We start from the raw sequence: 114,182 nt of genomic DNA, 5'->3' as shown, positions 1-114,182 counted from the left end.
GTCGACGAAAGATTCAACCTGGGAGATTTGTGCGCTGCAAGAAGAGATCACGGATGAACTCGGTATGACGGTGAAAGCGAACAAGATCAACCCCGATTTATCGACTTATGATATTGTCTTTGTTCCTGGCGGTTTCGGCACGAGGGAGTTAAGGTGGAATTATTTGAGCCCTATTGTACAGAAGTTGTTCAAGCTAGGATTGTACATGATGGAAAAATCATTACGGGCGGGGGAGTCGCTACTTCGATAGATTTAGAGCTTTATCTCATCGGGCTCTTTTTGAGTGCTGAAGATGTCGGAAATATTCAAAAACAGATGGATTATCCATATCAGGTACAGGATATTCGTGTTTTTTAAGCTTGAGAGGCAGTTCTCCAGTGGAGGGCTGTCTTATTTTTCAAGTCATATATGAGAAATCTTAGTTATTTTGTCTAATGATGTTAGATATTTTCGGGAAAGCATATTATAATATATGGAAAATCCCAGGAGGATCACATGAATTCCCAAAACCTTGCAAGAGAGATTTACGAAGTTGCACACCTTACGGGTTCCTTCACACTACGATCAGGGCAGATATCGAATGAATACTTCGATAAATATCTTTTTGAGGCAGAGCCAGGTGTATTGAATAAGGTATCTGAAGAGTTGGTTCGAATGATTCCTCAAGGGATTGAAGTATTGGCGGGTCTTGAAATGGGGGGAATCCCGATTGCAACTGCGATGTCGCTCAAATCGGGCGTGCCCGCTGCTTTCGTCAGAAAGAAAGCCAAAACTTATGGAACCTCAAAATTAGCAGAGGGTGCTGCGATTCAAGGGAAAAGAATTTGTATCATCGAAGACGTGATCACGACTGGCGGGCAAGTTATTCTCAGTACGGCGGATTTAAGAGAAGCGGGAGCTATCGTTCAAGATGTGATATGTGTCATTGAGCGAAACCCGGAGGGACGACGGAAGCTTGAGGAAATCGGGCTCCATGTACACTCGCTGTTTAAAATGGAAGAATTAATTGCTGCCAGTAAGTAGGATGGTCTTGTGAGCTGATCAATTGCGCCAGGCGTTTATTGATGTTGCAAGAAAGACTCTTGGAAATGAAAAGGTGATTCGGATGGAACTACGGCAGATGGCTACGGCTTTTATTTTTCATCAAGATAACGTGCTTATGATAAAGAAATCTCCGAATAAGTTCTCTGACGTAGAATTCTGGAGCGGACTTGGAGGCCATCTTGAACCTCATGAATTGAATGATCCCATGCGGGCATGCCTACGAGAGATTTATGAAGAATCAGGCATTGAAGAATCTGAAATCCATGACCTAAAACTTCGCTATATTCTCTTGAGAATCAAGAACGATGAGATCAGACAGCAATATGTTTATTTTGGGAATACCGATCAGACGCAGTTCATAAACTCCGAGGAAGGTGAACTTCATTGGATTCCTTCACAAGCGTTACTGGGGTTACACATGTCTAGCATTATTAGATTTATGTTATATCACTTTCTGGAGACCCCTAATAACACGGGAATGTTGGTAGGAACGATAACCTTGGATTCAGATGAAAGGCCTGCGATACAGTGGGCGGTGTTAACCGATCCACATGTATTTTAAGTCTTGAGGAAAAGGGAGTCATTCATGAATAATTTTGAGCTTGAGAATGAATTGCAGGGAATGAATTTACTTCGAAAAGCCTGGGGCTTATACATCAAGAATATCATGAAGATCATTTGCATCGTAATGATCGTCGCTCTACCGGTTGAAGCGATAAAAAATTTCTTGTTAATCGATATAGATATAGGGACGATAACAAGCAGAACTGTCATGATTACTTTCATTTTGAACTTATTGTTATCCATCGTCCCCTCGGTCATCATCTGCTTTATGTTCCCTCAAATGATGAAAGAGAGAACAATCAGCGTAAAAGAGTCGTTCCAACAAGGTGTTAAGTTCTGGCCGAAAGTCATCGGATTCGGAATTATTGTTAAGTTTCTAGTAATCATCGGTATGATTTGTTTTATTGTGCCAGGATTGGTCTATACAACCCGATTCCTTTTCGTGAATTACATTATTATTTTGGAAGGAACATATGGCAATAATCCGATTTCACGAAGTAATCAGATGGTTAAGGGAAGGACATGGGAGTTTTTTATGATCCTGGTTAGTATTGGTTTGATCCAATGGGGGATTTCCTATTTTTTGGGATATGTGATCGATTCATGGGTCATTGGGACTGTTACGGATGTGATCACTGATATTATGCTAGAATTTACGACGGTTCTATTTCTAGTCGCTTATTTAATTCTGAGACGATATGAGAATCCTGAGCAAGTCATTGAGATCGATGGACAGACGTGAACTGAAAATGAATAACAACGAAGAGGTTGAATATGCGAAAAACGAAAGATGAAGTAATTCAGTTGGCAGAGCAATTTGCTAAGCAATATTTAGAGAAGGATCCCAGCGGTCATGACTGGTGGCATATTCATCGTGTTCGACAGCTAGCGCTCGAGATTGCAAGAAGAGAACGCGCGGATAATTATGTTTGTGAGTTAGCAGCACTCCTTCATGATGTAGCGGATGAAAAGTTAAACGAATCCAAACAAAAAGGACTCGATAAGGTACATGATTGGTTAATGATAACGGAAGACGATCCAAGCGTAATCGATCAAGTGATGTATATTATCTCCAACATGTCCTATAACGGGGGGAAGAACGCACCTCTAGCAACATTGGAAGGTCAGGTCGTTCAAGATGCGGATCGGTTGGATGCGCTTGGCGCAATCGGGATTGCGAGGACTTTTGCATATTCAGGCTGGAAGGGGCAACTCATTTATAACCCGGAGATCAAGGAAAACGAGGATGGGCACCATTCATTCGATAAAACAGCGATTCAACATTTTGAAGACAAACTATTTAAACTGAAGGATTTAATGAATACACCGTATGCTAGAGAGCTAGCTGAGAGCAGACATCAATTTATGGAAGAGTACATCAGACAGTTTCATAAGGAATGGAATGGGGGTCATGCAACACCATGAAGCTAAATAAACGACTCAGCATCGAAACCATTATCGTCACGGCTGCATTGCTTATGATCGGTTATGGGTGGAAGATTGTTCAAGGGATGTGGTTAACTGGCAACTATGTTCCGGATATTATGAATAGTAATAGCGATGTAGACCACTTCGCGTCACAAGTCTCCTTCGGGCCTAACATTAGTTTTGGATGGTCACGGATACTTGTAGGAATTATCATATTCATCGTCATGTATTACGGAGCTCGAACGATAATAGACAAAATGATGATGAAAAGCCGTAAGTAATTCGAGATAGAATCTATCTAGCATCTTATGTATAATAATGTAAAATGAAGTATCTGCAGTAAGCAACCCGGCCTCAGATGATCTTAATCCAAGGTCGGGTTTATTTATTACCTAACAACTAAGAAATAGGATCATATTGGATATTCATTGTTTGGGTACGAGAAGGAGGAATTCCAATGATTGTTGGGTTTCATCATGCACAAATTACGATTCCGAAAAACCAAGAGTTAGCCGCGAGACGTTTTTACTGTGAGCTGTTACAACTTAACGAAATTCCTAAACCAGCTTCCTTAGAAGGAAGAGGCGGGTTCTGGGTTCAAATCGGAGCACAAGCCCTACACATTGGGACGGAAGATGGCGTTGACAGGTCCAAGACCAAAGCTCATTTGGCTTATGAAGTACGTGATCTTGATAAAATAAGAAGTTTGCTGGATCAGCATGCCGTGGAGATTCTGGAATCCGTACCGATCACTGGGTATGTGCGTTTCGAGTGTCGGGATCCATTTGGTAACCGAGTCGAATTCATTCAAAGATTATTTAATGAGGATGTATAGATGATGATTGTGCCGTGATAGGGAGGTATCTTTCTTGAAGCCCGTTGAACGATCCAAGCTTAGAATCTATTTAGGAACGATGTATTACAGAAGTCGCAGATTTGTGGAGTGGTTGGTTGGTAAAGCTAAATTTGCTAGGAACAAGCAAGAGGAACTATTGCCCCATAGCATCTTTCAACATCAGACACCTCTGATCCGGCATTTAAAGGATGTAGACATGTGGCTCCAACACAATAAAGTGACAAACTTGAAGCAAGCGATACAAAGGTTAAATCACATTTTCCTGAAATCTAGTGAGGCATAAATAAATCCAGCGTGAAAATGGAGGTATACTATGGGATACATAGAATCGATTCGTGAGCTTGTAGGCAGTTCACCGCTTATCCTAGTTAGACCAAGTGTCATCGTCATCAATCCACAGGCGGAGATATTACTTGTTCAGTATGTGAATAACGTGTGGGGTGTTCCAGGTGGATTAATGGAATTAGGCGAGTCCGTAGAAGAATGCGCGATCCGTGAGGTAAAAGAAGAAATTGGGCTTACCTTGAAATCTCTACAGTTGATTGGCGTCTTCTCGGGCAAAGAGTTGTATACGAAACTACGAAACGGTCATGAATACTATAATGTTGTCATTGGCTATGCTTGTACCGAATTTGAAGGTGAAATCCAGCCGGATGGCGTCGAAGTATTAGCAGCTCAATTCTTTAGTATGAAGGATCTTCCGGAAAATACAGACCCATTTATTAAGAATAAATTGAAAGAGTCTGATGGACATATCCAACGGATATTGCAAGCAACGCGATAGAGAATGCAAGGATCGGATTCGAGGTAGTTTGTTGTATTCATGAAGGAGGTTCTTCCTCGTACATGCGTAAGTTATTGTTTGTTTGTAGCCGAAATAAATGGAGAAGTCTAACTGCAGAGAAGATTTTTCAACCTTATGATCAATTCCAGGTCAGGTCTGCAGGAACAGAAGAGAACGCACGGATAAAAGTGACTGCGGGTCATATCGGATGGGCAGACATAGTTTTCGTGATGGAGAAGAAGCATTTGCGAAGAATACAATCGAAGTTCGCTCAAGAGATTAGCGCGAAAACTGTCATTTGTCTGGATATTCCCGATGAATATCAGTATATGGATGAGGAACTTATCGATTTATTATTAGTCAGAGTTTCGGAGCATATCGCGATCGAGTAGATGAGCTAGATGTCACACTCGTAGGAAGGAAATCATATGGAATGAACCCACTTTATTAGTCTATAGCTAGAGTGCAATATGCAGATTGCTAAGTTGAGATAATGTTCATTTCCGTAAAATAGATCTGACGAGGTGAGTCATGGGAACTACGGAGCCTTTGTGGATAATCATGATCTATTACATCATTATGGGAGCAACACTGGTGACAAGTGTTGTTTCTTTGATCCGGTTAAGGTTAGTGCTGATGTCTTTCATTCAAGTAACCAATGTGGCGGCATCCTTTGTGCTTACGCTCATTATTGCGATGGGACGGCCGGAAGGCGTGACCGAGTTCAGATACATTGCTGATCAGGCGATCGCGGGATCGGCAGGTGCGATTTATGTTGGCATCAGTGATGTGTTGATTATCATCTGGTGGTATCTATTTCTCATGACAAAGAAGCAGGAACCGATCCGTAAACGTAGATATAAGAGGTTCTAGGAATGGAACAAGAAGGAGTTTGAAAATGAATATGAAACCTATACGTAATTCAGCGAAAGCTATGATTATACAAGATCATCGGATCCTATTAACCAAAAATCGCGATGAACAAGGGGAATACTATTTGTTTCCGGGTGGCGGGCAGGAGAAATATGAACAACTTCGAGAAACGGTACAACGTGAGTGTATGGAAGAACTAGGGTGTGAGGTAGATGTAAAAGATATTGTTTACGTTCGAGAGTACATTGGAAAACATCATGAATTCGCTGCGTGGGATGCTGATTTTCATCAGGTTGAGTTCTATTTCGAATGCACGATGACGACAAATGTAGATGTAACGCAAGCTACCCAACTGGATAACGATCAAATCGGTGTAGAATGGGTTGAGATTAGTCGATTGCATGAAGTTCGTGTTTACCCGAAAACATTAGTGAAAAATTTGCAGGATGAAGCCTTGAAGCCGTGCTATATAGGGGATGCCAACTAAGCCTATGCATTGTTAAGGAGTGGTGGGCGCTACATGTTTGAAAGTATTCTACAGCGTAAATACCCGAATATTACACTGAAACCACTAACAGGCGGGTATACGAATTTAGCTTACATCCTTGAAGGAATGCCTCAGCCTTTAATAGCTAAAATATCACATGCAGAACAGTTGGATGGCGTCGCTGAATTGAATTGTTTATATATGATACATGATAATCCATTAACTCCTCGAGTATTCGAAACGTTTGAAGAGGATGGATTCCGTTTTATGATCATGGATTATGTTGCGGGGATAAATGGCCAGAAGATATTAGATCAACGCGATATTGAGAGGTCTGAGGAACTTTTTGACCAATTAGGTAAACATCTTGCTACAGATATTCATCGAATTAGACAGGTTGATATTAATGTTCACCTTCCGCAACTTAATTTAATCAATTGTGATCTTGAATTACTTGATTATATTCCAAAAGCGTTATTGAAAGAGGCTCATGCCTTATTAAATCATCAGGATATGGGCGAACCTGTTTTAGTTCATGGTGATTACGGCCCACATAATGTGATCTATACGCCAAATGGGCTGTCCGTAGTTGATTGGGAATGGTCTGGTTGGGGTAGTTATTTGCAGGATATAGCTTGGGTAATTTGGTTCGTCACGTTACATTATCCCGGAAATGCCAAACAATTAAGCAATACCTTTTTGCATGCATATCGTTCTCATTCGGATCAACCCGTATCAAGCGATTTGATTCAAATTTACGCTGTATCTCGCGTACTCCAAGTCATGTGTCGAATCATTCATGCGAATCATGACGTGAAACAAGAATGGATTCGCCGATTGAAGTGGACGTTGGAGGCGACATTTTAAGAATCTAGGAGACCTCTACATGATACCTGAAATTAAAGCACAATTTACTGAAGACATTCTGAATGAAGCGATCCAAAGATATGATATCGAACCTGGTGATGTACGATCCTTGGGAGGGTTCGAGAGTTTTGTATACGAATACGCGAAGAATGGTAAATCGTACGTTTTGAAGATCACCCACACGATTCGGCGCACCGTGGATTATATCATGGGTGAGTTGGAGTGGTTGAATCATTTGGCAGATCAAGGGATAACGGTTGCGAGAGCCATTCCATCCGCGAAAGGGCAATGGATCGAGGAAATCCCTAAGGATCAGGGCTCATTTCTGGTAATATCCTATGAAAAAGCACGCGGAAATGCGATATCCACGGAAGTATGGAACGAGTCGCTTTTTGAAGCATGGGGAGAGCTCATCGGGAACATACACCGCGCCACCAAAAAATATGAAGTAAGTTCTGCGAAATACAAACGCCAGGCGTGGGAAGTGGAAGAGCAATTAAGAGCGGAAACATATTTGATGCCCAATGATGTCATGATCGATATCTTGAAGGAAAGGGTTAATCGGCTACGGTTGATCCCTCAGACAAGAGATACCTATGGCCTCGTTCATGCCGATCTTCATCAGAAGAACTTTTACCTGGACGGGCAGAACATGCATGTGTTTGACTTTGATGATTGCCATTATACCTATTTTATTAATGATATTGGAATTACTTTATACTATGCCCTTTGGTATCCAGCGAAGAAATATGAGAACAAAGAGGAATATTATCGAACGTTTTTCCATTGTTTTATGAGAGGGTACTTGAAGCAGAATACGGTTACGGTTGAAGAAGTCTCGTACTTGCATGATTTCATGAAAATTCGTCATACATTGCTTTATATTATTTTACATCAAACGAGCGACATAACTACGTTGAACCCGGAGCAATTGAAGATACGTGCACAACATCAAAGTGAAATTGTTACGGAAGAACCGCTGCTGCCTATTGATTTTGTATACGAGTTTACTCAAATCCATAATTAGAGGAGTGATCGTGATGGAACACTTTGTTTTCACACAGATGTCCTTTGTACGAAGCCAGACTTTAAAAATCTTGGACGGTGTAACAGAGGACATGGCAGATCAAGTTCCAGAGGGATTCCGAAATACGATTCGTTGGAATCTTGGGCACATTTATGTTGTATTGGAACGATTTGCTTTTCAGTATTTGGGTCTTCCTTTACAGATGCCAGAAGGATTCAAGGAACATTTCGAAAATGGAACTTCACCGCTGAATAGGCATGACTCCGTAACCGTCCCTAGCCTTCAAGAGCTTGAAGTACTGCTCAATGGGCAGATCGATCGGATTCGTGAAGCATTACAGCACCGTTTAGATGAGGAACTCGCGCAACCTTATACAACTTCACTCGGCATGACGCTTGCGACGCCACAACAATTTCTCAGCTTTAGCTTGTATCATGAAGGGATGCATGTCAGCGTCATTAAACTATATAAGGCGATTTTATCGCGCAGCTAATTATTGCTGGAGAAACATAAATTGACCTTAATCTTGTGTGAGGTAGGAGGCACCTATGCAAATCAGAACTCTTGACTCTCATGACGCAGCATTATATAGAAATTTGAGATTACAAGGACTACAAGCTCATCCCGAGGCATTTAGCTCCAGTTATGAAGAAGAGCAAGCCTATACATTAGATCATTTTGAATCCAGATTGAGGAATCCGGATCTCTATACGTATGGGGCTTTTTTCAATGGCCAGTTGGTCGGTGTAGTTACGTTGATTTTGGAAAAGAAAATCAAACTAAAACATCGGACAAATATCGTTGCGATGTACGTGGATATGGAACAACGCAGGCAGGGAATCGGGAAGATGTTAATGTTGCAAGCCATAAATAAGGCAAAAACAATGGATGGAATAGAACGAATCTACTTATCTGTTATTTCGAATAATGAACCTGCCCAAAAGCTATATCATTCACTAGGTTTTGAGACATATGGGAGAGATAGAAATGCGCTGAAGATCGGTGGATCGTATGTTGATGATGAACTTATGGTGTTGTTTATTTAACTAGATCAAATTCCAAAACAGCATAAAAGTGAAGATCCCATCATCCAAAAGGATATTCTTGGCATCATGTTGTATGCACAGGATTTAGAACGAACCAGCGACTGGTACTGTAAAAATCTTGGATTTCAGCTCGGCGAACATCAGTTTCATGATTTTGTTGAATTAACCCTGGATGGGAAATACGTGATGCATTTATTTAAGACAGAGAATAAAGTGATTGTAACCAAGCCCGTGTTCTCATTGAATACCCGAGACATTGAATCTGCTCATAGCCGGTTGTTGAACAATGGAGTAGAAGTCTTCCCAATTGAATCTTATAGAGATCATCAAAGTTTTTCTTTTAAAGATAATGAAGGAAATATGCTTATGATATCTCAATATATATAAAAGTCACGACTGAAGCCATTTGGAGGTGGGGCATTGCGGAGTATAAGGAATACATGGAAATACCTAAGTATCTTCATCGGGATGACGGTTGTGTTAGTATTTGTAGCCGCACTGTGTATTAGTTCTTATTACGGATATGCTTTTTCTACGGTTTCTTTTTACCTTAGCTTATTTGTGCTTGTGATAGGAATCTTCTTCTCTATGGAAGGAAGATCTTTCGGGAATCGTTTCGTCGTACCCGGGAATAGTTTTGATGCCGTCAATGCAACGCTTGAATTAGAAAGGGAATCCCAAGATATTAAGAATCAAGGGCCGGTAAAGTACGTACTTGAGAACAGAATCATGAAGTTCAAGCAGAAGCCATTCGCGTTCATTATTTCAGGGCTGATTAGTTTAGCCATAACCTATTTTATTTCCTAGATGCTAGGGATTGGAGGATATATGAACATACGATTTCCTATAGGCCAGTTTGAAGCAATTACAAATCTTTCATCTGGGGAACGCGAAAATCTGATCAATCAAATTCCAGAAATCTCAAAGACGATTCGAAATACGATTCAAGTACTTGAGCCTACCCAACTGCACATCCCCTATCGTCAAGATGGATGGACCGTTCAACAAATCGTGCATCACATCGCGGACAATGACTTGAATGCCTATTTGCGGTTCAAAAGAGCGTTAACTGAAGACGAACCGATGTCGAGTTCATATCGTGAAGATTTATGGGCAGAGCTATCCGATTACAGGGAAGTGCCTATTGAAAACTCACTTGTACTATTAGAAACGCTTCATGCGCGGTTTGCCATACTGCTCCGGTGTCTACAACCAGATGATTATCAACGAACATTAAGAACCCAAGTACTGGACAAGATCACTTTGGACATTGCTCTTCAAAGGTTTGTATGGCATAGTCAACATCATATTTCTCAAATTAAGCTATTTATTGATGATTTGGTTTTTTAGAGGCTGAATAGATAGGATGATGAAGATGGAAAAAGACATACATATTTTAGCGATATCGGGAAGTTTACGGCAACAATCTTCAAATACAGCATTAATGAATGCCATGATTGCGCTCGCTCCAGAAAATATGAAGTTTTCCGTGTATAACGGATTGGGCGAACTTCCGCATTTTAACCCTGACCATGATACGGATGAAGGCGCAAGTGAGGTTAGAGAACTAAGAAAACAGATCAATGAGGCTGATGGTGTCCTGATATGTACGCCCGAATATGGGAATGGTGTGCCGGGTGTCTTGAAGAATGCGCTGGATTGGCTGGTTTCATCGGGAGAATTTATCAATAAACCTACGGCGGTTATCAGTGCATCGCCAACGCCAATGGGCGGAGACAAGGCGCATGCTTCACTTTTACTTACGTTAAATATGATCAATGCTGTCATTGTAGAAGGTGGAACATTGATCATTCCTCATATTACTTTGAAAATGAACAAGGAAGGCATGATCACGAATCAGGAAACTAAGCGTGATTTGGAAGCTGTGTTACATAAGCTAGGGCTTGCCTGTAATATCTAATACGATTTCGCATACTAAAAAAACAGCACATGGATGCAAGGCATCTGAAGTGCTGTTTTTGCGTTTCGTCGTAAGTGAAATCCTTATTTCACCATAATCATAGCCTAAAAATAGACAAAAATATAGACTTTTGGTTATTATGTAGAATACAGTTAGTGAAAAGGAGGGGTTACATGGCATATTCCATATTCGAGGATATCATGGCTGACATGTTCAGTTTGCCACATTAGAACTCATCAAATATCTTAACGAATTGAAATAGAGAAAGAGTATGTGATTTGTAAGAATAACCTGAGGTGAAATCATGGACAGTTCAAAGCCCATCATTAATTTTGCAGGATCTAAAGTGGGTTTAGGCCCGCTTCAAAAAGAGCATATATACTTGTATTATCAATGGAATAATGATTTTACCATCAATCGAACAACAGCGAGCATGAGACCTTTGACATTAGAAGAGCAAAATGATGCTTATGATCAATTTATTCGAAACAAACAATACGTGTTCTTCACGATTTATGAATTGGAGACTTTCAAGCCCATTGGATTGACCTATTTAGCAGATATTCAGGATAGAAATGCAGAATTCGGCATTGTCATTGGCGAGGTCAACTACCATGGTAAGGGATACGGAACAGAAACTACGCAATTAATGCTAGACTATGCGTTCACAATACTCGGATTACACAATGTCATGTTATCCGTATACGCGTTTAACCAGGCAGGCATTGCCGCGTATCAGAAGGCAGGTTTCAAAGAATATGGTCGGAGAAGAGAAGTGAAATATCGGAATGGTAAGCTGCACGACCAAGTGTTTATGGATTGTATCTCCACAGAATTTAACAGTGTTATTTTAAGCGAATTATGTAGTCAGAAAAGTTGTCGCTAATGCAGCGTTAGCTAAAGAGAGGGAAACATGGTTATGAATCCATTAATTCAAGAAGCCGTTATTAAGCTCGCGGAGAGTATCCAATTACCTGAAAGGGTGGTTCATCTGGATGAGAATCCATGGGTACCTTTCGATGAAGTGGAAGTGAATTGTCATTTTAAACCATTAAGGTTTGATTTAGCTACAGGAATGTGGACCTATCTATTCAAGATCAAAGCCAACAAAACTTTGACTCGTCACAGACATACTGGCGGTAGTGTGATTGGCTACAATATCCAAGGGGAATGGAGATATGAAGGACGGGATTGGGTTGCTAGACCGGGCACATTTCTTTTTGAACCCCCCGGTGACATACAAACGCTAATAACTGGGAATGAAGAGGTCGTAACCTTGTTTATTTTGGGTGGAGCGCTTCAATATTTTGACGAGAATGATAATATCATCGGGCAGGATGATATATTTACAGTCATGAAGAAATACAGAGATTATTGCACGGAGCATGGGCTAGAAATACGAGAGGATCTCATGTACTAATATCCAAAAATCATATGGAAATGAATGAAGGAGTTCTATGAAAATTGGTTTAGTTAGGCATTTCAAAGTTACGTATACAGCTCAGAATTCATGGATGACAGCGGATCAATTCAATCAATGGGTAGAAGCCTATAATCAATCGGATGTGTACCCATCTGCTAACCCTAACAAGGGCCAGGCGTGGGATATATGCATTTCAAGCGATTTGTTAAGGGCTGTTGCCACGGCTGAACAGATCTATCAAGGGCCAGTGGTTACGACAGATCAATTGAGAGAAATCAAGATGAATGCTGTCAACCAATCTAACATCAAATTGCATTATAATTTATGGTTGCTGATGGGGCGAGTAGCGTGGTATTTCTCCCATAAATCGCAAGCCGAGGGTAGAATGGATACACAATTAAGAGCACAGCAAGTAATCAATCGGATTGAAGACAACTATAAAGACGCAAATGTATTAGTCGTAAGTCACGGGGCGTTTATGAAAGAACTAACGGATGAGTTAATCCGCCGAGGGTATAGAGGAAAGGGATTTATCAAACCTGAAAATGGAAAACTCTATGTGTATTCACGGTGATTAAGAAGGATGATGCATCGCAAGCCTACAAGAGAATCATACCGGATGATATTATGAGGAAAATCGAAACGTCCGTCGTGTTATGTGATCAACGCTGGAGTCAATCATGATCGCACTCTTCATTTCATGAACGTCCGAGTCATTTTCAAGTCGATTGGGAATGATTTGAAGAGGAGGGATTTGATGAATAAAACTTCGAGAGTATGGCTTGCTGTATGTGCGGGAATTATGCTCGTCTCGAGCTCGATCTTCGCTGCGGAATCGGGACCGCGGATTTTTATCAACAACGTAGAATTTGCTGGTAGTGCCTTTAAACTCATGATGGATAAGGGAACTGCCATGGTATCTTTGAAAGCCATTGTGGAACAGCTTCAAGGGAAAGTAGCGTTTCAGGACGATCGAATTGATGTGACCATGCCGGATGCATCCAAGTTGTCAATGCAAGTGGATAGTCTAGAGCGAGGACTTGAAGCGCAATCTCCAGAAGAAGCAGTTCATACGTGGATTCGTGGCGTACAAACAAGAAGCGGGGCTATGCAATATGCCGTCTTATCACCTTCACTGCGCCAAGAGACCAAGCAGGAGTTTATCGATCATTTCTGGGTAACAGGCGGCTCAAGTCCTCATATGGGAAAAGTGGAACGATTACAGTCGAAAAAAATAACGCCCGAGAAATTCCAAATAGCCTTTGATTATCCGCTGGTTGTGATGAATGAGACGATTGAAACGGGCAGTGCCGTACTTACGGTAGAGAAAATTCCTCGCGAATCCTTCGACTATTGGGCGATTACCCAAATAGCGGTGAAAGACCCCGGGGATACAGGGGTAATGATTGGCGCATCGAAACTTTAGTTTATCTAATAAATATCAGCGAAGGATTCAATACAGGCTGTCGTCCATGAACAACGGCTGCCTTTTTTGTTATGGCATGGTTTCATTGCCGCTCAACTTTCTGAAGATAACAACGTCTTACCGATGGAAGGAATTGTTAGAGAGAGGTGGCTTACCTTGAAATCAAAATGGTCAAAGGCGGGTGTCCTAGCATCCGTGGGATGCATCATTCTCTGTGCAATGTTATTGTTCTGGAATCCATATACAAGCACGCACGCGGGTAAAGGTACGATTCTAATCATTTTATTGATGTTGATACTCCCGGCGATCTTAGGTATCTTTGCTTCGTTATACAGAAATGCAATCCTCATGTTTATTGTTACGATTTGGTCATTGCCATGTGGTCTTTATCTAGCTGTCGTAAGGATACCAAGTATATGGAACCTTTTTGGCTGTATCCTGATTGTCTACTTTATTACTGCCATGCGAATGAGAAGGGAATAATCTATCATTTTCTGATTAGAATTCAACGGTTTAAGAGGTATGTATTAAAACCCAGCAGTCAAGAACTTCTTCACGTTCTGGCTGCCGGGTTTCTTTTATGTCGGGGAATGAACAGAACATTGATCTTCGATCAACTGCTTCGCCGCATTAATGAAGTATTCTGAACGAAAAGAAGCTTTATCGATGTAAGCATTCATCGTTGCTCCGTCAATCAACATCCTAAGCTGGGATACAAGCTCTGTTGGACTTCTGGCGCCGGCTTCCTTAGCGATATCCTCAATAGAATCCCAAATGCGGTGACGACTTTCTACAGCACACTGGTGGCCTGGATGATCCAAATCTGGGAATTCAACAACGGCATTCATAAACGGACATCCACGGAATTCTGGATTTGTCATTCGCTCAAGCGCTTCATCGAGAAGGCTATATAGTTGCTCTTTCGGCGAATTGGGATATCTGAGTTTTACGGCTTCAACATGATCTGTTCTACGGTCGTGCCTAAGTTCTAGATATGCAACAATAAGGCTATCCTTTGTCGGGTAGTTACGGTAAAAGCTTGCCTTGGCGACGCCTGACTCTTCAATAATTCGATCGATACCGACAGCACGCACACCGTCCTTGTAGAATAAATCGGATGCAACCCGTAAAATCCGTTCTTTCGCGCTTTCTTTCTTTTCGATGGTAATCACCCATTTCCAAAATTAAGGTAAATAATGATTGACATGAGACAGATCTGTCTGTATCATACGTTTAAAATGATACAGAACTGTCTCGCTCATTCTATAGGATCATTCTGGCTTGTGTCAATCAACCCAGGATGCCAAGGAGGAAAATGATCTTATGTCCCAAGTAACTTCCGCGTCCCTGGACCGGCAGCAAATAGTGGCTCAATCTAGTCAACGTCCATATTTAATGCTCGCGGTCATGCTGCTCTCGGTCTTTATGGCGGTGGCGAATATCTTTATTGTCAATGTGGCAATGCCGTCGATTCAACGCGGATTGCATGCCGACTTCTTCGGTGTTCAATTCGTTATCTCGGCCTACACTTTGGCCTATGCTGTCGCTCTTATTATCGGAGGACGCCTTGGCGATCGGTTCGGGAGAAGGCGAATGCTGCTCATCGGGGTTGTCGGCTTTACACTTAGTTCTTTGCTATGCGGCGTGTCGAACGGAGTTGGCATGCTCACGATCGTCAGGATCGTTCAAGGATTAAGCGCAGCACTGATATCACCGCAAGTATTGTCCCTTATTCAAGCGCAATATCCGCCAGAGAAGAGGGGCATGATATTTGGTCTTTACGGTGCAGCGCAGGGGCTAGCCGCTTCGACAGGACAATTAATTGGGGGACTTTTGTTATTCTGGAACCCTTGGGGTCTGGAGTGGAGGGTGGTATTTTTCTTCAGCATACCAATTGGAGCATTAATATTATGTATGGTTCCGTTCATTCCGGAATCCAAGAGTTTAGGGAAATCAAAACTTGACTGGTTCGGTGCCACGATTATTTCCGTGGGGCTATTGCTGCTGGTCTATCCACTCGTACAAGGGCAGAAAGAAGGCTGGCCGCTCACGCTTGTCATGAGTATGATCTTATCCATACCTGTGTTGGCCATCTTTGTATGGACTCAAATCAGGTTGTTGCGCAGTAGACGAGACCCGCTCATGAATGTGAGCTTGTTCAGCCAGCGAGGATTTAGAATAGGGATGCTAATCGTCTTTCTCTTGATGTCATCGCAAGCTTCATTTTTCCTCATCGCTGCATATTTGTTGCAAATTGGACTTGGATTTACGGCGCTGAAAGCCGGTACTGTTATTTTACCGATGGGTCTAGGGTACTTCCTTGCGTCACTTATGTCGGCTCGTGTGGCATCGAGGATAGGTCCGCATGTATTAAGCCTCGGGTCTATATTGACGGTGGTAGGGTATGTATCTCTTGCGCTCACCGTTCGTTCCACAGGATTGGCCCCGGATGTATTCCTATGGATTCCTGCGCTGACAGTACTCGGGATCGGCCAAGGTTTCATCGCTGCACCACTGACGAATATTGTTCTCTCGAAAGTGCGTAAACCTGACATTGGATCAGCATCTGGAATTCTGACGACAGGCATGCAGGTCGCCTTTGCCATCGGGATCGGTCTTATCGGTATTGTATGGCTGAACGCACTTGGACATAATACGGATAAGGCGGCAAGTCAGACTAAGGTGGAGCTTCGTCAGCATCTAACAGCCTATGCGTTAACATCTGAGAAAGGTGAAGCGAAATTAGATCAATTTGTAAAATGCTACTATGTAATGAATGGAGTGAGCCAAACTGTGCCATCAGAATGTAAAGAGAATCATGCAATAGCATCTGATGGGGTTGATAAATTGTTTGCGAATGGATACCAGCAAGCGAATGCAATAAGTTACACCAATTCATTTATTTTCTGCTTATACGTGCTTGCTGCATACACCGTACTCCTAATTCCATTATCGTTATCTTTGGCAAAACGAAAATAATAAGTCAAAGAAGGAAGCAGCTTATTTAACTTATAACATGCGAGGGGAGCTTACTTCGAGTAGGCTCTTTTTTGTTGAATGATAAACATGCACAGCAAGATAAGATGAATTGAGCATGCTAATTTGCTTTGTTGCTTGTTTTTAACTAAAATGAATCCACGTGAACTACTCATATAGGAGGAATAATGTTATGGCTCTTCACAACTGGGCATACATCTACTTATCCCCACAATTTAGTCCAGAGAACAACACAATTACGACAGGCAATGAAGTTTGTAAATTTACGGCGATCGGTATCGATTTTGAAGAAAAAGAACGTGTCGTACAAATTGCGAAACAGCTTGTGAAAGACGGCGTTCAGATGATAGAACTTTGCGGGGGATTTGGACCGATTTGGATTGCAAAAGTCAGTGAGGCAATAGATTACGCTATCCCCGTCGGGAGTGTAGCTTATGGGCCTGAAGCACGTAAACCGATGCTAGATTTACTTGCACCCGATAAGTGAAAGGGTAATGAATATAGGTATGAGAGTAAGGAGCTTACTACGCGTAGGCTCTTTTTCTTATGTCAGTTGATAGCTATGGATAGCAGATCTGTGTGAGGTAGAAGGAAATCTTGCAGATCTTCACGAACGTATTTATTAAGGGATTACAACGAATGGTTCGGACAAAATGATGCACGCGAGAACAGGCTTCAAAGATTCAGGTCCTATAGACTGAAGGGGAAAGGAGATGAGGGTCATCGAAACATTTAGACTGATGCGCCAAGCGATCGATTATATCGAGGATCATTTAGAGGATGTTATTCAAATCGACGACGTTGCGAAGGAAGCTTTGTCATCTAGATATCATTTTCAACGGATGTTTCATGCATTAACTGGCTTTACGGTTACGGAGTATATTCGGAATCGACGATTAACGCTTGCGGCAGAAGAATTGGTCGGGACGGATATGAAGGTTATTGATGTTGCGTTGAAGTACGGCTACGAAAGTCCTGAGGCATTTACGAAGGCATTTCAACGATTGCATGGGGTCACCCCACTAGCGGCGAAGAAGATGAATGTGAAGCTTAAGGCTTTCTCTCGAATCTCCTTTCAAATTCAGATTAAGGGAGAAGTGGCAATGAATTATCGTATCGCGGAAGAGCAGGCATCTATTGTAATAGGCAAGGATGTCGTGATTAAGTACGATGCATTTCAAGAAATACCTGCATTCGTCGAGCGAATCTGGAAAGATGGTACGCATGACAGGATTAATGAAGCGACTGGGAGGCCTGCCGGTACGCTGCTCTATGGCTATTATTTTGATTTTAGTGAAGATGGTACGAAGCGATATTTGATGGGAACTGCGGTTTCAGAGGAAGGGAATATCCCAACTGAATTCACCGTTCTCCATGTGCCAACCCAAACGTACGCTGTATTTGAGAGTAAGGAGAAAATGACAGAGGACATTGAAATTGGTCTAGAGATCCAGAATGTATGGAAACGGATTTATTCCGAATGGTTTCCTTCGTCTAATTTTGAACAGGTGGAAGGTCCATGTATTGAAAAATACTATTGGGTTGACGAACATCAGGTAGATTCAATTTGTGAGGTTTGGGTCCCAGTCAAAAGAAAATCATGATCCAATTCGATCGTGCAAACAATTAATCAACATCGTGAAAAAAACCAGACTTACACGTTTATCGTGTCTTGGACTGGTTTTTTATTCAAAATCACTCCCACAATATCTTCCAATGTGCTAGGCTATAGGCAGTCAAGAATCACGATACGGTGAATGACCGATATCAGGTATTGAAATGGAGTGTGAATGGTGGATGAAGTGGCTTGCTGACTTCAAATCATTTTTTAGAATTCAAGATGCGATTCCCCTAATCGTAGGCATGTTTCTGTATGGAATCGGAATGGGGATCTTAGCCCCGATGAATGCGGTATATATGAGGGATGCCATTGGTCTTAGCAAGCTTGAGATTACATCTATATTTTCGATTTCCCTCTTACTTAACATGATAACGACCATTGTCGTTGGGTTAATCAGCGATAAGATTCAACGCAAGAAAACCCTTCCGCTTGTAGCTAGCCTGTTATGTATTATCGGATTAACCATTTACATGCAGGCTTCAACGTATGCGTTGACATTAGTAGGCATGGTACTGGCTGTCGCACCGTCCGGTCTCATCATGGGACAATTGTTCGCCATGGCACGCAAGCATTTCATGCGGAATGCGGCAAGCTTTTTCGAAATGGCACAGATTTGGCTTCGTACGACTTATAGCGTTGGGTTTTTTAGCGGCTTATTAATCGGTGCGAATTTGTATATACTCTCTGATTTCCGAGGCATTTTATGGGGGAATTTATTGGGTTATGTACTATTGTTCACTTTGCTATTGATTTATAAAGAACAAGAAGAGACTTCGGTCGCGAATGTAAGCAAAGGCGAACCTTTTTCCCTCGTGATGCTGATTGCATTGTTATTGCTATCTTGCGGTGATGCACTTCGTGGGTTGTACCTCCCATTGGTGGTGGTTCAGAAATTCGGCGAGCCGCAGCTGATGTCATATTTGTGGAGTGTGCAAGCGGTTTTTGAGCTTTTGTTCATGACGTTAGCCGGTTACTGGGCAGCCAAGTACGGAAGCAAACGGATCATTTTTATTGCAAGCTTGTTTGCGCTCGTTGTGTACATAACCTATTCGTTAAGCCCGCCGCTTTACGTCTTTTTTATGGTTCAGCCCTTATATTCCTTCTATGTTTCCGTTCTATACGGTGTTGCCATGGGATATGTGCAAAGGATGTTCCATACGCGCATTGGCTTTGGATCCAGCCTGTATGTTTTCTTATCTCAGACCGCGTCGTTGATCGGTTATTTGCTGCCGTTTCTTATTCCGGGATATCAGCCTGCGATTTTCGTGATACCGGCAGCACTAGTGGTCTCTGCCCTTGTATTGATGCCGATTGCCATACAGTTGGAGAAGAAGAGAACCTTACATAACACTGAGATTTTCGAAAATTAGATCCAGGATGCATAGGGGGGATGAAAATGGAATATGACGGATCATCCGTCTACGACAATGCGGAGTTTCTCCAGCAATATTTATTGAGAAGGAACCGCCAGGATAGTCCGAATAACATCATAGAGAAACCCGTTCTGCTTGAACTTATGGGGGATTTTACTGGTAAAACGGTTCTAGATTTAGGATGTTGGGATGGAAGGTTCGGATATGAGCTATTGCAGCAGGGATGTAAATATTACGAGGGTGTTGAGGGTTCATCCAACATGGTACATGAGGCACGGACGCGATTAGATACGACAAATAGTCAGATCCATCATGCTACAATCGAAGGTTGGAATTATCCGCAACATACATACGATATAGCGATATCTCGGCTTGCCCTTCATTATGTGCAAGATATTCAACCAACGTTCGGCCATATCCATCATGCATTAGTCCCGGGTGGGGAGTTTATTTTTAGTGTACAACACCCTGTTCTAACGTCTTCCATGGCAAGTGCAGAAATTTCCGGCAAAAGATCGAACTGGATCGTTGACGAATACTTCGAATTAGGAAAACGGACAGAACCATGGATCGGGGAGAGTGTCGTCAAATATCACAGAACGTTTGAGGCCTATTTCCAAGCATTGAAGCAGGCGGGATTCACAATTGAGGATGTTCGGGAGTGCTCCCCAAGACCAGAGTTATTTGAACATCAAGATGAGTTTAAGCGAAGAATGCGAATTCCGTTGTTTCTGATGTTTCGATGCGTGAAATAGAAGTGTTTTCGAGATGGACCTCGGTTAGGTTTTTTTCATAGATAAGGGGTGGCTTATGTATAGCATCGTATTAGAAAAAGCAGACGAGTCGGATGCGAACACGATCTATGCCATGCAAGTAAAGACATTTGCCCCGTTGCTGGCTAAATATCAAGACTTCGATACAAATCCAGCCTGTGAAAGTATCGAGAGAGTCATTGCGAGAATCAATCATCCTTACGGCTCGTTTTATAAAATTCTGACGCATGATCAAATTCTAGTGGGAGCTATCCGTGTATATTGGGACGAAACGGAGACACGCTTCGGAATAAGTCCGATGTTTATTTCACCTTCATATCAAGGACAAGGGATTGCTCAACGAGCAATTGAATTCGTAGAAAGTATGTATCCTCGTGCGAAGACTTGGGAGCTTGCAACCCTTCTTGAAGAAGTGCGTAACTGTTACCTATATGAGAAAATGGGCTATCGCAAGACTGGGGAATGGAAGAGATTAAATGAGTATGCAACACTTGTATTTTATAAAAAAGTCGCAAAAGGGAGATATTAGATTAATTATGGCTGCTGTTAAGCGGCTTTTTTTACGTTTAGGAGGTTTTTTTATCCCCTATTTTTGTGTTTAAACGGTTATAAGAGAAAAGTGAGGAAGTTATCTGGTGGATGATACTAAATTGATCTGTTAGTTAACCGTTTTATTGAGAATTGAATCTTGTAATTCGTTTATATAGAAAAGAAAGAAAAGTATATGAAAATGGAATAAAATATTCATAGATCCATTATATGTTGAAATCATCACTACTAACCCATTTGTTCGCTGTTAGTATTAAATGTGTAAATAAATACCTTTGAAGTGTGGGGATTCTCAATACATAACAGATATCGCTAGTTATGATTTCGTTCCAGGTCCAATTAGGGCATATTTTGAGTTATATAGAAATGGAACTTACAGATAATACTCATAGTGAGAAATAACTATTCTAGGAGGGGTGTTAAAAATGAAAAAAATGAATAAGAAATTTATCATCTTTGGATTAGTCGCTTTCATATTAATAATTGGTACAAACGCATATACCAGTGGTACTAAATCTTCTCTTTTACCAAATGTAAGCCCTGAAGACCAAGCTATGGTGAAAAAAGTAGAGGACCGTTTAAATCAATCATGGACTAAAGGAAGAGAAGTAATCCTAAAAAGTGAAGAGGCTAAGGCATTTGCAAACAGCAGTGATATCAGTGGATACCATGAGCTGACAAAATGGACGATTATAAATGATCTTAACAATGATGAGTTACTATCTTCTTTCTCTAGAAAAGAACGATCTTCTTTTATAGACGCTTTTTATAGTGAGGAGAGAGCAAAAAATCTTGATGTAGGCGATTATATGTCAGCCTTACTAATAAATCCAGATAAGTCACAAGCTTTGGTGTATTGGGAAAAAGCTAATGGTTCTTACGTTGTGATGGATTTGAAAACTAAAAGCGATGACTCTAATTCTTGGTATGTAAATGGAGTTAAAATTGAGAACCCTAAATAGACAGTTCTGATCGCTATGGACAAATCCAGGAAGCCTTGCCAGCATCATAGAACAGTTTCTCGGGATTTATTTTAATGTAGATGTAGTGTTGCTAGTATTGTTATACCTGCAGCTAGTCCTATTAGCTGTCGGTGAAGCAGCCAACGCACCCCAACCGAACGGATGACTATAGGATTAAGCCTAGAAAGTAACAACAAAATAGTTCCCCACCGGCCGTTACGTTTCAGGACCAGTGGGGAACTTCTTAATTATTCGCCTCGTGTAAGTAAGTTAGTTGCTTACTCATCCACTAGCAAAGACTTGGAAACTTGTAACCCTTCTTGAAGAAGAGCGTAATTGTTACTTCTATGGAAAAATGGGGTTCTGCAAGACTGGGGGATGTAAGAGGCTTAATGAGTATGCATCACTTGTATTTTATAGAAAAACGAAGAATCTAATGGGTTTAAAATAGAATAGTCTGGACTCAGGCAGGCTGCTGATAAGCGGCCTTTTTGCTGTTCAAACATACTTCAAAATGAAAATATTTACATTTAGGAACAGGTGTTCTATAATGGGATTAATTGAGAAGTTATTCGTTACATGTTACGGCAAGTTGTACTTGATGGTATAATTAGGAAAATAGTAGAAGAGAGGGAACACATTGACACAACATCCTATGGTTTTACGTTCTGTTCTTAACAGCTCGTATATTCTTGATACGTTTTCCGGTGAGTATTCTGTGGGTCCTTGGCAGACTTGTACATATTTGTTAAAAGGATTGAATGACACCTATCTGGTTACGACATCGAACGGGAAGTATGTATTAAGGGTTTATCGAACCGAAGTATTGGAAGCAGACGTCCAATATGAGATGACTCTATTAAATAAACTTCATCATACACTGGATAGCAACTTCACCAAAGTTGCACCGCCCGTACGCAAGAGAGACGAGTCTTATTATTGTGCCATTCAAGCTCCAGAGGGTAAGAGATATGTCGTCCTGTATCCGTTTGTACCTGGGCATGAAAGTCGGTTAGAAGATGTGGATGCTTGCATGAAGTTTGGACGTTCGGCAGCCGAATTGCATCTTGCCATGGATCAGATGGAGATGAATCTACCAAGAAACGAGCTTAATCTAGAACAGCTTTTGGATAAGTCCCTTCAGCGTATTCTTCAGTATATTGGGGAGGAGCATCCACATGCTGCTTTTCTGAAGGAATATGTCGAGATGATCACGTCAAGAATCAATGCCAAAGTAGGGCAAGGCTTGGATTGGGGATTATGTCATGGCGATATGCATGGGAATAACAATGTGCATCAAGACGGAGAACTCTTCTCGCATTATGACTTTGAATGGTCAAGTTATGGATGGCGCTCCTATGATTTAGCACAAGTTCTGATCTCAAGAAGGCGGAATCAATCCGCGGAGCAGGCTGAAATATCGTGGAATGCGATATTGAAAGGGTACAGATCGGTCCGAGCGTTTTCGGCTTTGGACGAGCAAGCCGTTGAAGATTTCGTCATGGTTCGTCGTCTATGGGTGATGAGTTTGGATGTACATTTTATCGGTACGCTCGATGGGGCACTCGATTTTGGAGAAGAATGGTTGAACGCTTTTATTCAAGAGTTCAGAACGTATGCAAGTAAAGTCGATGGATCAGTTGACTTCTACGCTTGAGGTGTGATTTGAACGAAGCACGTACGCCGCGACAGATTGTTAAAGTGCTAGCTATCCATGAGCATAAGTTAGTTCTTGTCTATCAGTATAGGAAAGAATTGCAGTCCAATACACTGGAATTACCAGGTGGGAAAGTGAAAGATAACGAGAACCCCTATGATGGAGCTATTCGTGAGTTAGCAGAAGAAACGGGATTATTTTCGCAAGAATTGATTGAATTAGGGACATTCTTGGTACCACCAGGTTCTGTAGCTGTAACTTTATTTTTCACCAATCAAATCCATCTTGTTCAGGATCAAAGATTAGACGATGACGAACACATTGATATCGTTTATGTTGATATTGAAGATGCATTCTTGAAGGTCGCATCAGGTGAATGGTCAGATACAAGGCTAGGAATGGGGCTAATCTTGGCACGCTCAAGGGGGCTGTTATAGGATCTTGGGCAACAACAGTGTGTTGATTAGAGAAAGGAAATTGTGAATGGATGACATGTATAATGATCCTCAAACCTATGATTTTAAGTATGCTGGTTATTCGAAAGACTATGCGCTAATTCTCGAATGGGCAAGTCAGATGAAAGGGAAAATTCTAGATCTTGGTTGCGGGACAGGAAGAGTTATCATTCCGTTAGCTTTAGCAGGGTATGATGTCGAGGGCGTTGATCTTAGTGAACCCATGCTGTGTATGGCAGTGAACAAAGCGAAGCAGTATGGTATGCGAATCAAGCTTCAACCCATGGATGTCACGCAATTAGCGTTGGGATTCCAGTATTCCATGATGTATATGGTCGGAAATACGTTTCAACATGTACTGACGAACCATGATCAGAAGCTGCTTCTAAAGGGGATATACCAGTTTTTGGACGATGACGGGGTATTTATATTTGGGACAAGAGTCCCTCAACTGCATGAATTAAGCCAAGTGCAGCGGTATCAAGAACAATATAAAAATGAATCCATGTTTGATGTTGTGGAGCGACATGTGGAAGAATACGACCCTATCTCGCAAATTCTATCATGTCGGACGGAGAAGATAATTCGTGATCGAGACGGTAGGGAAATGGGTGCATCCCATGAGTCTTTACAATTACGATATACCTTTCCACAAGAGCTAATTCTGTTACTAGCCGCGAATGAATTCGAAGTTTTACAGGTCTATGGAAGCTGGGATAAAGAAGAGCTGTGCCAGGATAGCAAGGAAATGGTCTGCATCTGCAAGAAGAAATCTCGCATTCATTAGGAGTGGATATATGAAAAATTCTACGATGGTCATGAAAGAACTTCTATTGCGCATAGAACAAGAAGATTACCGTGTTCCTTCGGATATGCTAGCTTACGAATTGGCACTTAAAATGATGGAAGATATTGGGGATGTGGATTCAGAGTATCGGGACAACCTCATCTATTCAACATTGTATATGTGGTCGAAAAATCAGGAGTTTACAGCAGATCAAATGCGGCACCTTTTACGACTTAGCTTAGATGATAACCATTCCTTTCTCAACATGGGTGAGATGAACACCGACTCCGTGTTTACTAGAGCCTTCTCGGTATTATTTGTTCCGTTAGCCATATCGTATCACGAACATTCAAATTTCCTTACAGAGCAGGAAATATCAGAGATTAAAGATAAGCTAATCTCGTTTTTTGATATGGAAAAGGATTTGCGTGGTTATGTTCCGGGGAAGGGATGGGCTCATGCTATAGCTCATGCGTCAGATGCGCTTGCTGCGGTGTCCTCCTTACCATCGATTCATAGAGAAGATCTTATGGAAATCCTGCATGTGATGAAGCGAAAAATAGCTGTCGATCGTTACGCCTTCATTCATAGTGAAGATGAGAGAATGGTTAATGTCGTCATGAAGATTTTTCACCGAGGGCTTATTTCCGATGAAGAAATGGGGGATTGGATCCACGAGATAGGTTCATATGCAAAAACTGGGCATCTTCCGGAAGATGACATTCTTTTCGGGAATAAAAAACGTTTTTTAAGGAGCTTATACTTCCGCCTCATGGACCAGACCACATATGAGAAGTATACGAGCGTCATCAAAGAAGCACTAGCAGGGTTAGAACGGTCAAGATTTCAACACATGGTTTGATGAAACAACAAATAAACTTCCCCCAAAGGAGTGTATTTCATGACACAACCATTCCATTTTTCTCAAATCGGTTACGTCTATGTTCCTACACCAAAGCTAGATGAATCTATCGCATGGTACACGAAGCATTTATCTTTTCAACTCATCAACAAGTTTCAAGACAGAGGTTCCTATTTAGCCGTATTGCATCATCCTCACCAACATGCCATTGCATTATTGCTCATCGAGACAGAAGACGATCACCCCTTGCAAATTTCCAGAAACGGAAAGCCGTTTCCGATCATGGCCTTGAATTGTCCGAATATCGAATTTACCTATGATTCGTTAAAGAACAGTGGCGTCGAGGTCGAAAAGTTGCATACGCTTGGCGAGAATGAAGCGAAATACTTCTATTTCAAAGATCAAGTGGGCAACTTGCTAGAGGCTGCTTGGTCGAAGTGGGATACGACAGATGATGTGAAAGAGGGCTTTATGACAGGGATGGAACAAGGATAAACTGTAGATTAAGAATTACTCAAGATATAAATGGGGTCAATCTAGTAAATTCAAGTATCCTATCATTTAGGAAATAAATTCTAATGAAGAGGTGTCCTATGGAACGAATCGAAGTTGTAAATGCTGCGAAAATGTTAGACATTAATAATGCAAATGTTGCAGGATCTAAGTTCGTGAATGTGTGCGGTGAGAAATTGTATTTTGAGAATGTAACATTAGCCGGAACACGAATCACAGACGCCAATTTAAGCGATATTGAAATTGATGGGGCACAGCTCGGCGGAGCATTCATCCATAATATCGGGATGCCGCCGGAATGTCATCCGAACCATCAGCCTGGCGAGCAGCAAAGACCTTTACGATTTGAAAACTGTAATTTACAAGGAAGTACGATCACAGATTGTAACTTGAGCAAGCTTGAAATCACGGATTGCAATCTGACGGGAATGAAGATTAACGGGGTTCTCGTAACGGAATTACTAGAAGCACACGCTGCGCTCCGCAAATAATACGACCTAATCCATCTATGAACGTCATAGATGGATTTTTCTTGTACTTTGCAATGGGCAAACACACATTTCCGGATACTTACATAAGGTGTTACATAAACGCGATCAGCTGGGAGTGTGATGGATGTGACGGGTATGGTGAAGCATGCATTTGCAAGTGGGAATACGGCACACGGAAGAGTGAACTTTTTCAAGTCTGCATTTCAAGGGGCTCGTCGGATTTTCCTACTCGAAGGAGCACCAGGAACAGGGAAGTCGGTATGGATTCGACGTATTGCAGAAGCCGTCGGTGAACGCGATATTCGAACAGAATGGTTCCACAATCCGCTAGACAGTGAAACACTAGATGGATTATGGATTCCTGCGTATGGTGTGGGTGTTATTGATGCGACAGCATGTCAAGATGCATTCGATGATGTTCAAGATACGGAGTTCGTGAGAATCTCCTTAGAGTCCGCTGTGGATGTAGCTGTCCTACTTCCATTTCAAGAAGTGCTTCAAGCGTTAGAGGATCAGATTGAAGCGGGTTACCAGCGCGCGACAGATTCCTTCTTGCATACGCTTCGCATTCACGATGATTGGGAGAAGTATTATATTGAACATATTCGGTTCGCAGATGCAGATATCGTGACGGATGAATTGAAGGCATTGATCCCTGAACAGTCAACAGGTCAAGGGTTAGCTCGTCACTTATACCTAGGGGCTGCAACATGGCGCGGAGCCGTGGATTATGTCATGAACCTTACGGAAGAGACGAACCGTCGAATTTATGTGAAGGGCCGTCCCGGCTCAGGGAAATCGACAATGTTGAAGAAACTTGTTCAAACGGCAGAAGAACGCGGCGTAAATGTCGAAGTATTCCATTGCGGTTTTGATCCCAATAGTCTAGATATGGTCGTGTATCCTTCCCTAGGACTCGCCATTTTTGACAGTACGGCACCCCATGAACACTTCCCTAACCGGGAAGGGGATGAAATTCTCGATATGTATGTCCGTACCATTGATCAAGGGACGGATGAGCGATATGCTGACGATATTCTGGAGGTTAAAACCCAGTATGCAGCTTCGATGAAAGCCTCCATTGCGATATTGGCTGAGGTGAAGCAATTACGGGATCGGCAGCGCCTCATCTATGCAGCTGCTACAGATTACACCATCGTAGAGAACATTGGTCAACAGCTCCTTGAAGAAGTTCTCATGCAATTCGATTAACCTCGAAGGGCATTCCCGGATTCGATTGTTCGAATTATGGGAATGCCCTATTTCATTCTTAGCAATATTTTGCCCGGTATTCGGCTGTGAGCATGCTCATGAGGATCACGTCATGATATTGATGATCGTAGAACAGCCCTTGGCGGCGAATGCCTTCTTGCACGAATCCTATTTTCTCATACACATGTTGGGCGCGAGGATTATAGGCGAATACCTCTAATTCAATCCGATGCAAATGTCGAATGCCGAATCCGTAGTCTAACATCAATAGAATCGCTTCTTGACCCAACCCCCGGCCTTGGTGCTGCGAATGGGTAATCGCAATGCGAAGATTCGCGGAACGGTTCATCTCATGAATATCTTGGATCGCAATATCTCCGATAACTTCGTCATTCTCCTGAAGCGCGATTAATAGCAGAACGCTGGATGAATCAGTGGATTTGTTCGCTATATATTGCTCAATTTGATGTTTGGTAAAATGCTGCTGCGTTCCTGTTAATCTCCGAGTCTCCGGTTGGTACAGGGTATGATAGTACATTTCAGCGTCTTCCATATTGAGGGGGCGGAGATAAACCCTGCTGCCTTCTAAAAATTTAGCCTCGTTCGTTGGATGCATTTTCGTAACACTCCCTTTCAAATATATATGTATCATAAGGAAAAACTGTATACTAAGGAATATACAGTTTCGGTTAATTTGAGAGGACAGATGATGTTGGACAGCTTTGTGCAATTACCTAAGCTCAATGAGCAGGAGGTAACCCCTTATTTCATTCAGATTTATGAGCATTTTAAGTACCAAATTATGCAAGGTGCGATGGCTCCGGATACACGCTTGCCATCCATTCGGAAGCTGGCAGAATCTTTGCGAATTAGTAATACACCTGTGGAAATCGCCTACCAGCAATTAATTGCGGAAGGATTCATTGTGAGCAAGCCTAAGCGAGGGTATTATGTGCAGCAGTTGCAATCAGCACAGTTATTTATAGAGAAGCCTGCATTAAGTGCATTATCAGCACCGATTACGCCGAGAGATCCGAGAAGCTATATGTATGATTTTCACATCTCGAAAAATGACTTCTCACTGTTCCCGACCCGGGTCTGGAATGCATTGATGAAAGAAAGCATGACGAATGATGCGTTACTGCAATACGGAGATCCTCAAGGAGATCGCGGATTCAGAGATGTGCTAGCGATGTATTTACAACGATATCGCGGCCTTCGTTGTACTGCAGAGCAGATTGTCGTGGGAGCGGATATCTTTATCCTGGCTTCACAGCTAAGCTTGTTATTGCAAGGCCGAGGGGGGACACTCGGTATTGAAAATCCGGGTTACCACGCGATTCCTGAAACCTTTGCGCAGCATGGGTATTGCGTGACACCGATTGCGCTTGAAGCAGACGGCATATCTTTCGAAGGGGTCATCCAAAGTCAGGTGAATACTCTCTATATTTCACCATCCCATCAATATCCGAGAGGTATGGTGATGCCAGTCGCGAAACGCCTACAGCTATTGGAATGGGCACGGCAGCAGGATGCCTATATCATTGAAGACGACTATGATGGGGAGTTTCGCTATCATGGCAGGCCGATCCCCTCGATGCAAGGGCTGGTGGAGAATAGTCCTGTTGTGTATGTCGGTGGATTTGCACAATCCTTGGCACCAGCGTTTTGTATGCATTACATGGTACTGCCTACGAGCTTATTAGCGAAGTATCATGAGCTCAAGCAACGATTATATTTGGAACAATCCGTGTCCAGGCTGCACCAGTTTGCTCTGCAGCGTTTTATGGAGAAAGGACATTTTGAACGGCATTTGCGAAAAATGAGACAGTTGTATAAGCGAAAACATGATCTCGTCATTCATGCATGCGATCAATATTTTCAAGGCAGAGCGGTACTATCCGGAAGGGATGCTGGGTTTCATATGATTCTGCAAGTCCATCATCACAAATCAGCGGAAGAGCTTGTGATGATCGCGGAATCCGTGGATATTCGTATCACGCCCATGTCATTCACTTGGTGGGATCACCCTGATCCGCATGCGCTCGAATTTATGATCGGTTTTGGGGGCATACCCGAGGAACGGATCGAAGAAGGGATAAAATTATTGAGCGAAGTGTGGTTTTCGTAATTCGATCATAGGACAAATTACGGCGACATAAAGATTTTCTAGCATAAAAAAGGGGGTTCATGTTGAAATGGAGAAGTTTTACAATGGAGTTCGCTAAATCCGGAAATTGAGGCATGTAAGATTGAAGCTGCGCAATTAGGCAACCGGGCAGGGGTCATCGGCGCTGCGTTTTATGCAAACCATAGATTGCGAAGAGGAGAATGCTGATGGATATTTTTTGGCTATTTTTCATCATATTTGTCGTTGTGGTTGGCGCTGGTCATTTAGGTAATCAGAGCGTTATGATTAAGAAGCTGGAAGGGATTCAGAAAGAAATCGCGGAACTAAATGCCAAGCTTCCAAATCAAAAGGATCAAGAAGGGTGAAGCCAGTGGAAATCAAGTTACTGAAGCATTATGACGCAGCCGATCAGGGTAGACTAGGCGGGTTTGGTTATACAAGCACAATGAAGTATCAGGTACGGAAAGCAGTATCAGATTCTGCGATGAGTATCCATATCGAACGTATTCCGTTGGCAGAACCTTATGTGAAGGAATGGCAGGTCGAAGCCGATGATTTTGAGCTCTATGAGAAAATGATTCCATTAGGTTATTCCTACGGCACCTATATTGAAGATCAGCTCGTCGGGGTGGCGATCACAGAACCACAGCGTTGGAACAATACGTTGATGTTATGGAATTTGCACATCGCAGAGAATTATCGCAGAAGCGGAATGGGAAGCAAGCTGTTGAAGAAGGTGATCGGGGTGGCAAGAGACGCTGGTTTTCGGGCTGTAACCCTCGAGACCCAGAATACGAACGCACCGGCCATTGCGTTATATAAGCGCTGTGGATTTGACATCGAGGCCGTGGACTTGTCGTTGTATTCGAATTCCGATGTAGATGATGGCGAAGTTGCATTTTATATGAAACATTACATCAGCTAAAAGAATGAGGATGACTTAGAGATGGAGGTGCGTGGATGACGCAACGTTATTTTCTGACGGATTTGGATGGAACGTTACTACGCTCTAACGCAACATTATCGGAGCGAACGATCTTTATGATAAATCAAGCCCTACTAGAAGGACTTCATATTAGTTACGCAACAGCACGAAGTTATATCAGCTCGCATCAAATCGTATCGGTTATTCCTTGGAAGGATCCGCTCATTTTATATAATGGAGCCATTCTATTCGATCCGGTAACAGAAAAGGTCATCGATGGATCCTGGTTAGATCTTAAGATTGTCGATGAGATCATTCAGATTGGCAGAGCCCGTCAATTGCTCCCCCTGTTATTCGCCTTGGATCATGCCGATCACGAACGCGTATTACATGAGAAGTTGACGAGATATGGAGACCTGAAGTTTGTTGAAGACCGGCCGGATGACCCAAGATTTGAAGAAATAACGCACTTAGTCTGTCCAGATAATTATCGCACGTTAATATTGACTTACATCGGTTACCGACATGAGCTGGAACCGCTGCGTGAAGAAGTAATTCAGCGATTGGGATCTGATTTACATATTCATTTCATGAAGGACCAATACATCGAAGACCATTATTTCCTTGAATTTAGCCATCCGGATGCGAATAAGGGTGAGGGATTAAAGAAATGGGCCCGATATATGCAATGTGAACCCGAGGATATTACCGTATTCGGAGATAACTTGAATGATGTGGGTATGTTTGAAGCTGCTGGTAAAAAGGTAGCGGTGTCGAATGCGCATCAGACCCTCCTGGACATAGCCGACGATGTAACTGGTTCCAATGATGAGGATGGCGTTGCTGCGTATATCCAGAAGCGAATCTCAAATGACATGCCGGTCTAAATTGAATATCCCTTGAAAGGAGTGATTCCAATGAAAAAAGTGAACCATCTCAACGTTGCCATATTAAATTATTTTGCTGCCGTCTGTTTTATACTTGCGGGTATTTTAGCTGACGGGTCGACTTCGTTGGTTGCATTTCCCGTGGTAGGCGTCGTGTTTATCCTGCTTGGTAGCATCAATATTATGAATCATAAGAAATCCAATAAGGGATCGTCATAAGGAAAGTAGGGATGGAATGAATACCTTGCAGCTCGTCAATCTATCATTACAACAAGCGGATTTGCTGAACTATTCAAAATGTTTTGCCACATATCGGAAGAATGTATGGTTTCGGCGCAGTTGGGACGATATTCAACAGATGATGATGACCGCAGAGGCATGTTATTGGATTTGTGAGAATGGCAAGAAAATTGGAGGGATCTCGTTATCAGAGCTTTCCATCGGATCCTTATTTCTTATTCCGCCCTATGAGCTATCATCCTCTATCGTGAAATATTTGAAAGAGTTTCTTATAGACAGAAAACCTGAGAATACATCTATAGAGGCATATAATGTGCTGCCTGAGCATTTACGTGCCTTTCAAGAGGAAGGTTTTGCGGTTGTTCGAACGAGAAAATGTATGATTCGACCTACGGAATCTTTGATTTACGAGAAACTGCCCTCATCTTTTGCGTATGTTACGCCGTCCGTTCAAAACATTGACAAACTAGCTGTACTGTTGAATGAGGCTTTTCGAGGGACGCCAGATGAACAAGATGCAGCGACTTATCGCGAAGGATTAATGAATTATTTTACATACCATTCGGACGTGGATTTGCTCGAAGCTTCCACAATGATATGGAATCATGACCATACTGAAATAGTAGGGGTGTGTCTCGTATCGAATTGGGAAGAATCGCCTTTGATTTATGATGTCGCCGTTAACCCGCTCTACAGAGGGAAGGGAATCGCAACCTTTATCTTGAGCAGAGCCATCAGTACCTTGGAGGAGAAATATCCGGTCATTCGGTTATTCGTTACATCAGGCAACGGAGCTGAACAATTATACGCTAAGTTAGGTTTTTACGGTGGGGACAACCTTAGCCATTTAGTTTATAAATAATGGAGGTATAAATGCAAATAAATCAGACGTTACAAGGCGACAAGGTCACCATAAGAAGCATTTCTCCATCAGATTATCCCATCCTCTATAACCTTATTTATGGGGAAGAAGAGCCTGAATGGAAGAAATGGGATGCTCCCTATTTTCCGCTGGATCGTATAAGCTTGGAAGAATATTCAACACAGATGAGTAAACGTGTGGTACCGGAGGGCGAACCTGTTCCAAGAATGATTATCGAATCTGATGGTGAAATTATTGGCTCGTTATCTTATTATTGGGAGCATCGCCCTTCCAATTGGCTAGAAATCGGAATCGTCATTTACAATTCGAATTACTGGAACGGCGGTTATGGAACAGAGGCCCTTCGAATCTGGATCTCCTACCTACTTGAGAGCTTACCCTTAGTCCGTGTCGGATTAACGACGTGGTCAGGGAACGTCCGAATGATGCGTGCGGCTGAAAAGGTTGGGATGACTCTTGAGGGAAGAATGCGAAAATGTCGATTATACCAAGGAATCTATTATGATTCCATTCGTATGGGGATGCTGCGGGAAGAATGGGACGAGCTTACAGTAGTCGAAAGAAGTTCAATGTCATGAACCCATCATCAGACACGCTAATTGTCCTGTTGCATGAGATTTATGGATTGAACGATCATATCAACTATTATAAGGGAATTTTGTTGTCCGAAGGGTATGATGTGCTGACTCCGAATATGCTGAACAGAGAACCCTTTGCCTACGCCGAGGATCAAGAAGCCTTTATGTATTTTAGAAATACGATTGGCATGGAAGACGCTGCTCTCCAAATAGAGTCATCTATTGAACCTTATCGGAGCCGGTATCATCGGATATTTATGATCGGTTTCAGTGTAGGGGCTACGATTGCTTGGTTAAGCAGCGGGCTGCGGGTGGATGGCATGATTGGTTTTTACGGATCCCGTATACGCGATTACACGAATATTACGCCGTCCTGTGATACGTTATTGGTTTTTGCCAGCCATGAAACCTCCTTTGATGTGACCGCCCTTCAACATATATTAAATACGCATCCAAAGACACAAGTCCACGTCGTTGAGGGAGAACACGGATTCATGAATCCGTTTCATGCGAATTATCGCGAGGAAGAAGCAAAGAGATGCACGGAAATGATGTTACGATTTCTTCGTTCGCATCAGGATGAATCTGGATATATGGACGAATAATATAATACATGAAGTACTTCAAGGGGGATCATCTTGTGAGCAGAGGCAACCATCAGGTTCCATTCGGCTATGAACCGCCTAAGGCGAGTCGTAAGGGGACGTTGATTTATTACGATTCATTTGAACATACAACAGATCTGGAATTGACCATCGCGGCAGAATATGCGGTTAACCATGCTTTTGAGAAATTCGTTCTTTATCCGCTGCATGAGGAAAGCGTGAGGAGGATGTCGAAGGAACCTGTTCAGGCATATTACAAACGCGAGGATCGATTACATGCATGGAAACGCGAACACGATCAAACGTCAGTCTACATCGAAGGATGGGAAGGCAAACGTAAAAAATATACGCCAATCGACGCGGCCTTACGGCACCTTACTGAATACTATCCATCGCCGCATTTTCTCTATGTCACACCTGAATTTGCAAATTTATTTGCTTCCTTCTCTTCTTTTGAGGCGTGGATTGTGAAAATTCGACTCGTACTCTCATCCGAACCGCAGCGCATGCATCCTCGGCTCGAGAAATTTCGTCATCGTTGGAATACGATACACACGCAATAATCATGAGTATAGCAAGAAACCCCCATCCTATGGATGAGGGGTTTATTTTTTTTTAGGATTGCTTCGCAGCGATTTCTTCGTCCCGCTGGATAGTAGCTTCCACGGCATGCATGACCGTAGAGATGAAATTCCGATCTTCTAGTGCACTAATCCCCGCAATCGTCGTGCCGCCTGGAGAGCAGACCTTGTCAATTAATACCCAAGGGGCTTCATTGGATTCCAGAATCATTTTGGCACTGCCTAATACGGCTTGTGCGGCGATACGCGTGGCTTGCTCCTTGTTCATGCCCGCTTTAAGAGCTCCCCTTGCTAATGAATCAATGAATAAATAGGCATAGGCTGGCGCACTACCAGCGATTCCAATGAAAATACTGAAATAACGCTCTTCAATCTCGATGGCTAGTCCGACAGCATTGAACATGCCAAGAACAAAGTCCATTTGTGCTGGCGTAACATAATCATTTTTACTTACGGCAGACATCGACTCGCCAATCATCGCATTTACATTCGGCATCACCCGTACGATGGAATTCGTATGATTGTCCCCGAGGAGACGCTGAATTTTTTCTAGAGAAACTCCTGCCGCAATAGACACGATCAAAGGATTCCGATCTTGAATGATGGGCTGTAGAGCCGGCAGAATTTCTTGAAATAGGTTCGGTTTGACGGCCAAAATAATGACATCGACTTGCGCGACCAATTCCGCATTGGATGAACAGAACGTTGTACCGGTCTCTTCGGCGAATTTCTTTAATTTAGGCAATTGTAAGCTAGACACGTAGATATCTGAAGGCGGCAAAAACCCTTTTGTAATCATTCCTTTGATAATGGCGGATGCCATATTTCCTGTGCCAATAAATCCAACTTTCATGAAATTCATCTCCATGTTTGTATTTTATGAGGGTTGTGTGATTTCTTTATTTTAACATGATTGCTGACATCGAACTTTCTCGTGGTAAAGTTTGACATCGATGTTGATATCTGATATAAACGCATTAAGGTATTTAATCCGTTGAATATAAAACTGCGAGGAGGTCATGGCATGAGTCCCGTACTTTCACGACCGAACTATTTTTTGACTGTATTGAATCAAATTTCGCATCATTCGCATCCAATAGAACCAGGGAGCTTAGAATACGAATTTCATGATCTATTGATACAACTAGCCAAGAGCGTGCAAGCCAAGCGGAACATGTCGGATGAGATCGTACATCGTATTAATCAAGCATTTCAGAACTACCAAGCAGTAAGATTCAAATTAAGTATTGCGCCAACGGATACCGAAGAGGAACCCTATGTCCGGATTGAATCTGAATTCGTAGATCCGCCCGATCAATGGCGTAGAATTTATATGGAAGCCATCCTTAGCCTATTAGAAGCAATAGAGAGAGGAACGCTCGAACTTCAGACTTGTATGCAATGCGGTCACTGGTTCATCCCTTATCAGCGTGCCCAAGTGGCGAAATTTTGTACGACGAAGTGCCGAAATCGGCATCATTACGTGCTCCATAAGACATTGAAGAAACAGGAGGAAATATATCATGAACTTGAAGTCAAAGCAAGAACTACAAATTATGCGTGAAGCGGGACGGATCGTCGCGGAATGCCATGCGCTAATTGCAGAACGGATAAAACCAGGCGTCTCAACGGATACATTGGATGTACTCGTTGAGAATCACATTCGTTCTCGCGGAGCAGTACCCAGCTTCAAGGGTCATCATGGCTTTACGGCTTCCATCTGCGTAGCGAAGAACGACGTGATTTGCCATGGATTCCCGAGTAAAGAGCCTCTGCAGGAGGGAGATGTCGTAACGATCGATATTGGTGCGTTCTATCAAGGATTCCATGGCGATTCAGGCTGGACTTATGCGGTGGGCCGCGTAGCACCAGAGATTAGTAAGCTCATGGAAGTATGCCACCAGAGCTTATTCCAAGGTATAGCTCAGGCTATTGAGGGGAATCGGGTCGGCGATATTGGCTACACGATCGATACCATTGCCAAGCAGCATGGATATGGAAATGTCAGAGATTTTACAGGTCATGGACTCGGGGCAGAGCTCTGGGAAGAACCTCCGGTCCCTCACTTTGGCAGACAAGGAACAGGACCCTTGATTAAGAATGGGCTTGTGCTTGCGATCGAACCTATGTTTACGTTAGGAGATTGGAGAGCTTTTCTCGAAATGGACGGATGGACAGCGAGAACGGTAGATCAATCGATCTGCGTACAATATGAACATTCGGTTGCCGTTACAGAGAATGGTCCGGAAATTTTGACGAAGTTATAGCATATATGAACCTTCCTAGAAGATAGAAAACAGGAAGCCTTGAATCCTCTGGATTTAGGGCTTCCTGTTTTTTTTATTTCCCTCAACCCTCTCAACGGGTATTCAACGAATCATCAATTTAAGGGAAATTTAATTTTTACCATATTTCTTTTTAAACACTTTTTCTTATTCTTGTACAGGTAGGGAAGGAGAAAACGCAAAATGAAGAAATGGGGTTTTTGGCTTGTTTGTAGGAGGAAGACAAGATGGATACGCAAGGATGCTACAGCAGCATGGATGTTTCTCGCGCCGAGCGTGATTGGATTTTCCATGTTTTATCTCATTCCGTTTGCGACCGGTGTAGGCTACTCTTTCGTGGATAGCGCGGTCGACGGTCGGTTCGTCGGATTGGATAATTATCGTGGGCTGCTAGCAAGCGATTCTTTTCGTAAAGCGGCGTCCAATACGTTCTTTTTTACGGTGGTTACGGTTCCAGTCATTATTGCGTTGTCTTTAGGCTTGGCGATGCTCCTGAATCAAAATATTTACATTCGTAATTCGCTCCGAACTGCTTATGTACTGCCGCTTGTCGTCCCCGTAGCCTCGATCGTCGTTATCTGGCAAATCCTGTTTGATTGGAACGGTTCCCTTAACGCCTGGCTAAGTTATTTCGGATTCGAACGCGTAGATTGGATGAAGACCGGCGCAGCGCGAAATGTTGTGATCGTCGTCTATTTATGGAAGAACATCGGGTATAACATCATTTTATTTTTGGCAGGACTGCAGCAAATCCCCAAAGATTATTACGAAACCGCTCAATTGGAAGGCGCAGGACGTTTCCGGCAGTTCGGCACGATTACACTCGTATATCTAACGTCAACGATGTTCTTTGTTGTGATCATGTCGATCATAAATTCGTTTAAAGTATTCCGGGAGACGTACTTGATTGCTGGGGATTATCCGCATGACAGCATTTATATGCTCCAGCATTATATGAACAATACGTTCATGTCGTTAGATATTCAGAAATTAACTGCGGCTGCGACGATGATGGTAGGGTGCATTTTAGTTATTGTGATCGCTTTGTTTGCGCTTGATCGTCGGTTCCGGCAGTTTATGGAGTAGCGGGAGAGGAGTCATCAAGTGCTTCGAACAAACGTATTTCAAAAGTCTTTATTAACAATCGTCATGGCTGCCATTGCGGTGGTTTTACTGTTCCCTATCGTGATTACATTCACAAATTCGCTAATGACCGAACGAGAAATCGGGATCAATTACGGGCAGATCGGGAACATGAACAAAACGGCTGCTGGTGAAATCAATCGATTCGTAAATCTGAAGCTGCTGCCGGATCAAGTGACGTTGGAGCAGTATAGCAAAGTATTGGTGAATAGCCCAAGGTTTCTGATGATGTTCTGGAATTCCGTATTCATGGTGGTGCCGATCATTGCAGGGCAGACACTCATCGCTGCGTTAGCTGCATACGCGTTCTCCAAGCTGCAATTTCGTGGCCGAGACTACTTGTTTCTCGTATATGTCCTGACGATGCTTATGCCGTTCCAAGTGACGTTGGTGCCGAATTACATTATTGCGGATCAATTGGGGCTGCTTAACAGTCCAAGTTCGATTATTTTGCCAGGTATTTTCGCGGCATTCGGCGTGTTCATGCTTCGACAGTTTATGATACATATCCCGTATACCTATATCGAAGCGGCCAAAATAGACGGGGCTGGCCATATCAAGATTTTTTATTCGATTATTGTTCCGATGATCCAACCAGGGATTGCTGCACTTGTTGTCCTATTGTTCGTTGATTATTGGAATATGGTAGAACAACCGCTTGTTTTCCTGGACGATCCATTCAAGCAGCCGCTATCGGTTTATTTATCGAGAATTAGTCTGGATGAGCTAGGAGTTGCATTTGCTGCATCGATGCTGTATATGACGCCGATGGTGCTGTTGTTTCTGTATGCGGAATCTTATTTTATCGAAGGAATCCAATTGTCCGGTATCAAAGGGTAGTTCTAACGGTTAGGAGGCAGAAGAAGTGGAAATAGGGCTAAACGACGAGCCTGAAAAACGCCGGCGAAAACGAAACATTCAAATAGTTTTCAGTATATTTATCGGGTTGTTATTGTTTTTTACGCTATACAGCAACACGCTGCAAGCCCTCGTATTGCCGAAAGTGAGGACGGAAAAGTTGGTGATGGGCAGTCTTGTACATACGTTTGAGGGAAGCGGTGCCCTGCTGCCGATAGCAGAAGCTAAGCTTTCGAATCCTGCCGGCTGGAAAGTGAGCGCGATTGCTGTGAAAGAAGGAGATCGCGTGAAGAAAGGGCAAACGCTGATCACATACGACAGCAAGTCCGCCGAACGGGAATTGCAGGATGAAGCAGCGCAATGGGAAAAGCAAAAGATTGATCTGCAAAATATACAAGATCGTTACATCGAAGCGGCAACGGATGGGGATGAAACGAAGCTTCGGAGTGCAAGTCGAGATATCGAAATGCGCAAACTCGATCTCGGCGTACAGGAACGAAAATTGAACGAATTAAAAGACCGTCTGGCAAATCAAAAAAAGATTACATCACCTTACGACGGTGTCGTCACGACACTGAATGCCGTCGAGGGAATGACCTCAACGGGAGAACCGGATGTTCTCATTACGAACAACCGTCGAGGGTACCAGTTTGAGTTACTGGTCGATGCGTCCTTGTTGTCTAGCTTGGGAATTGCGATGGAGGAGAAGGTGCAGGTCGAAGTACGTCCGCAGTCAGGTCAGCAGGCAAAAGTCATCGAAGGTACCGTTCATGAAATAACGGATGCCGCGCCGCGCATGGACAACTCGGCTAACCAAACGTCAAAGATGACGGTAACGATCGCACAGAAGGTTGTTCGCGTGAAAGTCGTGGACTCCGAGCTGAAAGGTGGTGAAGAGGCATTTGTCAAACTCACCAAACACTCGCGTCAAGAGGGGCAGATGACTACCAATGAAGCGATTCATCAGGATCGCGAAGGCAAGTTCCTATACAAAATCGAAGAGCGGAAGGGCGCGTTGGGTAATGATTTTGTAGTACGAAAAGTACGAATTCAATCGAGTGAAACCAATGACAAAGAAACGATGATAGAGTCGCGAGACCTTAACTTGAATGATTTGATCATTCTAGAGAGCAGTGAGCCTTTACAGGAAGGCAATCGCGTACGTCTGCAATAGCTAAATATAAGAGAGAAGAGAGGCGTTATACGGTGAAAAAGCGACTATTTATGGGATTGATGTGCATGTTGTTAGCGGCAACGGCCGCATGTGGAGCTGGCGGCAGCGGGAATGATGCGAAAAAGGAGAAACCGAAATCGAACGAGGGAAAGACGGTTGTCACCTTCAGTGTAAAATATTCGGACGCATTCTACGAAGCGACAGAGAAAAAATTTGAGCAAAAATACCCGGATATCGACCTGCAAATCGTACCGTTTATTCAAAAGGATGAGGAATGGGGGGAAGGCGATTTCGAAAAATATATCAAAACGACGAATTCTTCGATATTATCGGGAAAAGGCGCTGATATCATCGAGATGAGCGATTTACCTGTAAGCAAATATGTGAATAAAAAGCTTCTTGTAGATATGAACGACATGTTAGAACAAGACCCATCGTTGAACAAGAGCGATTTGAATACAAATATATTGGATGCCATGAAGCTGAACGGCGGCTTATATACGATACCTTCCGCGTTCTACGTTGGGACTTTTATTGGGGATGGAGACATCCTGGAGAAGACCGTAAAGGTTGACGAGAAGAACTGGGATTGGAAGCAGTTCGAAGACATCTCGCGGAAGTTCATGCAAACAGCTAACCTCAGCGGTGATCGCTATGCCTTAGCGAATTACCCGCCTGAACAATTCCTTCAAATATTGGTGCAAAATAATAACGCCGATTTCATCGATCGGGAGAACCGGAAGGCGAAATTTGATTCCCCCCTGTTCGTGCAAACCATGCAGCAAATTCAAAAAATGTACGATGAACGGATCATAACGGCGAATGCTGCAAAACAGAGCAACCAGTTGTTCGGCTCTACCTATTTATTCTCCCCATTGGATGTGGTTCAAGGAGCGTTCAACTTCTACTCGAATCCGAAGCTGCTGCCAACGCCTCATTCAGAAGGAGAAACAGAGGGAACTACGTTTTTAGTTCCCAATCAACTTGGCATCCAAGCCAATTCACCGGTAAAAGAGGAAGCATGGAAGTTCATTGCTTTCTTAATGTCGGAAGAAGCACAATCATTGCAGGAGAGGGAGGGGTTCTCGCTCCTGAAATCTGTCAATGAAAAGCTGCTTAACGAGACTCAGAATCAAGTGAAAAATGGAGAATATAAGCTTTCAACAGGAGCAGCAATCCCGATCACAGAAAGACACTTTGCTGAGCTCAAACAGCTTATTGAATCAGCGAATCGCTTTGCTAAGACAGACGACAAAGTGCTGTCTATTATCGTAGAGGAGTCCAAATCTTTTTTCAGCGGTCAAAAATCGGCGGATGAAGTGGCGAAGCTGATCCAGAACCGTGCAACGACCTACTTGAATGAATAATAGTGGACCTTAAAATTTATAAAACCATTTCCAAATATAGGCTACTGCTGTAAAATATATAACATCTATACGCTAACGATGAGAGAGCTGCATGCTCTCTTTTCTTGATTAGCAATACTGATTACATAATAAAAAGGAGAATGAAGATGCTGCAACGACCCGTAGAAAATGAATTTCCATATTATTTTGGACCTTATATTGAATTGGTGCCTGAAGGACATGTGCTAGATTTGCTAGACAGCCAGTTGGCGAAGACGATCAGCTTATTTTCTTCATTAACAGAAGAACAATTGAATTTCCGCTATGCCGAAGGCAAATGGAGTCTGAAGGAAGTTTTAGGTCATATGTCAGACACGGAACGCGTCATGAGTTACCGGCTTTTGTGCCTCGCTAGGGGAGAGAAAGGTTTGCTCCCAGGGTTCGACGAAGAGGACTATATGCTGGGTGCAAATTTCGGATCGCAGAGTATCTCGGGCCTGGTGGAGGAGTACGAAATTGTACGTCGCTCTACACTGTCATTGTGTCGCGGAATTGACGACGAGGCGTGGCAACGGATCGGAAATACGAATGGTCATGATACGTCAGCTCGCGCGCTTCCTTACATCATTGCTGGACATGAACTTCATCATTTACGCATTATTAAAGAAAGATACCTCAGCTTATAGGAGGAATGAACGATGCCAGCAATCCTTGAGAAATTGGAACATATGCAAATTCCCGTGCGAGATCTAGATGAGTCGATTGCGTGGTACGTTCAGCATCTTGGTTTTACATCCCATGAACAAAGCGGTCAGGATCATGCCTTCCTTACCCTTCCCGAAGGACCTATGCTCATGTTATGGGAAACGCAAGAAGATACGCATGCGAATTTCACGTATCAAGGTCAGACGATGCCTGTGTTGTTGTATGCCACGAGTCAAATCCAAGCGCTTCATGATCATTTGAAAAACCATAACGTCGAAATCACGTTTTTCCAAAACGAAGGTTTCGGATGGGTTCTTAAATTTATAGATCTGAACGGAAATATGTGGGGTGTCATTGAACCGAATGGAAAGAACAACGCATCTATTTACGCATAACGAAGGTGGCTCGTTCATGAAGAGATCCTTGAAAAAGGAACTACCAATCCTTTTTCTCATCTGCTTGATCTTATGTTCTGGCTGTTCCGGCAGCACAATGGCATCTTGGGCTTACCCATTCGTTAAGTGGGATGATGTGAACTATAAAATTACAAGCGAAGAAGTGCCGCGTACGGATATTGAACAGCGAATAGGGAAGATAAAGCGCTTCTCGGATCGGGAAAGTTCGTCGGTCTCAAATGGGTTCTCCAACGCGTATCCCAAAGGTACGAAATTATATGCGATTAAAGGGATATCCCAGAAAGACGGTATCGCGTTGGAAGTTGAAGATGGACGGTATTTGAAGGCTGTGGGTACGGGGGAGAAACAGCTTCTGGATGCGGATGGCGTGGGTACAGTTTTTTCGATTAAAGCTGGCAAAGTCCTGATACTAGATTCTGTTGAGGTAGACGACCTTGGGAAGTCATGGCAAGAGCTGGCAGACAATTATCAGGGGCAGGCGATATGGTTAAGTACACGGGCGAAGTTAAAAGTAGGGGAGCGGGTTGCCTATTGGACAGATGGGGGAATCGATACTTCCTTTCCTGCTCAAGCCAAAGCCAAAAAAATATATGGAGGAACAAAATTAAGGTTAACAAAACTAGAAAATTCATATTGAAAGGAGGGCAAAGGATGGGAATCGATTGGTATGATGCGATCGCGAGGCGAAATGGCGGTTACAAAAATGATGCTGTATATACATATGAAGGTATTTCTGGTGAACAGATTTTTGAAGAGGAACTGGTCGGTTTGTTGTCACAATATTATACAGTTCTTGATGCGGGTTGTGGTCATGGGGAGTTTACGCTGAAAATGGCTCTTCACGCGAAATCGTTGGTTGGCTTTGACAATTCAAGTGAATTGATTCGCATTGCCAAGGCCTTATTGGAGGAATCGAGTGTTTCCAACATCGAATTTGTTTATGCGACAACGAAGCAGGAGTTACCTTTTAAGGATGAACAATTTGATCTGATCTATGACCGGAGAGGGCCAACATCGATTATTCAACATCCACGAATTCTTCGGTCAGGCGGACGAATTTTTGGTATTCACTCGGGTGCACTCGACTTAGTTCTAGATAGGTTAACAGAGAACGGCTTCCAAAATATAACCATTAGAGAATTTAAAGACGGTTTGTTCCACTTTCCGAATGAAGCAGAGTACACGAAATTCATTTCGGGGATACCAGGTCATCCGAATTACGCACTGCCTGAATATCAAGACGAGCTGAAGCAAAAAATCGAAGAGAACACAGTAGATGGCAAGATCGTGGTTCAAGATTACCGTTACATATGGACGGCTACGAAACCTTAACGTGAACAAGTGTCATGGAGAGGAGTGTAACAATATGTCAATCACCATAATTTTCTTTCCCCCAACTCGATGTACACATCGGTTTCTTCAAATAAATGACGAGAGGCTTGAGCCTTCTCAGAGAAAAATTGCATCATGGTGATGATCCCAAGAGCATCGCTTCGAAAGGGTTTCTCCCGTGTTCCGCCTACAAGACATGTCTTCATCATAGGAGTCCAACCACCCTGCATATAGAAGGGCTGAAGCGCTGGCGAACAGGTGAAAATACTAATATCGGGTTCATGTTGGCGAATCAATACCATGGCTTCGCGTAAAAGTCGCATGCCTAAGCCTTGTCTACGGTAAGAGGGATGAGTCATCACTTCGCTAAGGCCAAAGGCTTTGTAGCTCAAGCCTTGGTGCTGGATATTGGTCGATGGCACACCAACATGGCTAATAACCGTATGATCTTCAATGAGCACAAGCGATATGGGATGCGTTGCTTCGACTTCTGGCCAACAGATCTGCTGATTTTCAAAAGCATGGGGCCATTCTTGTTGCATGAGCGTAAGAATTTGGTTCCTATACATGGCTGGACAATCTTGCTGCTGAAATTGTAGTAATTCCATCCTATCATCGCCTCCTTGTGAGTACGAAGAATACCACGCTGGGTAAGGAAGAGTCAAGAGAGTGAAGGATGAAGATATAGGAGGCCAAGAGGGTGCTGAATAGGAAATCTCCAGGAGGTTCGATGTTCCCCTATTATTACAAAGGGGGAGAAATCCACTGTCTTAAGTTCGGAAGTATGTATCAGCGGTATGATGATTTCTTAAAGGTGATGATTGCCGAAGAAGAATTCATTCGATCTACGCACAAGCAATTAAGGGTTTGGGTAGATTTCTATAAGACGGATTTGAAACAGGAAGGTCTCGTCGTATTCGTAGATTTCTTGTTGAGAATACAAGAACAACTGGTGAAACTGTCTATCGTTGGATTATCATTTTCGAATGTATATCGGTGCAAGAAACTATTAAAAAAGGCAGGAATAACCCTGCCTGTGCAGTTTTTCAAAGATCCTGAAGATGCCAAAACATGGCTTGTTCATGAACGCGCTTGACTCCATCAACTCATTTGTTTTATTGGCCGTATTTTTTGAAATCTGATCGCATGAAGAACACATTGATTCGTTAAAACATCAAGACAGAGGAGCATACATATGTGGGCACATGATTATAGGGTCTGTTTTCCAGATCAACAAGTATACATATCAAGAAATCATCAGTGGGCGTTTGCAGCTTGGGAAATAGGGAGACGCTCCGGGAAGTTAAAGGAACAGGCGACACTATTACATGTGGACGCACATTTAGACGATACCTGGGATGGCGTACTTGCAGAAGGACTCCATACGATCCGGCATGATGAGGATATTATGACCGTAACTGAACAGCTCGAAATCGATAATTTCATTTGGGCGGGATTTGCAACAGGAGCGCTAGATCACATCCTCTATGTGAGTCCCACCGTTGTGGATGATTCCGATCCGTTTGATGTGTCATCATGGAATTTAGAGGGTGAGCAAATGCGGCCCGTTCGCGACTTGCTTCAGAAGAGGTCGTATCAGGGAAAGCGATTTGACGGTATCCGCGATTTTATGATGTATATGGATCGACACCCCGTCCATTCATTGCGTATGGATGATCATCATTCCGTCATTCTGGATTTGGATTTAGATGTATTTAAATTACATCCCGATGATTTTGATGATCCTGGGCTCGTCTCAGAGACCCAAATCAGGGAAGAGCTGCGGTTTCTAAGACAACTATATCCTTATGACATGATCACGGTTGCTTTATCCCCTGCGTTCTGTGGCGGAGATCTGAATTGCAGTATCTTGTATCGTATATTTCTAGAGGTGTTTGAGTTAGAAAGTTCCAAAGCGATAGTCTGGTAACAACCAATCCTAATCCATTCACCCGAAAGTATTGTAAAAAAGGAGTGATGACTTTACATGCGAAGTATCGGACTTTCTCTTCTGCTCGCGGGAATGTTCCTCATGAGTCTAAGTGGATTAGAGAAAATTCTTGTATTCGTATCCTTTCAGGGGAAGGTATCGGATATGACAGCCCTTCGGGATCTGACACCATCAGGATTATGGAGTATTACCAATTTCACATTTGTCGGCGGTCTTGTTGTGTTGGTTGTAGGGCTTGGATGTCTATTTCACAAACCCTTTAAGAGATCTCTTATCGAGGGTAATCAGGCCTATCAAGAACGTTCGAAGGAACATGGAGATTAAAAGCATGTATTGCGGGAGATACACATTATGAAAAATGGAGGTCAGCGATATGTCTAGTCCAATTCTGAATCAAGTGGGTGCGATATTTATCCCAGTTCAAGATATCGAACAAGCTAGAGATTGGTATTCCAATATATTGGGCTTACCTGTGGAAGGGGATATTTTGCACGGTCATCTTTATATTTTACCCATGTTGGGTACAGGAGTCGTTCTTGATAGCAAGATCTACGCTCCGGGTAGAACCTTTCAGACGCCAGCTTTCCATTTCAATACGGAGCATATCGAAGAAGCTTATGAATTCATGCAGAAGCATCAAGTCAAGCTGCTGACGCCAATTGAGCATGGGCATTGGTTTAACTTCGAGGATCCAGACGGGAACATGCTTATGATCTGCAAATGCTAGGTTAAAGACGTCATGATTCGTTCTTACATGAGACAGAGCTCTCACATGGAGGTCTGTCTTTTGGGCTAATCGCTAATAGGTTGGAAACGTGTAAAATTGTTCAAGAAATCACCGAAGATGGCAAATCAGGAATGGTATAATAAGGGAGTGTGGGGACGATTGAGTCGACCGCAGTTGATGTTGGATGTCATAGATTTATTGTCAGATTCGTAATCGCTTACATGAATAACCATACCAATTCACCGTAACTCAGTTACCTATTGAAAGATAAGATGGGAGTGGTCTTGATGACTGCGAAATTACATCCGCGTATTCAGACGATCCTATATGAATATATAAGCATGGTGCAAAAAGAGCTTCCTTTGCAGGGATTTTACATTTATGGATCGATCGCGCTGGGGGATTACTCCCTTGAACTTAGCGATATCGATTTTATTGCCGTTACAGACCAAAGATTGAACCCGGATGGTATCCGTCATGTGGAACAAGTTCACCGCCTGGTGGAGAGAAAATTTCCGAAGCCGAACCTGAATGGAATCTACGTCACGTGGGAAGATCTGGGCAAGCTGCAGGAAGAGATTACCCCCTATCCTTTTTACTGTGACGGTAAGCTGACTGCTGCTGGATATTTCGAATGCAATCTAGTGACTTGGTATGAACTCAAGCATACAGGAATCACGATTATAGGGCCGGAAGCAAGCGATCTTGCTTTCACAGTTGATTGGGGTCAACTTATCTCGCTGATGTATGCGAATTTAAATACCTATTGGCAGCGTTGGATCGTTCAATCGGAGAAACATCTGTCTCTCAAGTCTGCAGCTCTTTATTTTCGAAGTAGTGAGGTAGAATGGGGAGTTCTAGGAATTACAAGGCTGTTCTATACCTTCCGAGAACATCAGATTACAAGCAAGGCTCGAGCCGGCGAGTATGCGTTACTGATCGTTCCCGAGCGATGGCATAAGATTCTTCAAGAAGCATTACGTGTGAGAAGAGGCGTGAAGAAATCCATGTATGCGTCTAAATCCCAACGTAGATCCGATGCTCTTCATTATATGAAATATATTCAGAAAGAAGCGAATGCCATGTTCGAGTAGGACTCGCGGTTCAACAGTAACCGTTACGGGTAATGAATTGAATTGGCGAGAAATGAACTAGCAACTAGCATAGAGGAGTGAAGATCATGATTATTCGTGAAACAGCAACTCATTTTACGATGATTACACAGAACGACCACGCACATTTGGCCGCCGATATGGCAGCCTATTTGAAACCATCTCTGTATTTAAATTCGGAATATGCCAGTGATGTTCTGCTTGCGATCCGAGAGCATGATCGTTGTTGGATCAAATTAGATGCCATGCCGATATGGAATGACCAGTCACACGCACCATTTGGTTTCGATGACTATCCCATACAGCCCAAAATGATGTTTTATCGGTTCGGTATCGATGAAATTCAAGAGATGAGCGCGTATGCAAGTTACTTGTCTAGCGTACATTTTGCTTCGTTTCAACCGATACGGGAATCGGATTTACCAGAGTGTGTAGAGTTTGTACGATACGAGAAGAAGAGACAAGCTTCCATTCAGAATCAAATCCAGATGCCGGAGCAGGATGTCATTCATCGACATTCTCAGCTGTTGAAATGCTGTGACGATCTTTCCCTATATGTTAGCTTGAACGAACCAGGTGTTAGCAAAAAAGAGGAGCACCCATGGTTTCGGGATGGATTTGATGTCACGCTGGATCGTGAAGAACGGATGATCGCCCATTGGGTGAATGAGCGAGTTGTCCAGGTTGCTCCTTTCCCGTACGTCCATGAATTTTCGGTGTCCATGAAACTTAAGCATGTATCGAAGGAAGCTGTCCAAAAGTCTGGCATTGACAGAGCATACCACGACACCGCATGGACGGAGCAAACCTTTCATTTTATCGGGGAGAAGGGATAGGGATGGATCGAATCTCTGACATCCAGTTAAATCTAGCGATACAACAGCATGAGGTCCCAAAGCTTAGAGCTGAAGTGGGTTGGGCGCGCAGAGATCAGGATTTTCCGAGACTGTTTGAATTGTGTTTGTTCTGGGCAGGGATGCGGGATGAACATGGAGAATTAATCGCATTTGGGTATATGGCGGGGCCGGGTCTGGAGCACGGATATATCGAAGATATTATCGTTCATCCCAATTACCAACGTTCGGGAATCGGAGAGCAACTTGTTCGAACATTACTTCTTGAAGCAGAGAAGCGGGACATTGGGATTGTCACAGTAACTTATCAAGAGAAGCATCGTGAATTCTACGAGCGGGCAGGATTTGAATTTTGTTCTGACGGGGTCTGGAGAAAGTCATCAGACGAATATGATACGTAAGGATGGGTGAAATATGAGTAGTTTTTCAGTGATAGGGCCTTGGTCGCTAATTAGTTATGGTGGAATATTCATTTATTTGATATATTTCGTTATTCTCGTACTTGGCGTATACGCGCTTATCTTGTTGATTCAGTTGCTTAAACGCGGGATTCGAGCATTAGATATCTATATCCATGAAAAAACAAGTAGAAATCCATATTGAGCGGCACATGATGAAAAAAATCGTCTTGATGCTGTTGGAATTCCTACGGATCATAATCATGATGTTCTTCTTCGTGTCGATCGTCACGAATCTTGAACGCTCGTTTTACGAACCCTTGTTCCATTGGTATGGGGAATTTCATTTTCCTCTCTTTGTTGGGAATTTCATGTTATTTCTGGTTTGGTACCGCAATCGTTTGCAGTTCTCAGGGTGGTTTACGCATGATGGACAAGAGAAGTTATCTCGCAAGATGACGAGAATCATGTTGGGCTGCGCCGTGTTCTTTATCTTGATCCCCGTATTCTATACTTATTACATACATCTATAAAGGAAACATAACATGACGAACCCTACTATTAAACATTTAGCTGCATTATCCCAACCGATTGTCTGGGGGCCGGTTAAAGCCCGTTTTTCGGTTGAAGCTGTAGATGACGAATCGTTGATTAGCAATATTAGCATCATTCCGACCGTTGGCGATAAATATGTCGTTATGAAGATTGATTCCGGCTTATGGGAGCTGATCGGGGGGACCTTAGAACCTTACGAGCATTATATGCATGCACTTGCGCGTGAATTGCGGGAAGAAATCGGAGCTGAGCTGATATCTTATCATATCTTCGGTCATTTCCACTGCAAGTCAAATGCGGCTCTCCCATATAGACCGCATATTCCGCATCCTTATTTTATCCGCGTGGTTGGTGTAGGGGAAGTGAAAATCGTTAGCACGCCGTTGAATCCGCCGGATGGTGAACAAGTTATCGCGGTCGAGCTCGTGGATTATACGGAAGCTGTGCGACGATTTGAGGATATCGGTCGTACAGATCTTGCGGATCTCTATCGTCTGGCGCACGAAATGATGATAAGGCAAAGAGAGGAGGGAGAACATGGCTGAACCCATTCTGATCACGCCTTATGATCCACATTGGACTGAAGAATTTAGAGATATTGGAACACGGCTCCGCCATGCGCTGCAAGATGTAGCCCTGCGTATCGATCATATCGGTTCAACCTCGGTCATCGAATTAGATGCGAAACCTATTATTGATATTCAGATTTCAGTGTCTTCTTTTGAACCCTTACAAGTGTATCAAGAACCGATGCAGAACATCGGTTATGTCTTTCGCAGCGACAATCCAGAACGGACGAAACGGTATTTTCGGGAAAGTGAAGGCATGCGAAGAACTCACATTCATGTGCGAGAACAAGGGAGCTTCGGCGAACAATTTGCATTGCTATTTCGAGACTATCTCAGACAACATGCGAATGAAGCCAAGTACTATGCCGCGATAAAATATAAGCTCAAGGATCAATATGAACAGGATCGGCATCATTATGTGGAGGCTAAGGAACCGTTCATCTGGGAAATCATGCGAAGAGCAAGTGAATGGAGTCAACAGGTAGGCTGGAAGCCAGGCCAATTGGATGTATAGATTCATACAATTATGGAGCAGTGACTACGAATTGGCTGCTCTTTTTGCTATGCTTAAGATCAGGAAAAGAAGTCAAATGGGTGATGGAGGTGATCCTATGCTGCATGACATCGTCGAAACTACTAGATTACGAATTCGGCCCTATAGGGAAGATGACTCAAATGCGCTCCTACAGATCCTCGGGGATCCGACAACAATGGCCTTTTGGCCCGCGCCGTTTACCGAACATGAGACCCAAATTTGGATTCATCGCAGCATCCATTCTTATCAAGAACATGGCTTCGGTCGATGGGCAGTGATATTGAAAGAGGAAGATCGACTGATCGGAGATGTCGGAATTTTAAAGTCCGTCATTGACGGAAACGTAGAGCATGATCTGGGATATATTATCGATGCGAAGTACTGGAGACAAGGTTATGCGGTTGAGGCAGCTCGATCCTGCATGAATTATGGGATTCAAGAGCTTGGATTAACCCGACTCTGTGCAAATATGCCCTATCATCATCACGGATCAATACGTACGGCGGAGAGACTAGGCATGCGTCGAGAAAAAGAGTTTCATAACCCTCGTAATCGGGAAATGCTGACATATTTGTACAGTATCCAGGTGTGATTGAGTTTGATTTCAACTTAGGTTATCGGAGGAACAGGATGAATTTACAAGTACGAACGGAAACACCAGATGATTATGCATCAGTGTATCGCTTGAATTACGATGCATTTGGGCAGCGGGATGATGAATCACAATTGGTTGAACGGATTCGCAACTCGCATGGTTTTATACCGGAACTATCCATCGTTGCTGAATATGAAGAGGATATTGTCGGTCATGCCTTACTCAGCCAAGCGCATATTGTGCATGAGAAGGGCGAGTATCCCGTTATTGTCCTTGCTCCTATTGCGGTTCACCCCTCGATGCAGAAGCAGGGGGTTGGAAAAGCATTAATCGAAGAAGGCTTAAAGAGATGCAAAGAACTTCATTTCGGGTTGGTATTCTTAATCGGCCATCCTTCGTATTATCCGCAGTTCGGATTTGAACCGGCAAGAGCCTTGGGGTTCGAGTTGAAGCAGTTCCAGGTCCCTGATGAAGTGTTTATGGTACGTGTGTTAGTGGATGATCTCGCCGACGTTCCATGGGGAGAATTGCAGTATCCTGCGATATTTCTATAATACAAATCCTTGAAGGAGGAATTTTCGAATGAAATTAGCTTTATTGGTCATTGATATGCAGAATGTTTTTTTGCAAGAGGATAAGGATCGTTACAACGTGGGAACGGCTTGTGAATATATCAATCATGTCGCAGGTCTCTTACGTGAGCACGGGCATGTTGTCATTCATGTGCAAGATGTAGAGGATGCAGGGACAGTTACGGAGGAGGAACTCGATTTCATCCCTGAGATTTACTTAGATCAACGCGATCTGCGTCTCACAAAAGAAAAATCCAATGCATTCTGGGATACGCAATTGGAGCGTATTCTTGTTGAACAGGGGGTTGGACTCGTCGTGGTTGCAGGGTTTGCCGCTGAACATTGTGTCCTATTTACCTACAACGGTGCGATGGAGCGAGGATTTAAGGCTGCCATATTACAGAAAGGGATTGTAAGCTCACAACCCGAAGCGATTACCGCAACGTATCGCGATCGTCATGTTGTATCCTACCCCGTGATCGATTATCTAGTAAATCATACATAGGGAGGGCTAGTCTTATGACAACATTCAAGGGTGTAACCCCGATTCTACGCATGTTTGACGAGCAGAAGGCCAGAGAATTTTATCTAGATTACTTAGGGTTTCAGCTCGATTGGGGGCATCGGTACGAAGAAGACCTTCCGCTCTATATGCAAATATCTTGGAATGGACTTGTGATACATCTCTCGGAACATTTCGGGGACTGCAACCCGGGAGGAGCGATTCGCGTGGAAATCGAAGGACTTGAAATCTATCATCAGGAGTTGGTGAAGAAGCAATATAAGTATTCCCGTCCAGGGATCGAGATCACGCCATGGCATTCCAAAGAAGTGTGTATGATAGATCCTTTCGGGAACCGGATCATATTCTTCGAGTCTTTGAATCCTTCAACCAAAGGGGAGTGAATGAAGATGAATGAGCATCAACAAATCTTAGAAAGCGTCAAGAAGCAGTTCAACACCTATAAGATGTTAGGGGAAAAAGCAATCGAACAGTTGGAGCCAGAGCAGTTATTCGTTGCCACAAATGCGGATACGAACAGCATCGCTACGATTGTGAAGCATTTGTCCGGTAATATGCTCTCCAGATGGACGGACTTCATGACGACCGACGGTGAGAAGCCATGGCGGGATCGAGATGCAGAGTTCGAGAATGATATTCAGAACAAAGCAGAGCTCATGAACAGATGGGAAGAAGGCTGGTCATGCCTATTTCAGGCGTTAGATTCCATTCAGCCCGAGCAGTTATTTCATGTCATTTATATCCGGAATGAAGGTCATACCGTCATGGAAGCCATCCATCGTCAATTAGCACATTATCCCTATCATGTGGGCCAGATCGTCTATGCTGCAAAATGGTTGAAGCAAAGCGAGTGGAACAGCCTCTCTATTCCGCGCAATGCATCCCAAGCTTATAACCGCGAGAAATTCGGCCAAGAGAAGGAATAAGCGGCATGGACATGATCTTTAATCAATTTGTCATCTCCGATGACAGGGCTCGAGTAGATATTTCGACAGTGAAGGGTTTTTTGGCTAGAAGTTATTGGGCGAGCCAGAGATCCGCGGAAATCATTGAACGTTCTATACAGGGTTCGGTTTGTTACGGTGTCTACGACCAAGGGAAGCAAGTCGGATTCGCAAGGATTGTCACAGATGAGGCAACGATGTATTATTTGTGCGACGTATTCATTGATGAGGCATATCGAGGACTAGGGATTGGGAAGAAGCTGGTTGAAGTTATTACAGAAAGTGAACGGTTTCGAAATCTGAATGGGATATTGGGCACGGCGGATGCGCATGAATTGTATGAGCAGTATCATTTTGTGAGAGATGCGAATCGCTTCATGAGAAGACCGGCTGATTTCTTAAGAAATCAGAGTTAATCTGCCTAAGGGGGAGATGATACTCCCCCATGACCATTTCAATCTTCGACTTGAAAAATGGAATCCACGATGATGGGAAGGTTGTCTCTGACGGACACGGCACCCAATACGGATCGCGCATGTGTTCCTTGATCTGGCCCGAAGACTTCCATCAAGAGATCGGAGAAGCCGTTCAACACCTTGTGATGTTCGGTAAAATCAGGGGTGGCATTCACGAAGCCTTGGACTTTCACGACGCGTTTGACGCGATCGAGTGAACCTAGTCCTGCTTGTAGTACGGCAAGAACCTCGAGCCCAGCTGCTCGGGCAAATACATAACCTTCCTCCGTTGTAAGTGCCGCACCCAGCTTGCCTGAGGGATGACCCGATGGCCCTTTCCCTGATATAAATAAGAGACCATTCACAATGACGAAATTAGCGTATTTTGCTGCGGGTTCGCTGGCCTTGGGAAGAACGATTCCTAATCTTTGAAGATTTTGTTCAGCAGACATGTTAATGCACCCCTATCCATGACATATGAATTATGGAAAATTATACTAGATGCGAACCGATGCATCAATACATGCATTCGAAGGATTACAAATCGGAGGAGGCTATCATGAATCACCCCACAACTATTTATTTAGTACGCCATGGACAAACTGTGTGGAATACCGAACACCGGTTTCAAGGGCATCAGGACTCCCCGCTTACTAAGCAGGGGATCCAGCAGGCGGAATGGTTAAGCGAATCGTTGCAGAACGTTCATCTGGATCATATTTATGCAAGTACAAGCGGTCGTGCAAGCCGAACAGCTGATATTCTAAAAGGCGATCGTAATATTCCTATGACACAAACCGATGATTTAATGGAGCAGAACTTGGGTGTCTGGGAGGGGCGCGTTCAAGAGGAAATTCAACAGTTGTATCCCGAGCAATGGGAGTCTTTTTGGAAGAATCCAAGTGCTTTTTATGTTGATGCGAGTGAAACCTATCAGGAGGTTCTGAAGCGAGCTGTATCGTTGCTGCAGCATATTCTCAACGAACACGCCGGGCAGTCCGTTTTGCTCGTGACGCATACCGTCGTCGTGAAGTTACTCATGGCCTATTTCGAGGGACGTCCCTTAAGGGAGTTGTGGAATCTACCTTATATTCATCCTACCTGCCTTTGTAAAGTGGAAGTATATTCGGACAGATCAGATATTATTCTGCATGGAGACACGAGCCATTACCGTATGATCGAGGAAAATCAGCATTGATAATTGCGCGATCCTAGGTATTCTTCTATTTTAGGGGTATACCATTCCTCGAAGGACGAAGCGTGTTACTGTGATCAGGCATAAGCTTACGGAGGCAACTCTATAAGCTTGTGCCTTTTTATGTTGAAGAAATTCACGACGTTTCTAATGATGTTTTATTATGAGAAAAAATGTCGAAGGTATTGCTTCGTTTGGAAAATAGCGGTATTTTAAGAGGGAACACGAAGCTTGTCCATTCGATGAGAGACTAAGGGAGTGATCGCACACACCAACACCTGCGTATACCCGAATTTCATGCGGATTCATTCATTTTAGCTAATGCATCGATCTCAAAAATGATAATTAACCATGAAGGGAAGATATTATGAAATCGAAATTGCTCGCTACGCTACTTGCAAGTGTTCTAAGCATTCCCCTGATATTAAATACAGCATTTGCCGCTGCGTCACCAACGTTTACGTTAAAATCAAGTCTGAAGCAAGTGAATGTAGGACAGACTTTTACGCTGACGATGAGCGGCAAAGATGTGAAAGATCTCTATGCTTATGAAGCGAAGTTTACATATGATCCCAATCAGGTTGAGGTAGTCACGGCGAAGTCCAAGATGGAAGGTTTCTCCGTATCTCCGATAAAAAAAGATAAAGAAATTACGATCGCGCATACCAAGATCGGTAAAGTAAATGGACAAGACGGGAATTTTGATATCGGGACAGTCGATTTCAAAGTGAAGAAGGAAGGAACGGTCAACATCACTTGGACCGCGATGAAAACAGTAGACCATAACTTAGGATCGAAGACAATCGATGTGAATCAATCGGTTTCGCTTACAGCCTTAGGTCGTGCGGGACTCAGTGACATTCAAGGGCATTGGGCTGAGAAGCAGATCCAAGAAGCTGTAGATAAAGGGATTGTAGACGGGTATCCGGATGGAACATTCCGGCCGAATGCAGCGATTTCGCGTGCTGAATTTGCAGCGATACTGGCTAGAGCCTTGAATCTGCCGGATGGCGACGCCCTCCAATTCGCAGATGTAAGCAACATTCCGGCGTGGGCACAGCCAGCGATTAGCAAGGCTGTGAAAGCAGGTATCATTACGGGTTATGATGACAAAACCTTCAAAGCATCCAAGACGATTTCTCGTTCCGAAATCGCAGCGATGGCTGCAAGAGGATTGAAAGTTACAGCTGGCAGCGGCGATGGATTGTCATTTGCGGACAATGCGGCGATCCCTGCGTGGGCCAAAGGATGGATTGAGGCCGCAGTAGATAAAGGGATTATTAAAGGCCGCGATGGTAACAAATTTGCTCCATCAGCCGGTGCAACACGGGCTGAGGCTACGGTTATCGTACTTCGGATGTTAGAAGTGAAATAGGCTATCTAATCCATGGATGGAACACTCAGTTTCTAAAATAAGTAAATTAGAACTATTGAAACACGGTCAAATTTCCTATAAAATCTTTATGGATATTATTGTTAATTACAATTGATGTTCTAACTAGATAGGAGAAAAAGGAGTGGATTCGTAGTGAAAAAGGCTATTGTAGCATCCATAACTGGTGCTGCTCTGCTTGTTGGTATTAGTACTGGCGTATATGCCGGAACGAATATGAAGAAGATTGAAGCGTATCTCAACGGGGATGTGAAAGTCCGCGTCAATGGTAAAGTAGCACAGTTCAATGACGACAAAGGACTTGCACTTCAACCGATTACGTACAACGGTAATGTTTACGTACCTATTAAGGGGATTGGCAACGCACTTCAGGTCCCTGTCACATCGGATACGAAAAACAACGAAATTATTGTCGGTGAAAAAGTGAATGGCACGCCATTGAACGCTGAGGATTTCAATAAAACGCCGTATTCCAAGGATCCGAAACACACGAATTATAAAGGGACGAATTATAAAGAAGTTCTCTATGAACATTTTGATGGCGGCGGAGCGCCTTCGCTCTTCTTTACACCGAACAAGAAGTATAAGAAACTCGTGTTTAAAATTGCTGCGATTGACGGGAATATAACATCTGTCAAAATTTCCGACTTAGACCAGAATGTGCTGCTAAAAGAAGTAGACACGATTACACCGGAAGACGGTTTGAAAGAGATTGAAGTCGATATCGGCGGAGTCAAGACGATTGCTGTTAATCTTCAAGTCAACACGGATGCTGGCTACATGGTCCCGCTCATCTCTTCGTATTATAAGTAAGATGCATCATGAAATTGGCTATCCTGCAGAACCAAGATCACGGTTCTCGGGATAGCCTTTATTTGTTATGTTGTTAACATTTACATTCGGCTGTGAATCTTGTAGAGTGAAGGTCTTAGTATAAATAGAAAGAGAGAGAAACCGATATGATTACACAAACCTTATCACCACTTGTAAAAGCGTTGGATCTGAAACAACATCGTGAAGGCGGCTGGTACAAGGAACTCTGGAAAGCCTCCTTTGAGATTCCTCAACATGTACTCGGTGAGGCGTATTCAGGTCCTCGTTTTTCGGCAACATCTATCTATTTTCTTCTGCATCCCGGAGAATTCTCGGAATGGCACACGGTCTTATCCGATGAATTATGGTTATGGCATTCCGGAAGCCCGTTACAGTTAACGTTAGGCGGTACGGGAGAACAGCCAGGAACAGAACAGCATATTATTTTGGGACCTGATGTGCTTCAAGGACAACAACCGCAAGCTCTCGTGCCTGCACATGTGTGGCAAAGCGCTAAGCCGCTTGGGGATGAGCCGGTGTTCGTTTCTTGTGTCGTTGCCCCTGGTTTTCACTACGATGATTTCAAATTAATCAAGAAGTAAACATGACATGAAAGGAGCCTATCCTTAACGTTAGGCTTCTTTCTTATGATTAGACTTCAAGAAGGGATTATTTCATAATAGAAGTTAGGAACAAAAGGAGGTATACGATTATGGATTCTTTTCAACAAAAAACGGTTATCGTTACTGGAGCAGGCGGGGGGATCGGTCGCACGATTGCCATTACATATGCCTTACAAGATGCACATGTGATTCTTGTAGACCAGAATACCGTTGGATTACATCAGACGCTGCATGAGATTCAAGCAGAGGGTAAGATTGCGTATACGTATACCGTCGATGTGAGTCAGCCGAATGAAATCGAGACGCTATTTCAAGAGATTCAGGAGAAATTTAAACGTGTTGACGTGCTGATTAATAATGCGGGAGTCGGCCTTTTTAAATCCATCTACGATATTAGCGTGGATGAATGGGATCATGTCATGCACACGAATTTACGAGGAACTTTCGTGTGCTCCAAAGAAGCAGCGAAGCTGATGAGGAATAACGGGGGCGGTTCCATCGTAAATATTTCCTCTACACGTGCTTTGATGTCTGAGCCAAATTCAGAAGCGTACGCCGCAACGAAAGGCGGCATTATTTCGTTAACTCACGCCTTAGCTGTGTCCTTGGGATCAGACGGGATTACGGTGAATGCGATAAGTCCCGGCTGGATCGAGACAGGGGATTATCAGAAGTTAACCCCGCTTGACCATCAGCAGCATCCTTCCATGCGCGTCGGTAAACCGGAGGATATTGCACGTGCATGCCTGTATCTCACCGATCCCAAGAATGATTTTATTACAGGAACGAATCTCGTGATTGACGGCGGGATGACGCGCAAAATGATTTACGAAGAATAGAAGACGTTCCACTCACAGGGATAGGCAAAGGCTCGGAGGCTTTTACGGGATATTATGAAAATACAGAAATTTATTATAAATTAATCCAAGCGATGAAGCTAAAATAAGAAAAAAGATAACCCCCTCGGTGATATTCGAGGGGGTTATTTGTGTTCATTTCAGACCGAAATGCTTGCTCTCTAAGAAGGCTTTGAGATCCAGACGGGTTGGCTTCTGGATGTATTTGGCCATTTGATCGGTCCATCCTTCAACGCGCGCGCCTTGCGTTCTTTGTTCGTAATAAGCTTTGATATCGGCATCGTAGGACTTGTAATCATCGATTGTTTTGAGATCGTACATATTCTCATGATACACGAGTTCGATAGGCAGCCTTTGCTTCGGCTTAGAGGCATGGGTTGGGATGCCAACGGTGAGGCCGAATAAAGGGACGGCATAATCAGGGATCTTCAATAATTCGGATACTTGTTGGAGGTGATTGCGGATTCCCCCGATATAACAAATGCCTAGTCCCATGGATTCCGCAGCAATCGCCATATTCTGAGCTGCGAGGGAGGCATCAATAACCGCTACTAGCATCTTTTCTGTCGAATGCAGCGCGTCGTCATCGACATGATGTGATTTGGCGATTTCATGATGTTTCGCCAAATCAGCGACGAATACGAAGAATTGCCCGGTTTTGCTGACATGGGATTGACGACCTGTTAATTCAGCTAATTGAGCGCGAAGATCTGGATCCGAGACGCCAATAATGGAATAGGCTTGGACATAACTTGATGTTGATGCAGCTTGGGCACTTTGGACCAAGACTCGGATTTGTTCCGTTGTTAATGGACGATCCTCAAAATCCCTTATGGAGTAATGACCGAGGATCGTGTCAATCGTTGAATTCATGTCTGTCAGCTCCTTTATCTAAACCTAATTCAAGTGTATAGAAAACAACAAACCATCGCAAATAAATAGACGAACTGAAATAACGTTTGACTTATAAATAAACATAACTATATAATGTCTATTGAATGACAAACAATTCCATGGTTTGTCTATGTATTTTAGATTCTTATGGTTAAGGGGAAGTGATGGAATGTTCAAGAATCGCTATGTACGTACGATCTTATTATCACGAGTCTTACTCAATCTCGGGATATGGGTACGAAATTTTGCAATCCTGCTGTATGTCACAGAAATGACCCACAATGACCCGTTGTATGTGTCATTGATATCTGTTGCTGAATTTGCGCCTATTTTTGTGTTCTCCATTATCGGTGGGACGTTCGCGGATCGGTGGAAGCCGCGCCTCACGATGATTTGGTGTGATTTCCTCTCGGCTGTATCGATGCTTGTGATCATTCCGGTCTTGGTGTATGGGTCGTGGTATGCGTTATTTTTTGCGACGTTAATCTCCTCGATTCTATCGCAATTTTCGCAACCGTCGGCGATGAAGATCTTTAAACAGCATGTACCGGAGCAGCAGCTTCAAGGACTCATGGCGATGCTTCAAGCTTTGATTGCCTTTTTCACCGTAATAGGACCTGTTGTTGGGGCTTTCGTATACCAGCAGTTTGGGATTGAAGTATCCTTGGGTGTGATGGGGGTTCTGTTAATCGGCTCTGCGGCCATTTTGGCGACACTACCCAAAGATTCATCAGACGCGGATCGTTCCCATTCGGATTTTATGAAAGAGCTGAAGGCAGGACTTCGATATGTGGGGCGAAATCGTGAGCTGCGTACCTTAGGAGCGACATTTGTGGCGACAGGGTTGGCTGCGGGGATGGTTCAACCTCTCTTGATTTTTATTACCATCGAGAATCTCGCGTTGGATAAATCTTATTTACAATATTTGATGATGGCTAATGGTGCAGCCATGCTCGTTGGGGGAGCCATCGTGATGAGTTTGGCGAGACGCATGAAACCCCAATGGATGCTTGCACTAGGACTTGGCGTGAGTACTTTCAATACGATCGCCGTCGGCTGGTCGACGAGCTTTCCGCTCACCATAGGTCTAGAGGTCATAGCGGGTTTTTTCTATCCCTTTATCTTGATTGGGATCAATACACTCATTATGAAAAATACGGAGGGAGCCTTTATCGGGCGCGTAAGCGGTGTGATGACTCCGTTGTTTATGGGGATGATGGTCATCGGGATGTCGATTTCCGGGATCCTAAAAGATGTATTTTCATTGTTCGCAGTATACACGACAAGCGGAATCTTATTTTTTATCGGTGCGATGTTGCTCGTTCCCATTTTCAAGGAGAAATCCAAGGAAGTTGTGCAGCAAGAGTCACCAGCCTCCTGAATTGGTGATCATTCACAGAACATGGAATCATGGAGATACTTAAACGCGCGGTTGAACTTTAACCGCATTTTTTCCGTGAATGGAGTGGTTCGATGAAGAAATGGAAATTGGGTGTTCTACTCGCGAAGGATGAATTGTCGACGATTTCGACATGAGCGAAAGATACAGCTAATTATAAGAACCTTTGTCGAATGTATTGCTAATTCGGGCAGCATCCCCTATTTTAGGGGTATACCAAATCATTCGATTAAGCGTGTTACTGAATTTCAGGCATGAGCTTAAAGAGACCTCTCTTTAAGTTCGTGTCTTTTTTTTCGTCTGGCAGCGGGGATATTCAACCAGAGATGGGCATGAAATTCAGCGCATGCAAGAAGGGGGAACTGCACAGCACCTGTTCTGAAACGTTGCATGATACGGACAAGACACGAAAATCAATGTAGAACAAAATGGGAGGAAAGCTCAAGGATGAAGAAAAATTATGTGAAGCAAACCAGCGTTGCACTCGCGCTTTTCATGAGTATGCAGATGGGCGTGCCGGCCGCGCTTGTCTATGCTGACGGGAATACAGGCAATAATGTAACCGCTTTATCGCAAGATGTTCTGAACCAGGCGGCAGCTGCATTAGCCAGTTACTCGCGAGATTTTAATGACGGGGACATTAGTGGTTGGAACGCTGTAAAGGGAACAACAACCTTCTCCGCTGATAACGGAACACTAAAAGCCGTTACGACAGGCGCCGTCGTGTTCGTTGACCAGAAGTCACCTGTCGTGAAGAACGGCGATTATGAGATCAAGATGAGATTTAAGGACGTACCGAGTCGATTCGGACTCGTAATACGTTACGTCGATACGAATAACTATGCGGTCATTCAATTTGATAACGGCACATGGGGCTGGGATTACATGAAGAATGGCACGGAAACCTACGGAAATATCGAAACATTAACGAATCCTTCCTTCGAAGCCAATAAGGAATATTCGTTCAAGTTGAGCTATTTTGACGATTCCGTCAAGTTGACGCTGGACGACAATGTCATTCTGAATACGACACTGCCGAGTATCCCGATGTCTGCCGGTAAAATTGGCGTGCGAAGTTGGTTCGCGAACAAGACGATCAACATAGATGATGTGAAGGTCAATGAGAGAACGGTAGCAGATGATCACGCTAGACCGATTACATTGGTAGATACACTGACATCAAATCTCCTGACAGCAGAAATCGATCAAGAATTTCCGCGCGTGAAGAAGTACGTATGGACAGGAACGGGAGCCGAAATGCTCGGCCAGATTTTAGGCCCAAATGAAGTGAAGATTAACGGGAACTCGTACTATCCGCTGGCTAACAAATATGAGAAGCATCCTGCATCGGCAACGAAAGGCGAAACCTCTACCTATACGCTGCAAATTCCTGAATTGAATGTGGTCTTGGATGTCGAGCTTGAATTGAAAGATAATGTGTTGAATTTCCGGGTTACACGCATTGCGGAGAATGGTACGGCTAAAGTCAATACCGTTGAATTTCCTAGCCACGATTTAGCTACCGTGTTGTCTTCCCAACCGAAAGCACAGCAGACTTCTTCACAAATTACCGGAGCATGGAACATCGTGAACGATGAGTACGTTGATTTGAAATCCGGCGCTACAGATGGAGGCGGGAGCCGTACATACGCATTCTTGAACTCGGATACGCTTGCGGCGACCATCGTCAATAACGTCATTAACGGGAATGACAAGGTACGCGTCAAGACGGTCACGGGGACAGATTCGGTGAAGAAAGCTTCGTTATGGAATGGCGCATGGACCTATCGCGGAAGCACTAACCCTAACATACCGCATGAAGAACTTCCTTGGGCGAAAATCATTCTAACACCGGATGCGAACAACGATGGGCAGGTGGATTGGCAGGATGGCGCGATTGCGTACCGTTCGCAGGCCGAAGCTCCTTACAAGAGTGAGTTAATCAAAGATAATATCTCATACATCAGCATGAATATCGGTTCTACAACGTCTACGCCATTCTTGCGTGCATTTGATAATGCGAAGAAAATCTCTAACTTAACCGATGGCTTCGGCCAAATCATTCTGTTCAAAGGGTATCAGGCGGAAGGGCATGATGATTCCCATCCGGATTACGGCGGCCATATTGGCATACGTCAAGGTGGTGTAAAAGATTTTAATTACGTGCTCAGCGAAGGCAAGAAATACAACATTAAAGGCGGCGTTCACATCAATGCCACGGAATACATGCTGGATGCCAACGAGACGAAGATGGACAATATGATTCAACCGCTCAGCAAAGGTTGGGGGTGGTTAGATCAAGCGTACTACGTTGATCAGAAAAAAGACGTGGAATCCGGCGAATTGAAACGCCGTCTGGATATGCTCAAAGCGGATACAGGCGATAATCTCTCCTTTGTCTATGTCGATGTCTATACGGGATCAGGCTGGAATGCGAAAAAACTCTCGGAATATGTCAAAGACAACGGTTGGATGTTAGGGACAGAATTTGCAGGCCCGCTTAATGAGCAAGTATCTTGGGTGCATTGGGGAACGGATCCGGGTTATCCGAATCAAGGGAACAGCAGCAAAATTATTAGATTCCTGCGTAATGATACGCTAGATGGTTTCCTGAGCGACCCGTTATTGAAAGGCAATAAGCAAGTCGGGATTGGTTATTGGCAGGAAAATCCGGTCTTTTATGACCTGAAACAAACGTCCAAAGCGTTTTTCGTTCAGAATTTGCCGACAAAATATATGCAGTATCACCAGATCTTGAAAATGACGAATGACCGGGTGGATTTCACGGATAACGTATCCGTGGCTCGTCAATCCGATGGCAAGATTCATTTATCAAAGGATGGAAAAGATATCGCGATCATGACGGACAGCAGCAATATTTCAGATGGTACCGTATTTATTCCGTGGGATCCAGAGAAAGAAGATAAAATCTATCATTGGAATCCGGCGGGCGGCACAACGACATGGGATGTTCCTACATCGTGGAGCGGTCTGCAGCATGCGCAATTGTATAAGCTGACGGATTTGGGCCGCGAACTTATAGGCTCTGTTCCGATTAACAATGGCAAAATCACGATTATGGCAATAAAAGACGTTGGTTATGTGCTCTATAAAGGAGAAGCGCCTGCAGCGTTAGATAATGATTGGGGAGCTGGTGGACCAGCGAAGGATGTTGGGTTTGACAGCCAGGGATTCAGTACATGGCAGAAATCATCCACGAGCGGCTCCACCGATCATATTAAAATAGTGAAAAATAACAACGCAGATGATAAATTGCAAGTGACAGGACCAGGGGATGCTACGGTTCAACAAGTGATTACAGGATTGACGCCTGGCAAAACCTACAGTGCATCCGTATGGGTTAATATTACAGGCGAACGTCGAACATCTATTAGTGTCAAGCAAGGGGATAAGGAAGTATCAAATTACGCGCTCCATACGAAGTTGCCGTTCTATGCACAGCAACACAAATACTTAAAGACGAATTTTGAACGGATCAAAGTCAATTTTGATGCAACAAGCGATACCGCGACAGTAGCGCTCCAGACGGAGCCGGGGACACAGACCGTGCAATTTGATGATGTGCGTGTCTGGGAGAATCCAACGAAAACAGATCCAGGCACCTCCGCTTTTTATGAAGATTTCGAAAATGTGGATGAGGGTTGGGGCCCATTCGTCTATTCCAAGGTAGGATCTGTCCGTACGCATCTTGCCGAAAAGACACCTAACCAACCGCAAACATTCGTCATCGACGGTCAGTTCTCCTTGAAGACCAATGAAGACGGCATGGGAGAGTGGCTTCGCACGCTGCCGCAGACCCTTCGTCTGAAGCAAGACAATAAATATCACCTGACCATGGATGTCAAAGCAGAAGTGAAGGATGCCTATACGGTCGCTGTTCGTGTCAACGATAACGGGACGGTTCGTGATTTAGCTAAAGCAACGTTGAATGCAGGCTCAAGTAAGGTAGATCTCACATTTAATACGGAAAACGCAAAGGATGCCTACTTGGCGATCATCAAGAACGCGGATGCATCTACGGTGCTGATCGTCGATAACATTCGTGTGACGGATGAGGGAGCGATGAATGCTGTACCAGTGACGGGCGTCCAGTTGAATAAAGCGGAAGCAACGTTAAGAATTGGCGAGACCGTCGAACTTGAAGCGAATATACAGCCTGAACAAGCCACGAAGAAAGACGTGACATGGGCGAGCAGCAATGAATCGATTGCTACGGTCGCCATCGTCAATGGTAAAGCAATCATAACGGCGAAGAAAGCGGGAACAGCGGATATTACCGTTACAACCGTCGATGGCAATTTCAAAGCCAGCGCGAAAATCACGGTTCAAGAAGGTCCAGCGGCTCCAGCTACATCGCTTGCAGCGCCAAGCAGCGTATTATCAGGATCTTCTTTCCAAGTCCAACTCGGCGTTCAGGGAGTAACGGAACACGTATATGCACAAGACATTGCAGTCGACTACGATGTGAATACCTTAGAGTTCGTTGAAGCGAAGTCACTCATTTCGGGCGTTTCCATTGTCGAAACGAAGAAAACCCCAGCTGGCAAGCTGCGCTTGATTATCGCGAGTGAAGGGGAAGGACACGCGGTAACAGGTTCGACGAATGTGATCGAACTTACGTTCAGAGCCAAAGAGGTTACGCAACCAGCGAACGGTACGATCAGCGTGACGCAAGCCATCTTATCCAATGCACAAGGCGTAGAGTCAACGGTCGGGAACAGTGCAGCTAATGTCGCTGTAACCATTGAGGATCCGACACCAACCGGCGATTTGAACGGAGACGGTAAAATCAGTATCGGTGACTTGGCCCTTGCTGCGGCAAATTATGGAGCGACAAAAGCTAGTCCGAACTGGGATAAAGTGAAAATGGGAGATATGGATCGCAATGGCGTGATTGATATTCTTGATTTAGCGGCCATTGCGCAACGCATCATTGGTAACTAAAGGCGAGGGGGAGAATTCCCCCTCCTTTCTAATTTAACCATTTGAAAGGTTAAAGAAGGAATATTTACGCAGCTTAGCGAACGGAAATATACAGCTGCATATTCTGTACACAAGGGATTGGTCCCTGATGTATATCGCGAATCAAATTTCAGCTGAATAATTTCATCAAAACGTATAAAAAGCCGGTAATAGAAGCAAATCCAGTCTTGCATTCGATTGCCGGCTTTTCCATGAGAAGGGGATGTCCTATCGATGTACAAATTAATGCTGGTCGATGATGAGGAAGATGTGAGGGAAGGACTGCTGCAAGAAATCGATTGGGAGGCATTGGGGTTCGTGGTGGTTGAGACGGCTGAAAACGGTCAAGAGGCAATTGAATGCATTGAACGCTCTGAACCAGATATCGTTGTGACTGATATTCATATGCCGTTCATGAACGGATTGCAATTGGCGGAATGGGTTCGCAGCCATGATCCATCGATCAAAATCATGATATTAACGGGTTATGATGAATTTGAATACGCGCAGAAGGCGATAAAACTCCAAATTGACGAATACGTGCTCAAGCCATTTTCAGCCGCAGACCTCAAAGCCGCACTGATAAAAGTCAAACAACAGATGGACCAAGAAGCTGCCGAGAAGAACAATCTCATTACGTTGAAGGAGCATTATATCAAGAGCTTGCCGGTATTACATCGTGTTTTTCTATCCTCGCTGATTGCGCGAAAGTGCTCTTTAGATGAAATTCGAGATAAATGCGAACGGTACGAATTGGATATATCCGGATCTACCTATATGGTATCTGCGATCCAAATGGACAATAACCATCAAGAGGAGAATCGGTATTTATTGCAATTCGCTGTGTTTAATATTGCAGAAGAGATTGTCATGAAGCACCGGTATGGACAAGTATTTATGCATCACGATCATGTTGTTGTCTTATCCATCAGCACGACTGAGGATGACGGAATCATTAGTCAGGAGACGATGGATGTTCTTGAAGAAATTTTACAAAATGTCCATCGATTCCTGAAAATAACGGTGACTATCGGCGCGGGAACGGTCGTGCGAGGATTGACGGAATTATCGTCTTCCTATCAAGAGGCTGTGCAAGCGCTTCACTATAGATTGATTCATGGCAACCATCGCGTCATCTGGATTCAGGATGTAGAGGTGAAGCGGGAAAATCCGCTCGTATTTGATGATTTGAAGGAGCAAGCGCTGATTCGCTGCATGAAGGTAGGAACGATGGAAGAAGCGCAGCAGATGATGGATGAATTGTTCGTGATCGTCGAATCTGCCCCAGTGTCGCTTCAAGATTTCCAAATCTATTGGATCGAAATCTGGACAGCCATGATGAAGGTCGCGAAAGATATGGATGTAAATTACGAGCAGCTATTCGGGAGTTCTACCCATCCGATGATGGAAATCTATCAGTGCAATAACGCCTTAGAAGCGAAGAACCGGATGTCCCATCTCTGTATGAAGCTCATGAATTGTATCGCTGTAGAGCGGCAGACCGGATATAAGAAGCTGGTTGATGAGGCGAAATCGTATATGAAGCTTCATTATGCCGAACAAGATATTTCGATCCATACCGTGTGCAAGCAATTACATATCAGCACCGGCTACTTCAGCCATATTTTCAAAAAAGAAGCCAAGACCACCTTTGTGAACTATCTCGTGGATTTACGCATGGAAGCGGCAAAGGAACTGCTGCGTTCGACAGACCTCAAAGCGTTCGAAATTGGCGAAAAGGTAGGGTACTCGGACCCGAACTACTTCAGCTTCAGCTTCCGTAAGCGATACGGATTGTCACCCAAAGAATATCGAAACCATGATCGTGGGTGATCGCGTATGAAAAACTTCAAGAGCATTCAATTTATTATCACGACGTCCTTCATCCTTATTACCGTCGCTTCAGTCTTCATTGTCAGCTTCATGCTGTATAACAAATTTTCAAGTACGGCAGAGAAAAATGCAGACCTTAATATCCAGCAGGTGGTGGAACAAGTCAACTATAACTTAGAGATATATGTGAAAAACATGACCAGTATTTTCGAGGTTGCACAAGATCTTATCCATAAAAGTCCTACCGTATCAAACCCCATCTTAGTTGAACAGTTGAAATCGATTATGAAAACACGTGAAGATTTGATTTCTATCGCTTTATTTACGAAGCAGGGAGACCTGGTGTTCAATATCCCCGAGCTGCCGATGCGCAAGAATACGCGATTAGAGCGGCAGAGCTGGTTCGAATCTGCGGTTGAGCGTCCTGACACCTTGTCCTTCTCCCCGCCGCATATACAGAATTTATTCAAGAATTCCTATAAGTGGGCCGTCTCCATCAGTCGACAAGCCGCCTACCGTGAAGGGGCGAGTTTTCCTGAAGGGGTGTTAGTGGTGGATATGAATTTCAAGACCATTGACGAGTTAAGCAAACAAGTCGTATTTGGCAAAAAGGGCTATATCTACATCATCGATTCCTTCGGCAATATCGTCTATCATCCGCAGCAGCAGTTAATCCATGCAGGGTTGAAGTACGAAGACTTAGAACGTGTACTTACTTATTCTTTCGGCAGCTTCCAAGATGACAGCAATGGGGAGAGCAAGCTAATTACGATCAAAACGGTGGATCCAATTGGCTGGAAAGTCGTCGGCGTCGCTTACAAAGATGAGATATTAACGACCAAGACAGAGCTCAATACTTTTATTTTCTGGTTTCTCGTGATCATTATCCTTTTCGTACTGCTCTTATCAATCGTGGTATCTGCCCGTATCTCGTTGCCGATTCAGAATTTGGCGAAGTCCGTAAAAAGTGTTGGGGAAGGGGATTTTAAGGTACCGATCACAAGGAATGGCATCTATGAAGTGGACCAATTGTCCAGTCGGTTCAATATGATGCTTCGCCAAATCCGACAGCTGATGGATCAGATTATTGTGGAACAAGAGGCCAAGCGAAAGAGTGAATTAGACGTGCTGCAAGCCCAGATTAACCCGCATTTTTTATATAACACGTTGAATTCTGTGATTCGGCTTGCGGAGCGAGGCGAGACAGAAGAGGTGGTGACCGCGATTACGTCTTTATCTAGATTTTTCCGGATTAGCTTAAGCAAAGGGAAAAATATCATCTCTGTCGAGGAAGAGATCGAACATGTTCGGCACTACCTGATCATTCAGAAAATCCGATATAAGCGCAAATTCCAATATGTCATCGATATCGAGGATGAAGTGTTGGAATACGTGACGATGAAGCTCATCTTGCAGCCGCTTGTAGAGAATGCGATCGTTCATGGCATCGAGATGATGCCGGAGGAAGGGATGATTCGCATCTATGTTGGTATCGTGGACGATAAGTTAATGTTCCAGATTTCGGATAATGGTCTGGGCATGTCGCCTCAGGTATTGCAGCGAATTCTTACCCGAGATTCCAAAAGCGAAGATGGATCCGGCGTCGGGGTAAAAAATGTGCATCAGCGGATCCAACTGTATTTCGGCCATGCCTATGGGTTGCAATTCGAGAGCGAGCTGGAAGAAGGTACAACCGTTCGAATTTGGCTCCCGTTGGTCCGCCAAGCGAAAGAAGGCGAATGATGAGACGAATGAATCTCGTATTGCTATTGATCCTGACACTAGGCTTCTCCATGTCGTCCTGTTCTGTACAGACGGGGATGATGTCTATTCATACGCGTGAAATAGATCTGATCGTTAAGATGAATCAAGGCGATTATTGGAACACCTTGAAGATGGGAGCCGAGGTTGCAGCCAAGGAATTCAACGTCAAGCTCAACTTTCTCGCTTCGGATCATGAGGACGATATTACAGGTCAAATCGAATTGGTGAACCAATCGATTCATAATCGCCCGGATGCGATCATTCTCGCAGCCAGTGATTATATGGGATTAGCTCAGGTGACGGATCGGGTTGCCTATGATAACATTCCGGTGATTTCCATAGATTCGGAAGTTGGATCTGCACGCGTGAAGACGTATGTAGGAACGAACAATTATGAAGCGGGTCAACTCGCGGCTGAGCGTATGGTCCAACTGATTGAAGGCAAAGGTCAGATCGCTGTCATGAACTTTGTACAAGCGGCACGGAATGCGAATCAACGTGAAGAAGGGTTTCTCGACTATGTAGCTAGGTATCCTGATATCAAGGTCGTGGATATTCAATATTCGCAGTCCAATCAACGTTATGCGGAGGAATTAACGCGCAGCTGGTTAGTTCAATACCCTAACTTAGCAGGAATTGTCGCATTAAATGCGGAGTCCTCCATCGGCGTCGGGCGAGAGGTTCAGCGATCCGGCAAAGGCGGAAAAGTGAACGTGATCGCGTTCGATAGTCCACCGGAGACCATGGAATTTTTGCAAGAGGGGATTGTGCAGGCGCTTGTGTTACAGAATCCCTTCAACAACGGGTACCTCGCGGTACAGTATGCTGTCGAGATTATTGAAGGTCACAAAGTACCTGATCGCATTGATACGGGCATCAAATTGATCGATTTAGACAACATGCTGTGGCCTGAGAACCAGAAGCTGCTGTTTCCTTTCGTAAAATAAACCCGTGATGAAGTTGAGGAGAATTTCGATAGAACTCAGGAGGATTTTAGATACCCATTCAGATCAAAAACGAACATAATGAAAGCGTATTCCTGTACGGGATATAAAAGATGCAGAATGTTGGAGGAGGTCTATACAAATGAAGAAATTAACATCCATGATCTTGGCAAGCGCATTGCTAGCGGCTGTGATAAGCGGGTGCTCAAGTGGGAAGAGCTCGGGCGGAGACGGCGGCAAAGAACCGCAAGTGGGCGTAGCGATTTATAAGTTCGATGATACGTTCATGACAGGGGTACGGAATGCCATTACGGATGCATCCAAAGGGATTGCCACAGCCGATATCGTAGACAGCCAAAATTCGCAGCCGACGCAGAACGATAAAGTGGATCTGTTCATCACGAAAGGAGCCAAAGCATTGGTCATCAACCCTGTTGACCGTACAGCGGCCGGCGTCATTATTGATAAAGCGAAGCCCAAAGATATTCCGGTTGTGTTCTTGAATCGCGAGCCATTGCCTGAAGACATGAAGAAATGGGATAAAGTCTACTATGTCGGCGCAAAGGCGGAAGAATCCGGTACGATGTCCGGTCAGTTGATCGTGGATTATTGGAAGGCACATCCTGAAGCAGATAAGAATAAGGACGGCGTACTGCAATATGTCATGTTAAAAGGGGAGCCGGGACATCAAGATGCAGAGCTCCGTACGAAGTTCGCGATTCAAGCGATCGAAGACGCCGGAATTAAAGTCGAGAAATTGGCTGAAGACACGGCGATGTGGGATCGCGTGAAAGGGCAAGAGAAGATGGCGGCTTTCTTAGCTGCGCATGGCGATAAGATTGAAGCAGTTTTCGCGAATAATGATGATATGGCTCTGGGTGCTATTGAAGCCTTGAAAGCGAACGGGTATTTCAAAGATAACAAATTTATGCCTGTGGTAGGCGTGGATGCGACTGCACCTGCATTGCAAGCGTTAGAAGATGGTACACTGCTTGGAACCGTTCTGAATGATGCGAAAAACCAAGGTAAAGCATCGATTACCCTCGCAAGCGTTCTTGCGAAAGGCGAGACGCCTACCAAGGACAATGTGGGCTATGACATTACAGATAACCAATATATCTGGATTTCCTATAAGAAAATTACGAAAGACAATATGGCTGACGCGAAGTAAGGCGAATCGCGATGCTGTAGGCTTCATATCGAGGAGGTAGAATGTTTCGATATTCACACCTCCTCTTTTTACGAACAGATGTAGGGGGCGAGTGGGATGGTTCAGAATGAATACGTGCTAGAAATGAACAACATCTCCAAGGAATTTCCAGGGGTCAAAGCATTGGATCAGGTTACGCTTCAAGTGCGGCCGGGGACGGTACATGCATTGATGGGCGAGAACGGTGCAGGAAAATCAACGTTAATGAAATGCCTGTTCGGGATTTACGCGCCGGATGAGGGCGAGATGAACCTGAATGGTGAACACGTGCAAATTCCGAATTCTAAGGCAGCGTTAAATTTAGGGATATCGATGATCCATCAGGAGCTTCATCCCGTTCCCTATCGAAATGTGATGGAGAATATTTGGCTCGGACGGTTCCCGTCGAGAGGTTTCGGTCCGATCCAATTTATTGATCACAAGCGCATGGCACAGGATACACGAGATTTATTCAAGCAGCTGGATATCGACCTACAGCCGGAGACGATGGTGCATACTTTATCGGTCTCGAAAGTCCAATCCATAGAAATCGCGAAGGCGGTATCCTTTCATTCCCGCATCATCGTGATGGATGAACCGACATCATCGCTAACGGATGTCGAGGTCGAGCAGCTGTTCCGAATCATTCGAGATTTGAAAAAAAGTGGCGTCGCCATTATTTATATATCGCACAAAATGGAAGAGATTCTCAAGATATCGGATGAAGTATCCATCATGCGAGACGGCAAAAAAATCGGGACGTGGCCTGCTGCCGAGCTCACCACGAATTTGATCATCTCCCGGATGGTCGGCCGTGATTTGACGAACCGGTTCCCGGAACGAAACAATGTTCCCGGTGATGTCGTGCTTCGTGTACAAGAGCTTACCTCACCATTTCCGAAATCTTTCAAGCAGGTGAGCTTTGACTTGCGTCGCGGCGAAATTCTAGGGATCGGCGGGTTGGTAGGCGCGCAGCGCACAGAACTGATTGAAGCTTTGTTCGGGCTTCGGGAGATTCAATCCGGGACGATCTCTATTCAGGGCAAGGAAGTACGGATCAAGTCTCCGGAAATGGCCAAAAAACACGGCATGGCATTGTTAACCGAGGAACGCCGCGTAACGGGGATTATTCCGGTGTTATCCGTTCATGAGAATGCAGCGATCGCCAATATGGGTAGCTATCGCAAGCCATATTTGCTACTGGATGGGAAGAAGAAGAAGGCGGAAGTAGACGCGATGGTCGAGAAATTGCGGACCAAAACACCGTCTATGCGCGAATTAATTATGAACCTTTCCGGTGGGAATCAGCAAAAGGTGCTCCTCGCACGGTGGCTCCTGACAGAACCGGATATTCTACTGCTGGATGAACCGACTCGCGGCATTGACGTTGGGGCCAAATACGAGATTTACTCCATCATCGTCCAGCTAGCCATGCAGGGGAAGAGCATCATTATGATATCGTCGGAGATGCCGGAACTCATCGGCATGTCGGATCGGATTATGGTCATGTCTGAAGGGCGGTTGACAGGAATTCTCGATGGAGAGCAAGCAACAGAAGAAGAAATCATGCGGCTAGCAGCTCAGCATTAAGCGGTAGAGAAGGGTGAGGTAGAGTATGAATGCGAAGCGTGTTCAAGGGTTTATTTCTCAAAATGTCATTTATATTGTTCTGGTCGTTCTGATTATTGGTATTGCGATATATGATCCTGCGTTCCTCGGATTGAATCCACTCCGGGATGTACTGAATCAGTCATCAACGCGGGTTATTATTGCGCTCGGTGTTGCGTTTATTCTGATCACAGGCGGAACGGACTTATCCGCGGGACGGATCGTTGGCTTATCTGCGGTAGTATCGGCGTCCATGCTGCAGACAACCGAATACGCTCGCAGGTTTTTCCCGAATATGCATGAGTTGCCGCTGATTGTACCTATTCTCTTAGCCATCATAGTAGGGTTAGTATTCGGATTAATTAATGGCGTTATCGTGGCCAAATTCAAGGTGCCGCCGTTTATTGCAACGTTAGGAACGATGGTCGCCGTGTATGGCGTCAACTCCTTATACTTTGATACCGATCCGAATAATTCGCAGCCGATTGGCGGATTACGCAAAGGTTTTACGGATCTTTTTGGAACGGGCAGCATTGGTTATGGCGGGGTCTCGATTCCGAATATCGTGGTGATCGCGATCATTGTCTCGATTATCGTCTGGGTTATTTTTAACAAAACAAGGCTTGGTAAAAACATGTACGCGATCGGCGGGAACCAGCAGGCGGCGAAGGTATCCGGGATTAACGTGGGCAAGAATCTCGTGTTTATCTATGCGATTGCAGGTGCGCTGTATGGTTTGGCCGGGGTGCTTGAAGCAGCAAGAACAGGTGGAGCGACGAATAACTACGGGAATATGTATGAATTAGATGCGATTGCTGCGTGTGTTGTTGGCGGGGTATCGACAACGGGGGGAATTGGGACCGTACCAGGGGTGGTAACCGGCGTTCTTATTTTTACCGTCATCAACTATGGTCTGACCTTCATCGGCGTAAGCCCGTATTGGCAATTAATCATTAAAGGTTCCATTATCGTCGCTGCCGTCGCGTTCGATATGCGGAAATATGCAGCGAAGAAATAAAGGATTTCAGGTTGCACCCCTTCCACATGGAAGGGGTTTTGTGTATTCAAAATAACAATTATTGGAAACGTTGTTGTATAATAGGGGGAGTTGGTATTGTCACGATATGTATAAAAGGGGGATTTGTAACATTGTGAATGGATACATCGTCTTTGTGGTTGTAGGAATACTGGAGTTTGCAGCACTCATATTCACGGGAACGATCGGTTTCTCGGTTCTGAATGCAGCACTTGTTGTGACACTATTAATTCTGATTCTCGATAGATTAAAAGATATTCAGGGCAATACGTTCGGCAAGCGGATCCATCGTCAACGTATGAAGCCATTCCTAGATCAGCGGGAGCAAGCCACTTCAAATTTTGAGTCGAGAGATCTACCCGATGAAGATGATATTATCCGGATGAACAAGGAAGATTAGGAGAAAATTTTGAAGTTAAATTAATATAGAAGTTATTCGATAGGAGGGCAGCATGAAAAGACTGGGATTAAGCATCATGGTCTGTATCTTCATTTCGGCAATTACGTATGTGTTACGAGGATTCGAATTCACGATGAAAGTGAATTTTGGGATTGGATTGGTCGTCTTGCTGTTATCCATGGCGATGTCGGGATCACTTGGATCCGGCGATCGGCAGCGTGCGAACTTTTACACAACGACAGAGGAGGACCGGGAGACGTCAGGGCGATGGACGATACAATTGATCGTCATTTCCATCCCTTTTCTGAGCGTTGCCGCTATTTTATATTATTATGGATTGAAGTTTGTATGGATCTAGAGGGGGAGAAGCATTGAGTTTTGAATGGGAAAGCTTTGCAGTTTCAGTTATTTTATTGGTGGTCATCGTGTGTGTGATTGTCTTGTTATTCCGTTGGTTGCTGCACGGAAGGAAGAAGGCGCGGCATACCCAGCAAACCTTAGAACGGATTGAGGCAAAGTTGGATCACTTGATGAAGGAAGAACAGGAAAAGTAGTTCATCGGGATGTGAGGAGTCTGGTCTATGCAGAATTTGCCGTACATGGTGATTGGCAGCTTGCTTGCCGCATTCGTCATCTATAAAGTCTATACTTCGTTCCTAGCGAGGAAGCAAGTTGGGCAAATACTTATGAGTGGAACGAGCGATTATAAGAGTACGAGCATAATTGTTGCTTGTCTCGCGTTAGTGAATGGCGTCTTTGATTTTTATGCAAAGAATTGGCTAGGATGGATCGTATTTTTCTTATGCCTATGCATTGCCCTCTACCTCAGTCATTTTGTAGGTCAGAGCTGCATCGGTGAATTCGGATTGAAAGTCGGGAACGTATATATTCCGCGTGAACGCATCACGTCGTACCGAATCGTTGGTAAACGCGTCAAAGAGGTGGAGTTGATGGTGATCGGCAGAGATCAAGGCATCCGGATACGAATCCATGAAAAGCGCCTTAGTAAAAGCCTAGAGGACATGTTGCACCAATATGTATATCGCTTGGAACGGAGTGAAACATGAAGATGAAGAGCAGACGCCTATGGGGTGTGCTCCTCGTGATGATCTCGATATCGATCCTGCTTATTTATATCAATCGGGATCACAGAAGTCTGGAAGGGAATTGGGTCGCGAAGCAAATCAGTCAAGAAATCGGCGTGGATAATGAACTCATGAAATATAACTATTGGAAAATAGGCCAGCGCAGCATCAACTTGACCTCTTTCGACGATGTCGGTGATATAGAGAAGAAGTTTAATGATACGCAGGCGGATATGGCCTACACTTGGAATAGTGATAAGCAGATTCTACTGAATGGTGTAATATTCGATGTGTCATTGAAATCCAAACACATGACGTTAAAGAGCGCTACATTTGAAATTGAATTTGAACAAGCCGACTAACCCAAGAATGGGCTTCGGCTTGTTTTGTTTTATCATGAATAGGTTGCATTATGCGTGCGCGCAACACTAGATTCTCGGACGATGAGCCGAGGATCAAATTGAACTCGCTCATAAGCGCCAACCCGCTGGTCGCGAATACGCTGCAGCAATAGCTCTGTAGCTAATCGAGCCACTTCATTCCCCATAATGGATACGGAACTAATCTGAGGCGATGTGAGTGTCGTCCAAGGATTGTTATCGATCCCTACGACCGCAATATCCTCGGGCACTCGAACCCCTAACTCTTTGAACCGATTCACGAGCCCGATCGCAATCATATCATTCGATGCATAGACGGCATCAGGCATATCTTTCAGACTATAAAAATAATCCGCTGCTTGCCAACCTGTTTGAATCGTAAAATCATCCCCGATAAATACCCGTGAAGTATCTACTTGTCGTAAAGATTGCTCGTAAGCAAAGAAACGTTCCTCGATAATATCTTTGGGAGCGCCCGCATAGGCGATTTTGGTTCTGCCAATGTTGATGAGATGCTCCATCACGAGTCGGCCTTCTTGGAAGGAGAGCGATACGATGTCAGCCTTCACGTCAGGATCTAACTTTTTCCCATAATTGATAACGGAAATCGGAACGTTTGATTTGTTAATCAAGTCGACCAATGTCTTCGGATAAGCAAGTGGAAGCATAATAAGTCCATCGACATGCAGTTTCTTCACGTCACGAATGGTTTCTAGTTCAGCACGGGCATTTCCTAATGTATTAATCTGAACAACGCGGTAACCCGAATGCTTCGCTGCTTGTTCAACTGCCCAAGCTACCTCCGGGATAAAGGCATTGCGGATATCGGGAACAGCTAAGGCGATTTGGTTCGTATGTCGGACTTTTAGACTTTGTGCAGAGGTGTTCGGTACGAATCCCAGTTCTTCGATGGCCTGCAGGACCTTCGCTTTCGTCTTCGCGCTAATGCCTTCTGTATTGTTAATGGCCCGAGATACGGTCGCAATGCCGACCCCTGCGGCTGCAGCAACATCTTCAATCGTTATTTTTTTCTTATTCATCATGTGAATCCTCACTTATTGGAATCGTTTCCGAATTAATCTATTAGATTGATCACTATTCTTATTATATCACAAAATGAAATAAACGAACGACCGAAACTCGGGATACAAGGTGAATAAAGGGATTACGGCGATTATTATAGCCGAATTACTTGCAAAACATGTCGAATTATTTAAATTTTAGGTTTGACATTGTGTCGAAAATATGACATATTGGATTCGGGAAACGTTTCCGAAAAGATTTGATAATTATCATTTTCACACCATGATTCGCCTACAGGGCGACGAATATCTATAGGGGAGATGGATAGACATGAAAGCATTGAGATGGCATGGCTTAAAAGACCTACGATTGGAAAACATAGAAGAACCGAAGGCGACCAAAGGGAAAGTGAAAATCAAGGTCGAATGGTGCGGTATTTGCGGCAGTGATTTGCACGAGTACACAGCAGGTCCGATTTTCATTCCAGGTCACGAACCGCATCCGATTACGGGCGAACAAGCCCCTGTTGTTATGGGACATGAGTTTTCAGGACAGGTCGTGGAGATCGGTGAAGGCGTTACCAATGTAAAAGTCGGTGACCGCGTAGTCGTCGAACCGATTTATGCTTGTGGCGAATGCGCTGCATGTAAACAAGGGAAATACAACTTGTGCAGCACGATGGGATTCTTAGGTCTTGCCGGCGGTGGCGGCGGATTCTCTGAATATGTAGCAGCAGAGGATTATATGGTGCATAAAATTCCGGATACAGTATCCTATGAGCAAGGTGCACTTGTTGAACCATCTGCGGTAGCACTACATGCCATTCGTCAGAGCAGCTTGAAAGTCGGCGATAAAGCAGCTGTGTTCGGCGCCGGTCCGATCGGACTACTCGTTATTGAAGCCTTGAAAGCATCGGGTGCCTCTGAAATCTATGCCGTGGAATTATCGGAAGAACGTAAGAAAAAAGCAGCAGAATTAGGGGCAATCGTTATCGATCCTTCGCAATATGATGTCGTACAAGAAATTCACAGCCGTACGAATGGTGGCGTAGATGTCGCTTATGAAGTAACGGGTGTACCGGTAGTATTGAATCAAGCGATTGAAGCGGCCAAAATCGGCGGCGAGCTGATGATTGTTAGTATTTTCGAGAAAGAAGCACCCATTAAACCGAACCGGATCGTAACGATGGAAAGAACGATTAAAGGGATTATCGGGTACCGCGATGTATTCCCGGCTGTTATCCGCTTGATGGAACAAGGATATTTCCCAGCAGACAAGCTGGTAACCAAACGCATTCCGCTCGACGAAGTGGTTGAGCATGGATTTGAAGCGTTGTTGAAAGAAAAAAACCAAGTGAAAATTCTCGTTAAAGCGAATTAATATAGAGCCGGATTTCTCGACGAAGAGGAGTCCGGCTTCTCTTCTTGCTTGAACAGCATACGGATTGTATTATCCACGATCTGCCGATGAAAAGCTCCGAGACTTCCTGTATAATGCATTTTATCGACGAATTTCAGGAGGCATAAGGGTGGCACAGCTTTATTTTAAATATGGAACGATGAATAGCGGCAAATCATTCGAAATTATCAAAGTAGCACATAATTATGAAGAGCAGGGCAAGTCGGTTCTTATCTTCTCACCGGCGATTGATACGCGAAGCGGGGCGGAACAGATCGGTTCTCGTGTAGGGTTGGAACGTCCTGCGGTTCCTGTAGGTGATGAGACAGACATCTATGCATACGTGAAAAATCAGATTGCGGTGAAGGCAGCAGGACACGATCGAATTTATTGTGTGCTGATTGATGAAGCTCAATTCCTGAAAAAGCATCATGTCCTGCAATTAACGCGTATTGTGGATGAGTTGAAGATTCCGGTGATGGCCTTTGGCTTGAAGAATGATTTCCGCAATGAAATCTTCGAAGGCAGTTACTACTTATTGGCACAGGCCGATAAGCTTGAAGAAATCAAAACCATCTGCTGGTATTGCGATCGCAAAGCGACCATGGTGATCCGGTTCCGGGATGGTCAGCCGATGAATCAAGGCGATCAGATTCAAATTGGCGGCAATGAAGACTATAAACCGGTGTGCCGGCGTTGTTATAATGAAGCATTTCAATAGAGACTTGAGCCATTCGTGCTCAAGTTTTTATTTTTCTCATAAAACGAAGATATAGTGAGCCGCGTAGAGGGATTGAATGATTGCTATGGATTTTATCTTAAATTGCAACTGATTTTGCTGTATTTGAAAGATATGACATATTTACAGAAAGTACTCGCGAGAGTATGATCAGATTCATGAAAAGATTCGATTTTCACAGGAAATAACGCAAATGTATTCGCTGAATCCTTGAATGGAAAAGGAACGGGGGAACCAATCGACTGTCAAGCTTTTGACGTCATGGGGTGAATCTCAGTGACATAACTCTATGTACTGAGTAGGGCGACTCTCACGCCCGAATCCGTCAGCTAACCTCGTAAGCGTGTAGAGAGGCAACGATGATCGCAAGCGGTAAGACACGGTGTATTTGTCTGTGCCTTAAGGAGCCGTGCGAGGAGTTCGTCTCTTCGCTTAGGCTTCTTTTTTGTTGCCTTCTCTTGTTAAATCAGAGGAGGAAGAAGAACAATGGAGAAGCAAGAAGATTACATCTTAGTATCGGCACCGAACAAAATGGGGGAAGTATTCGTCCGGAAGCTCATGGCACAACAGCAAGCTTTTGCCGTGATCGTCAATAACAAAAGAGAGGGAGAAGAATTCAAACGCATTGGCGTCAAGCATATTATCCTGGTGGATAGCAGTGAACAGAATACTTGGAAAATACCGGATCTACCGATCGGCAGCGTCTATTTGTTCGAGAGCAGCTTGAACTTATGTTGCAGATATATTCAAATCTGTCGGACCTGGACGTCGAAACCGATTTACGTGATCACTCGTTCCAATAACCCACGACTAGTATATAAAAGCCTTGGCGCATCGTACATTATACATACCCATAGTAGCGATGTTTCTTTTCTACTAGAAAATTAAGGATGCTCATATAGCCCGATCGAGTCATATGAATAGTGGCGGAATCTTGTTATAATAGGACGTGCACATTGTGACAAATATCACACAGCATGTGAACTCGCGGAAAGGGGCTTCATTCATGGCCAAAAAATTTATTCCACTCATCGTATTATTATGTACACTTATTCTACCTGTTAGTGCTTTTGCACATACGCATTTAGAAAGTTCGTCACCAAGTAATAAAGAGGTTGTCACCACTGAAATGAAAGAGTTTAAGGTGAAATTCGAAACCTCGATCGGGGAACTAAGTTCCTTCGAAATATTGAATGCAGAGAACCAGAAAGTCGAAGGACTGAAAGTAACGGTTGGGAAAGACAACATGATCGGAACGTTGGATCAAGCTTTGCCGAATGGCGATTATACCTTGCAATGGAACATTCTAGGCAAAGATACGCATGTCATGAAAGATTCGATCACATTCACGGTGAATGTGCCGGCAACGGATAAAAAAGACGAAATGACAGCACCGGATGCTTCAACGCAAGTAGACAATGCCGAGCCGCCTGCAACGACCGACAAGGGTACGGTAGATGCACCGAAGGATACGGCGACCGACGTGGCGACAGATACTACGCCAGCTACAAAAGAAGCCAATTCGACTTTGATCTATGTGGTGATCATCGGCGGAGCAATCTTAATCTGTGCGGTGTTGTATTTCTCGAGACGGGTGAAGAAGTAAAAAGTAGTTAGAAGGAAAACCGCTGGTATTATCCCCTTAAAGTAGACACTCCAAAAAACCGTCATGGTATCATGAAGGATCGAGTGACACTTAAAGGGGATTTTTTCATGGCCCAAATGGGACAAGAATTTCGAAATGGAATATCCTTCAAGGAGTTTTCTGATATTTTTTGATATTATAAGGACTTATGATAATTAAACGCAATAAGTGACTTTATATTTTATTGCATGAGATCTTCTGTATTTGTATGGATAAAGCACGAATTAGTGAGTGCGCTACCCATATTAAATAGATATACATCGCGAACATATCATATAAGTAGCAAAAAGCCTAAAGCATCTTTGAGTTTCATTTCTGCACCTATGTGGGTGGGTTACTTTTATGCATACTAACAACACACAGGAGGAACACATGTACAAACTGGTACAGACAGAAGAGGAACTCCAAGAGTTTCACAGAATCAAGAGTTTGAATTGGAAAGAGAAAGGATTCGATATGGAATATGCAAAGCCAAATTCGGATCAGTATTTATTTTATGTCGATGGAGAAGCTGGAGGTACATTTGAATTCACACCTTTTCGGCATGTAAGCCCGTTTATTCACAGTATCTTCGACGATGTAATAACTCCAGATATGAACATTGTAGAGACGGATAGTTTTGCTGTCTTGCCCAAGTTCAGGGGTAAACTAGGGAGGGAAATTATTTGCTTGATGGTAGCCTACGCGCACTGGAATGGGTATACCCATTCTATAGGGCTGTCAGATCCGAAAGTGTTTAAGTCGTTTAACAACTCTTATCACATTCAAGCGCAGAGGGTTAAAGAGGACATTGATTACAAAGGCGCAATGGCGATACCTACAGTGTTTCATCTCAAAACAGCATACGATAACCTTCATTCGTCAGAGTTAGCGTGGTATACAGAGCCTATTAAATTAGAAGAGGGGTTATTATATGTACGGTAGTGAGTTGTTACGCAAAAGAAACAATTGGGTAGTGTCCGTGTTCGCAGGGGTAATTACGATAGATCAGATCTTAAATATGTTCTTAGGAGTATCTTTAACTTTTATACTTACAATACTGGGGATTATATACGGTTTACTTGCACCCGTATTATATGTTTCTAATCTTCCTAAATTTCATGGACGATTGGAAAAGTTCGTTCAATATTACATACTCATTATCATTGGGGCATTCATGTATGTAGTTATATCATTAGACCCTCATATGATTCAAATCATGACGATGTTTTTCTATGTATCCATCATGGGTGTATATCAAAGTAAGAAAATCAACTTCTTAACATTAGCCATAGCGCTGGGTATTCTTATATATTACTTTGCAACACAAGGTGAAGTAATATTCCATTCAAAAGACTATTCGGAACTGTACTACTACATTCTGACTTTTGCTTTCGTATCCTTTACATCTATTGTTCAGTCTAAGTTCAATAACAAATTGCAGGCCGATTTTGACAAACAAAGATTAGATGCAATAAAAGCGAAAGAAGATATGGAAGGGGTATTGAAAAATATAACTCTTTCTCTAGTATCCCTAAAAGAGTATCAAGAGGGAATGAACGAAACGACTGGTAATGTAACCACACGCTCTGCTGAACTCTTAGCTTCCATAGAAAAGACAATTTCTATGTTTGAGGATCAAAGTGCTTATGCCACTGTTTTTAAGTCATCGATGGCTGAAACCAATAAAAAGGTTGAAGAAGAGACAGACTCCGTAGTTGAAATGCATCATTATGTGTTATCGACAAAAGAGGCTACCGAGGAAAGCGGTAAGCGCGTTGGGTACTTAGAGGATGATCTTGAGGAGTTCAATCAGACGATTGAACGAACATCTTCTATTATGGGCAAACTACATGATGAGACGGATAAAATTGAACGCATTGTCGATGAAATCAAGAAAGTATCGTCGCAAACGAATCTCTTAGCCTTGAATGCGGCAATTGAAGCGGCGCGAGCTGGTGAACATGGTAGAGGTTTCGCAGTCGTAGCTGATGAAGTAAGAGTCTTAGCAGACCAGTCTAAAAGTTCATCTGATTTAGTAACGGATATATTGAGTGGTATTCGAGATACTGTAAAGATTGCAACGGAGACAGTTACGAGTTCACAAGATTCAATTGTAAAGAATCGTGAAGGTATGCAGGAAGTAAAAGCTATATTCTCTAGTATAAGTGGATACATGACAGATTTAACAGAGCGGACTGATAAATTCCAAAACTTCATGGTAAGTCTACGTGCTATGGTGCAAGAGGTTGTAGCTCGATCTGAAAGCAATGCTGAGGAAACGCTCAAAAGTAAAGATAACCTCAACGATGTACTAAGTTCGGTAACAGAACAACAAGCCGAAATTGAGGCTCTGGCTGCTGGCTTCAGCGATTTAGCCAAGCGTATAGAGACTATCGGTAAATAGGAATCCAGCTTACCTCGAACAAGCATCACGCAGGAATTGATTAAATCAAAAGTTAACAATGAAGAAGCTGTTTTCCTGAGGGAAGGCAGCTTCTTTTGCATGTTCGCAGGCCGTAACAAAGAATCTTGAGAAAAAATTCAGAATTTCCCTTCTTTTATCTTCATTTTTCAGGAGTAAGATGAAACTTATTCATTCACTTATTGTAGGAGGGATGCAGATGAGACTTTTGGAGGTCGTGTTGATTGCGGTCAATTTTGGATTGTTGTTCTGGGCGGTTATTGCGAACAGGAAGGTCGGGAAGACTTCTGTCATCCCATTGGCGGTCGCCTTTGGTTTGGTGATTGCACAGGTTGCCGTGGAAGGTGGCCGATGGGAGATGATTCCGGCTTATTTAACGCCATTCGTATTAACGGTTTATTTCTACATGGGCAGGCGGAAAGAAGGACGCCGAAGTCCGATCGCGTTCTCGATACAGATGGTATTATTGATCATGTTTTTAATTGTTTCAATTGCTCCACCTTGGTTTATGCCGATATTCTCATTTGAGAAACCAACGGGGACTTATGCAGTTGGATCAACCGTCTATCATTGGGTAGATGAACAACGGCATGAACCATACTCGGAGAACACGGCTGACAAGCGTGAACTGATGGTTCAAGTGTGGTATCCGGCCGCTGAAGGAGGTAAGGAAGAGCAGAGCACTTATCTCCAGAACGCTTCGAAAATGACGCAAGCCATATCGACAAAAATGATGAACCTTCCAGCTTTTACGCTAAGCCATTTGAATCTGATCAAAACGCATTCGAAGTTGGAAGCCAAGCTATCGGACTCGGAAAGCCGGTATCCTGTATTGATTTTTACCCACGGGATGAACGGGTATCGCAATCAAAATATGTTCCAGATGGAGGAACTGGCAAGCCATGGCTATATCGTTATGGCCATCGACTACGCTTATGAAGCGGCTGCCACCGTGTATCCTGACGGACGCGTAGCGTTGAGCAGAACCGATCCCAACTTGACTTCCAATGCCGAGTACACCAAGCACATCCAGCTATGGACTTCCGATGCCACCTTTGTGCTCAATCAAGTGGAGAAGCTGAACTGGAATGATCCGGCCGGGCGTTTTACAGGCAAAATCGATATGGATCGAATTGGCATGCTTGGACATTCATTCGGTGGAGCCGTTACGCTGCAGATGGTCAAGAATGATCCGCGTGTGAAGGCTGCCCTGAGTATGGACGGCGGATTTTATGGTCCCCCGGTTTCTGACAAAGGACTTGGAAAGCCATTTTTAATGATGTATTCAGAGGAGACATACGATAAGGTGATGACCTCTTACGATGATGTTGCCAAGCAGTTAGGTGGGGTAAGCCGTGAGGCGTTTGAAGCCCCGAGGAAAGAATATATTCAGAAATCGGGCAATGCGCTGGCAGGCGGCGGTTTATCCTTACTTATTCCAGGATCTAAGCATGCAAGCTATTCCGATCTAGCATTATTCTCTCCGCTGCTGGGATTGAACGGTCCAGACCCTCGGCGGGACCACCGCATCGTGAATGAATTTAGTGTTGCTTTTTTCGACCGGTATTTAAAAGGAAAGGACGATTCTGTACTTCAAGGATTAGCCGCCAAATATCCGGAAGTGAATTTTAAAGTGAACCAATAGATGCGGTTCGCCTAAATGAATCGTTTGAAACACAGAAAAAAGAAGCTTCTTGCCCACATCTGAAGTGGATATTCTAATTGGCGAAAAAACTACCTCTAAACGCGGTCGGAATGGACCTCGATAAATAGAGAAACTCTCTGTCACGCCGATGTCCTTTATCGTATATTACAATCAAGTGATTTCGATGGAGGTAAGAAACAATTGGCACGGAGTAGATGTCGATTTAGATATTAAAGATGATTTAGGAAATCATTACTCGGGTAAAGGCAATGAGGGATCAGGTGATCGGGATGGATATAACATGAGTTGGAGTAAAACGTTCGAAAAATTAGACCCGAATGCGACGACACTATTTGTAACACCTCATATCAACCTGTATGAATATACTTCTGAGAATCATGGATCTGTTGAAATAACGAAAGATGGAAGAACAAAAGAAATTCCAAAAGTCGACAAATCTAATAAAGATAGAGAAGAAATTGTATTAGATGACATCATGATTGAATTAAAGAAGTAAACGTAAACAACGATCGCGTAAGTCGATGACCGAAAGAACAGGGACCACTGCCATAGCAGTGTGTCCCTTTTTATATTGCAATAATTCACAATTTATTAGAGAAACGGAGGTTTTTTGTGTAATGGAGTCGAATTTTAGAGAAGAGTCCCAAATCTGTATAAATCCAGAATACAGTAGCATGATTGTGCGAATGTCTGCAAAACCGAAATGGCTGCATGCCATTCGGTAGTTCTCTGGAAGTTTCGCACTCATTTACTGGAGGATTCGTAAAGCGAAAGGGATTTTGGGGAAAGGTGAATTCCGTCTATTCGGGTAATAGACGAATTCGCAGAATAGGAGTTAACTGAAATACCGAAAGACAAAAATGATACAGTGAGTTAATCATTTAATCGTGGAGGAATGAAAGCATGGAAATTAACAAGATTAGTAATAGGAATATTGTATTTACATTCAGTTATGATTTCAATCAAAATATTCATTTGATATTGGGGACAAGATATAACTACATCATTGATACGGGTTTAGGTCATAAATGTATGGAACCAATCCTGGAATACTTGGGGACTGAGAGAAAGCCAATGATTATTATTAATACGCATCATCACTGGGATCATATATGGGGGAACGGTTCATTTCAAAATCCGATAATCATATCACATCGACTCTGCAGAGATTTAATCAATGATAAATGGGATGAAATGCTTGATAGGTATGGAAAGTACTGTGATGGTATAGTAGAAAAATGTCTACCAACTTTAGTGTTTGAGAATGAACTGTATTTTCCAGAAGACAAAGTGAGATTGTTTTATACACCTGGACATACGATAGACTCAATCAGTGTACTAGATGAAGAAGAAAAAGTAATAAATGTTGGAGATAATATTGGAGATTCAATAGAAGAAATCCTACCGAGTATTTATTCGAAAAAAGAGGTATTTAAGGATACAATTTTAAAATATAAAGAACTGGATGCTAAAACATGGATTTCGGGGCATAATGTGGTATTTGGAAAGGAAGTATTAGACAAGATAATATATGAATTAAAGTAGTTTTTTTATGAGATATGAAAGTAGTTCGAAGAAGTCGTTTACATCAGTAACATCGTGAATACAGGGCCGTTATATAAAAGGGATGCAGAATGAAGATCTAAAAACTTATACAAGAAAATATAAGAACACTTGTACGCATATGTGAATAAAGGTAAAATATAACTACAATTGAATCTTGGGTGGGCATGGTTTCCCTTCGGAAGGAGGTGAAGCCATGGAAGTGAAAGATGCACTAACGATTATGTTCCTATTTGGATCATTCATTCTTGCTCTTTTAACTTACATTAATAATAACAACAAGAAAAAGTAAAACCCACCCTAAGATTGGTAGCCGAAGGTGGGTTTTAATCCTTTTATGACCTAGAAGGGAATAAACCATCCAAGCCAATTGTACTGACCAAGTGTTAGCGCACTTGGTCTTTATTAAATATATAATACCACATGTGAAAACATGTATCAAAACAATATTGAATAGCGTTTTACATGATTTTTGAAATCAATTCAGAGAAGGCATCCCCATCATATAACAACACATCTATGCCGCGTTGCTAACGCTCCTTGGTCTGCCCGAGGATTTTCGAAGAGGCTGAATCCAGACACCCCTGTGAGGCTAAGTCCGTCGGACCCAGTCGCTGGTGCTCCTTTAAGCCTCGCGTATTCGTAGATACAATAACGTTATATGAAATTCTGATAAAAATAGTGGTTAAGATAAATCTGAGAGGTGTTAAAGATATGGAAAAAATCAAAGCTATAAAAACTGAATTAGGTGAAATTCATGGAAGAGACGCGATCTTCCTTGATGATATTCAATTCAATTATCAAAAGAATGAAGTTAAATTAATTGGTGAGATAAATGGACTATTATGTACAGAATCTGATGATGATGAGTTTATTGGATACGAATTGCTATTCAAGAAAGTTTATTACTTTAATATGATTGAGTTAGATGTAAGTTTACAGATGTTTGATAATCCATACAATGAAAGTAGTAGTTTTGGGGAAATATTTAATACAAAAATACTTAGAGATATTAAGAATGCAAGAGATCTGGAGTTAAAGCAATATGTAATATATACATATGACGACGTTTTCGTTATCGCATGTCAAGAATTCGAATTAAGATTAAAGAAATAAGCCTCTCGGGTTCGTAGATATAAGAACGTTATACGACAGAATCAAACAGAATAGAATAAAGATGGTCATAAGACAACTCTCTAAATACTAGAATTTTGCAATTCGCTTGAGAGTTGGTAAAGCATCTTTAAAACCTTGTATGTAGATACTTCTTTCTAGGATGGATTGGAGAGAAATTTGGGCGTCTTCGTAAAGAAAAACCGTATGTTGAAGTTGATCTGGTAATGCTTCACGAAGCGTTTTAAAATAATGTATTGACCATAGAGTATTCCTTCTCTTATTAACTTTTTAGAGGTATTATATAACCTTACAAAGTTAATTATAAGGTGAATATTTAACTTTATAGAGTTAAAAATTTGATTTTCATTGATGATTGCATATGTAGGAGATAAGATAGAAATATGGAGGGGAAAAAGATGACCGTAATCAAGTGCAATATAAGAGAACTCATGGCGGAACATAGAATAGATGATATAACAGAATTGATGGCGAAATCGGGTTTAAGTCGGAATTCAATCAATAAGTTATATAGGGAAACGAATATAGAAACAACAAAGTTGGAGACCTTATTCAAGCTATGCGATACATTTAACTGCAAGTTATCTTATTTAATTGAGTATGCTCCTGAAGAAAACCAATAGTGAAGTCGGATTCGAGAAGTGATTCCGTAGGCTCAGTCCATCTGACCCGGTCGCGTCGGCTCCCTTTAGTCTCTCGGGCTCGTAGATACATGAACGTTACCTGAAATCATTGCTTATGAAAACCAGAATAAATTCAAGTAAGGAGAGGATCATCATGGCATTTGATGCATTTACAAAGAAGAGGCTTGAAAAAATACTAGATAATTACATTGAAATGAAAATTCCTAAGCATCTCAAGGATGAATATAAGATTTTTTATAAATTTAGAGGTAGCACAATTACTCTTTTACAGGAAAGACCATCATATATGCCCGGACAACGAGTTGAATTACCCATCGCGCAGTTTAGACATCATGAAGACAAATGGAAGATCTTTTGGCAGGACAGTAAAGATAAGTGGCATTTCGTAGAAGACATAAAACCTATAGAAAATTTTGAAAAACAATTAATGATGCTTGAAAAAGCAGAGTTTGGATATTTTTGGATGTAGTTCTAAGAGGGTAATGACTTCAGGTAACATAGTATTCACGCATCGGGACTAGCGCCCCTCGGTCCGCCCGGGGAGATTGCAGGGAAGTGGGATCAGGCGGACACATCTGCACCGACTAGTCGCATCACGGCTGGCTCCTAATGGAGCCTTAAGTTGGTGAAATGTCGTGAATACTGTGATGTTAGGTGAAACCTCGGAGAGAATGTAAAAAGCATTTTAAGTGGAGTGAATCGAAGATGAGCATGAATAAAAAAGAGCTTTATTTTAAAGATCTAGAAGACATAATTACAGATTCAATTTTTATTGGTAGTTCAGAATACGATTTAGATGAAGAGATTGCTAATAATATGTGGCACATTTCTTCCAATATTGAACTAATAAAGGCATTGACTTTAAAAGACTACAGAGATTTTTTTAATAGAGTAATCCAGAATAGACGAGATCAAATAATAGACTCTACTCAGAACCATGGAATGATTTTTTATTTGTGGTTTGATCAGTTGGCATGTCAGTTAAGATTTAGTTTAATATCTGATTTACATAAGAAACTCCCATTTCAATGTGACCTTGAGATATTAAAGCATATGGATGACATAATATTAGCTTTTTTGAATTCTCCATTTCATGATGGGTTACCCATTGAAGGATATAATGACAATATAGAAGAAAAGCCCTATATATTAAAGATCTATCAAACAATGTTAAGCAAAGATTGAAGAATATTTTGAATAAGAACTAGAACTAATAAAGGAATTTTGCAAGCATATCGAAGGTGTCCGAGGCATCACATAACATCGTTTTCCTGCTGCGTCGCGTTCGCTCCTTGGTCTGCCCGAGGATTTTCGAGGAAGTGAAGTCAGGCAGACAATCCCTACGAGGCTAAGAACCGAAGCCACCCAGTCGCTCTGCTCCTTTAAGCCTTTCGGGTTCGTAGATACAACAACGTTAGGTGAAATCTCAGCAATGAAATGAAAACCTTAGATTAGTATAATCGAAGATGATTATGGTTAGTGGAGGAGTTATAAAAAATGATTCATTTGAGTTGTACGTATTTAATAGTAAAGGATATGGAGAAATCTATTTCATTTTACGAAACACTGTTAGGAGTAAAAGCACAATCCAAGAATATTAAAAGATGGGCTCAATTTAACTGTGGAAATAGTATAGCATTGTGGAATCCCGAATATGATCTTGAACTAATAAGAAATAACGAAGATTTAGATGAGCATTTCAATAAAGAATACTTGTTTTATAAGCATAACAATAAGACAGAGTATGGAAATAATGTAGTTTTGAATTTTAATGTGCCAGATTTACAGGTTGAATATGAACGTATAAGGTCTTTAAATATCGGAAGTGTCACTGAAATTTTGTATATTAATATAGTCCAACCCTATTTTTGTTTTATACTTGAGGATCCAGATGGCAACCTACTTGAAATTACCGGAGAATACACAAACGAAACCAACTAAAAAGTGTTTGAAAAGATAAAGACGCCTTGCTTGCAATTCAAGATGGCAGAGACATCACCTAAACAATGCATTCCTACATCGTCGCAATCGCTCCTTGGTCGCCAAGGGGAGTTTTCAGAGAAGTGTAGTCAGGCGACACATTCAATCGGCTTAGTCTGACGACCCGGACCTTTGGTCCTTAGGCCGCTTGAACTTCAGGAATGTGGAAACGTTAGATGAAATCAATGTAAGTGAGGTGAAAGAATGAAATCAAAAACCACAGGTTACTTTCTCCTTTCGATATTAATTTCTATCTTGTTGTTTTTTGTTTTCAGTTGGATACTACAGCCATCAAGTGATGAGGGCTTATTATTGATTATTGGTATAATAATTTCATTGCAAATCGCATTCCTAAGTGGATGGACGATTAATATGATTATATATATTAAACGGAAAATTGAAAAAAAATGTTAAGTAGAACGTACACTAACTATTGAATGTTATAGACTTATGACACCGAATAACAGTAGAGGATGATTATAGAAATTTAAATTGGAATAATTTCATAATAGAAAAGGAGTGACGACATGAACAAACAACTTCTTGCCATACTAAAAAAATTGTACAAACACGACAACTCCTATTATGATGCCGAGCGAGGCTTGGTACTTTATAAAATGGATGCGTTGAAGCCGCAAGAATTGGAGCTGCTACAGCAAAATAAATGGGTACCAAATGAAATAGAACTTATTCGGCATGATGAATTAAATCGCAAACTGATTGGGATGCAGTCCGATGCTCATTTGTCCTGGCATGTTGTCGCCGGAATATTTATTGCAGGCGTTGGCGGCAGCTTTCCCGCCGGAATTTCCATACTGATGAATTAACATCAAATGATTCATATGCGGGAGCATGATTATCAGGAGGCCGAGCGGTTCGTTAGCTGTAAGCGATGCGGTTTTCACAAGGATCAATGGGAGCATTTGTCATGGATTCGCTACGCGATTCATTTGGGCAATGCTTATGGCAGCAGTATTGGCACCTACGCCCACTTGACTGAGCTGTTACAGCTGCTTCAGTATGGTTCAATTGAACCAACTGATGATGATAAGTCTAAGTTTAAGCAGTTGCTCCAATTGCTGCATGAAGCTGATGACAGCGAAACGCCAGGCCAATTTGAGAAGAGATTGACAAGTACGAAGTTTTTAAAAGGCACTGCCGGCATGAGACGTAGTATACTTCAATCGCTTGCTATGGTTGGCGTTATCCCGAATCAAATTCTCTCCCTTTCACCAGATTTTCGGGTTGATAATGAACAAATATTGAACGGTGAGCTGCTGCTAAACAATACCAAGGGAAGATCTGATATGGAGATGCCGTGGGCTGGCTGGCAAGGCAGACTTGGTGTCGACTGGGAGAAAACGCAGCAATTGTTTGAAACATATTTACGGTGAAGATGTTCTTCGCACTTCATACTAAACGTTTTTATAATAGAAAACTGTAAAATGTAGTTTTTTCTCGAAATTTGCCGTTTCGCGCCCAAAGGATGTAAATATCATGGTTTCACACTTTTTTTTGACAAACTTGATCGCAACGATAAAACTTAACGAAATTCAATATAATTATAAACGATAGTACTAAACTAACGCGTAGTTATGCTTGGTGTTAGCGTGTCGTTTCGAAGGAAATTATGCTTATTCATTTTATGATTAGGATCTAGAGTATTCAAGTGTAGATACATATATATTTAGGGGGAGCTCATGTGACTGAAAGATTTCATTTAGAACGTGTTGGATTAGAAGATCCTTTAGATGAAAATAGTATGTCTGGGTTTGGGTTGCTTGACTTATTCCAATGTCATGTTGAATATCACTTTAGTACTGAAGACATGAGTTTGGAAGAAACAGAGTTATATATTCAAGACGTTTTGAATCATTTGCCGGATGAAACCATTAATGAAATATACAAGAAGGCATGTGAATGGAGAACCGTTAAAATGTCCAGTGATACGGCTGACTATCCTAGTGGCTTGGCTGAAGCTTATGGTAGGGGCATTTTGGCATTTATGTCCGTAGGGGAAGTTGATCTATATCGAAATCCTTACGATAGAAACGATAATACATTCGGAGCAACTCTGAGTGGAGGCACAGAATGGGACTCTGAAAATGGGATGGAAATTGTTATACGGGGCAGTAAGGTTCTTGAGGTGCGTGAGTATTTAGGTTACGGCAAATTTGCAATTTGGAACGAAACCGACGGAAATGAGTAAGTAAGGTCGAAGCTCCTGCAAACTACTCTTGAGTCCACCATTGACACATTTGGATCATATGATAAAAATGCACAATATGATTTTCCTGAACTAAATGGGAACGCTTAGTTCGTTTTGATGTTTATTCTTTAATTCGTTCTTTTCCATTTGAACTTTTATCAGGATACCGAGTGATATTGATTCATGACGTACCTAATAATGAGTGGTAATTGTTTAGCGTTAATGCAAGATAATCCATTGATCAGTTAATTGTCCCCCTGCAAAGAACGGTTTTCTAACGATTATAAGTAATACAGTTGTATGAAGTGATTTTTTTTATTGAACTCACAGGAAATGCTAGTTAAGTAATGATGATGTTAGAGATTTCGAAGAAGGCGCTGATATCCTATAATACCGATATTCAAGCTGCGTCGTCTGATGGAAACTTGGTCTGCAAGAGGCGATTCAGGGAAGTGAATCAGCAGACAATCCTGCGAGGCTAAGTCTACGATCCGTTCCCTACGGTCACTTAAGCTGTTTGAACGTGAGGAATGCCAAACGTTATGTGAAATCGACGAGAATGTGTGAAGAGGAAATAAACCATGATGATTATAAAAGATATTAAAGAACTTGAAGGAAGTTGTTACATAGAAGTATTACCTGGTAAGTACTTAGATAAGTGCTGGAATGATAACTCAATTTTTTTCAATGAAGAAGATTTCGCATTCCTTGAGACATCAATAGAGAAAGAATTTGAGGATTATGATCATTATGCTTTTAATGAGATCCCGAAAGAGGTTTGGATAAAGATTTTGACAAGATTAGATAAAGTGATACTTCTTTTAGAGCAACAACCTGGCATGGAATTATTAAGAACCTATATAGGTTTTTTTTATAGATGTAGTGAAGAAGACTTTATAAAGGAATATGACGATAATCTCGTAAGTTTATGTGAATTGATAACGGAATTCAAAACATGGATCAATGCAAAATTAACAGAAAATGATTTTATTTCAATATTGGGGATTTAGAATATTTGAGGAAGTCGTCGACATCATATGGACCCGGTCGCATACACTCCCTTAAGCCTCTCGGGTTCGTTGATATAAAGACTTATTTGAAAGGGATACAAGACTATAAATAAAGAGGAGAAAATCACTTGAATCATACAAGACTAATACTAGTTGAAGGTATACCTGGATCAGGTAAAACATCGACAGCTCGATATATTAAAGATCAGTTAGATAAAAACGGTATATTCAATACATTGTTTTTAGAAGGTGATTTAAATCATCCAGCAGATTACGAATTCGTTGCTTGTCTGGATTTAGATGAGTATGAAGACCTAAAAGACAGGTATCCTGAATTAATACATGTGATAGATCAATATACTCAGGTAGTAAAGCAATATAAATTAATATACTACGGTAAGTTACAACAATTATCTATAGAAACACATAAGAATTTAATAGATGAGTTAGTCAGATTTGATGTATACAATGTGTCTTTAGATAGATATCAAGAGCTAATAGTTGAGAGGTGGCTGAATTTCGTGAGACAAGTTCAACAGTCTCACGGAACAGTAATATTAGAATGTTGTTTTTTACAGAATCCGCTTACTTTGATGTTTGGAAGGTTCAATCAGTCCAAACTGACGATAACTGATTTTATCAAGAGATTAGAACAAATTATTCTGCCATTGAACCCTAAGTTGATTTACTTTTACCAAGATGATATAAGATTGACAATTGATAGAGTCACTAATGAGCGGTCAAATGAGTGGCTTCGACATCTTATTTGGTATTTCACTGAACAAGGATATGGTAAAGAAAACGGATATCATGGTTTAGACGGAGTTTGTAAAGTGTTGAAGGAACGAAAAGAATATGAATTAGACATAATTAATCAATTGAAAATCGATAAATTGACAATTAATAATACTGAATCTAATTGGAAAGCTGTATTACTGGAGATAAGTGATTTCTTGAAAGTATCTCAATGAAGGCATCCCCACCATATCGCCAGTATTTATGTTTCGGCTGTGCCTCGGGTAGGAGGAGTAATTTAGAATAGAGTAAAAACAGAACATCGAGCGCATACTTTAGGGTCAACACTTTTAGTGGGAACTATGATATTTCGTAAGAACGGACTGAAGAAAGAATGGAATAGACTTGTTAAAAATTATGAAAGAAAGTATAGAGGGTTTACTGCAAATTTTAATAAAGGAATATCAGAAAATGAATGGGACGGATATAAACGCCAATTCGGGTTTGAACTTCCCTAGAGTATGAAGGAGCTCTATTCATAATTCGAAAATCAAAATGTATTTGTTTTTAATGGTCATTGGCATGCTATCGATTATTTAAAAGCTAGAAAGACCTAAGAATATGTAGGTAAAATCAAGGAAGTCTTTGCCATCGCTTAACACCGAATTCAAGCTTCGGGTCTATTGCTCCTTGGTTATCAGATGTATAATCATGGAAGAAGCTCAGTCAACAAACGCCCCAACCTAAGATAAGAGCTATCTAAGGTTGGGGCGTTTAGCAAATACCAGATTGTTATCAGAAACCATTTAAAAGGAGAGAACTTATGTTAAATAAGTTCGTGTGAAACAAATAATGAAGAACAATACAAATATAAAGAAATATAAGTTGTTATCTCCTATTTATGATTTTTTGATGGGGAATCGTATATTTAGAAATGCTAGAATAAGGGCGTTTTCATTGATAGATATTAAACCCCAAAATAAAGTCTTACTAGTAGGAGTTGGAACCGGAGAAGATATTCCGTTGCTACCTAACAATATTGAGATTATCGGGATTGATATCTCAAATGAGATGTTAGAAAAAGCACGCAAAAAAACAAATCATGTTGTACTACTGAATATGGATGCAGAATCATTAAAGTTTGAGAACGAGAAATTTGATTTTGTGATTTTAAACTTAGTTTTAAGTGTAGTGGAGAATCCCCAAAAAGCTTTGTTAGAAGCAACAAGAGTTCTCTCACCTTCTGGTACCATAGTGGTATTTGATAAGTTTTTAGATGAGAATAAAAAACCAAACATGCTGCGTAAAGCTTTGAATAAGATCACATCCATTTTAGGTACAGACATAAACAGAAGGTTTGATGAAATATTAAGAAGTACTCCCTTGAATATCATTCATCAAGAAAGTTCTGTATTACATGGAAATTACAAAATTATTATGTTAGAGAAACTAGCAAGAAGTGACATACTGTGAAGTTGAATCAGCGAACAACCCTGCGAGAAATAAAAGCGAGGAGGAAGAGCTAGGATGCTTTACGATTTAAAAGGCGAAGCAAATATGCCACCTATTGTTGGAACATTATATTCCGCTGTAAAAGAGAATAGCTAACGACTACATTTAATCACTGATGGCATGTCGCAAGAAGAAGTAGATTACAAGGGACCTAATAACAATTTTAACAGTACCGCTCAGTTAATAAAACATATCATGTACGTTGATCTGAATTGGGTTTATAGATTAAAGGGACTACCACTTCCTCAGTCGTTTAAAGAGCAATATGGCCCCATGATTGATGAAAATAATAGGCTTCCGACGGTCAAAGGGATGTCTTTGAACACACTTATGTCTACATATGAAGGTGTATTAAAAGTGTTGAAAGATTCATGTATACAATTAACAGATACTGATCTAGATAAAGTTGTCACTTTTGGACATAAAAATGAAAAGCAAGCAACCATACGATGGGGCCTATGGCTGACCATAGCCGATATCATCAAGCTCAAATTAATCAACTTAGAAGGTGGTATCATGAAAATTCTTTATCAAACGAATGAGGCGAATGTTCAAAAGTGAAAGCATTCTTCAATCTAACTGAGAAAGGACGTATATCAATGATGACACAAAAAGAAATGATACACATCGTACAATCACAGCTTGCAATTGACCTAAATTGCACAATTGACGACTTGAACAGAGAAAAAGACAGTGTTATTTTTGTAGACGCAAAAGAAAATCCAGGACGCAGGCCGTATCCGAGAAAAGAGCGTTATTTTGAGATTTTGTCTATGGGCAAATCAATTGTGGTATCGGCCACGCCGGAACGACTGGAAATTGCCAAAACGCAGATGCAAGGTAAAGACAGGGATACAATTTTTTCATTACCATTTATTAGAGGACTATATTTGCATTTTCTTCCTGATTTAGAGAAAATAAAGCCGATGTCGTCGCCAGACCATTTTTCATATGAAGTGGTTGAGAAGGACGAGGTTTCCAAGTTATTGGGGCTTGAAGGATTTGATAATGCAATTATATCTGATATGAATCATCCCTATCATACTGTACTGGTCGTACTTGCGAAGAAAAATGGGAAAGTTGTTGGCATGGCGGGGGCTTGTAATGTCAGTACAAAGATGTGGCAAATTGGTATAGAGGTACTTCCTGGATACCGTCATATGGGACTGGCAACTTATCTTGTAAACAGTTTAACTTTTGAAATATTAGAACGTGGTTTTGTACCAGTTTACGATGTTATATCAAGTAATATTGCCTCACAGAGAGTGGCTTACCGGGTAGGATATTATCCGGCGTTTGTGACGGATTGGCGATGTAATTTTAAGGATTTTGAAACTTTATCTAATATATAACTAAGAATTTGGTACATACAAATAACGACAGATAAAGAGGTTTTTCTGAACAAGCAAGGGATGTTGCCGAATGTGAGCAGCATCCCTTCAAGTATGTATATAGAAAGATAAATAAAAGTTACACCTAAATGGGTGAAGATAATCATTTAAAACATGTACCAATGCTAGAATCTATCAAAAGAAGGCTTCCGTACTTTTTTCAAGAGTGGACATTTTCACCTAACTCCGTATTTACGTTACGGGGTACCCGCCCCCTGGTTGTCAGATGTATAATCATGGAAGAGGCTTAGACAACAAATGAGCCAGCCTAAGATAAGAGCTATTTAATGAAAAGCAAATTATTAATGTTCCGAAGAGATATTTCATAGGTGAATCAACATTGTTTTTCATGAAAGAAGGTTGAATTAATGGGAGTGGCTTATAAATTGAACTGCGGGCATTGCTCATACAACCAAGATGTTTTTTTAGGAATAGGTTCAATTATATAAGTTTGAATTCCATCTTACAATGGTACAAGGGGGAAGTTGGCAAACAACGAATAAAAGAGTTTATTCACAATGACAAGGAATCGTGGTTTGAATGCTTTGATGGATTGTATGTTTGTCGGACGTGTCGTTACCTACTTAATGAAGTTTATTTAGAAATAAAGTCGGGAAACAATCATTACACAAATAATTATGATTGTCCGCGCTGCTTAGCACCAATGCCACCAAAACCTATCAATGAAATTCATCAAGATACTCTGATGGAATGTCCAGATTGCGGGAAAGAAAAGCTAATGGTTAAACCTTTTATGGATTGGGATTAAGATGTTCCATTATATACGAATACTGATTTCTTTTCGTAGCGTCAGTTGACGTTAATAATTAATTTTCATGCGACAATTACAATTTTAACATTTAACGATATTGGAGTTTTTATGATCAAATGATGAATTCATTCAGAATAAAATTAAGGATGCGTTAGAGAAGTATAGATCTCAACCTGTTGGAAGTGGCTTTATCGATGTTATTACTAATCGTAACGAAACGCAAAGAAATAATTATTAAAAAAAATTGTGTTTTATGGAGGAGAATAATATGTCTGATATCATTTTAGAAAATATCAAAATTACACTAGAATCGAATGATACTGATTATGAAGAGGTTTGTAATAATTTATATCAGTATAATGTTCGCGCAACCAATGAACTATTAAAAAAACCTGGGAAGGATATAAATTTATATTTAAAAGATGAATCAGGAAAAGTAATGGGCGGTTTGTTTTGTGAAACTTGGTTAAACGGATTGTATCTTGATGTTTTTTGGATAGCTGATGAATATAGACATAAAGGATATGGAAAAGTCATGTTGACTGAAGCAGAAAGACTGGGGAAAGAACTCGGATGTACATTTGCTCATACATGCACTTTTAGCTATCAATCTCCGGAATTTTATAAGGATATGGGTTATGAGATATTTGGAGTTAATGATGAATACCCAGATGGAATAAAACAATATTTTTTGAAAAAGAAGTTGTAATGAAAGCATAATAATATCACGAGCATAATGCATCGGAACCATAGGGTTCTTTAGTAATTCCTAGTTGAATTGTGAAGTCTTTAAGAAGGATGCTATCAATAGAAAGATCTGAGACAATCTGTTGGTAGCATAATTCGCTTAAACCACCAACTCCGTACATCCGTACCGATTTTCCGTTAATAAAGTCTATATCTAAACCAATAGGTTCAACGAGATCAGTATCGAAGATAGTTGTGGAGCATCCAGTATCCAGTAAGACATTATTGAGAAGAGTTGATTTATTCTTGTAAGATAAAGGGAGAGAGACAATAGGAAGACCATTTATAAGATGGATTTTCTCTGAAGGCCTCTAATTCCGGTAAAGGGCTGTTCAATGACTTCAATAAATTCATTTCCAGTGTAGAATACATAGAGTTCTCGAGTGGGCTCTGACAGATGAAGCTTTTTATAGGAGGCCCAGGCGTGTTTAGGGTTGTCATATTCAGAAACTACAGACATTTCCTCAATAGTTCTTATGTGATTATTTGAATGAGCAGCAAGAGCTTCAACTAGGACCCAACGATCGGGATATATATCACGGATTTTAACCCATTTTATATATGAACACCTCCGAAAAGACCTTATAAATCAATTGTACAACCCTACTGAGAAACAAGCAATGATGGTGAACTCGAAGAAGAACGAACCAGCGTTATCACTGTTTTCCTGCTGCGCCACGTACGTTCCTTAGTCTGCCCGAGGTTTTCGAAGCTGCGGATTCTGGCAGACAACCCTGCGAGGCAAAGTGGCAAGCCACCTAGTCGCTGCGCGCCTTTATGCCTCTCGGGTTCAGGAACACAAGAACGTTATGTGAAATCGGCAGAAATACTTATTAAACATAAACAGAGGAGACTTAAAATATGGCACTCTTTCGAGAGGACATAGAAATTGTTAATCGATATAAAGATGCTTCTACATATCTACTAGAAGCCATAAACAATTTGAGTGAGGAGTCTCTTAACTTAGCGAGAGAACCTGGAAAGTGGACCATAAGAGAAATAGTCCATCACATTGTTGAATGTGATCTAAACTATTTTCAAATTAATCGCTATGCATTAGCTAATACTGGTGCTTATTTTGTATTTAACGAATTTGATTCACATTTGTGGCTGAAGAATATGGATCATAGTAATCGATCAGTTCAAGTTGAAGTTAAACTTTTTGAATTATTGAGAAACTACATTGCTTATCTATGTGAGATACTCCCAGACTCGTTGGATCGGATCTTAGTTCATCAGAATGGAAAGGCGACTGTAAGAGATGCACTTAAACATGATATAGAACATTCTTATCATCATATAAAACAGATTCTTGAAACAAGAAGAATACATAAAGTATAGGGCTGTGAAGGTAAACTCAAAAAAGCTGCCGACATCACATAACGTCGCATTCACGCATTGCGCCTGAGGGCCCTCGGTCCCCGAGGCATTAGCTAAGTAGTGGGCTCATGGCCAACCCTGCACTGGCTAAGTCTTCGACCCGGTTGGCCGATCGCTACGCTGAATCAGCCGGCAGCTTAAGCCAGTAAGGGTTCGTGAATGCTAAACGTTAGGTGAAATTAGAGGTCAAGATTAATAACAATCAACCCAAAACCCATTTTGAAAGGAAAATGCGAAATGAATTATGAAAGAATTTACTTGGTATCTGATGTAGAAGAATTCACTCCCCAGATCGGAAGATTGGTATCAATGATGAACTATGCACGATTAACAACCTTGAATACAGTAAAGGGATTGAATACCAATCAATTAGATTACTTACATGATTCTGAAAGTAATTCAATTGGTTCTTTATTAATGCACCTTGCAGCTGTTGAACTTGGTTATCAATTAGATACTTTTGAGAAGAGAAAACCAAATGAGGAAGAAATTAATAAATGGCAACCTGCGTATGAATTAGGTGAATTAGGACGTAGTAAAATAAAAGGAAACTCCCTTAATTTTTACATAAATGAACTAGAGGTCATGAGACAAAGGACTTTTCAAGAATTAAAACAACGAAATGATGATTGGTTATATGAAGAGAGTATTTTCTGGGAAGGTAAGAAAGCGAATAACTATTTTATGTGGTTTCACGTATTTGAGGATGAGATAAATCATAGAGGGCAGATGAGATGGTTAAGAAGAAGGATAGAGAAATTGAATATCTTGTAAGTAACTCATAGAACTTCTTCTAACACTGTATCTTTGCACAGGAGCGGGGACCCCTTGGTCTGAAAGATGCATTTCGAGGAGTGAAATTCAGCAGACAACCCTGCAAGGCTACGTGGCGGAGCCACCCAGCAGGCAAGCTGCATTAAGCCTTTCGGGTTGTGAACACAACAATGTTATATGAAACCTTCGCAATCGAGCGAATAAAGTATATTTTAAGGAGTAGATTTTATGACCTATCCCAAACATTTTGTATCAGCTGCTGCAATTGTTCTAAATGATAAAAACGAGATATTACTCATTAAAGGGCCTCAAAGAGGCTGGGAAATGCCAGGAGGACAAGTCGAAGAAGGAGAGTCTTTAATTCAAGCAGCGATCCGAGAGACAAAAGAAGAATCTGGAGTAGACATAGAAATCATTAGATTTTGTGGGATATACCAAAATGTAGAGGAATCGATTTGCAACACGTTGTTTCTTGCGAGGCAGATTGGTGGGGAACCCGTTACCACGAATGAAAGTTTGGAGACTGGATTTTTTCCAATAGAAGAAGCCTTGGAGATGGTAACTTTTATGAACTTTAGACAACGGATAGAAACTTGTTTAAAGCCGGATCAGACTCTAGATTATGTTGAATTTTAAGGACACGAATGAAAGAAAATTCGGGGCAGGCTTAGGCATCATATAACTCCGCATTCGCGACTTAAGCCTCTCGGATTCGTGAATGAAACAACGTTAGGTGAAATTCTATCACAACAAATGCTAGAAGCTGATTCGATAACATGGAATTCATATAAAAGTGGCTTTTGGAAACCTAATTCTCATTTGTGTTTGAGCTCCAATTATTGGTATTCGGAAGAAAGAGTTCATTTGCACCAAACAATAGTAATAGATGATAATGAGGATATGCAAGTATATAATATTTGGGATAAGACATATACAATCGATGAGATTTCTTCAATTCTTAGGTGTGTAGGCTTTGAAGAATTTGAATATTTTTCAGATGTAACGGGACGAGAATATGAAGAAGAAACAGACACAATAACAGTAATTGCCAAGAGGAAGTGATAAATCTTAGCCTAAACCAGCTAATGGGCGGGCCCGCGGGCCTGCAGTGCAGATGTTGTTTCGAAGAAACATATTCTACAGACAACCCTGCAAGGCTAAGTGGCGAAGCCACCCAATCGCTACTCCGTTAAGCCTTTAGGGTTTGTAGATACCTAAACGTTATCAGAAATTACTGCAAATACAAGGAGAATACATTATGGGTACCATGACACTTAAACGTTTTAATGGAACTGAGAAATTTACATTATTAGAATCAAGAGCTTATGTTGTTCATAGAGACGACGGGACAATAATGATGTGGTTTGAAACTGAGACAGACCCTCAAGCTATTATGTCTGTTGAAGATACTGCTGATTTCGCAATGAACCCAAATGCTGAAGTTACAGTATATCTTGATAAGTTAGTACTCAAAGAATTTGGAAATAGATTGTTTGAACTCTCGCAAGGATATAACGAAGAAAATAAGGCCTTGGATGCTAGATTGTATTATTTTGAACATCAAGAAGTAGACGAAAATTTAATGAAGTTGGAGTATCGAGGAAATGGTGTTTTCTATCTTCAATGGACGGGAGTAACAACAGATATTAGTTATTATGATGATAGTAAACCGAAGACGGTCCTTGAAATCGTTGGAGAGTTTTTCTTAGAGGAGTATACATCTTGGGAATGATTTCACTGACTCATTTGATAGTAATTTAAATCCATTTAAGAAAAATAAACTAAACGGAACGAGTGATATCATTTTGATCAGATTAATTCCTACTACAAGAGAAAACTGGAAAGATGCATTAGACTTGCAAGTTCAAGTTCAACAAAATCATTTTGTTCCTTCAGTAGCTGTGTCTTTAGCCAAGGTACACATTCGTCCAGACGGTGATGAATACAGATATCTACCATTTTGTATATATGCCGAGAATAGCTTAGTGGGCTTTGTAATGATCACAGTAGATGAAACGACAACGTGTTCATATTGGTTAAATGGTTTTATGATTGATGCAAACTATCAAGGTAAGGGATATGGAAAGGCAACTATTAACTCTGTAATTAGATATATAAAAGTGGAATTTCCCCATAGTGAGTGTTTGAATTTAACGGTATGTGCAAATAATCTAGCTGCCAGAGAGCTCTATGAAAAGTTCGGATTCTCTGAGACCGGAGAAGTATATGATGATGAAATTGTTTATCGATTCGTTTTTTAATTATTAAGAAATTTAGTTCAACAACCCTACGAACCTAACCGCAGTCGCGGTCGCTCCTTATGGAGCTTAAGGTTCTCGTGTTTGTGAATATGGAAACGTTATATGAAACCAGTGCGAGAATTACAAAGGAGAGAAAATTATGTTAGCACTTAGATTCACTCAAAAACTATTAAAAGACATGAAAGTAGCGCCGGTTGAATTGGTAGATGTTAATTCACTGTTTAGTTGGCATGTGAATATATTGCAACTTAGAAGAAAGCACATTTTGTTTGTTAATGACTTTAGCCGATTATGCTTAATTATTGATGGTATAAGAAGCTCCCAACTAGATAAATTACAAGAGAAGTTTAAGTCAGAACTCAAGGAATATTTGTTAAGAGAGGGAATTAGGAAACACGTAATCGAACAATATTTCTTTGAAGCGGGAGAAATAAGTGTAGGTAGAACAAACAATAAGAGCGTTCTTGGAACTATGAATGAGATTTCTTTCTATAGTATAGATACTGATTTTAATAACACTTTTGAGCACTGTGCCTGGTTAAATTCAATTATCTATAAACCAATTGATTACAAAGAGCCTATTCATGTGTTTAAGAAAGCTTTAGAAGAAAAGTATTTATAAACAATATTGGAGGCATCTCAGAAAGGCACCAGCATCACATTTATAGGAAATCAGCGCAAACCATAATTATCAACATCCTTTTATCAGACATCGAACGGAAAATAAAATATTGAACTGGTGGTGTATGACGATGTATGAACAGTCAAAACATTTAATTGCTGTTTCAGCACTTGTTAAGAATGATAATGGACATATTTTGATGGTTCGAACACATTTGCGTTCTGATACTTGGGAAATGCCCGGAGGATTTGTTGATGCTGGCGAGCCATTAGATATAGCGGTGTGTCGAGAATTTCTGGAAGAAACAGGGATCGTTATACGCCCTTTAGGAATATCTGGAGTCTACTACAATGAAAGGATTCATGTTTTGTCTGTGGTTTTTAAAGCGGAATATATTAGTGGTGAAATAACAATTCAACCAGAAGAAATTCTAGAGGCAAAATATTTAAACTTGGATGAAACTAATATGGAAGAATACATAAAAAGGCCTCACATAAAATCGCGCACGCTTGATGCAATAAATGCAGTAAACTCTATCCCATATGAGACATGGAATTTGAACCCACCTAATTATAAGCTGTTGACAAGATTAGACGGGGATCATAAGAATTCTAAAAATGTATTTTTACTCACGGGGAAGCCTAGAATGGGCAAGACAACGATGATAAAAAAACTCATAAATGACATTGGAACAGATATTTGTGGTGGATTCTATACGGAGGAAATAACGAATTCAGATGATCGAATAGGTTTCAGATGTGTGTCCGTTAATGGTGAAAGTGTTGAAATCGCGAATGTAGAAAGTCCTAGCAAAACTCGAATTGGAAGGTACGGAATAGATATAGAAAAATTCGAAAATTATGCTATTAAAATATTACAGGACGCCTTGTGTTCAAAGAAAATAATTGTAATTGATGAAATTGGTTTTATGCAGATGTTATCTACCTCTTTTCAAAAAATGGTACATGAGATTGTTTCCGATAATCTTATTGTTCTTGGGACAGTTCCTTTAGACAGTCACCCTGAAATAGATAAAATTAAATATTCAAAGGAAGTACAGATGATAAGTTTAAATGAATTCAATCGTGATGTGATATCAGAATTTTTGGTAAAAGATATTTTGAAAGTTTTAGATTCGAGTCCTTTGTAGGAGTTCCGAAGAAAGCGCTGACTTTGTATAACACCGCAATCACGTTTCGGCCGGCTGGCACGGATCTTGGTCCGCATGAGGCTTTTCGGGGAAGAGAATTCAGCGGATAATCCTGCACTGGCTAAGTCCGGTCGGATCCGGGGCTTCACCCCTTAAGCCAGTGAGGGCTCGTGAATGCAAAGACGTTATGCGCTAGTGCTTATTCGAAGAAGTTGGAGAAAATCCTTAAATTGAAAGTATCAATACAAATCAATTCTCCGATGAAAATCTTCAATTAGAATTTGAAAGATATTCCTTGCTAAGTAAAGAAGAAAGGAAATAGTCTTAAGGCATCATTTTTTACACAATAAAAACAACTTTGTTAATAAAATCAATAAACCGATGGGTGGACAATTATTTTCTGGATTCTCAGGCAGACAACCCTGCAAGGCTAAGTGGCGAAGCCACCTAGGTTCGTAGATACAAGAATGTAATCGGGGCAAATGCAGAAAAAATCATTATAAATGAATTTATAGGAGAAAGAATTATGGGAATCCGAAAGTGGATTAGATATCTCTTTAAAGTCCAAAGTATAAGAGTACCAGACTTAAGGCCATCATTTTTACTCTATCATAATGGAGGAGAGGTATTGATTTCATGCATAGATAATTTAGGTTCCGATATTAAATTAATTAAAGAAAAAGTAAATAATAATGAAAACTTAATGAGAATGCCCAATAAACTTTATCGTGTGCTTTATCACTTAGACGGTACCGATGTTACAAATGAGATAGCAGAATACATTATGGAAAGTCTGATTAGGTCTCAACAGAATATATGTAAGATCGCTATTGTTGGCACTACAAAAAGTGAAAAAAAGAATTTGAATAAATGGAAGTCGAATTTTGGTTGTAGTTTGGGAATTAATTATTTTTCAAGTATGGATCATGCTAAAGATTGGTTAGTAAGTGAGAGGTTCTATTGAGTACTTTTTTGGATGAATTACACGTGGGATTATTCAAAGATGGCCTCGACAGCATATAACATCGCATTCACTCTTCGTGCCATTGGGCCCACGGTCCGGCCGGAATTAGAAGCAGATTCGAAGATGCATTACAGTAACAGGGGAGCAGAATCAGGAGGACACATCCGCACCGACTAACTGCGCAAGCGCAGCCGGCGATTTCGTCGCCTTAAGGGGTCGATCGTCGTGAATGATACAACGTTAGACAAAATACCTGGACACAAAATGATATTTTTAATAATTGTATATTAGATTTTTGAATGAACTTTCAATAATATCAATATCTGTTGAACCAATAATTTGGTCAATTACATCCCCCCTTGAGTTTAAAAAGTATAGAGCTGGAAAGCCTAACCCACCATAGTTCTTGTATGTAGCACCAGTCTCGTCAATAAGAATTGGATAATCAATCTTATGTTTTTTAACATAGTTTTGAACTTCGGAAACTTCATCACGATACAGCAGATTAATTCCATAGATATTAATTTGATTGTTATATTTTTTATTTAAGGAAACTATTTTAGGAGCATCTTCGTTACAATAAGGACACCATGATGTAAAGAAAAGTAATACCGTTGGTTTTTCAGAGAATTTTACTTGTACTTCATTAGCATTCATAAGTTCTTTTAATTTAATGATGTTCTGAGTAGTTTCTTGTTTAGAAGTATCGGGAGTATTTATAAAAAAATTGACTATCAAACTTATGATAATTATCGGAAGTAGCATTAAAATAATTTTTGTTACTTTAATCCTCATGTTCTGCTCAATCCTTTCAAGAAGTTGAGTTTTATTAAATAAATTATATTAGATTCAGGGCAAATAAGGAATATTTTCTATAAAACTCCTTGATACTTGTGCTTCACCTAACACCGTTCACGAATCGAGCTGGCACCATCGGTCCGGATCGGAGTCATTGGCAGGGGACAGAATCAGCCGAACAACCACTGCGAACCAGTTATGGCGACCCGTTCGCTATTGCTCGTTTAAGGCCCTTGGTTCGTTAATATAAGAACGTTGGATGAAAGATCCAAATATTAGGTCCGTAATTCGAAAGGAGTAAAAATGAAGAAAATTTACTTACCATTCCTGCTTTGTTTTTTTCTAATTGGATGTTCATCAGCGAAGATGGAAAAACCAGAAAGCCCTGAAGAACTTGCTCATATTATGAAACTTGCGTTAAGTAACGGAGATTATAGCAAATTTAATTCATATTTAACTGAACCAAAAAAAGGGCTTATTAGCATGGACCAGTTTAAAGAATTATCAAAGATTACAACAGCGGGGACTGAATATAGGACTTATAGCTATATCAAGATGGAAAATGGAAAAGTCTTATTACTTGAAATTATTAAAGATATTCCAAGTGAGGATTATAAAGTACAGAGAGTGATTGAGGTTCCTGAAGAAATAAAGAATATTTTTGATAATAATTTGTAAGTTGTCAAAGATGTTGGTTCCTTCACTCAAACACCGTATCTACGCTGCGGACTTACGTCTCTTGGTCTACCCGAGGATTTTCGAAGAAGTGGAATCAGGCAGACAACCCTGTACTGCCTAACTGCACCGCGGCCGGTCGCTCTCGCTCCCTTAAGGCAGTGAGGGTTCGTAGATACAACAACGTTAATAGAAATCCCCGCAAAACTATATAATAGGAGCATTTTCAATGAAGTTGAATATTAGAAAAGCAGATGTAGATGATCTTTATTTCTTAGTCAAAATCGATTTAAAAGATGAAGGTATAACAACAGATACAGATAATATAATGTCTCCTCAAGAACGACTAGAACATCGAGAGAAGATTAGGACATTTGTAATGGATGAGGATAGAGGGGCATTAATATTAGAAGATCAGACCAATAAAGTTGGTACTATTATGTACTGTATAAGTTGTAGAGATAAGGAGTATCCATGGAAGACTATTTTCAATGAATTAGATCGAAATCTATTTCAAGAAGATGGGCGGTTTCTAGAGATTTTTCTACTTTGGGTACATCCCAGTTATCGACGAATAGGGCATGGAACTGAGCTTAAATTGAAGGTCGAAGAAGAAGCAGAATTACATGGAGTCAATCTAATTTATACACATACTGAAGAGAGAAATATGCATGTGATTGAGTTAAATAATAAATTAGGATACAAAGAGGTACGGAGAGGACCGATTTGGGATTCAGTGGTTAGAGTGAGTTTAATAAAACATATCTAATAAATAATATATAAGGACTACTTTGAAGGAACCACTTCGCAGGCAGGGACAATTTATAACTTCGCATTCAACGCTGCGTGGCGGGACAAGCCCGCCCCTAGGTCCGGAAGGGGGTTTGTGAAAACAACAACGTTAGGCGAAATAGCCTTAAAAACATAAAAAAGGACAAGAAAGAAAGTGATTCAATGAAATCTAATAATAGTAGAGTTGCTGTATCCAGATTCATTGGATGTAAGATCAATGAAATTATTGATTTATATCCAGTTCTAATATTTGAGGATGACAAGGGCTGCTTGACAATAGAATCCATGGAGACTACATAAAAGTAATGACATATTAATTGGATCATACGAGTTCAAAGATGTAGTAACTCATGAAAAACACTCAAAATTATTAGAGAATGAATTACTTGGTAAGAGAATTATTACTATTAGGCATTGTGAACCGATCTCCGACTTGTATATAGAGTTCGAAGACAATCTAATATTAGAATTATTTCATAACAGTTCATACTATGAAGGCTGGCAACTCTCAGGTGAGAATGGTTTTTTATTAGTATCTTTACCTGGGGGGAAGTATGCTTTATGGGAAGAATGAGTTATAGAGTACTCAAAGAAGACTGAAATGCATGCAGTATAAAACATTAAATAAATTTCGAAAATTGGAGAAGACTTAAATGGAAATTAAAGAGACTGGATTTATATTATTTCTGGAGAACTTTGAGAAGAACGTAAACTTTTATATTGATCAACTTGGACTTAAGGTTAGAGAAAGAAAAGAAGGGCTAACAAAATTAGATTTTGGTGGCGGCTACTTGATGGTTGAAAACAATGGAGTTTCTAGCCATACAGAAAAGACAAGGGCACAAAATCCAACTGTAATAAGAATTGAAGTGGAAGCTTTTGAAGAGACGATAAGAGAACTAGAAAGTAGAGGGGTATTAGTAGTCGTTCATCAATTTAACTGGGGAGCAATTGGAGTAATTGTAGATCCTGAGGGAAATCGAATTGAAATCAAGAAATATTAGGAAATTGAACGAAATTCATGGGGGAAAAAACTTCAATTAACACTATAATCACGCTGCAGATCGGCTTGCACCGATCCCTGGTTCGCCCGAAGCTATTGGCAAGAAGTTGAGTCAGGCGGAACCCTACGTGGCTAACTGCGTAAGCGCAGACGTCGACTTCGACGCCTCAAGCCTTTCGGGTTCGCGACTACGGGTACGTTTGATGAAAAAGCCCTGTAAGATTGAAAGATGATTGTAAAATAAATTGAAGAGGGAGATTGATAATAATGATTCAACAATTTATTGAAGGTATTGAGTATACCGAAATACCAGTTTCTGATTTAGATCAAGCAATAGACTGGTACTGTAATAAGTTGGGCGCAAAGCTAGGATTCAGAAATGATGAATTGGCTTATGTTGATTTTACAATAGGGCCAAGCTTATTTTTAGTAAAAACAAATGATCAAACCACATCTACATTTCTAGTAAATGGAAAAGACCATTACACAATAGGTTTTAGAGTAAAGGATATTGAAGGATTCTATAATTATTTATTAGAACTGGGAACCGAGGTAGGTAAGATAATGGATGAAGGCAACATAGGTAAGTTCTTTACATTTTATGATCCTTTCCGAAATATGTTTGATGTTCATCAACCCGCTCAATAAGAAGAATTAGAGACAAGTTAATTGTAGAGTGATATCGAAGAAGCTGGGATTATCACCTAACACAGTATTTACGCTGCGGGCTAACGCCTTTGGTCCGACCGAAGAGGAAGAAGAGGAATCGAGAGTAGTATTTACAGTAGCAGTGAAGCCAAATCAGTCGGACAACCGCTGCGAACCTAAGTCTGAGAACCCGTTCCGTACGGTCACTTAAGGCTCTCGGGTTCGTGAATACGAGAAATGTTATGTGAAATCACTATAAATAAATGTATTGTAGGAGAACTCATGAAGAAGTTTAGAGGAGTTAGACGGCATTATTATAAGGTTAACAATCTGATTAACTCAATTAGTTTCCACCTCAATGAAACCGACTCTTGGTATAACTTTTGGCATGTACATTTGGAAGGTAGAGGTGTAAGCAATTTAAGTGTAAAGCATAGAAGAAACCATATTAAACTATTGAAAAAACTTTTGGAAAGAATAGAAGATCATTCTAAAGAAAGTAAATTAGAGTTTCAGACATGGATATTAATTGATTCTGAGAGTGGCACTAATGATTCAGTTTATATGCATACTCTGAATCCTCATAGTGATTTTCCATTTTTTAATGAGAATATATTATGGGGCGCTAACTTCCCTGAGCTGTTTGAAGGGATTTTCGATGAAGATGAATATGTAATTGGAAAAACGAGAAATGAGTATGGGAATGGCTATATAATTTATAAGAGAAAACTAGGAATACCGTTAAGCAATTTCGAAGAAGGCAGTGACATCAGATAACACCGTTTCTGCTGCGTCGCGTTCGCTCCTTGGTCTGCCCGATGATTTTCGAGGAAGCTGATTATTCAGGCAGACAACCCCACGAGGCTAAGTGGCGAAGTCACCCAGTCACTGCGCTCATTTAAGCCTCTCAGGCTCAGAAACAGAACAACGTTATCGGAAATTATTGCAACTGCATTATAAACTAAATAATAAAATCGAAAGGTGACTTTCTACATAAATCTTTAGGAGTGAATTTATGATTGATATTTCAAGTATTATCCCTCATCGATATCCATTTTTAATGGTAGATAGAGTATTAGAAGTTGAACCCGGAAAGTCGGTTAGGGGTTATAAAAACGTTACGAGGAACGAATGGTTTATTACTGATCAATGTAACTATATGCCAAGTATGATTATAGTCGAAGCTCTTGCACAAATAGGGGCTTTTGCTATATTAAATGAAAATAATGGATATGGTTTTCTTTCCTCTCTGAATGGTATCGAGTTTCTGGGAAATGCTTATCCAGGAGATAGAATCGAATTATATTATGAAGTAATCAAAAACAAAAGAGGATTTATTCTAGGCAAAGGCGAAGCGTCCATTGACGGTAAGGTTATTGTAAGAGCGGAAGAAATAATGATATATGTACAAACCAATTCCTAAATAAATGATAAACGACGATATATTAAGATCAAGAAGATCTAACTTAGTAGAATATATATAAGTAATTCTAAGAGGGGCAATCATCGAACTTGATAAAACTAAATAAAATAATAAGGAGTATTAACTATGTTAGTACCACAATTATATTTGAATGGCACTTGTTGTGAAGCTATCGAACTTTATAAAAAGGCTTTTAACACCGAAACAGATTCAATTATGTATGATTCTCAAAAAGAACCCGAGAAATTTATTATTCATGCGGAAATGCATATTCTTGGAACTAGATTAATGCTTAGTGACTTTGGTGGTACAAAAGAATTATCAGCGGATTCCACAATGGAGATAGTCGGCATATTCGAGAACGAAGAGGTTTTAAGAGAGGCATATCAGATTATGAATGATGGCAGCAAAACGATTACTCCAATAGGTCCAATATTCTTCAGTCCATGTTTAGTCCAATTTATTGATAAGTTCGGCGTTCGATGGTGTTTCATGGTATAAGACCTCAAAAGTATACGCGTAATATGATCCAGAAATTAGTATCTTTTATGTTAGTGTGTTGTAGGTCCGAAACTTTATGGCACGGCTTTATTATTTACTGTGTCCGATGAACGAATAGGACCCTGCGAACCTAACAGCGCAAGCGCTGCCCCTTTGGGGCTTAAGGTTCTCGGATTCATGAATACTGAGACGTTATGTGAAGCTGGTACAAGACCAAAGAAAGGAATGAATTTACATGTTCGTATTAAGATTTACTCAATCATTAATAAAAGACATGAAAGTTACCCCAGTTGAATGTAACGATATATCGCCACTATTCAACTGGCATGTTAATATCTACAAACTTAATAATCGAAAACATATTGTTTTTGTTAATGATTTATCTAGACTATGTGTAATTATTGATGGAATTAGAACAGGACAAATCACTGCATTAAAAGAGAAATTTCTATTAACTCTTAGAATTTATCTCTCTAGTGAAGGAATAGATGAAAATCTAATTAATTCATATATACAAGATGGATTAGAATATATGATTTCAAAGACAAACAACAGAAGTGTTTTAGGGACGATGAAAGAAATAACATGGTTTACAGCAGATGATTTCGACGATAATATACAGCGATTAAAATGGCATAATAAAATAATTCACAAACCAATCGAGTATAACAAACCAATAAAAGTTTTTAAAGAAGCCTTAAAAAGACATTATTAAAAGCTAAACACATACAAGAAGGCACCGGCATCATATAAACCAGCTAATCAAAGTCAAGATTCAACAGATTTAAGATTTCAGAACTCCAAAGAATGCAGACTCAAATAAGCCTACTGCAAGAAGCGAGTTAATGGTAAAATATAACTATTAATATCCGTTATTTGCTCTGAAAGGGCGCGTCGTTACTCAAAATTCCGTAAATCATGCGCAAAAGCTTGTTTGAAGTCGCCACAATGGCAACTTTGGCAGGTTTGCCTTCAAGTCGTTTTTGCTGGTAATATTGCCATAGAATCGGATTTCGAGGGCCGTGGATTTGCTTTGAGATACCCCCAACTGTTGCTTGGTAGAGCGCTGTACGGAGATATGCAGAGCCCCGTTTTGAGATACGATTCTGGTTTGCTTTAAAGGTTCCTGACTCGTAAACAGATGAATCCAGCCCTGCAAAAGCGGTCAACTGTTTCACGGAAGGGAACCTTTTTATGTCCCCAATTTCAGCGTGAATCATTGCCGCAGTAATCGGCCCCACCCCAGGGATCGATCGTAGTAGGTGGTAGGCAGAAGATTCTTGAACTAAGGATTCCATTTGTTTTTCGAGTGCTGTAATTCCTTCTTGGTAAGCCTTGAATAACCCTATGAAATTCTGCATTGCAAATATATGCGCCTGAGATCCACACGGATCAGGAAGGCTACTCCGCGCAATTCCCAGAAGCTGCGCGTATTTATCTTCATTCCAAGTACGACCTCTTCGATTCAGCATAAGAATGGTTAATACGTCCTCTTTGTCCGCAGTCAGTAAAGCTGAGGGGGAAGGGAATTTAGTGAGAAGCTGAATGGATGAAGGGTTGAAAATGTTCTGAAAAGCCTTGTCATAGCCCGGAAAAGCCAAATCCAGAATGGAACGGAATTGCAGCTGAACTTCACCAAGAAGAGCTTTCCATTGGGCATGTTGGCGACAGAGAAACCGTAGTTCAGTGACCTTTTCATCCATTGGCATGATTGGCGTACCTTCCCCTAAATAGAATGCATTAGCAATTCGAATTGCATCAATAGGATCGGTCTTTACCTTACGAGTAGAGCGCTTTTTGAGCTCATGAGTCGTTAAGGGGTTTAACAAGAAAACGGGATACCCGTGCGAGAAAAAGAAAGAAGCAATAGGCTTCGAATAATTACCAGTCGCCTCCATAACGACAGTTGGTCGCAGCGTTGTAGATTCTTCAAGCTGAACAAGAACTGAAAGCAATGACGAAACATGATCAGGTGAATGGGAGAAAGAGAAGGGCTTTTTCACTTGTACGCCATAGGAAGTGAAGGCAGCGGCAACGCTCTTCCCCTTCGCAATATCGATACTTAAAACAGGTTGATTCATATGACCTCCTTGGATGACACTAGGACCCAAAACAAATGCTCTCCACAGGTTGGCACGGTGATACGGGCTCTAGGCCCAACCAGCTAAATCGGGGTATGAACATTGCTAGGGCTGAAACACTTTATGTGACGAGATCTAAGTCCCAACACCACATTCGTTCTTAACCCAGTGCTAATCTTTTAAGTATAAAAGAAAAGCTCATCCCCGATGAACTGGGATGAGCTTAATATACCAACACCHGCTNDGRYANAGTATHNATSSGYAS

General features: G+C 41.9%; 142 protein-coding genes, 1 pseudogene and 1 riboswitch (1 of these 144 running past the window's edge). Of the genes and pseudogenes, 134 read left to right on the top strand and 9 right to left on the bottom strand.

Translation table 11 applies throughout. The annotated features are described in order from the left end of the window. The 24 genes from BVG16_RS27275 to BVG16_RS27160 all read left to right on the top strand — a co-directional run. Nucleotides 1–250, top strand: the 3' portion of a protein-coding gene (locus tag BVG16_RS27275; protein ID WP_332888816.1) for a type 1 glutamine amidotransferase family protein. Its footprint begins 89 nt before the window's first position; 250 of the gene's 339 nt are visible here — the last part of the coding sequence; its start codon lies off the left edge, out of view; its stop codon occupies nt 248–250. 245 nt (nt 251–495) lie between these two features. Next, a complete protein-coding gene (gene pyrE / locus BVG16_RS27270; RefSeq protein ID WP_078502352.1) occupies nt 496–1,023 on the top strand; it encodes an orotate phosphoribosyltransferase in 528 nt (175 codons plus the stop codon). Between the two features lie 82 nt (nt 1,024–1,105). Further along, nucleotides 1,106–1,606 carry an NUDIX domain-containing protein gene (locus BVG16_RS27265; protein ID WP_144027505.1) on the top strand — a complete coding sequence of 167 codons (501 nt, stop codon included), beginning with the start codon at nt 1,106–1,108 and terminating at the stop codon, nt 1,604–1,606. Between the two features lie 24 nt (nt 1,607–1,630). Next, nucleotides 1,631–2,350 (top strand): hypothetical protein, encoded by a 720-nt coding sequence (locus BVG16_RS27260; RefSeq protein WP_078502351.1) that lies wholly within the window; start codon nt 1,631–1,633, stop codon nt 2,348–2,350. Nucleotides 2,351–2,382: 32 nt separating this feature from the next. Further along, entirely contained in the window at nt 2,383–3,033 is a 651-nt protein-coding gene (locus BVG16_RS27255) for an HD domain-containing protein (protein ID WP_078502350.1), read from the top strand. Beyond that, nucleotides 3,030–3,317: a hypothetical protein gene (locus BVG16_RS27250; protein WP_078502349.1), complete on the top strand. Its 288-nt coding sequence runs from the start codon at nt 3,030–3,032 to the stop codon at nt 3,315–3,317. Before BVG16_RS27255 ends, BVG16_RS27250 begins: the two co-directional genes overlap by 4 nt. Before the next feature lie 176 nt (nt 3,318–3,493). Then, nucleotides 3,494–3,871 carry a VOC family protein gene (locus BVG16_RS27245; protein ID WP_078502348.1) on the top strand — a complete coding sequence of 126 codons (378 nt, stop codon included), beginning with the start codon at nt 3,494–3,496 and terminating at the stop codon, nt 3,869–3,871. A 34-nt stretch (nt 3,872–3,905) separates the two neighbouring features. Next, the gene (locus BVG16_RS27240) at nt 3,906–4,175 is read left to right on the top strand and encodes a hypothetical protein (protein WP_078502347.1); all 270 of its coding nucleotides are present in this window, start codon (nt 3,906–3,908) and stop codon (nt 4,173–4,175) included. Nucleotides 4,176–4,205: 30 nt separating this feature from the next. After that, complete coding sequence (locus tag BVG16_RS27235; protein WP_078502346.1) at nt 4,206–4,676, top strand: NUDIX hydrolase; 471 nt, start codon at nt 4,206–4,208, stop codon at nt 4,674–4,676. Between the two features lie 62 nt (nt 4,677–4,738). Continuing rightward, complete coding sequence (locus BVG16_RS27230) at nt 4,739–5,068, top strand: low molecular weight protein tyrosine phosphatase family protein (RefSeq protein WP_078502345.1); 330 nt, start codon at nt 4,739–4,741, stop codon at nt 5,066–5,068. A 139-nt stretch (nt 5,069–5,207) separates the two neighbouring features. Next, entirely contained in the window at nt 5,208–5,549 is a 342-nt protein-coding gene (locus BVG16_RS27225) for a hypothetical protein (RefSeq protein WP_078502344.1), read from the top strand. Nucleotides 5,550–5,574: 25 nt separating this feature from the next. Then, nucleotides 5,575–6,036: an NUDIX domain-containing protein gene (locus BVG16_RS27220; RefSeq protein WP_408635386.1), complete on the top strand. Its 462-nt coding sequence runs from the start codon at nt 5,575–5,577 to the stop codon at nt 6,034–6,036. A 33-nt stretch (nt 6,037–6,069) separates the two neighbouring features. Next, complete coding sequence (locus BVG16_RS27215; RefSeq protein WP_078502343.1) at nt 6,070–6,903, top strand: phosphotransferase family protein; 834 nt, start codon at nt 6,070–6,072, stop codon at nt 6,901–6,903. A 19-nt stretch (nt 6,904–6,922) separates the two neighbouring features. Continuing rightward, entirely contained in the window at nt 6,923–7,930 is a 1,008-nt protein-coding gene (locus BVG16_RS27210; RefSeq protein WP_078502342.1) for a phosphotransferase enzyme family protein, read from the top strand. 13 nt (nt 7,931–7,943) lie between these two features. Beyond that, on the top strand, nt 7,944–8,423 hold the full coding sequence (locus BVG16_RS27205; protein ID WP_078502341.1) for a DinB family protein: 480 nt from the start codon (nt 7,944–7,946) through the stop codon (nt 8,421–8,423). Between the two features lie 55 nt (nt 8,424–8,478). Next, a complete protein-coding gene (locus BVG16_RS27200; protein ID WP_078502340.1) occupies nt 8,479–8,976 on the top strand; it encodes a GNAT family N-acetyltransferase in 498 nt (165 codons plus the stop codon). 66 nt (nt 8,977–9,042) lie between these two features. Beyond that, the gene (locus tag BVG16_RS27195; RefSeq protein WP_078502339.1) at nt 9,043–9,363 is read left to right on the top strand and encodes a VOC family protein; all 321 of its coding nucleotides are present in this window, start codon (nt 9,043–9,045) and stop codon (nt 9,361–9,363) included. Between the two features lie 33 nt (nt 9,364–9,396). Then, entirely contained in the window at nt 9,397–9,783 is a 387-nt protein-coding gene (locus BVG16_RS27190) for a hypothetical protein (protein ID WP_078502338.1), read from the top strand. 21 nt (nt 9,784–9,804) lie between these two features. Beyond that, complete coding sequence (locus BVG16_RS27185; protein ID WP_078502337.1) at nt 9,805–10,326, top strand: YfiT family bacillithiol transferase; 522 nt, start codon at nt 9,805–9,807, stop codon at nt 10,324–10,326. A 16-nt stretch (nt 10,327–10,342) separates the two neighbouring features. Continuing rightward, the gene (locus tag BVG16_RS27180) at nt 10,343–10,897 is read left to right on the top strand and encodes an NADPH-dependent FMN reductase (protein WP_078502336.1); all 555 of its coding nucleotides are present in this window, start codon (nt 10,343–10,345) and stop codon (nt 10,895–10,897) included. Nucleotides 10,898–11,201: 304 nt separating this feature from the next. Further along, nucleotides 11,202–11,783: a GNAT family N-acetyltransferase gene (locus BVG16_RS27175; RefSeq protein WP_078502335.1), complete on the top strand. Its 582-nt coding sequence runs from the start codon at nt 11,202–11,204 to the stop codon at nt 11,781–11,783. Between the two features lie 33 nt (nt 11,784–11,816). Next, nucleotides 11,817–12,317 (top strand): 2,4'-dihydroxyacetophenone dioxygenase family protein, encoded by a 501-nt coding sequence (locus BVG16_RS27170; RefSeq protein ID WP_078502414.1) that lies wholly within the window; start codon nt 11,817–11,819, stop codon nt 12,315–12,317. Nucleotides 12,318–12,354: 37 nt separating this feature from the next. Further along, complete coding sequence (locus BVG16_RS27165) at nt 12,355–12,894, top strand: histidine phosphatase family protein (RefSeq protein ID WP_078502334.1); 540 nt, start codon at nt 12,355–12,357, stop codon at nt 12,892–12,894. 183 nt (nt 12,895–13,077) lie between these two features. Next, on the top strand, nt 13,078–13,746 hold the full coding sequence (locus BVG16_RS27160; RefSeq protein ID WP_078502333.1) for a hypothetical protein: 669 nt from the start codon (nt 13,078–13,080) through the stop codon (nt 13,744–13,746). 578 nt (nt 13,747–14,324) lie between these two features. Here BVG16_RS27160 and BVG16_RS27150 read toward each other — a convergent pair. After that, complete coding sequence (locus tag BVG16_RS27150; RefSeq protein WP_233147188.1) at nt 14,325–14,918, bottom strand: TetR/AcrR family transcriptional regulator; 594 nt, start codon at nt 14,916–14,918, stop codon at nt 14,325–14,327. A gap of 151 nt (nt 14,919–15,069) precedes the next feature. Between BVG16_RS27150 and BVG16_RS27145 the strand changes: the two genes are divergently transcribed. From BVG16_RS27145 to BVG16_RS27080, 14 genes are all read left to right on the top strand, one after another. Beyond that, nucleotides 15,070–16,725 carry an MFS transporter gene (locus BVG16_RS27145; RefSeq protein ID WP_078502331.1) on the top strand — a complete coding sequence of 552 codons (1,656 nt, stop codon included), beginning with the start codon at nt 15,070–15,072 and terminating at the stop codon, nt 16,723–16,725. A gap of 190 nt (nt 16,726–16,915) precedes the next feature. Further along, on the top strand, nt 16,916–17,230 hold the full coding sequence (locus BVG16_RS27140; protein WP_078502330.1) for a DUF6506 family protein: 315 nt from the start codon (nt 16,916–16,918) through the stop codon (nt 17,228–17,230). A gap of 226 nt (nt 17,231–17,456) precedes the next feature. Then, nucleotides 17,457–18,347, top strand: a complete 891-nt coding sequence (locus tag BVG16_RS27135) for an AraC family transcriptional regulator (protein ID WP_078502329.1) — start codon at nt 17,457–17,459, stop codon at nt 18,345–18,347. 193 nt (nt 18,348–18,540) lie between these two features. Next, the gene (locus tag BVG16_RS27130) at nt 18,541–19,734 is read left to right on the top strand and encodes an MFS transporter (protein ID WP_078502328.1); all 1,194 of its coding nucleotides are present in this window, start codon (nt 18,541–18,543) and stop codon (nt 19,732–19,734) included. A 26-nt stretch (nt 19,735–19,760) separates the two neighbouring features. Continuing rightward, nucleotides 19,761–20,492, top strand: coding sequence for a class I SAM-dependent DNA methyltransferase (locus BVG16_RS27125; protein WP_078502327.1), 732 nt, complete (start codon nt 19,761–19,763; stop codon nt 20,490–20,492). Between the two features lie 55 nt (nt 20,493–20,547). Continuing rightward, nucleotides 20,548–21,039 (top strand): GNAT family N-acetyltransferase, encoded by a 492-nt coding sequence (locus BVG16_RS27120; protein WP_078502326.1) that lies wholly within the window; start codon nt 20,548–20,550, stop codon nt 21,037–21,039. Between the two features lie 445 nt (nt 21,040–21,484). Beyond that, nucleotides 21,485–22,021, top strand: coding sequence for a hypothetical protein (locus tag BVG16_RS27115; protein WP_078502325.1), 537 nt, complete (start codon nt 21,485–21,487; stop codon nt 22,019–22,021). Nucleotides 22,022–22,661: 640 nt separating this feature from the next. Beyond that, nucleotides 22,662–23,678, top strand: coding sequence for a phosphotransferase enzyme family protein (locus BVG16_RS27110; protein WP_078502324.1), 1,017 nt, complete (start codon nt 22,662–22,664; stop codon nt 23,676–23,678). 8 nt (nt 23,679–23,686) lie between these two features. Then, nucleotides 23,687–24,115, top strand: coding sequence for an NUDIX hydrolase (locus tag BVG16_RS27105; protein ID WP_158081811.1), 429 nt, complete (start codon nt 23,687–23,689; stop codon nt 24,113–24,115). Between the two features lie 46 nt (nt 24,116–24,161). Then, a complete protein-coding gene (locus tag BVG16_RS27100; RefSeq protein WP_078502322.1) occupies nt 24,162–24,920 on the top strand; it encodes a class I SAM-dependent methyltransferase in 759 nt (252 codons plus the stop codon). Nucleotides 24,921–24,930: 10 nt separating this feature from the next. Next, nucleotides 24,931–25,782, top strand: a complete 852-nt coding sequence (locus BVG16_RS27095; RefSeq protein ID WP_158081810.1) for a DUF2785 domain-containing protein — start codon at nt 24,931–24,933, stop codon at nt 25,780–25,782. Nucleotides 25,783–25,821: 39 nt separating this feature from the next. After that, on the top strand, nt 25,822–26,277 hold the full coding sequence (locus BVG16_RS27090; protein ID WP_078502320.1) for a VOC family protein: 456 nt from the start codon (nt 25,822–25,824) through the stop codon (nt 26,275–26,277). A gap of 98 nt (nt 26,278–26,375) precedes the next feature. Further along, nucleotides 26,376–26,786 carry a pentapeptide repeat-containing protein gene (locus BVG16_RS27085; protein WP_158081809.1) on the top strand — a complete coding sequence of 137 codons (411 nt, stop codon included), beginning with the start codon at nt 26,376–26,378 and terminating at the stop codon, nt 26,784–26,786. A gap of 126 nt (nt 26,787–26,912) precedes the next feature. After that, nucleotides 26,913–27,998 carry a hypothetical protein gene (locus BVG16_RS27080; protein ID WP_144027504.1) on the top strand — a complete coding sequence of 362 codons (1,086 nt, stop codon included), beginning with the start codon at nt 26,913–26,915 and terminating at the stop codon, nt 27,996–27,998. Between the two features lie 58 nt (nt 27,999–28,056). Here BVG16_RS27080 and BVG16_RS27075 read toward each other — a convergent pair whose 3' ends face one another. Further along, nucleotides 28,057–28,614 (bottom strand): GNAT family N-acetyltransferase, encoded by a 558-nt coding sequence (locus tag BVG16_RS27075; RefSeq protein ID WP_078502317.1) that lies wholly within the window; start codon nt 28,612–28,614, stop codon nt 28,057–28,059. 90 nt (nt 28,615–28,704) lie between these two features. On the opposite strand from BVG16_RS27075, the gene pdxR reads away from it, so the two are divergent. The 9 genes from pdxR to BVG16_RS27035 all read left to right on the top strand — a co-directional run bounded on the left by pdxR (nt 28,705) and on the right by BVG16_RS27035 (nt 34,810). After that, on the top strand, nt 28,705–30,129 hold the full coding sequence (gene pdxR / locus BVG16_RS27070; protein ID WP_233147187.1) for a MocR-like pyridoxine biosynthesis transcription factor PdxR: 1,425 nt from the start codon (nt 28,705–28,707) through the stop codon (nt 30,127–30,129). A gap of 206 nt (nt 30,130–30,335) precedes the next feature. After that, on the top strand, nt 30,336–30,494 hold the full coding sequence (locus BVG16_RS32960) for a hypothetical protein (RefSeq protein WP_158081808.1): 159 nt from the start codon (nt 30,336–30,338) through the stop codon (nt 30,492–30,494). A gap of 5 nt (nt 30,495–30,499) precedes the next feature. After that, the gene (locus BVG16_RS27065; RefSeq protein ID WP_078502315.1) at nt 30,500–31,054 is read left to right on the top strand and encodes a GNAT family N-acetyltransferase; all 555 of its coding nucleotides are present in this window, start codon (nt 30,500–30,502) and stop codon (nt 31,052–31,054) included. 35 nt (nt 31,055–31,089) lie between these two features. Next, nucleotides 31,090–31,941, top strand: coding sequence for a Cof-type HAD-IIB family hydrolase (locus BVG16_RS27060; RefSeq protein WP_078502314.1), 852 nt, complete (start codon nt 31,090–31,092; stop codon nt 31,939–31,941). A 30-nt stretch (nt 31,942–31,971) separates the two neighbouring features. After that, nucleotides 31,972–32,160 (top strand): hypothetical protein, encoded by a 189-nt coding sequence (locus tag BVG16_RS27055; RefSeq protein ID WP_078502313.1) that lies wholly within the window; start codon nt 31,972–31,974, stop codon nt 32,158–32,160. Between the two features lie 16 nt (nt 32,161–32,176). Further along, nucleotides 32,177–33,043 carry a GNAT family N-acetyltransferase gene (locus BVG16_RS27050; RefSeq protein WP_078502312.1) on the top strand — a complete coding sequence of 289 codons (867 nt, stop codon included), beginning with the start codon at nt 32,177–32,179 and terminating at the stop codon, nt 33,041–33,043. Nucleotides 33,044–33,054: 11 nt separating this feature from the next. Then, nucleotides 33,055–33,642, top strand: a complete 588-nt coding sequence (locus BVG16_RS27045; RefSeq protein ID WP_078502311.1) for a GNAT family N-acetyltransferase — start codon at nt 33,055–33,057, stop codon at nt 33,640–33,642. Further along, on the top strand, nt 33,639–34,247 hold the full coding sequence (locus BVG16_RS27040) for a dienelactone hydrolase family protein (protein ID WP_158081807.1): 609 nt from the start codon (nt 33,639–33,641) through the stop codon (nt 34,245–34,247). The genes BVG16_RS27045 and BVG16_RS27040 overlap by 4 nt, the downstream gene beginning before the upstream one ends. Nucleotides 34,248–34,282: 35 nt before the next feature. After that, nucleotides 34,283–34,810: a hypothetical protein gene (locus BVG16_RS27035; RefSeq protein WP_233147186.1), complete on the top strand. Its 528-nt coding sequence runs from the start codon at nt 34,283–34,285 to the stop codon at nt 34,808–34,810. A gap of 52 nt (nt 34,811–34,862) precedes the next feature. On the opposite strand, the gene proC is transcribed toward BVG16_RS27035, so the two are convergent. Further along, nucleotides 34,863–35,681, bottom strand: a complete 819-nt coding sequence (proC, locus tag BVG16_RS27030) for a pyrroline-5-carboxylate reductase (protein WP_078502308.1) — start codon at nt 35,679–35,681, stop codon at nt 34,863–34,865. A gap of 171 nt (nt 35,682–35,852) precedes the next feature. Between proC and BVG16_RS27025 the strand changes: the two genes are divergently transcribed. From BVG16_RS27025 to BVG16_RS26980, 10 genes are all read left to right on the top strand, one after another. Then, nucleotides 35,853–36,392, top strand: a complete 540-nt coding sequence (locus BVG16_RS27025; protein ID WP_078502307.1) for a hypothetical protein — start codon at nt 35,853–35,855, stop codon at nt 36,390–36,392. Further along, entirely contained in the window at nt 36,349–37,095 is a 747-nt protein-coding gene (gene map / locus BVG16_RS27020; protein WP_144027503.1) for a type I methionyl aminopeptidase, read from the top strand. Before BVG16_RS27025 ends, map begins: the two co-directional genes overlap by 44 nt. Before the next feature lie 201 nt (nt 37,096–37,296). Next, nucleotides 37,297–38,199: a carbohydrate ABC transporter permease gene (locus tag BVG16_RS27015; protein ID WP_078502305.1), complete on the top strand. Its 903-nt coding sequence runs from the start codon at nt 37,297–37,299 to the stop codon at nt 38,197–38,199. 63 nt (nt 38,200–38,262) lie between these two features. After that, nucleotides 38,263–39,096 (top strand): carbohydrate ABC transporter permease, encoded by an 834-nt coding sequence (locus tag BVG16_RS27010; RefSeq protein ID WP_078502412.1) that lies wholly within the window; start codon nt 38,263–38,265, stop codon nt 39,094–39,096. Between the two features lie 25 nt (nt 39,097–39,121). Beyond that, a complete protein-coding gene (locus BVG16_RS27005) occupies nt 39,122–40,288 on the top strand; it encodes an efflux RND transporter periplasmic adaptor subunit (protein ID WP_332888815.1) in 1,167 nt (388 codons plus the stop codon). Nucleotides 40,289–40,320: 32 nt separating this feature from the next. After that, nucleotides 40,321–41,655: an ABC transporter substrate-binding protein gene (locus tag BVG16_RS27000; protein ID WP_078502304.1), complete on the top strand. Its 1,335-nt coding sequence runs from the start codon at nt 40,321–40,323 to the stop codon at nt 41,653–41,655. 146 nt (nt 41,656–41,801) lie between these two features. Next, nucleotides 41,802–42,320: a DinB family protein gene (locus BVG16_RS26995; RefSeq protein WP_078502303.1), complete on the top strand. Its 519-nt coding sequence runs from the start codon at nt 41,802–41,804 to the stop codon at nt 42,318–42,320. 12 nt (nt 42,321–42,332) lie between these two features. Then, nucleotides 42,333–42,734 carry a VOC family protein gene (locus BVG16_RS26990; RefSeq protein WP_198957542.1) on the top strand — a complete coding sequence of 134 codons (402 nt, stop codon included), beginning with the start codon at nt 42,333–42,335 and terminating at the stop codon, nt 42,732–42,734. 16 nt (nt 42,735–42,750) lie between these two features. Next, entirely contained in the window at nt 42,751–43,392 is a 642-nt protein-coding gene (locus tag BVG16_RS26985) for a DUF3221 domain-containing protein (protein WP_078502302.1), read from the top strand. A gap of 14 nt (nt 43,393–43,406) precedes the next feature. After that, nucleotides 43,407–44,087, top strand: a complete 681-nt coding sequence (locus tag BVG16_RS26980) for a class I SAM-dependent methyltransferase (protein ID WP_078502301.1) — start codon at nt 43,407–43,409, stop codon at nt 44,085–44,087. A 41-nt stretch (nt 44,088–44,128) separates the two neighbouring features. Here BVG16_RS26980 and BVG16_RS26975 read toward each other — a convergent pair whose 3' ends face one another. Beyond that, nucleotides 44,129–44,695: a GNAT family N-acetyltransferase gene (locus BVG16_RS26975; protein WP_078502300.1), complete on the bottom strand. Its 567-nt coding sequence runs from the start codon at nt 44,693–44,695 to the stop codon at nt 44,129–44,131. Between the two features lie 92 nt (nt 44,696–44,787). Between BVG16_RS26975 and BVG16_RS26970 the strand changes: the two genes are divergently transcribed. From BVG16_RS26970 to BVG16_RS26895, 17 genes are all read left to right on the top strand, one after another. Continuing rightward, nucleotides 44,788–45,183: a hypothetical protein gene (locus BVG16_RS26970; RefSeq protein WP_078502299.1), complete on the top strand. Its 396-nt coding sequence runs from the start codon at nt 44,788–44,790 to the stop codon at nt 45,181–45,183. Between the two features lie 99 nt (nt 45,184–45,282). Then, the gene (locus BVG16_RS26965; RefSeq protein ID WP_078502298.1) at nt 45,283–46,017 is read left to right on the top strand and encodes a peptide arginase family protein; all 735 of its coding nucleotides are present in this window, start codon (nt 45,283–45,285) and stop codon (nt 46,015–46,017) included. A gap of 57 nt (nt 46,018–46,074) precedes the next feature. Beyond that, the gene (locus BVG16_RS26960) at nt 46,075–46,362 is read left to right on the top strand and encodes a hypothetical protein (protein WP_078502297.1); all 288 of its coding nucleotides are present in this window, start codon (nt 46,075–46,077) and stop codon (nt 46,360–46,362) included. A gap of 49 nt (nt 46,363–46,411) precedes the next feature. Then, nucleotides 46,412–46,765 carry a VOC family protein gene (locus BVG16_RS26955; RefSeq protein WP_078502296.1) on the top strand — a complete coding sequence of 118 codons (354 nt, stop codon included), beginning with the start codon at nt 46,412–46,414 and terminating at the stop codon, nt 46,763–46,765. 287 nt (nt 46,766–47,052) lie between these two features. After that, on the top strand, nt 47,053–47,859 hold the full coding sequence (locus tag BVG16_RS26950; RefSeq protein WP_144027502.1) for an aminoglycoside adenylyltransferase domain-containing protein: 807 nt from the start codon (nt 47,053–47,055) through the stop codon (nt 47,857–47,859). An 86-nt stretch (nt 47,860–47,945) separates the two neighbouring features. Continuing rightward, nucleotides 47,946–48,713, top strand: coding sequence for a DUF3891 family protein (locus BVG16_RS26945; RefSeq protein ID WP_078502294.1), 768 nt, complete (start codon nt 47,946–47,948; stop codon nt 48,711–48,713). A 2-nt stretch (nt 48,714–48,715) separates the two neighbouring features. Beyond that, nucleotides 48,716–49,132: a GNAT family N-acetyltransferase gene (locus BVG16_RS26940; protein WP_078502293.1), complete on the top strand. Its 417-nt coding sequence runs from the start codon at nt 48,716–48,718 to the stop codon at nt 49,130–49,132. A gap of 13 nt (nt 49,133–49,145) precedes the next feature. Continuing rightward, nucleotides 49,146–49,334 (top strand): hypothetical protein, encoded by a 189-nt coding sequence (locus BVG16_RS32555; RefSeq protein WP_144027501.1) that lies wholly within the window; start codon nt 49,146–49,148, stop codon nt 49,332–49,334. Further along, nucleotides 49,306–49,662 carry a hypothetical protein gene (locus tag BVG16_RS26935; RefSeq protein ID WP_078502292.1) on the top strand — a complete coding sequence of 119 codons (357 nt, stop codon included), beginning with the start codon at nt 49,306–49,308 and terminating at the stop codon, nt 49,660–49,662. Before BVG16_RS32555 ends, BVG16_RS26935 begins: the two co-directional genes overlap by 29 nt. 12 nt (nt 49,663–49,674) lie before the next feature. Then, nucleotides 49,675–50,229 (top strand): NUDIX hydrolase, encoded by a 555-nt coding sequence (locus BVG16_RS26930; protein WP_078502291.1) that lies wholly within the window; start codon nt 49,675–49,677, stop codon nt 50,227–50,229. Next, nucleotides 50,222–50,767 carry a GrpB family protein gene (locus tag BVG16_RS26925; RefSeq protein ID WP_078502290.1) on the top strand — a complete coding sequence of 182 codons (546 nt, stop codon included), beginning with the start codon at nt 50,222–50,224 and terminating at the stop codon, nt 50,765–50,767. Before BVG16_RS26930 ends, BVG16_RS26925 begins: the two co-directional genes overlap by 8 nt. A 97-nt stretch (nt 50,768–50,864) precedes the next feature. Then, the gene (locus BVG16_RS26920) at nt 50,865–51,380 is read left to right on the top strand and encodes a GNAT family N-acetyltransferase (RefSeq protein WP_078502289.1); all 516 of its coding nucleotides are present in this window, start codon (nt 50,865–50,867) and stop codon (nt 51,378–51,380) included. A gap of 38 nt (nt 51,381–51,418) precedes the next feature. Next, complete coding sequence (locus BVG16_RS26915) at nt 51,419–51,937, top strand: GNAT family N-acetyltransferase (protein ID WP_078502288.1); 519 nt, start codon at nt 51,419–51,421, stop codon at nt 51,935–51,937. Nucleotides 51,938–51,965: 28 nt separating this feature from the next. Beyond that, the gene (locus tag BVG16_RS26910) at nt 51,966–52,460 is read left to right on the top strand and encodes a cysteine hydrolase family protein (protein ID WP_078502287.1); all 495 of its coding nucleotides are present in this window, start codon (nt 51,966–51,968) and stop codon (nt 52,458–52,460) included. Nucleotides 52,461–52,474: 14 nt separating this feature from the next. After that, nucleotides 52,475–52,861 carry a glyoxalase superfamily protein gene (locus tag BVG16_RS26905; protein WP_078502286.1) on the top strand — a complete coding sequence of 129 codons (387 nt, stop codon included), beginning with the start codon at nt 52,475–52,477 and terminating at the stop codon, nt 52,859–52,861. 6 nt (nt 52,862–52,867) lie between these two features. Then, nucleotides 52,868–53,404, top strand: a complete 537-nt coding sequence (locus BVG16_RS26900; RefSeq protein WP_078502409.1) for a DUF1572 family protein — start codon at nt 52,868–52,870, stop codon at nt 53,402–53,404. A 5-nt stretch (nt 53,405–53,409) separates the two neighbouring features. Then, nucleotides 53,410–53,838, top strand: coding sequence for a GNAT family N-acetyltransferase (locus tag BVG16_RS26895; RefSeq protein ID WP_078502285.1), 429 nt, complete (start codon nt 53,410–53,412; stop codon nt 53,836–53,838). A gap of 38 nt (nt 53,839–53,876) precedes the next feature. Here the strand turns inward: BVG16_RS26895 and BVG16_RS26890 are convergent, their stop codons facing one another. Continuing rightward, nucleotides 53,877–54,329, bottom strand: coding sequence for a RidA family protein (locus BVG16_RS26890; RefSeq protein ID WP_198957541.1), 453 nt, complete (start codon nt 54,327–54,329; stop codon nt 53,877–53,879). 107 nt (nt 54,330–54,436) lie between these two features. On the opposite strand from BVG16_RS26890, the gene BVG16_RS26885 reads away from it, so the two are divergent. The 5 genes from BVG16_RS26885 to BVG16_RS26865 all read left to right on the top strand — a co-directional run bounded on the left by BVG16_RS26885 (nt 54,437) and on the right by BVG16_RS26865 (nt 58,740). Continuing rightward, nucleotides 54,437–55,075, top strand: coding sequence for a histidine phosphatase family protein (locus BVG16_RS26885; protein WP_078502283.1), 639 nt, complete (start codon nt 54,437–54,439; stop codon nt 55,073–55,075). Between the two features lie 364 nt (nt 55,076–55,439). Continuing rightward, complete coding sequence (locus tag BVG16_RS26880) at nt 55,440–56,447, top strand: S-layer homology domain-containing protein (protein ID WP_078502282.1); 1,008 nt, start codon at nt 55,440–55,442, stop codon at nt 56,445–56,447. A gap of 153 nt (nt 56,448–56,600) precedes the next feature. Next, complete coding sequence (locus BVG16_RS26875) at nt 56,601–57,278, top strand: hypothetical protein (protein ID WP_078502281.1); 678 nt, start codon at nt 56,601–56,603, stop codon at nt 57,276–57,278. 149 nt (nt 57,279–57,427) lie between these two features. Beyond that, nucleotides 57,428–57,880, top strand: coding sequence for a cupin domain-containing protein (locus BVG16_RS26870; RefSeq protein WP_078502408.1), 453 nt, complete (start codon nt 57,428–57,430; stop codon nt 57,878–57,880). 110 nt (nt 57,881–57,990) lie between these two features. Then, nucleotides 57,991–58,740, top strand: a complete 750-nt coding sequence (locus tag BVG16_RS26865) for an SDR family NAD(P)-dependent oxidoreductase (RefSeq protein ID WP_078502280.1) — start codon at nt 57,991–57,993, stop codon at nt 58,738–58,740. A gap of 153 nt (nt 58,741–58,893) precedes the next feature. Here the strand turns inward: BVG16_RS26865 and nfsA are convergent, their stop codons facing one another. Continuing rightward, the gene (gene nfsA / locus BVG16_RS26860) at nt 58,894–59,631 is read right to left on the bottom strand and encodes an oxygen-insensitive NADPH nitroreductase (protein WP_078502279.1); all 738 of its coding nucleotides are present in this window, start codon (nt 59,629–59,631) and stop codon (nt 58,894–58,896) included. Nucleotides 59,632–59,821: 190 nt separating this feature from the next. Between nfsA and BVG16_RS26855 the strand changes: the two genes are divergently transcribed. The 13 genes from BVG16_RS26855 to BVG16_RS26795 all read left to right on the top strand — a co-directional run bounded on the left by BVG16_RS26855 (nt 59,822) and on the right by BVG16_RS26795 (nt 76,255). After that, entirely contained in the window at nt 59,822–61,033 is a 1,212-nt protein-coding gene (locus BVG16_RS26855; RefSeq protein WP_078502278.1) for an MFS transporter, read from the top strand. Nucleotides 61,034–61,498: 465 nt separating this feature from the next. Continuing rightward, entirely contained in the window at nt 61,499–66,016 is a 4,518-nt protein-coding gene (locus BVG16_RS26850; RefSeq protein ID WP_158081806.1) for an endo-alpha-N-acetylgalactosaminidase family protein, read from the top strand. Between the two features lie 252 nt (nt 66,017–66,268). Then, nucleotides 66,269–67,867, top strand: coding sequence for a response regulator (locus tag BVG16_RS26845; RefSeq protein ID WP_078502276.1), 1,599 nt, complete (start codon nt 66,269–66,271; stop codon nt 67,865–67,867). A 6-nt stretch (nt 67,868–67,873) separates the two neighbouring features. Then, entirely contained in the window at nt 67,874–69,610 is a 1,737-nt protein-coding gene (locus BVG16_RS26840; RefSeq protein ID WP_078502275.1) for a sensor histidine kinase, read from the top strand. 8 nt (nt 69,611–69,618) lie between these two features. Beyond that, nucleotides 69,619–70,578, top strand: coding sequence for a substrate-binding domain-containing protein (locus BVG16_RS26835; protein ID WP_233147185.1), 960 nt, complete (start codon nt 69,619–69,621; stop codon nt 70,576–70,578). A gap of 139 nt (nt 70,579–70,717) precedes the next feature. Beyond that, nucleotides 70,718–71,746 (top strand): galactose ABC transporter substrate-binding protein, encoded by a 1,029-nt coding sequence (locus BVG16_RS26830; RefSeq protein WP_078502273.1) that lies wholly within the window; start codon nt 70,718–70,720, stop codon nt 71,744–71,746. Between the two features lie 96 nt (nt 71,747–71,842). Then, nucleotides 71,843–73,354 carry a sugar ABC transporter ATP-binding protein gene (locus BVG16_RS26825; RefSeq protein ID WP_078502272.1) on the top strand — a complete coding sequence of 504 codons (1,512 nt, stop codon included), beginning with the start codon at nt 71,843–71,845 and terminating at the stop codon, nt 73,352–73,354. 25 nt (nt 73,355–73,379) lie between these two features. Beyond that, entirely contained in the window at nt 73,380–74,390 is a 1,011-nt protein-coding gene (gene mglC / locus BVG16_RS26820; RefSeq protein ID WP_078502271.1) for a galactose/methyl galactoside ABC transporter permease MglC, read from the top strand. Nucleotides 74,391–74,523: 133 nt separating this feature from the next. Continuing rightward, nucleotides 74,524–74,808 carry a hypothetical protein gene (locus tag BVG16_RS26815; RefSeq protein WP_078502270.1) on the top strand — a complete coding sequence of 95 codons (285 nt, stop codon included), beginning with the start codon at nt 74,524–74,526 and terminating at the stop codon, nt 74,806–74,808. 52 nt (nt 74,809–74,860) lie between these two features. Continuing rightward, nucleotides 74,861–75,166 (top strand): DUF5316 family protein, encoded by a 306-nt coding sequence (locus BVG16_RS26810; RefSeq protein ID WP_078502269.1) that lies wholly within the window; start codon nt 74,861–74,863, stop codon nt 75,164–75,166. A 13-nt stretch (nt 75,167–75,179) separates the two neighbouring features. Next, nucleotides 75,180–75,362, top strand: a complete 183-nt coding sequence (locus BVG16_RS26805; RefSeq protein ID WP_078502268.1) for a hypothetical protein — start codon at nt 75,180–75,182, stop codon at nt 75,360–75,362. Nucleotides 75,363–75,389: 27 nt separating this feature from the next. Next, nucleotides 75,390–75,875: a hypothetical protein gene (locus BVG16_RS26800; RefSeq protein ID WP_078502267.1), complete on the top strand. Its 486-nt coding sequence runs from the start codon at nt 75,390–75,392 to the stop codon at nt 75,873–75,875. 2 nt (nt 75,876–75,877) lie between these two features. Then, nucleotides 75,878–76,255 (top strand): hypothetical protein, encoded by a 378-nt coding sequence (locus tag BVG16_RS26795; protein WP_144027500.1) that lies wholly within the window; start codon nt 75,878–75,880, stop codon nt 76,253–76,255. 32 nt (nt 76,256–76,287) lie between these two features. On the opposite strand, the gene BVG16_RS26790 is transcribed toward BVG16_RS26795, so the two are convergent. Continuing rightward, entirely contained in the window at nt 76,288–77,316 is a 1,029-nt protein-coding gene (locus BVG16_RS26790) for a LacI family DNA-binding transcriptional regulator (protein ID WP_078502265.1), read from the bottom strand. A gap of 310 nt (nt 77,317–77,626) precedes the next feature. On the opposite strand from BVG16_RS26790, the gene BVG16_RS26785 reads away from it, so the two are divergent. The 33 genes and pseudogenes from BVG16_RS26785 (at nt 77,627) to BVG16_RS26615 (ending at nt 105,996) form a co-directional block, all read left to right on the top strand. Continuing rightward, nucleotides 77,627–78,676, top strand: a complete 1,050-nt coding sequence (locus tag BVG16_RS26785; RefSeq protein ID WP_078502264.1) for a 2,3-butanediol dehydrogenase — start codon at nt 77,627–77,629, stop codon at nt 78,674–78,676. Between the two features lie 148 nt (nt 78,677–78,824). Next, nucleotides 78,825–79,415, top strand: coding sequence for a thymidine kinase (locus BVG16_RS26780; protein ID WP_078502263.1), 591 nt, complete (start codon nt 78,825–78,827; stop codon nt 79,413–79,415). Nucleotides 79,416–79,623: 208 nt separating this feature from the next. After that, a riboswitch (cyclic di-AMP (ydaO/yuaA leader) is annotated at nt 79,624–79,791 on the top strand. A 128-nt stretch (nt 79,792–79,919) separates the two neighbouring features. Next, nucleotides 79,920–80,321: a hypothetical protein gene (locus tag BVG16_RS26775; protein WP_078502262.1), complete on the top strand. Its 402-nt coding sequence runs from the start codon at nt 79,920–79,922 to the stop codon at nt 80,319–80,321. 118 nt (nt 80,322–80,439) lie between these two features. Beyond that, nucleotides 80,440–81,039: a copper resistance CopC family protein gene (locus BVG16_RS26770; RefSeq protein WP_078502261.1), complete on the top strand. Its 600-nt coding sequence runs from the start codon at nt 80,440–80,442 to the stop codon at nt 81,037–81,039. Nucleotides 81,040–81,450: 411 nt separating this feature from the next. Beyond that, nucleotides 81,451–82,002, top strand: coding sequence for an N-acetyltransferase (locus tag BVG16_RS26765; protein ID WP_078502260.1), 552 nt, complete (start codon nt 81,451–81,453; stop codon nt 82,000–82,002). Continuing rightward, nucleotides 81,992–83,464 (top strand): methyl-accepting chemotaxis protein, encoded by a 1,473-nt coding sequence (locus BVG16_RS26760; RefSeq protein WP_078502259.1) that lies wholly within the window; start codon nt 81,992–81,994, stop codon nt 83,462–83,464. Before BVG16_RS26765 ends, BVG16_RS26760 begins: the two co-directional genes overlap by 11 nt. A 217-nt stretch (nt 83,465–83,681) precedes the next feature. After that, complete coding sequence (locus BVG16_RS26755) at nt 83,682–85,127, top strand: alpha/beta hydrolase family protein (RefSeq protein ID WP_078502258.1); 1,446 nt, start codon at nt 83,682–83,684, stop codon at nt 85,125–85,127. 124 nt (nt 85,128–85,251) lie between these two features. Continuing rightward, nucleotides 85,252–85,644: a DUF5643 domain-containing protein gene (locus BVG16_RS26750; protein ID WP_269845620.1), complete on the top strand. Its 393-nt coding sequence runs from the start codon at nt 85,252–85,254 to the stop codon at nt 85,642–85,644. A 407-nt stretch (nt 85,645–86,051) separates the two neighbouring features. Further along, nucleotides 86,052–86,693: an MBL fold metallo-hydrolase gene (locus BVG16_RS26745; protein WP_078502256.1), complete on the top strand. Its 642-nt coding sequence runs from the start codon at nt 86,052–86,054 to the stop codon at nt 86,691–86,693. 214 nt (nt 86,694–86,907) lie between these two features. Continuing rightward, nucleotides 86,908–87,003 carry a competence inhibitor ComI gene (comI, locus tag BVG16_RS33525; protein WP_227793437.1) on the top strand — a complete coding sequence of 32 codons (96 nt, stop codon included), beginning with the start codon at nt 86,908–86,910 and terminating at the stop codon, nt 87,001–87,003. A gap of 422 nt (nt 87,004–87,425) precedes the next feature. Then, complete coding sequence (locus BVG16_RS26740; RefSeq protein ID WP_078502255.1) at nt 87,426–87,827, top strand: hypothetical protein; 402 nt, start codon at nt 87,426–87,428, stop codon at nt 87,825–87,827. A 416-nt stretch (nt 87,828–88,243) separates the two neighbouring features. Continuing rightward, nucleotides 88,244–88,468 (top strand): helix-turn-helix domain-containing protein, encoded by a 225-nt coding sequence (locus tag BVG16_RS26735; RefSeq protein WP_078502407.1) that lies wholly within the window; start codon nt 88,244–88,246, stop codon nt 88,466–88,468. Nucleotides 88,469–88,622: 154 nt separating this feature from the next. Then, on the top strand, nt 88,623–88,958 hold the full coding sequence (locus BVG16_RS26730) for a DUF3024 domain-containing protein (protein WP_078502254.1): 336 nt from the start codon (nt 88,623–88,625) through the stop codon (nt 88,956–88,958). Nucleotides 88,959–89,194: 236 nt separating this feature from the next. Then, nucleotides 89,195–89,674 carry a hypothetical protein gene (locus BVG16_RS26725; protein WP_233147184.1) on the top strand — a complete coding sequence of 160 codons (480 nt, stop codon included), beginning with the start codon at nt 89,195–89,197 and terminating at the stop codon, nt 89,672–89,674. Nucleotides 89,675–89,986: 312 nt separating this feature from the next. Then, nucleotides 89,987–90,430, top strand: coding sequence for a VOC family protein (locus tag BVG16_RS26720; protein WP_078502253.1), 444 nt, complete (start codon nt 89,987–89,989; stop codon nt 90,428–90,430). A 566-nt stretch (nt 90,431–90,996) separates the two neighbouring features. Then, the gene (locus BVG16_RS33520) at nt 90,997–91,296 is read left to right on the top strand and encodes a hypothetical protein (RefSeq protein ID WP_233147183.1); all 300 of its coding nucleotides are present in this window, start codon (nt 90,997–90,999) and stop codon (nt 91,294–91,296) included. A 6-nt stretch (nt 91,297–91,302) separates the two neighbouring features. Further along, on the top strand, nt 91,303–91,863 hold the full coding sequence (locus BVG16_RS33515) for a hypothetical protein (protein WP_233147182.1): 561 nt from the start codon (nt 91,303–91,305) through the stop codon (nt 91,861–91,863). A gap of 308 nt (nt 91,864–92,171) precedes the next feature. Continuing rightward, the gene (locus tag BVG16_RS26705) at nt 92,172–92,678 is read left to right on the top strand and encodes a DUF6985 domain-containing protein (RefSeq protein ID WP_078502251.1); all 507 of its coding nucleotides are present in this window, start codon (nt 92,172–92,174) and stop codon (nt 92,676–92,678) included. Between the two features lie 581 nt (nt 92,679–93,259). Further along, complete coding sequence (locus BVG16_RS26700) at nt 93,260–93,688, top strand: hypothetical protein (protein WP_078502250.1); 429 nt, start codon at nt 93,260–93,262, stop codon at nt 93,686–93,688. 128 nt (nt 93,689–93,816) lie between these two features. Then, nucleotides 93,817–94,659, top strand: a complete 843-nt coding sequence (locus BVG16_RS26695; protein ID WP_078502249.1) for a P-loop NTPase family protein — start codon at nt 93,817–93,819, stop codon at nt 94,657–94,659. Between the two features lie 616 nt (nt 94,660–95,275). Continuing rightward, complete coding sequence (locus BVG16_RS26690) at nt 95,276–95,896, top strand: class I SAM-dependent methyltransferase (protein WP_078502405.1); 621 nt, start codon at nt 95,276–95,278, stop codon at nt 95,894–95,896. 159 nt (nt 95,897–96,055) lie between these two features. Further along, nucleotides 96,056–96,477 (top strand): annotated as a pseudogene (locus tag BVG16_RS26685) (DinB family protein). Nucleotides 96,478–96,534: 57 nt separating this feature from the next. Further along, nucleotides 96,535–97,287, top strand: a complete 753-nt coding sequence (locus tag BVG16_RS26680; RefSeq protein WP_078502404.1) for a GNAT family N-acetyltransferase — start codon at nt 96,535–96,537, stop codon at nt 97,285–97,287. A 1,079-nt stretch (nt 97,288–98,366) separates the two neighbouring features. Continuing rightward, nucleotides 98,367–98,807: a GNAT family N-acetyltransferase gene (locus BVG16_RS26670; protein ID WP_078502248.1), complete on the top strand. Its 441-nt coding sequence runs from the start codon at nt 98,367–98,369 to the stop codon at nt 98,805–98,807. Nucleotides 98,808–99,706: 899 nt separating this feature from the next. Further along, a complete protein-coding gene (locus BVG16_RS26655; RefSeq protein WP_078502245.1) occupies nt 99,707–100,186 on the top strand; it encodes a DinB family protein in 480 nt (159 codons plus the stop codon). 276 nt (nt 100,187–100,462) lie between these two features. Beyond that, nucleotides 100,463–100,999 (top strand): DinB family protein, encoded by a 537-nt coding sequence (locus BVG16_RS26650; protein WP_078502244.1) that lies wholly within the window; start codon nt 100,463–100,465, stop codon nt 100,997–100,999. 228 nt (nt 101,000–101,227) lie between these two features. Then, a complete protein-coding gene (locus tag BVG16_RS26645) occupies nt 101,228–101,635 on the top strand; it encodes an NUDIX hydrolase (RefSeq protein WP_078502243.1) in 408 nt (135 codons plus the stop codon). A 78-nt stretch (nt 101,636–101,713) separates the two neighbouring features. Next, on the top strand, nt 101,714–102,061 hold the full coding sequence (locus BVG16_RS26640; protein ID WP_144027498.1) for a hypothetical protein: 348 nt from the start codon (nt 101,714–101,716) through the stop codon (nt 102,059–102,061). A gap of 196 nt (nt 102,062–102,257) precedes the next feature. Further along, nucleotides 102,258–102,731, top strand: coding sequence for a hypothetical protein (locus BVG16_RS26635; RefSeq protein ID WP_198957540.1), 474 nt, complete (start codon nt 102,258–102,260; stop codon nt 102,729–102,731). 70 nt (nt 102,732–102,801) lie between these two features. Then, nucleotides 102,802–103,260: a GNAT family N-acetyltransferase gene (locus BVG16_RS26630; protein ID WP_078502240.1), complete on the top strand. Its 459-nt coding sequence runs from the start codon at nt 102,802–102,804 to the stop codon at nt 103,258–103,260. Between the two features lie 139 nt (nt 103,261–103,399). Further along, nucleotides 103,400–103,882, top strand: coding sequence for a DUF6933 domain-containing protein (locus tag BVG16_RS26625; protein ID WP_078502239.1), 483 nt, complete (start codon nt 103,400–103,402; stop codon nt 103,880–103,882). A gap of 130 nt (nt 103,883–104,012) precedes the next feature. Then, on the top strand, nt 104,013–105,032 hold the full coding sequence (locus tag BVG16_RS33900; protein WP_078502238.1) for a nucleoside-triphosphatase: 1,020 nt from the start codon (nt 104,013–104,015) through the stop codon (nt 105,030–105,032). A gap of 526 nt (nt 105,033–105,558) precedes the next feature. Continuing rightward, nucleotides 105,559–105,996, top strand: a complete 438-nt coding sequence (locus tag BVG16_RS26615) for a hypothetical protein (RefSeq protein ID WP_078502237.1) — start codon at nt 105,559–105,561, stop codon at nt 105,994–105,996. A gap of 273 nt (nt 105,997–106,269) precedes the next feature. On the opposite strand, the gene BVG16_RS26610 is transcribed toward BVG16_RS26615, so the two are convergent. Next, complete coding sequence (locus BVG16_RS26610; RefSeq protein ID WP_078502236.1) at nt 106,270–106,791, bottom strand: TlpA family protein disulfide reductase; 522 nt, start codon at nt 106,789–106,791, stop codon at nt 106,270–106,272. A gap of 306 nt (nt 106,792–107,097) precedes the next feature. Here BVG16_RS26610 and BVG16_RS26605 point away from each other — a divergent pair, with 306 nt between their 5' ends. The 9 genes from BVG16_RS26605 (at nt 107,098) to BVG16_RS26570 (ending at nt 112,551) form a co-directional block, all read left to right on the top strand. Beyond that, on the top strand, nt 107,098–107,472 hold the full coding sequence (locus tag BVG16_RS26605) for a hypothetical protein (RefSeq protein ID WP_078502235.1): 375 nt from the start codon (nt 107,098–107,100) through the stop codon (nt 107,470–107,472). Between the two features lie 226 nt (nt 107,473–107,698). Further along, a complete protein-coding gene (locus tag BVG16_RS26600; RefSeq protein ID WP_078502234.1) occupies nt 107,699–108,238 on the top strand; it encodes a GNAT family N-acetyltransferase in 540 nt (179 codons plus the stop codon). A gap of 333 nt (nt 108,239–108,571) precedes the next feature. Continuing rightward, nucleotides 108,572–108,835 carry a DUF6188 family protein gene (locus BVG16_RS34090; protein WP_408635387.1) on the top strand — a complete coding sequence of 88 codons (264 nt, stop codon included), beginning with the start codon at nt 108,572–108,574 and terminating at the stop codon, nt 108,833–108,835. Between the two features lie 79 nt (nt 108,836–108,914). Next, nucleotides 108,915–109,265 (top strand): VOC family protein, encoded by a 351-nt coding sequence (locus BVG16_RS26595; RefSeq protein ID WP_078502233.1) that lies wholly within the window; start codon nt 108,915–108,917, stop codon nt 109,263–109,265. 266 nt (nt 109,266–109,531) lie between these two features. Continuing rightward, entirely contained in the window at nt 109,532–109,912 is a 381-nt protein-coding gene (locus BVG16_RS26590) for a VOC family protein (RefSeq protein ID WP_078502232.1), read from the top strand. 282 nt (nt 109,913–110,194) lie between these two features. Then, nucleotides 110,195–110,689 carry a hypothetical protein gene (locus BVG16_RS26585; RefSeq protein ID WP_078502231.1) on the top strand — a complete coding sequence of 165 codons (495 nt, stop codon included), beginning with the start codon at nt 110,195–110,197 and terminating at the stop codon, nt 110,687–110,689. 241 nt (nt 110,690–110,930) lie between these two features. Then, nucleotides 110,931–111,335 (top strand): 3-hydroxyacyl-ACP dehydratase FabZ family protein, encoded by a 405-nt coding sequence (locus tag BVG16_RS26580; RefSeq protein ID WP_078502403.1) that lies wholly within the window; start codon nt 110,931–110,933, stop codon nt 111,333–111,335. 126 nt (nt 111,336–111,461) lie between these two features. Further along, on the top strand, nt 111,462–111,836 hold the full coding sequence (locus BVG16_RS26575) for a VOC family protein (RefSeq protein ID WP_078502230.1): 375 nt from the start codon (nt 111,462–111,464) through the stop codon (nt 111,834–111,836). Nucleotides 111,837–112,071: 235 nt separating this feature from the next. Continuing rightward, nucleotides 112,072–112,551, top strand: coding sequence for a DUF6933 domain-containing protein (locus BVG16_RS26570; protein ID WP_078502229.1), 480 nt, complete (start codon nt 112,072–112,074; stop codon nt 112,549–112,551). 157 nt (nt 112,552–112,708) lie between these two features. On the opposite strand, the gene BVG16_RS26565 is transcribed toward BVG16_RS26570, so the two are convergent. Continuing rightward, a complete protein-coding gene (locus tag BVG16_RS26565) occupies nt 112,709–113,917 on the bottom strand; it encodes an IS110 family RNA-guided transposase (RefSeq protein ID WP_078501439.1) in 1,209 nt (402 codons plus the stop codon). Nucleotides 113,918–114,182 lie beyond the last annotated feature (265 nt).

The organism is Paenibacillus selenitireducens (genome assembly GCF_002021565.1).
Classification (GTDB): domain Bacteria; phylum Bacillota; class Bacilli; order Paenibacillales; family Paenibacillaceae; genus Paenibacillus_K; species Paenibacillus_K selenitireducens.
This window is presented reverse-complemented; position numbering and strand designations above follow the sequence as displayed.

Bases quoted from the DNA above. Each gene is read 5' to 3' on its own strand.
- pyrE (WP_078502352.1), top strand. From the start codon at position 496: ATGAATTCCCAAAACCTTGCAAGAGAGATTTACGAAGTTGCACACCTT.
- BVG16_RS27265 (WP_144027505.1), top strand. From the start codon at position 1,106: ATGGAACTACGGCAGATGGCTACGGCTTTTATTTTTCATCAAGATAAC.
- BVG16_RS27260 (WP_078502351.1), top strand. From the start codon at position 1,631: ATGAATAATTTTGAGCTTGAGAATGAATTGCAGGGAATGAATTTACTT.
- BVG16_RS27255 (WP_078502350.1), top strand. From the start codon at position 2,383: ATGCGAAAAACGAAAGATGAAGTAATTCAGTTGGCAGAGCAATTTGCT.
- BVG16_RS27250 (WP_078502349.1), top strand. From the start codon at position 3,030: ATGAAGCTAAATAAACGACTCAGCATCGAAACCATTATCGTCACGGCT.
- BVG16_RS27245 (WP_078502348.1), top strand. From the start codon at position 3,494: ATGATTGTTGGGTTTCATCATGCACAAATTACGATTCCGAAAAACCAA.
- BVG16_RS27235 (WP_078502346.1), top strand. From the start codon at position 4,206: ATGGGATACATAGAATCGATTCGTGAGCTTGTAGGCAGTTCACCGCTT.
- BVG16_RS27230 (WP_078502345.1), top strand. From the start codon at position 4,739: ATGCGTAAGTTATTGTTTGTTTGTAGCCGAAATAAATGGAGAAGTCTA.
- BVG16_RS27225 (WP_078502344.1), top strand. From the start codon at position 5,208: ATGGGAACTACGGAGCCTTTGTGGATAATCATGATCTATTACATCATT.
- BVG16_RS27220 (WP_408635386.1), top strand. From the start codon at position 5,575: ATGAATATGAAACCTATACGTAATTCAGCGAAAGCTATGATTATACAA.
- BVG16_RS27215 (WP_078502343.1), top strand. From the start codon at position 6,070: ATGTTTGAAAGTATTCTACAGCGTAAATACCCGAATATTACACTGAAA.
- BVG16_RS27210 (WP_078502342.1), top strand. From the start codon at position 6,923: ATGATACCTGAAATTAAAGCACAATTTACTGAAGACATTCTGAATGAA.
- BVG16_RS27205 (WP_078502341.1), top strand. From the start codon at position 7,944: ATGGAACACTTTGTTTTCACACAGATGTCCTTTGTACGAAGCCAGACT.
- BVG16_RS27200 (WP_078502340.1), top strand. From the start codon at position 8,479: ATGCAAATCAGAACTCTTGACTCTCATGACGCAGCATTATATAGAAAT.
- BVG16_RS27195 (WP_078502339.1), top strand. From the start codon at position 9,043: ATGTTGTATGCACAGGATTTAGAACGAACCAGCGACTGGTACTGTAAA.
- BVG16_RS27185 (WP_078502337.1), top strand. From the start codon at position 9,805: ATGAACATACGATTTCCTATAGGCCAGTTTGAAGCAATTACAAATCTT.
- BVG16_RS27180 (WP_078502336.1), top strand. From the start codon at position 10,343: ATGATGAAGATGGAAAAAGACATACATATTTTAGCGATATCGGGAAGT.
- BVG16_RS27175 (WP_078502335.1), top strand. From the start codon at position 11,202: ATGGACAGTTCAAAGCCCATCATTAATTTTGCAGGATCTAAAGTGGGT.
- BVG16_RS27170 (WP_078502414.1), top strand. From the start codon at position 11,817: ATGAATCCATTAATTCAAGAAGCCGTTATTAAGCTCGCGGAGAGTATC.
- BVG16_RS27165 (WP_078502334.1), top strand. From the start codon at position 12,355: ATGAAAATTGGTTTAGTTAGGCATTTCAAAGTTACGTATACAGCTCAG.
- BVG16_RS27160 (WP_078502333.1), top strand. From the start codon at position 13,078: ATGAATAAAACTTCGAGAGTATGGCTTGCTGTATGTGCGGGAATTATG.
- BVG16_RS27145 (WP_078502331.1), top strand. From the start codon at position 15,070: ATGTCCCAAGTAACTTCCGCGTCCCTGGACCGGCAGCAAATAGTGGCT.
- BVG16_RS27140 (WP_078502330.1), top strand. From the start codon at position 16,916: ATGGCTCTTCACAACTGGGCATACATCTACTTATCCCCACAATTTAGT.
- BVG16_RS27135 (WP_078502329.1), top strand. From the start codon at position 17,457: ATGAGGGTCATCGAAACATTTAGACTGATGCGCCAAGCGATCGATTAT.
- BVG16_RS27130 (WP_078502328.1), top strand. From the start codon at position 18,541: ATGAAGTGGCTTGCTGACTTCAAATCATTTTTTAGAATTCAAGATGCG.
- BVG16_RS27125 (WP_078502327.1), top strand. From the start codon at position 19,761: ATGGAATATGACGGATCATCCGTCTACGACAATGCGGAGTTTCTCCAG.
- BVG16_RS27120 (WP_078502326.1), top strand. From the start codon at position 20,548: ATGTATAGCATCGTATTAGAAAAAGCAGACGAGTCGGATGCGAACACG.
- BVG16_RS27115 (WP_078502325.1), top strand. From the start codon at position 21,485: ATGAAAAAAATGAATAAGAAATTTATCATCTTTGGATTAGTCGCTTTC.
- BVG16_RS27100 (WP_078502322.1), top strand. From the start codon at position 24,162: ATGGATGACATGTATAATGATCCTCAAACCTATGATTTTAAGTATGCT.
- BVG16_RS27095 (WP_158081810.1), top strand. From the start codon at position 24,931: ATGAAAAATTCTACGATGGTCATGAAAGAACTTCTATTGCGCATAGAA.
- BVG16_RS27090 (WP_078502320.1), top strand. From the start codon at position 25,822: ATGACACAACCATTCCATTTTTCTCAAATCGGTTACGTCTATGTTCCT.
- BVG16_RS27085 (WP_158081809.1), top strand. From the start codon at position 26,376: ATGGAACGAATCGAAGTTGTAAATGCTGCGAAAATGTTAGACATTAAT.
- BVG16_RS27075 (WP_078502317.1), bottom strand. From the start codon at position 28,614: ATGCATCCAACGAACGAGGCTAAATTTTTAGAAGGCAGCAGGGTTTAT.
- pdxR (WP_233147187.1), top strand. From the start codon at position 28,705: ATGATGTTGGACAGCTTTGTGCAATTACCTAAGCTCAATGAGCAGGAG.
- BVG16_RS32960 (WP_158081808.1), top strand. From the start codon at position 30,336: ATGGATATTTTTTGGCTATTTTTCATCATATTTGTCGTTGTGGTTGGC.
- BVG16_RS27060 (WP_078502314.1), top strand. From the start codon at position 31,090: ATGACGCAACGTTATTTTCTGACGGATTTGGATGGAACGTTACTACGC.
- BVG16_RS27055 (WP_078502313.1), top strand. From the start codon at position 31,972: ATGAAAAAAGTGAACCATCTCAACGTTGCCATATTAAATTATTTTGCT.
- BVG16_RS27050 (WP_078502312.1), top strand. From the start codon at position 32,177: ATGAATACCTTGCAGCTCGTCAATCTATCATTACAACAAGCGGATTTG.
- BVG16_RS27045 (WP_078502311.1), top strand. From the start codon at position 33,055: ATGCAAATAAATCAGACGTTACAAGGCGACAAGGTCACCATAAGAAGC.
- BVG16_RS27040 (WP_158081807.1), top strand. From the start codon at position 33,639: ATGAACCCATCATCAGACACGCTAATTGTCCTGTTGCATGAGATTTAT.
- proC (WP_078502308.1), bottom strand. From the start codon at position 35,681: ATGAAAGTTGGATTTATTGGCACAGGAAATATGGCATCCGCCATTATC.
- BVG16_RS27025 (WP_078502307.1), top strand. From the start codon at position 35,853: ATGAGTCCCGTACTTTCACGACCGAACTATTTTTTGACTGTATTGAAT.
- BVG16_RS27015 (WP_078502305.1), top strand. From the start codon at position 37,297: ATGAAGAAATGGGGTTTTTGGCTTGTTTGTAGGAGGAAGACAAGATGG.
- BVG16_RS27010 (WP_078502412.1), top strand. From the start codon at position 38,263: ATGGCTGCCATTGCGGTGGTTTTACTGTTCCCTATCGTGATTACATTC.
- BVG16_RS26995 (WP_078502303.1), top strand. From the start codon at position 41,802: ATGCTGCAACGACCCGTAGAAAATGAATTTCCATATTATTTTGGACCT.
- BVG16_RS26990 (WP_198957542.1), top strand. From the start codon at position 42,333: ATGCCAGCAATCCTTGAGAAATTGGAACATATGCAAATTCCCGTGCGA.
- BVG16_RS26985 (WP_078502302.1), top strand. From the start codon at position 42,751: ATGAAGAGATCCTTGAAAAAGGAACTACCAATCCTTTTTCTCATCTGC.
- BVG16_RS26980 (WP_078502301.1), top strand. From the start codon at position 43,407: ATGGGAATCGATTGGTATGATGCGATCGCGAGGCGAAATGGCGGTTAC.
- BVG16_RS26975 (WP_078502300.1), bottom strand. From the start codon at position 44,695: ATGGAATTACTACAATTTCAGCAGCAAGATTGTCCAGCCATGTATAGG.
- BVG16_RS26965 (WP_078502298.1), top strand. From the start codon at position 45,283: ATGTGGGCACATGATTATAGGGTCTGTTTTCCAGATCAACAAGTATAC.
- BVG16_RS26960 (WP_078502297.1), top strand. From the start codon at position 46,075: ATGCGAAGTATCGGACTTTCTCTTCTGCTCGCGGGAATGTTCCTCATG.
- BVG16_RS26955 (WP_078502296.1), top strand. From the start codon at position 46,412: ATGTCTAGTCCAATTCTGAATCAAGTGGGTGCGATATTTATCCCAGTT.
- BVG16_RS26950 (WP_144027502.1), top strand. From the start codon at position 47,053: ATGACTGCGAAATTACATCCGCGTATTCAGACGATCCTATATGAATAT.
- BVG16_RS26945 (WP_078502294.1), top strand. From the start codon at position 47,946: ATGATTATTCGTGAAACAGCAACTCATTTTACGATGATTACACAGAAC.
- BVG16_RS26940 (WP_078502293.1), top strand. From the start codon at position 48,716: ATGGATCGAATCTCTGACATCCAGTTAAATCTAGCGATACAACAGCAT.
- BVG16_RS32555 (WP_144027501.1), top strand. From the start codon at position 49,146: ATGAGTAGTTTTTCAGTGATAGGGCCTTGGTCGCTAATTAGTTATGGT.
- BVG16_RS26935 (WP_078502292.1), top strand. From the start codon at position 49,306: ATGAAAAAACAAGTAGAAATCCATATTGAGCGGCACATGATGAAAAAA.
- BVG16_RS26930 (WP_078502291.1), top strand. From the start codon at position 49,675: ATGACGAACCCTACTATTAAACATTTAGCTGCATTATCCCAACCGATT.
- BVG16_RS26925 (WP_078502290.1), top strand. From the start codon at position 50,222: ATGGCTGAACCCATTCTGATCACGCCTTATGATCCACATTGGACTGAA.
- BVG16_RS26920 (WP_078502289.1), top strand. From the start codon at position 50,865: ATGCTGCATGACATCGTCGAAACTACTAGATTACGAATTCGGCCCTAT.
- BVG16_RS26915 (WP_078502288.1), top strand. From the start codon at position 51,419: ATGAATTTACAAGTACGAACGGAAACACCAGATGATTATGCATCAGTG.
- BVG16_RS26910 (WP_078502287.1), top strand. From the start codon at position 51,966: ATGAAATTAGCTTTATTGGTCATTGATATGCAGAATGTTTTTTTGCAA.
- BVG16_RS26905 (WP_078502286.1), top strand. From the start codon at position 52,475: ATGACAACATTCAAGGGTGTAACCCCGATTCTACGCATGTTTGACGAG.
- BVG16_RS26900 (WP_078502409.1), top strand. From the start codon at position 52,868: ATGAATGAGCATCAACAAATCTTAGAAAGCGTCAAGAAGCAGTTCAAC.
- BVG16_RS26895 (WP_078502285.1), top strand. From the start codon at position 53,410: ATGGACATGATCTTTAATCAATTTGTCATCTCCGATGACAGGGCTCGA.
- BVG16_RS26890 (WP_198957541.1), bottom strand. From the start codon at position 54,329: ATGTCTGCTGAACAAAATCTTCAAAGATTAGGAATCGTTCTTCCCAAG.
- BVG16_RS26885 (WP_078502283.1), top strand. From the start codon at position 54,437: ATGAATCACCCCACAACTATTTATTTAGTACGCCATGGACAAACTGTG.
- BVG16_RS26880 (WP_078502282.1), top strand. From the start codon at position 55,440: ATGAAATCGAAATTGCTCGCTACGCTACTTGCAAGTGTTCTAAGCATT.
- BVG16_RS26865 (WP_078502280.1), top strand. From the start codon at position 57,991: ATGGATTCTTTTCAACAAAAAACGGTTATCGTTACTGGAGCAGGCGGG.
- nfsA (WP_078502279.1), bottom strand. From the start codon at position 59,631: ATGAATTCAACGATTGACACGATCCTCGGTCATTACTCCATAAGGGAT.
- BVG16_RS26855 (WP_078502278.1), top strand. From the start codon at position 59,822: ATGTTCAAGAATCGCTATGTACGTACGATCTTATTATCACGAGTCTTA.
- BVG16_RS26850 (WP_158081806.1), top strand. From the start codon at position 61,499: ATGAAGAAAAATTATGTGAAGCAAACCAGCGTTGCACTCGCGCTTTTC.
- BVG16_RS26845 (WP_078502276.1), top strand. From the start codon at position 66,269: ATGTACAAATTAATGCTGGTCGATGATGAGGAAGATGTGAGGGAAGGA.
- BVG16_RS26840 (WP_078502275.1), top strand. From the start codon at position 67,874: ATGAAAAACTTCAAGAGCATTCAATTTATTATCACGACGTCCTTCATC.
- BVG16_RS26835 (WP_233147185.1), top strand. From the start codon at position 69,619: ATGAATCTCGTATTGCTATTGATCCTGACACTAGGCTTCTCCATGTCG.
- BVG16_RS26830 (WP_078502273.1), top strand. From the start codon at position 70,718: ATGAAGAAATTAACATCCATGATCTTGGCAAGCGCATTGCTAGCGGCT.
- BVG16_RS26825 (WP_078502272.1), top strand. From the start codon at position 71,843: ATGGTTCAGAATGAATACGTGCTAGAAATGAACAACATCTCCAAGGAA.
- mglC (WP_078502271.1), top strand. From the start codon at position 73,380: ATGAATGCGAAGCGTGTTCAAGGGTTTATTTCTCAAAATGTCATTTAT.
- BVG16_RS26810 (WP_078502269.1), top strand. From the start codon at position 74,861: ATGAAAAGACTGGGATTAAGCATCATGGTCTGTATCTTCATTTCGGCA.
- BVG16_RS26800 (WP_078502267.1), top strand. From the start codon at position 75,390: ATGCAGAATTTGCCGTACATGGTGATTGGCAGCTTGCTTGCCGCATTC.
- BVG16_RS26795 (WP_144027500.1), top strand. From the start codon at position 75,878: ATGAAGAGCAGACGCCTATGGGGTGTGCTCCTCGTGATGATCTCGATA.
- BVG16_RS26790 (WP_078502265.1), bottom strand. From the start codon at position 77,316: ATGATGAATAAGAAAAAAATAACGATTGAAGATGTTGCTGCAGCCGCA.
- BVG16_RS26785 (WP_078502264.1), top strand. From the start codon at position 77,627: ATGAAAGCATTGAGATGGCATGGCTTAAAAGACCTACGATTGGAAAAC.
- BVG16_RS26775 (WP_078502262.1), top strand. From the start codon at position 79,920: ATGGAGAAGCAAGAAGATTACATCTTAGTATCGGCACCGAACAAAATG.
- BVG16_RS26770 (WP_078502261.1), top strand. From the start codon at position 80,440: ATGGCCAAAAAATTTATTCCACTCATCGTATTATTATGTACACTTATT.
- BVG16_RS26765 (WP_078502260.1), top strand. From the start codon at position 81,451: ATGTACAAACTGGTACAGACAGAAGAGGAACTCCAAGAGTTTCACAGA.
- BVG16_RS26760 (WP_078502259.1), top strand. From the start codon at position 81,992: ATGTACGGTAGTGAGTTGTTACGCAAAAGAAACAATTGGGTAGTGTCC.
- BVG16_RS26755 (WP_078502258.1), top strand. From the start codon at position 83,682: ATGAGACTTTTGGAGGTCGTGTTGATTGCGGTCAATTTTGGATTGTTG.
- BVG16_RS26745 (WP_078502256.1), top strand. From the start codon at position 86,052: ATGGAAATTAACAAGATTAGTAATAGGAATATTGTATTTACATTCAGT.
- comI (WP_227793437.1), top strand. From the start codon at position 86,908: ATGGAAGTGAAAGATGCACTAACGATTATGTTCCTATTTGGATCATTC.
- BVG16_RS26740 (WP_078502255.1), top strand. From the start codon at position 87,426: ATGGAAAAAATCAAAGCTATAAAAACTGAATTAGGTGAAATTCATGGA.
- BVG16_RS26735 (WP_078502407.1), top strand. From the start codon at position 88,244: ATGACCGTAATCAAGTGCAATATAAGAGAACTCATGGCGGAACATAGA.
- BVG16_RS26730 (WP_078502254.1), top strand. From the start codon at position 88,623: ATGGCATTTGATGCATTTACAAAGAAGAGGCTTGAAAAAATACTAGAT.
- BVG16_RS26725 (WP_233147184.1), top strand. From the start codon at position 89,195: ATGAGCATGAATAAAAAAGAGCTTTATTTTAAAGATCTAGAAGACATA.
- BVG16_RS26720 (WP_078502253.1), top strand. From the start codon at position 89,987: ATGATTCATTTGAGTTGTACGTATTTAATAGTAAAGGATATGGAGAAA.
- BVG16_RS33520 (WP_233147183.1), top strand. From the start codon at position 90,997: ATGAACAAACAACTTCTTGCCATACTAAAAAAATTGTACAAACACGAC.
- BVG16_RS33515 (WP_233147182.1), top strand. From the start codon at position 91,303: ATGATTCATATGCGGGAGCATGATTATCAGGAGGCCGAGCGGTTCGTT.
- BVG16_RS26700 (WP_078502250.1), top strand. From the start codon at position 93,260: ATGATGATTATAAAAGATATTAAAGAACTTGAAGGAAGTTGTTACATA.
- BVG16_RS26690 (WP_078502405.1), top strand. From the start codon at position 95,276: ATGAAGAACAATACAAATATAAAGAAATATAAGTTGTTATCTCCTATT.
- BVG16_RS26680 (WP_078502404.1), top strand. From the start codon at position 96,535: ATGATGACACAAAAAGAAATGATACACATCGTACAATCACAGCTTGCA.
- BVG16_RS26670 (WP_078502248.1), top strand. From the start codon at position 98,367: ATGTCTGATATCATTTTAGAAAATATCAAAATTACACTAGAATCGAAT.
- BVG16_RS26655 (WP_078502245.1), top strand. From the start codon at position 99,707: ATGGCACTCTTTCGAGAGGACATAGAAATTGTTAATCGATATAAAGAT.
- BVG16_RS26650 (WP_078502244.1), top strand. From the start codon at position 100,463: ATGAATTATGAAAGAATTTACTTGGTATCTGATGTAGAAGAATTCACT.
- BVG16_RS26645 (WP_078502243.1), top strand. From the start codon at position 101,228: ATGACCTATCCCAAACATTTTGTATCAGCTGCTGCAATTGTTCTAAAT.
- BVG16_RS26635 (WP_198957540.1), top strand. From the start codon at position 102,258: ATGGGTACCATGACACTTAAACGTTTTAATGGAACTGAGAAATTTACA.
- BVG16_RS26625 (WP_078502239.1), top strand. From the start codon at position 103,400: ATGTTAGCACTTAGATTCACTCAAAAACTATTAAAAGACATGAAAGTA.
- BVG16_RS33900 (WP_078502238.1), top strand. From the start codon at position 104,013: ATGTATGAACAGTCAAAACATTTAATTGCTGTTTCAGCACTTGTTAAG.
- BVG16_RS26615 (WP_078502237.1), top strand. From the start codon at position 105,559: ATGGGAATCCGAAAGTGGATTAGATATCTCTTTAAAGTCCAAAGTATA.
- BVG16_RS26610 (WP_078502236.1), bottom strand. From the start codon at position 106,791: ATGAGGATTAAAGTAACAAAAATTATTTTAATGCTACTTCCGATAATT.
- BVG16_RS26605 (WP_078502235.1), top strand. From the start codon at position 107,098: ATGAAGAAAATTTACTTACCATTCCTGCTTTGTTTTTTTCTAATTGGA.
- BVG16_RS26600 (WP_078502234.1), top strand. From the start codon at position 107,699: ATGAAGTTGAATATTAGAAAAGCAGATGTAGATGATCTTTATTTCTTA.
- BVG16_RS26595 (WP_078502233.1), top strand. From the start codon at position 108,915: ATGGAAATTAAAGAGACTGGATTTATATTATTTCTGGAGAACTTTGAG.
- BVG16_RS26590 (WP_078502232.1), top strand. From the start codon at position 109,532: ATGATTCAACAATTTATTGAAGGTATTGAGTATACCGAAATACCAGTT.
- BVG16_RS26585 (WP_078502231.1), top strand. From the start codon at position 110,195: ATGAAGAAGTTTAGAGGAGTTAGACGGCATTATTATAAGGTTAACAAT.
- BVG16_RS26575 (WP_078502230.1), top strand. From the start codon at position 111,462: ATGTTAGTACCACAATTATATTTGAATGGCACTTGTTGTGAAGCTATC.
- BVG16_RS26570 (WP_078502229.1), top strand. From the start codon at position 112,072: ATGTTCGTATTAAGATTTACTCAATCATTAATAAAAGACATGAAAGTT.
- BVG16_RS26565 (WP_078501439.1), bottom strand. From the start codon at position 113,917: ATGAATCAACCTGTTTTAAGTATCGATATTGCGAAGGGGAAGAGCGTT.